Annotated in this window: 106 protein-coding genes and 1 tRNA gene (1 of these 107 running past the window's edge); 62 read left to right on the forward strand and 45 right to left on the reverse strand. The window is 44.1% G+C overall.

The features are described from left to right. The 16 genes from A37S_RS0107070 to A37S_RS0107145 all read left to right on the forward strand — a co-directional run. Positions 1–219 (forward strand): IS3 family transposase (locus A37S_RS0107070; protein WP_028296384.1); only part of this gene is annotated, 219 nt, incomplete at its 5' end. A gap of 109 nt (positions 220–328) precedes the next feature. Then, a complete protein-coding gene (locus A37S_RS0107075) occupies positions 329–1,153 on the forward strand; it encodes an MBL fold metallo-hydrolase (RefSeq protein WP_028296385.1) in 825 nt (274 codons plus the stop codon). 162 nt (positions 1,154–1,315) lie between these two features. Continuing rightward, the gene (locus A37S_RS0107080) at positions 1,316–2,440 is read left to right on the forward strand and encodes an ATP-binding protein (protein ID WP_245586336.1); all 1,125 of its coding nucleotides are present in this window, start codon (positions 1,316–1,318) and stop codon (positions 2,438–2,440) included. A gap of 88 nt (positions 2,441–2,528) precedes the next feature. Beyond that, on the forward strand, positions 2,529–3,518 hold the full coding sequence (locus A37S_RS0107085; protein ID WP_028296387.1) for a potassium channel beta subunit family protein: 990 nt from the start codon (positions 2,529–2,531) through the stop codon (positions 3,516–3,518). Between the two features lie 99 nt (positions 3,519–3,617). Then, positions 3,618–3,911, forward strand: a complete 294-nt coding sequence (locus A37S_RS0107090; protein ID WP_028296388.1) for a Bor family protein — start codon at positions 3,618–3,620, stop codon at positions 3,909–3,911. Between the two features lie 426 nt (positions 3,912–4,337). Then, a complete protein-coding gene (locus A37S_RS23860) occupies positions 4,338–5,348 on the forward strand; it encodes a sensor histidine kinase (protein WP_051292796.1) in 1,011 nt (336 codons plus the stop codon). 190 nt (positions 5,349–5,538) lie between these two features. After that, complete coding sequence (locus A37S_RS0107100; RefSeq protein WP_028296389.1) at positions 5,539–6,030, forward strand: VIT1/CCC1 transporter family protein; 492 nt, start codon at positions 5,539–5,541, stop codon at positions 6,028–6,030. A 163-nt stretch (positions 6,031–6,193) separates the two neighbouring features. After that, positions 6,194–7,135: a DnaJ C-terminal domain-containing protein gene (locus tag A37S_RS0107105; RefSeq protein ID WP_028296390.1), complete on the forward strand. Its 942-nt coding sequence runs from the start codon at positions 6,194–6,196 to the stop codon at positions 7,133–7,135. Between the two features lie 13 nt (positions 7,136–7,148). Continuing rightward, positions 7,149–7,439 (forward strand): chaperone modulator CbpM, encoded by a 291-nt coding sequence (locus A37S_RS0107110; RefSeq protein WP_028296391.1) that lies wholly within the window; start codon positions 7,149–7,151, stop codon positions 7,437–7,439. 124 nt (positions 7,440–7,563) lie between these two features. Continuing rightward, complete coding sequence (locus tag A37S_RS0107115) at positions 7,564–7,884, forward strand: seryl-tRNA synthetase (RefSeq protein WP_028296392.1); 321 nt, start codon at positions 7,564–7,566, stop codon at positions 7,882–7,884. A 151-nt stretch (positions 7,885–8,035) separates the two neighbouring features. Then, positions 8,036–9,172 (forward strand): hybrid sensor histidine kinase/response regulator, encoded by a 1,137-nt coding sequence (locus A37S_RS0107120; protein WP_028296393.1) that lies wholly within the window; start codon positions 8,036–8,038, stop codon positions 9,170–9,172. A gap of 5 nt (positions 9,173–9,177) precedes the next feature. Next, positions 9,178–13,254, forward strand: coding sequence for a response regulator (locus A37S_RS0107125; RefSeq protein ID WP_036601672.1), 4,077 nt, complete (start codon positions 9,178–9,180; stop codon positions 13,252–13,254). Positions 13,255–13,265: 11 nt separating this feature from the next. Further along, positions 13,266–13,628 (forward strand): response regulator, encoded by a 363-nt coding sequence (locus tag A37S_RS0107130; RefSeq protein ID WP_028296395.1) that lies wholly within the window; start codon positions 13,266–13,268, stop codon positions 13,626–13,628. Next, complete coding sequence (locus A37S_RS0107135) at positions 13,628–14,464, forward strand: CheR family methyltransferase (protein ID WP_245586337.1); 837 nt, start codon at positions 13,628–13,630, stop codon at positions 14,462–14,464. The genes A37S_RS0107130 and A37S_RS0107135 overlap by 1 nt, the downstream gene beginning before the upstream one ends. Before the next feature lie 16 nt (positions 14,465–14,480). Next, complete coding sequence (locus A37S_RS0107140; RefSeq protein WP_028296397.1) at positions 14,481–15,452, forward strand: polyprenyl synthetase family protein; 972 nt, start codon at positions 14,481–14,483, stop codon at positions 15,450–15,452. An 11-nt stretch (positions 15,453–15,463) separates the two neighbouring features. Beyond that, entirely contained in the window at positions 15,464–16,516 is a 1,053-nt protein-coding gene (locus tag A37S_RS0107145; protein ID WP_028296398.1) for a TerC family protein, read from the forward strand. A 23-nt stretch (positions 16,517–16,539) separates the two neighbouring features. Here A37S_RS0107145 and A37S_RS0107150 read toward each other — a convergent pair whose 3' ends face one another. The 6 genes from A37S_RS0107150 to A37S_RS23865 form a co-directional block, all read right to left on the reverse strand. Then, positions 16,540–17,550, reverse strand: a complete 1,011-nt coding sequence (locus tag A37S_RS0107150) for an inorganic phosphate transporter (protein WP_028296399.1) — start codon at positions 17,548–17,550, stop codon at positions 16,540–16,542. A 90-nt stretch (positions 17,551–17,640) separates the two neighbouring features. Further along, a complete protein-coding gene (locus tag A37S_RS0107155; protein ID WP_028296400.1) occupies positions 17,641–18,288 on the reverse strand; it encodes a DUF47 domain-containing protein in 648 nt (215 codons plus the stop codon). A 79-nt stretch (positions 18,289–18,367) separates the two neighbouring features. Further along, positions 18,368–19,405, reverse strand: a complete 1,038-nt coding sequence (locus A37S_RS0107160; protein ID WP_028296401.1) for a sensor histidine kinase — start codon at positions 19,403–19,405, stop codon at positions 18,368–18,370. Between the two features lie 24 nt (positions 19,406–19,429). After that, positions 19,430–20,092 (reverse strand): phosphatidylserine decarboxylase family protein, encoded by a 663-nt coding sequence (locus A37S_RS0107165; RefSeq protein WP_028296402.1) that lies wholly within the window; start codon positions 20,090–20,092, stop codon positions 19,430–19,432. 62 nt (positions 20,093–20,154) lie between these two features. After that, the gene (gene hpt / locus A37S_RS0107170; RefSeq protein ID WP_028296403.1) at positions 20,155–20,700 is read right to left on the reverse strand and encodes a hypoxanthine phosphoribosyltransferase; all 546 of its coding nucleotides are present in this window, start codon (positions 20,698–20,700) and stop codon (positions 20,155–20,157) included. Beyond that, complete coding sequence (locus A37S_RS23865) at positions 20,681–22,750, reverse strand: biosynthetic peptidoglycan transglycosylase (protein WP_036601678.1); 2,070 nt, start codon at positions 22,748–22,750, stop codon at positions 20,681–20,683. The genes hpt and A37S_RS23865 overlap by 20 nt, the downstream gene beginning before the upstream one ends. Positions 22,751–22,967: 217 nt before the next feature. Here A37S_RS23865 and A37S_RS0107180 point away from each other — a divergent pair, with 217 nt between their 5' ends. From A37S_RS0107180 to A37S_RS0107190, 3 genes are all read left to right on the forward strand, one after another. Further along, positions 22,968–24,044: an Mrp/NBP35 family ATP-binding protein gene (locus A37S_RS0107180; protein ID WP_028296404.1), complete on the forward strand. Its 1,077-nt coding sequence runs from the start codon at positions 22,968–22,970 to the stop codon at positions 24,042–24,044. A 60-nt stretch (positions 24,045–24,104) separates the two neighbouring features. Further along, entirely contained in the window at positions 24,105–24,389 is a 285-nt protein-coding gene (locus tag A37S_RS0107185; protein ID WP_028296405.1) for a NifU family protein, read from the forward strand. Between the two features lie 86 nt (positions 24,390–24,475). Then, a complete protein-coding gene (locus A37S_RS0107190; protein ID WP_028296406.1) occupies positions 24,476–25,129 on the forward strand; it encodes a peptidase associated/transthyretin-like domain-containing protein in 654 nt (217 codons plus the stop codon). A 70-nt stretch (positions 25,130–25,199) separates the two neighbouring features. Here A37S_RS0107190 and A37S_RS0107195 read toward each other — a convergent pair whose 3' ends face one another. From A37S_RS0107195 to A37S_RS0107205, 3 genes are all read right to left on the reverse strand, one after another. Then, positions 25,200–25,781 carry a nitroreductase family protein gene (locus A37S_RS0107195; RefSeq protein ID WP_028296407.1) on the reverse strand — a complete coding sequence of 194 codons (582 nt, stop codon included), beginning with the start codon at positions 25,779–25,781 and terminating at the stop codon, positions 25,200–25,202. 38 nt (positions 25,782–25,819) lie between these two features. After that, on the reverse strand, positions 25,820–27,982 hold the full coding sequence (locus A37S_RS0107200; RefSeq protein WP_084163791.1) for a carboxy terminal-processing peptidase: 2,163 nt from the start codon (positions 27,980–27,982) through the stop codon (positions 25,820–25,822). Positions 27,983–28,182: 200 nt separating this feature from the next. Then, the gene (locus tag A37S_RS0107205) at positions 28,183–29,409 is read right to left on the reverse strand and encodes a tetratricopeptide repeat protein (protein ID WP_028296409.1); all 1,227 of its coding nucleotides are present in this window, start codon (positions 29,407–29,409) and stop codon (positions 28,183–28,185) included. Positions 29,410–29,657: 248 nt separating this feature from the next. On the opposite strand from A37S_RS0107205, the gene A37S_RS0107210 reads away from it, so the two are divergent. The 3 genes from A37S_RS0107210 to A37S_RS0107220 all read left to right on the forward strand — a co-directional run bounded on the left by A37S_RS0107210 (position 29,658) and on the right by A37S_RS0107220 (position 33,299). Continuing rightward, entirely contained in the window at positions 29,658–30,938 is a 1,281-nt protein-coding gene (locus A37S_RS0107210) for a replication-associated recombination protein A (RefSeq protein WP_028296410.1), read from the forward strand. A 179-nt stretch (positions 30,939–31,117) separates the two neighbouring features. Further along, positions 31,118–32,590 (forward strand): DUF5687 family protein, encoded by a 1,473-nt coding sequence (locus A37S_RS0107215; protein ID WP_028296411.1) that lies wholly within the window; start codon positions 31,118–31,120, stop codon positions 32,588–32,590. 10 nt (positions 32,591–32,600) lie between these two features. Beyond that, entirely contained in the window at positions 32,601–33,299 is a 699-nt protein-coding gene (locus A37S_RS0107220) for an ABC transporter ATP-binding protein (protein WP_028296412.1), read from the forward strand. A gap of 5 nt (positions 33,300–33,304) precedes the next feature. Here A37S_RS0107220 and rnc read toward each other — a convergent pair whose 3' ends face one another. The 3 genes from rnc to A37S_RS0107235 form a co-directional block, all read right to left on the reverse strand. Beyond that, positions 33,305–34,036: a ribonuclease III gene (rnc, locus tag A37S_RS0107225; RefSeq protein WP_028296413.1), complete on the reverse strand. Its 732-nt coding sequence runs from the start codon at positions 34,034–34,036 to the stop codon at positions 33,305–33,307. A 105-nt stretch (positions 34,037–34,141) separates the two neighbouring features. Next, on the reverse strand, positions 34,142–35,395 hold the full coding sequence (fabF, locus tag A37S_RS0107230) for a beta-ketoacyl-ACP synthase II (RefSeq protein WP_028296414.1): 1,254 nt from the start codon (positions 35,393–35,395) through the stop codon (positions 34,142–34,144). Positions 35,396–35,418: 23 nt separating this feature from the next. Further along, positions 35,419–35,658, reverse strand: coding sequence for an acyl carrier protein (locus A37S_RS0107235; RefSeq protein ID WP_028296415.1), 240 nt, complete (start codon positions 35,656–35,658; stop codon positions 35,419–35,421). 275 nt (positions 35,659–35,933) lie between these two features. Here A37S_RS0107235 and A37S_RS0107240 point away from each other — a divergent pair, with 275 nt between their 5' ends. Both A37S_RS0107240 and pyk read left to right on the forward strand, forming a co-directional pair. After that, entirely contained in the window at positions 35,934–36,365 is a 432-nt protein-coding gene (locus tag A37S_RS0107240) for an IPExxxVDY family protein (protein ID WP_028296416.1), read from the forward strand. Positions 36,366–36,496: 131 nt separating this feature from the next. After that, the gene (gene pyk / locus A37S_RS0107245; protein WP_028296417.1) at positions 36,497–37,927 is read left to right on the forward strand and encodes a pyruvate kinase; all 1,431 of its coding nucleotides are present in this window, start codon (positions 36,497–36,499) and stop codon (positions 37,925–37,927) included. Between the two features lie 97 nt (positions 37,928–38,024). Here pyk and A37S_RS0107250 read toward each other — a convergent pair whose 3' ends face one another. The 3 genes from A37S_RS0107250 to mqnB form a co-directional block, all read right to left on the reverse strand. Next, a complete protein-coding gene (locus A37S_RS0107250; protein WP_028296418.1) occupies positions 38,025–39,815 on the reverse strand; it encodes a glycoside hydrolase family 15 protein in 1,791 nt (596 codons plus the stop codon). A 77-nt stretch (positions 39,816–39,892) separates the two neighbouring features. Further along, entirely contained in the window at positions 39,893–40,759 is an 867-nt protein-coding gene (locus tag A37S_RS0107255) for a 1,4-dihydroxy-6-naphtoate synthase (RefSeq protein ID WP_028296419.1), read from the reverse strand. 46 nt (positions 40,760–40,805) lie between these two features. Next, positions 40,806–41,429: a futalosine hydrolase gene (gene mqnB, locus A37S_RS0107260; protein WP_028296420.1), complete on the reverse strand. Its 624-nt coding sequence runs from the start codon at positions 41,427–41,429 to the stop codon at positions 40,806–40,808. Between the two features lie 59 nt (positions 41,430–41,488). On the opposite strand from mqnB, the gene A37S_RS0107265 reads away from it, so the two are divergent. From A37S_RS0107265 to A37S_RS0107280, 4 genes are all read left to right on the forward strand, one after another. Next, a complete protein-coding gene (locus tag A37S_RS0107265; protein WP_028296421.1) occupies positions 41,489–41,902 on the forward strand; it encodes a 6-pyruvoyl trahydropterin synthase family protein in 414 nt (137 codons plus the stop codon). A 3-nt stretch (positions 41,903–41,905) separates the two neighbouring features. Beyond that, positions 41,906–42,553, forward strand: coding sequence for a GTP cyclohydrolase I FolE (gene folE, locus A37S_RS0107270; RefSeq protein WP_036601682.1), 648 nt, complete (start codon positions 41,906–41,908; stop codon positions 42,551–42,553). A gap of 78 nt (positions 42,554–42,631) precedes the next feature. Then, the gene (gene fabD / locus A37S_RS0107275) at positions 42,632–43,516 is read left to right on the forward strand and encodes an ACP S-malonyltransferase (protein WP_028296423.1); all 885 of its coding nucleotides are present in this window, start codon (positions 42,632–42,634) and stop codon (positions 43,514–43,516) included. A 199-nt stretch (positions 43,517–43,715) separates the two neighbouring features. Further along, positions 43,716–47,378: a sensor histidine kinase gene (locus A37S_RS0107280; RefSeq protein ID WP_028296424.1), complete on the forward strand. Its 3,663-nt coding sequence runs from the start codon at positions 43,716–43,718 to the stop codon at positions 47,376–47,378. 28 nt (positions 47,379–47,406) lie between these two features. Here A37S_RS0107280 and A37S_RS0107285 read toward each other — a convergent pair whose 3' ends face one another. Further along, positions 47,407–48,354, reverse strand: a complete 948-nt coding sequence (locus A37S_RS0107285; RefSeq protein WP_028296425.1) for a hypothetical protein — start codon at positions 48,352–48,354, stop codon at positions 47,407–47,409. 156 nt (positions 48,355–48,510) lie between these two features. On the opposite strand from A37S_RS0107285, the gene A37S_RS0107290 reads away from it, so the two are divergent. Next, positions 48,511–50,064, forward strand: coding sequence for a glycoside hydrolase family 10-like protein (locus A37S_RS0107290; protein ID WP_245586338.1), 1,554 nt, complete (start codon positions 48,511–48,513; stop codon positions 50,062–50,064). A 23-nt stretch (positions 50,065–50,087) separates the two neighbouring features. Here the strand turns inward: A37S_RS0107290 and A37S_RS0107295 are convergent, their stop codons facing one another. Next, positions 50,088–50,450 carry a TM2 domain-containing protein gene (locus A37S_RS0107295; protein WP_028296427.1) on the reverse strand — a complete coding sequence of 121 codons (363 nt, stop codon included), beginning with the start codon at positions 50,448–50,450 and terminating at the stop codon, positions 50,088–50,090. Positions 50,451–50,620: 170 nt separating this feature from the next. Here A37S_RS0107295 and A37S_RS0107300 point away from each other — a divergent pair, with 170 nt between their 5' ends. Together A37S_RS0107300 and A37S_RS0107305 are read left to right on the forward strand one after the other, a co-directional pair. Beyond that, positions 50,621–51,388 carry a DUF4197 domain-containing protein gene (locus A37S_RS0107300; protein WP_028296428.1) on the forward strand — a complete coding sequence of 256 codons (768 nt, stop codon included), beginning with the start codon at positions 50,621–50,623 and terminating at the stop codon, positions 51,386–51,388. 39 nt (positions 51,389–51,427) lie between these two features. Further along, positions 51,428–52,258 (forward strand): universal stress protein, encoded by an 831-nt coding sequence (locus A37S_RS0107305; RefSeq protein ID WP_028296429.1) that lies wholly within the window; start codon positions 51,428–51,430, stop codon positions 52,256–52,258. On the opposite strand, the gene A37S_RS0107310 is transcribed toward A37S_RS0107305, so the two are convergent. Next, the gene (locus tag A37S_RS0107310) at positions 52,248–52,592 is read right to left on the reverse strand and encodes an MGMT family protein (RefSeq protein ID WP_028296430.1); all 345 of its coding nucleotides are present in this window, start codon (positions 52,590–52,592) and stop codon (positions 52,248–52,250) included. The genes A37S_RS0107305 and A37S_RS0107310 overlap by 11 nt on opposite strands. Before the next feature lie 82 nt (positions 52,593–52,674). Here A37S_RS0107310 and A37S_RS0107315 point away from each other — a divergent pair, with 82 nt between their 5' ends. After that, a complete protein-coding gene (locus tag A37S_RS0107315; protein ID WP_028296431.1) occupies positions 52,675–53,385 on the forward strand; it encodes an SAM-dependent methyltransferase in 711 nt (236 codons plus the stop codon). A 126-nt stretch (positions 53,386–53,511) separates the two neighbouring features. Here A37S_RS0107315 and A37S_RS0107320 read toward each other — a convergent pair whose 3' ends face one another. Continuing rightward, positions 53,512–53,883 carry a DUF3127 domain-containing protein gene (locus A37S_RS0107320; RefSeq protein WP_028296432.1) on the reverse strand — a complete coding sequence of 124 codons (372 nt, stop codon included), beginning with the start codon at positions 53,881–53,883 and terminating at the stop codon, positions 53,512–53,514. A gap of 74 nt (positions 53,884–53,957) precedes the next feature. Here A37S_RS0107320 and A37S_RS0107325 point away from each other — a divergent pair, with 74 nt between their 5' ends. From A37S_RS0107325 to A37S_RS0107335, 3 genes are read left to right on the forward strand one after another with little or no spacing between them, the layout of a single operon-like run. After that, positions 53,958–55,145: a THUMP domain-containing class I SAM-dependent RNA methyltransferase gene (locus A37S_RS0107325; RefSeq protein WP_028296433.1), complete on the forward strand. Its 1,188-nt coding sequence runs from the start codon at positions 53,958–53,960 to the stop codon at positions 55,143–55,145. Between the two features lie 16 nt (positions 55,146–55,161). After that, positions 55,162–55,551, forward strand: coding sequence for a cupin domain-containing protein (locus tag A37S_RS23870; protein WP_036601685.1), 390 nt, complete (start codon positions 55,162–55,164; stop codon positions 55,549–55,551). Between the two features lie 4 nt (positions 55,552–55,555). After that, positions 55,556–56,206: an HD domain-containing protein gene (locus tag A37S_RS0107335; RefSeq protein WP_028296434.1), complete on the forward strand. Its 651-nt coding sequence runs from the start codon at positions 55,556–55,558 to the stop codon at positions 56,204–56,206. A gap of 102 nt (positions 56,207–56,308) precedes the next feature. Here the strand turns inward: A37S_RS0107335 and rplS are convergent, their stop codons facing one another. The 4 genes from rplS to A37S_RS0107355 all read right to left on the reverse strand — a co-directional run bounded on the left by rplS (position 56,309) and on the right by A37S_RS0107355 (position 58,665). Beyond that, positions 56,309–56,656, reverse strand: a complete 348-nt coding sequence (rplS, locus tag A37S_RS0107340; RefSeq protein ID WP_028296435.1) for a 50S ribosomal protein L19 — start codon at positions 56,654–56,656, stop codon at positions 56,309–56,311. Between the two features lie 121 nt (positions 56,657–56,777). Then, entirely contained in the window at positions 56,778–57,455 is a 678-nt protein-coding gene (gene trmD, locus A37S_RS0107345) for a tRNA (guanosine(37)-N1)-methyltransferase TrmD (RefSeq protein WP_028296436.1), read from the reverse strand. A 48-nt stretch (positions 57,456–57,503) separates the two neighbouring features. Beyond that, positions 57,504–58,031 carry a ribosome maturation factor RimM gene (rimM, locus tag A37S_RS0107350; RefSeq protein ID WP_028296437.1) on the reverse strand — a complete coding sequence of 176 codons (528 nt, stop codon included), beginning with the start codon at positions 58,029–58,031 and terminating at the stop codon, positions 57,504–57,506. Positions 58,032–58,137: 106 nt separating this feature from the next. Next, positions 58,138–58,665 (reverse strand): 30S ribosomal protein S16, encoded by a 528-nt coding sequence (locus A37S_RS0107355; RefSeq protein ID WP_028296438.1) that lies wholly within the window; start codon positions 58,663–58,665, stop codon positions 58,138–58,140. A gap of 252 nt (positions 58,666–58,917) precedes the next feature. On the opposite strand from A37S_RS0107355, the gene A37S_RS28135 reads away from it, so the two are divergent. The 3 genes from A37S_RS28135 (at position 58,918) to A37S_RS0107365 (ending at position 62,036) form a co-directional block, all read left to right on the forward strand. Then, entirely contained in the window at positions 58,918–59,046 is a 129-nt protein-coding gene (locus tag A37S_RS28135) for a hypothetical protein (RefSeq protein WP_281169860.1), read from the forward strand. Positions 59,047–59,055: 9 nt separating this feature from the next. Further along, positions 59,056–60,708: a mechanosensitive ion channel family protein gene (locus A37S_RS23875; RefSeq protein WP_051292800.1), complete on the forward strand. Its 1,653-nt coding sequence runs from the start codon at positions 59,056–59,058 to the stop codon at positions 60,706–60,708. A 329-nt stretch (positions 60,709–61,037) separates the two neighbouring features. Then, the gene (locus A37S_RS0107365; protein WP_157278492.1) at positions 61,038–62,036 is read left to right on the forward strand and encodes a hypothetical protein; all 999 of its coding nucleotides are present in this window, start codon (positions 61,038–61,040) and stop codon (positions 62,034–62,036) included. A gap of 5 nt (positions 62,037–62,041) precedes the next feature. On the opposite strand, the gene A37S_RS27045 is transcribed toward A37S_RS0107365, so the two are convergent. Then, positions 62,042–62,212, reverse strand: a complete 171-nt coding sequence (locus A37S_RS27045) for a hypothetical protein (RefSeq protein ID WP_157278494.1) — start codon at positions 62,210–62,212, stop codon at positions 62,042–62,044. 136 nt (positions 62,213–62,348) lie between these two features. Between A37S_RS27045 and A37S_RS0107375 the strand changes: the two genes are divergently transcribed. Beyond that, a complete protein-coding gene (locus A37S_RS0107375) occupies positions 62,349–64,541 on the forward strand; it encodes a bifunctional alpha,alpha-trehalose-phosphate synthase (UDP-forming)/trehalose-phosphatase (protein WP_028296440.1) in 2,193 nt (730 codons plus the stop codon). 19 nt (positions 64,542–64,560) lie between these two features. On the opposite strand, the gene A37S_RS0107380 is transcribed toward A37S_RS0107375, so the two are convergent. The 8 genes from A37S_RS0107380 to A37S_RS0107420 form a co-directional block, all read right to left on the reverse strand. Continuing rightward, a complete protein-coding gene (locus A37S_RS0107380; RefSeq protein ID WP_028296441.1) occupies positions 64,561–65,754 on the reverse strand; it encodes an ATP-binding protein in 1,194 nt (397 codons plus the stop codon). Positions 65,755–65,891: 137 nt separating this feature from the next. Then, positions 65,892–66,977 carry a DUF4407 domain-containing protein gene (locus A37S_RS0107385; RefSeq protein ID WP_028296442.1) on the reverse strand — a complete coding sequence of 362 codons (1,086 nt, stop codon included), beginning with the start codon at positions 66,975–66,977 and terminating at the stop codon, positions 65,892–65,894. A 24-nt stretch (positions 66,978–67,001) separates the two neighbouring features. Then, positions 67,002–68,312 carry a UDP-N-acetylmuramoyl-tripeptide--D-alanyl-D-alanine ligase gene (locus A37S_RS0107390; protein WP_028296443.1) on the reverse strand — a complete coding sequence of 437 codons (1,311 nt, stop codon included), beginning with the start codon at positions 68,310–68,312 and terminating at the stop codon, positions 67,002–67,004. A 132-nt stretch (positions 68,313–68,444) separates the two neighbouring features. Continuing rightward, positions 68,445–70,883, reverse strand: a complete 2,439-nt coding sequence (locus A37S_RS0107395; RefSeq protein ID WP_028296444.1) for a TonB-dependent receptor — start codon at positions 70,881–70,883, stop codon at positions 68,445–68,447. 190 nt (positions 70,884–71,073) lie between these two features. Continuing rightward, the gene (locus A37S_RS0107400) at positions 71,074–73,254 is read right to left on the reverse strand and encodes an outer membrane beta-barrel family protein (protein ID WP_169719455.1); all 2,181 of its coding nucleotides are present in this window, start codon (positions 73,252–73,254) and stop codon (positions 71,074–71,076) included. Between the two features lie 29 nt (positions 73,255–73,283). Next, positions 73,284–73,547, reverse strand: a complete 264-nt coding sequence (locus A37S_RS0107405; protein ID WP_028296446.1) for a hypothetical protein — start codon at positions 73,545–73,547, stop codon at positions 73,284–73,286. A gap of 339 nt (positions 73,548–73,886) precedes the next feature. After that, positions 73,887–75,569 carry a PspC domain-containing protein gene (locus A37S_RS23880; RefSeq protein ID WP_051292805.1) on the reverse strand — a complete coding sequence of 561 codons (1,683 nt, stop codon included), beginning with the start codon at positions 75,567–75,569 and terminating at the stop codon, positions 73,887–73,889. A 26-nt stretch (positions 75,570–75,595) separates the two neighbouring features. Further along, complete coding sequence (locus tag A37S_RS0107420; RefSeq protein ID WP_028296447.1) at positions 75,596–75,931, reverse strand: PadR family transcriptional regulator; 336 nt, start codon at positions 75,929–75,931, stop codon at positions 75,596–75,598. A gap of 301 nt (positions 75,932–76,232) precedes the next feature. Here A37S_RS0107420 and A37S_RS0107425 point away from each other — a divergent pair, with 301 nt between their 5' ends. Genes A37S_RS0107425 through A37S_RS0107435 form a run of 3 tightly spaced genes read left to right on the forward strand, consistent with a single transcriptional unit; the run spans position 76,233 to position 79,650 of the window. After that, entirely contained in the window at positions 76,233–77,291 is a 1,059-nt protein-coding gene (locus tag A37S_RS0107425) for an aldose epimerase family protein (protein ID WP_028296448.1), read from the forward strand. A gap of 17 nt (positions 77,292–77,308) precedes the next feature. After that, entirely contained in the window at positions 77,309–78,979 is a 1,671-nt protein-coding gene (locus A37S_RS0107430) for a sodium/sugar symporter (protein ID WP_028296449.1), read from the forward strand. After that, the gene (locus A37S_RS0107435) at positions 78,979–79,650 is read left to right on the forward strand and encodes a DUF2461 domain-containing protein (RefSeq protein WP_028296450.1); all 672 of its coding nucleotides are present in this window, start codon (positions 78,979–78,981) and stop codon (positions 79,648–79,650) included. The genes A37S_RS0107430 and A37S_RS0107435 overlap by 1 nt, the downstream gene beginning before the upstream one ends. Here the strand turns inward: A37S_RS0107435 and A37S_RS0107440 are convergent. From A37S_RS0107440 to mfd, 3 genes are all read right to left on the reverse strand, one after another. Further along, a complete protein-coding gene (locus A37S_RS0107440) occupies positions 79,647–80,207 on the reverse strand; it encodes an NADPH-dependent FMN reductase (RefSeq protein ID WP_028296451.1) in 561 nt (186 codons plus the stop codon). The genes A37S_RS0107435 and A37S_RS0107440 overlap by 4 nt on opposite strands. A gap of 110 nt (positions 80,208–80,317) precedes the next feature. Continuing rightward, entirely contained in the window at positions 80,318–80,527 is a 210-nt protein-coding gene (locus A37S_RS0107450; protein ID WP_028296452.1) for a DUF3820 family protein, read from the reverse strand. A gap of 77 nt (positions 80,528–80,604) precedes the next feature. Continuing rightward, the gene (mfd, locus tag A37S_RS0107455) at positions 80,605–83,958 is read right to left on the reverse strand and encodes a transcription-repair coupling factor (protein ID WP_028296453.1); all 3,354 of its coding nucleotides are present in this window, start codon (positions 83,956–83,958) and stop codon (positions 80,605–80,607) included. Between the two features lie 186 nt (positions 83,959–84,144). On the opposite strand from mfd, the gene A37S_RS0107460 reads away from it, so the two are divergent. The 8 genes from A37S_RS0107460 to A37S_RS0107495 all read left to right on the forward strand — a co-directional run bounded on the left by A37S_RS0107460 (position 84,145) and on the right by A37S_RS0107495 (position 91,144). Next, positions 84,145–84,218: transfer RNA gene (locus A37S_RS0107460), tRNA-Pro, on the forward strand. A gap of 221 nt (positions 84,219–84,439) precedes the next feature. Further along, positions 84,440–84,739 carry a hypothetical protein gene (locus tag A37S_RS27050; RefSeq protein ID WP_157278496.1) on the forward strand — a complete coding sequence of 100 codons (300 nt, stop codon included), beginning with the start codon at positions 84,440–84,442 and terminating at the stop codon, positions 84,737–84,739. A gap of 639 nt (positions 84,740–85,378) precedes the next feature. Then, entirely contained in the window at positions 85,379–85,708 is a 330-nt protein-coding gene (locus A37S_RS0107465) for a hypothetical protein (protein ID WP_028296454.1), read from the forward strand. 66 nt (positions 85,709–85,774) lie between these two features. Beyond that, the gene (locus A37S_RS0107470; protein ID WP_028296455.1) at positions 85,775–86,776 is read left to right on the forward strand and encodes an ABC transporter transmembrane domain-containing protein; all 1,002 of its coding nucleotides are present in this window, start codon (positions 85,775–85,777) and stop codon (positions 86,774–86,776) included. Next, on the forward strand, positions 86,766–88,124 hold the full coding sequence (locus A37S_RS0107475; RefSeq protein ID WP_028296456.1) for an HlyD family secretion protein: 1,359 nt from the start codon (positions 86,766–86,768) through the stop codon (positions 88,122–88,124). Before A37S_RS0107470 ends, A37S_RS0107475 begins: the two co-directional genes overlap by 11 nt. Positions 88,125–88,130: 6 nt before the next feature. Beyond that, entirely contained in the window at positions 88,131–89,579 is a 1,449-nt protein-coding gene (locus A37S_RS0107480) for a TolC family protein (RefSeq protein WP_028296457.1), read from the forward strand. A 140-nt stretch (positions 89,580–89,719) separates the two neighbouring features. Then, entirely contained in the window at positions 89,720–90,196 is a 477-nt protein-coding gene (locus A37S_RS0107490) for a hypothetical protein (protein ID WP_028296458.1), read from the forward strand. A 246-nt stretch (positions 90,197–90,442) separates the two neighbouring features. Beyond that, positions 90,443–91,144 (forward strand): DUF4397 domain-containing protein, encoded by a 702-nt coding sequence (locus A37S_RS0107495; RefSeq protein WP_084163790.1) that lies wholly within the window; start codon positions 90,443–90,445, stop codon positions 91,142–91,144. Between the two features lie 59 nt (positions 91,145–91,203). Here A37S_RS0107495 and A37S_RS0107500 read toward each other — a convergent pair whose 3' ends face one another. The 3 genes from A37S_RS0107500 to A37S_RS26155 are packed head-to-tail and all read right to left on the reverse strand — an operon-like array spanning position 91,204 to position 93,158. Continuing rightward, positions 91,204–92,022, reverse strand: a complete 819-nt coding sequence (locus A37S_RS0107500) for a phosphatidate cytidylyltransferase (protein ID WP_028296460.1) — start codon at positions 92,020–92,022, stop codon at positions 91,204–91,206. Next, positions 92,012–92,227 carry a putative signal transducing protein gene (locus A37S_RS0107505; RefSeq protein ID WP_028296461.1) on the reverse strand — a complete coding sequence of 72 codons (216 nt, stop codon included), beginning with the start codon at positions 92,225–92,227 and terminating at the stop codon, positions 92,012–92,014. Before A37S_RS0107505 ends, A37S_RS0107500 begins: the two co-directional genes overlap by 11 nt. Then, positions 92,208–93,158 carry a CPBP family intramembrane glutamic endopeptidase gene (locus A37S_RS26155; protein WP_051292807.1) on the reverse strand — a complete coding sequence of 317 codons (951 nt, stop codon included), beginning with the start codon at positions 93,156–93,158 and terminating at the stop codon, positions 92,208–92,210. The genes A37S_RS0107505 and A37S_RS26155 overlap by 20 nt, the downstream gene beginning before the upstream one ends. A gap of 41 nt (positions 93,159–93,199) precedes the next feature. Here A37S_RS26155 and dusB point away from each other — a divergent pair, with 41 nt between their 5' ends. Then, entirely contained in the window at positions 93,200–94,210 is a 1,011-nt protein-coding gene (dusB, locus tag A37S_RS0107515) for a tRNA dihydrouridine synthase DusB (RefSeq protein WP_028296462.1), read from the forward strand. Here dusB and A37S_RS0107520 read toward each other — a convergent pair. Further along, positions 94,182–94,922: a segregation and condensation protein A gene (locus A37S_RS0107520; protein ID WP_028296463.1), complete on the reverse strand. Its 741-nt coding sequence runs from the start codon at positions 94,920–94,922 to the stop codon at positions 94,182–94,184. The two genes, dusB and A37S_RS0107520, sit on opposite strands and share 29 nt — an antisense overlap. A 173-nt stretch (positions 94,923–95,095) precedes the next feature. Here A37S_RS0107520 and dxs point away from each other — a divergent pair, with 173 nt between their 5' ends. Continuing rightward, a complete protein-coding gene (dxs, locus tag A37S_RS0107525) occupies positions 95,096–97,024 on the forward strand; it encodes a 1-deoxy-D-xylulose-5-phosphate synthase (protein ID WP_028296464.1) in 1,929 nt (642 codons plus the stop codon). Positions 97,025–97,127: 103 nt separating this feature from the next. Beyond that, positions 97,128–98,870 carry an aspartate--tRNA ligase gene (gene aspS / locus A37S_RS0107530; RefSeq protein WP_028296465.1) on the forward strand — a complete coding sequence of 581 codons (1,743 nt, stop codon included), beginning with the start codon at positions 97,128–97,130 and terminating at the stop codon, positions 98,868–98,870. A 94-nt stretch (positions 98,871–98,964) separates the two neighbouring features. Here the strand turns inward: aspS and A37S_RS0107535 are convergent, their stop codons facing one another. Then, a complete protein-coding gene (locus tag A37S_RS0107535; RefSeq protein WP_028296466.1) occupies positions 98,965–99,399 on the reverse strand; it encodes a single-stranded DNA-binding protein in 435 nt (144 codons plus the stop codon). Between the two features lie 78 nt (positions 99,400–99,477). After that, entirely contained in the window at positions 99,478–100,530 is a 1,053-nt protein-coding gene (mutY, locus tag A37S_RS0107540; RefSeq protein ID WP_028296467.1) for an A/G-specific adenine glycosylase, read from the reverse strand. Positions 100,531–100,775: 245 nt separating this feature from the next. On the opposite strand from mutY, the gene A37S_RS0107545 reads away from it, so the two are divergent. The 3 genes from A37S_RS0107545 (at position 100,776) to A37S_RS0107555 (ending at position 103,817) form a co-directional block, all read left to right on the forward strand. Beyond that, entirely contained in the window at positions 100,776–101,060 is a 285-nt protein-coding gene (locus A37S_RS0107545) for an HU family DNA-binding protein (RefSeq protein ID WP_028296468.1), read from the forward strand. Positions 101,061–101,103: 43 nt separating this feature from the next. Further along, positions 101,104–101,946 (forward strand): tetratricopeptide repeat protein, encoded by an 843-nt coding sequence (locus A37S_RS0107550; protein WP_036601688.1) that lies wholly within the window; start codon positions 101,104–101,106, stop codon positions 101,944–101,946. A gap of 317 nt (positions 101,947–102,263) precedes the next feature. Beyond that, positions 102,264–103,817 carry an Rne/Rng family ribonuclease gene (locus tag A37S_RS0107555; RefSeq protein ID WP_028296470.1) on the forward strand — a complete coding sequence of 518 codons (1,554 nt, stop codon included), beginning with the start codon at positions 102,264–102,266 and terminating at the stop codon, positions 103,815–103,817. A gap of 97 nt (positions 103,818–103,914) precedes the next feature. On the opposite strand, the gene A37S_RS0107560 is transcribed toward A37S_RS0107555, so the two are convergent. After that, positions 103,915–105,324: a peptidylprolyl isomerase gene (locus tag A37S_RS0107560; protein WP_028296471.1), complete on the reverse strand. Its 1,410-nt coding sequence runs from the start codon at positions 105,322–105,324 to the stop codon at positions 103,915–103,917. A gap of 198 nt (positions 105,325–105,522) precedes the next feature. Between A37S_RS0107560 and A37S_RS0107565 the strand changes: the two genes are divergently transcribed. The 5 genes from A37S_RS0107565 to A37S_RS0107590 all read left to right on the forward strand — a co-directional run bounded on the left by A37S_RS0107565 (position 105,523) and on the right by A37S_RS0107590 (position 111,850). Beyond that, on the forward strand, positions 105,523–106,188 hold the full coding sequence (locus A37S_RS0107565) for a phosphatase PAP2 family protein (protein ID WP_028296472.1): 666 nt from the start codon (positions 105,523–105,525) through the stop codon (positions 106,186–106,188). Positions 106,189–106,224: 36 nt separating this feature from the next. Then, positions 106,225–106,725: a hypothetical protein gene (locus A37S_RS0107570; protein ID WP_157278498.1), complete on the forward strand. Its 501-nt coding sequence runs from the start codon at positions 106,225–106,227 to the stop codon at positions 106,723–106,725. A 33-nt stretch (positions 106,726–106,758) separates the two neighbouring features. After that, on the forward strand, positions 106,759–107,352 hold the full coding sequence (locus A37S_RS0107575; RefSeq protein ID WP_211229737.1) for a non-canonical purine NTP diphosphatase: 594 nt from the start codon (positions 106,759–106,761) through the stop codon (positions 107,350–107,352). Positions 107,353–107,365: 13 nt separating this feature from the next. Further along, positions 107,366–109,816: a PIG-L family deacetylase gene (locus A37S_RS0107580; protein ID WP_028296475.1), complete on the forward strand. Its 2,451-nt coding sequence runs from the start codon at positions 107,366–107,368 to the stop codon at positions 109,814–109,816. A 342-nt stretch (positions 109,817–110,158) separates the two neighbouring features. Beyond that, complete coding sequence (locus tag A37S_RS0107590) at positions 110,159–111,850, forward strand: sodium:solute symporter family protein (protein ID WP_028296477.1); 1,692 nt, start codon at positions 110,159–110,161, stop codon at positions 111,848–111,850. 9 nt (positions 111,851–111,859) lie between these two features. Here the strand turns inward: A37S_RS0107590 and gldD are convergent, their stop codons facing one another. The 3 genes from gldD to A37S_RS0107605 form a co-directional block, all read right to left on the reverse strand. Then, a complete protein-coding gene (gene gldD, locus A37S_RS0107595; RefSeq protein ID WP_028296478.1) occupies positions 111,860–112,450 on the reverse strand; it encodes a gliding motility lipoprotein GldD in 591 nt (196 codons plus the stop codon). Positions 112,451–112,457: 7 nt separating this feature from the next. Beyond that, complete coding sequence (locus A37S_RS0107600) at positions 112,458–113,282, reverse strand: shikimate dehydrogenase family protein (RefSeq protein WP_051292808.1); 825 nt, start codon at positions 113,280–113,282, stop codon at positions 112,458–112,460. A 167-nt stretch (positions 113,283–113,449) separates the two neighbouring features. Continuing rightward, the gene (locus A37S_RS0107605; RefSeq protein ID WP_028296480.1) at positions 113,450–114,853 is read right to left on the reverse strand and encodes a tetratricopeptide repeat protein; all 1,404 of its coding nucleotides are present in this window, start codon (positions 114,851–114,853) and stop codon (positions 113,450–113,452) included. Positions 114,854–115,272: 419 nt separating this feature from the next. On the opposite strand from A37S_RS0107605, the gene A37S_RS0107615 reads away from it, so the two are divergent. After that, on the forward strand, positions 115,273–115,343 hold the 5' end (the start) of the coding sequence (locus A37S_RS0107615) for a bestrophin family protein (RefSeq protein ID WP_028296482.1). Its footprint extends 808 nt past the window's final position; the window shows 71 of its 879 coding nt (coding positions 1–71); the start codon lies at positions 115,273–115,275; the stop codon falls past the right edge of the window.

Raw genomic sequence — 115,343 nt, forward strand, 5'->3', positions numbered from 1 at the left:
AGGAAAGGGAATTGCTGGGACAACGCTCCGATGGAAAGCTTTTTCAAATCGATGAAATCCGAATGGATATACCATCATGAATATATTGACAGGCCACAGGCCTCGGTAGCAGTATTCGAATATATTGAAAGCTGGTATAACAGGAAAAGGCTCCATTCAGCCCTCGGGTATTTAACACCTGCACAATATGAAAAATTGCTGTTGGATCGGGCCGCTTAGGATTATAGTGTTAGGAAAAATCAACCTAACCTAAATACTGAAAAATGTCTCCACTTTTTTGTTGTAATTCCAGTTTCAGTTTTCTCTTTTAACTTACTACATTTGCTCCATGTCACTATCCTTTGCATCCATCAATTCGGGCAGTAATGGCAATTGTTATTACGTAGGCAATGAGCATGAGGCTGTTTTGGTCGATGCTGGTATCTCCTGCCGCGAGATTGAGAAGCGCATGAGGCGTATGGGACTGGACATGCACAAAGTGAAGGCCATCTTCATTTCCCACGAGCATACCGACCACATACGCGGCCTTTGTACTTTGACCAATAAATATCAGCTGCCGGTGTATATCACCGATGGCACCTTGAATGCCTGTAGGCTGGCTATTCCCAGCAGATTGCTCCACTCGCTCAGTCGTTACCCAGTTGTGCAAATTGGCAATTTGACGGTGCAAGCCTTCCAAAAATACCACGATGCGGCGGACCCCTACAGCTTTACGGTAGAGCAAAACGACTTCACCGTAGGGGTCTTTACGGATTTGGGTCGCGTTTGCGACAACCTGATCGCGTATTTTGGCCGCTGCCATGCCGCTTTCCTGGAAGCCAACTACGATGAGGATATGCTGATCAATGGACGCTATCCTTATTTCTTGAAACACCGCATCCGTGGCGGCCATGGGCACCTCTCCAATGCGCAGGCTTTGGATCTTTTCCTCCAACATCGTTCCCCCCGATTGAGCCACCTTCTGCTTTCGCACCTTTCCAAGGACAATAACGATCCGCAGCTTGTGCTCGACCTGTTCGCCCCACATCGAGGGAGTACCCAAGTGTCCGTAGCTTCGCGTTATGAAGAAAGTGCTGTGTTTTCGCTTGGTGAGGTAGAGAAGCCCGTCGTACAGATGGCTTTGTTTCCTGACCTAACTTCTAGAGTGGGCTAATTCCCTCTTCTTGTAAATTGGAATTTTTTGTAAATTGCGTCACTATACTGACCTAATTTATACAAACTGCGTCACTTAGCTGACCTAATTTATGTAAATTGCGCCACTTTATATGGTTTTAATTCGTAGATAATGGCTATTCCGAGGTTAATTGAAAGGACAATGTTGTCTAAAATAGGGCTGCAAAAAGTATTGATGCTTTACGGTACGCGTAGGACAGGGAAGACCACCATAATTGAAAACATTGCTGCAGCGTATGGCGAAGACGCCTTGCTATTGCAGGGTGAAGATATGCAAGTTGCTTCTTTGTTGCAAAACAGAAGCATAGCGAACTATCGGCGATTGGTTGGGCAAAGAAAAGTGGTCATCATTGACGAAGCACAGGCTATCCCTGAAATAGGCAAGGCATTAAAGCTGATGGTTGACCAGATAAAGGGTATAACCATCATTGCTACGGGTAGCAGTAGTTTTGATCTGGTGAATCACACTGGAGAACCGTTGGTCGGTCGAAATCTAGTGTATTTTCTATATCCAATAGCTCAGGTGGAGCTCTCTAAAGTAGAGGACTATTTGTCCACCAGGGGAAATCTGGAAGAGCGGCTCGTATATGGAAGCTACCCAGAGCTTTGGCAGCTAACAAGCAATGAGGACAAAGAAACCTATTTACGACAGTTGGTCAATTCTTATTTGCTCAAGGATTTGCTGGTATTGGATATGGTGAAAGGGGCAGACGTGCTTTATAAATTACTGCAATTGCTAGCTTGGCAGGTAGGGAGTCAGGTAAGTACAACCGAACTGGGCAATCAGTTACAGATCAACAAAATTACCGTGGAGCGATATCTCGATCTGCTCGGCAAAGCATTTATCATTTATCCCCTCACAGGCTATAGCAACAACCTCCGCAAGGAAGTGACCAAGAGCAAAAAGTGGTATTTTTACGACAACGGCATACGAAATACGTTGATCAACAATTTTAGTGCACTTGGGTCTAGGAATGATGTGGGGCAATTGTGGGAACAATACGTATTAAGCGAACGCATAAAATACAACAGTTATAGAGGCTATGCTCCTCAGTATTTCTTTTGGCGCACTTACGACGGGCAAGAGATCGATCTTTTGGAACTATACAATGGTCAATTGCAGGCCTTGGAATGCAAATGGAATTTGAATAAAGGCAAGGTGCCTGTGGCCTTTGCCAAGGCCTATCCTAATGCAAGTTTTGAGCTGGTGCACCGAGATAATTACTTGGATTGGATTGATGGAGTAATAGGAGAGGCAAACCAATAACATTTGGAGGTCATGTTATACGTTTGTGGTTGCCTTAGCTTTTTACCCTGATTATATTTGAGCCTACACTTTATAAAAACACAGGAATATGGAATATAGAAGAATGGGCAAAACGGGCTTGCAGTTGAGCACCTTGTCATTTGGATCTTGGGTCACTTTTGCCAAGCAGATAGACGATGGCATCAGCGACAGGCTAATGGGCATAGCCTACGATGCGGGCGTGAACTTTTTCGACAATGCCGAAGTATATTCCGGAGGCGAATCGGAAAAAATGATGGGGAGGGTGCTCAAAAATAAAAATTGGGAACGTTCGTCCTATGTCGTTTCCAGTAAGGTATTCTTTGGATGGAAAGGAGCAGATAAGAAACCCAATCAGCACGGCCTGAGCCGCAAGCATATCATGGAGGCCTGCCATGAAGCCTTGGATCGATTGCAGGTAGAGTACTTGGATCTGTACTATTGCCACCGTCCAGACAAAAATACGCCCATCGAAGAGGTAGTACGTACCATGAACACCTTGATACAGCAGGGAAAGATATTTTACTGGGGCACCAGTGAATGGAGTGCGGCCGAGATCGTGGAAGCACATGCGGTAGCCGCTCGCTTGGGATTGGAGCCGCCGGCCGTGGAACAGCCGGAATACAACCTGTTCACCCGTCAGAAGATGGAGGTCGATTATTTGCCCATATTCCGCGACTTGGGAATGGGAACGACAATTTGGAGCCCATTGGCCTCTGGCCTACTCACCGGAAAATATAACGATGGTATTCCCGAAGGGTCAAGGCTCGCCTTGGAAGGTTATGAATGGTTGAAAGATAAAAGCTATACGCAACAAAAACTGGAAGCGGTACGCAAACTGGGACATCTGGCCGCAGAACTGGACACAAGTACGACCATCCTATCCTTGGCATGGACGGTAAGCAATCCCAACGTGACTACGGCTATCTTGGGCGCTACCAAAGAAAGTCAGCTGGAGGAAAACCTCAAGGCATTGGATGTACTGCCCAAATTGACACCGGATCTGTTGGCACAAATAGACGACATCATGGGTACAAAACCTTTGCTACCAGAATACTAGAGCGGCATATACCAGTTTTCAGGTATTTTTTGCCAAGTCGCTTGTTCTTTTCATGTTTTGCTATATATTTGGGTTGCTTTAATATCTAAACTGTTTAAAATGAGAAGAAAACTATTCAACCTAGCGCTGGCAGGATGCTTGTCTATGCTAATGACCTCATGTTATACCTACACTTATACGGTAGGTAGCGGCCCGAAATCTGGCCAGGAAGTAAAGGCAAAGAACCATTATTTGATTTATGGTTTGGCGCCTCTCAAAACGACCAGTCCAGTTGTGCTTGCTGGAGACTCAAAAGATTACGAAGTCACGCTGCAGCACACCTTTGTAGATGGATTGATCAATGCCATTACTTTTGGTATATATAATCCTACTACCACCACGGTAAAGAAATAGTTTCCTTAATCAAGGTGGGGTTTTCTCCTCGCCTTGATTGTAACAAGGCTAATTCGTTCGTTTCCCGGATAAGACCGACTTTTGTTTTGGAATTCAGATCTCTTAGGGTGGTTTCGTAATAGACTAATTTCCCTTTTCCAAAATATGATTTCATGACCAAATAGTTGAAAATTTGCATTCCCTCGATCATAGGTTTTGCCAAGGGCAATATTTATCTGCGCTTTTGAAGTTGTTTTGCGAAAGCATAGATGAAGTTGCCCAACGGTGAAAATAGAGCGCTGTTCAACGCGTGCATAATAATGATGAATGCTTCGTTGTCACGAAGAAGTGGAAGAAGATCCTCTTGGTGTAACTTTTTATCCCAACCACCCCAGATTTTATCCCAAACAAGGCAGAGTATGTCTTTTGGTTGCTTAGTTTTACGCCATGAAAATCAAAGTGGTTTTTATACATGTCGTTGGCTGGCTTCTATTCTTGATTTATTCCTACACCTATTGGTTGGGGAAAGATGCGAGTAGAATCCAGTTTTGGGTAAGTATCTCCATGGATATCTGTCGTATCCTGCAGTTCTATTTTTGTTACCTACTCGTATATCCGCTTTTTATAAAGACCAGTAAACTGTGGCACCTCTCGTTGGGCATAGTAGGGGCTTTCTTTCTGTTCATCGGTCTACGTGCGGGCATAGAGGAAGTGATTTATCCCGTGACATTGGGTTTTCATAACTATTTCAAAGGTACTACGGTAGGTTATTATATTGTAGATAACATATACTATGCCGTTCCCTATATCGTGTTGTCTGCTGCGGTATTCTTCACGCAAAGGGCATTTGCCGAGATAAAGCGCAATAAGCTACTGCAGCAAGAAGCCACCAAGGCCGAGCTGGCCTTCCTGCGTTCGCAGATCAACCCCCATTTTTTGTACAATGCGCTCAATTATATGTACTCACTGGCCATTCCCGTTTCGGATGAGTTGGCAAAGGCCATCGTGAAGCTGTCGGACATTATGCGCTACACCTTTTCGGAGACCAAGGACGGCAGGGTGGAGCTCGTAAAGGAAGTGGAGTATGCCCAAGCTTATGTAGAGTTGCTTCGCATGCGCTTTGCACCGCAGTTTTTCGTGCAGTGGGAATTGGGTCCCCTGCCCGAAGAGGTGAAAATCGCACCCTTATTGCTCATACCTTTTGTTGAAAATGCGTTGAAGCATGGGGTCATCAACGATCCGCAACGGCCTGTTAAGATCAAGTTGATTTATGTAAATGGCAAGTTGACACTGACGGTCAACAATAAGATAGGCCAGCAGCAAAAAGACAGGTCCAGTGGCGTGGGGCTCGTCAACGTGCGGAGACGTTTGGAACTGATATATCCCGACAAGCATGAATTGTTGATTTCCAACAATGGAAGGAGCTATCGGGTCACATTGGTAATAGAACTAGAATGAGATGATACGCTGTCTGTTGGCAAATAAATACTTGCCCATAGGGGAGAGCTATAGGCAGGGATTCTATGAGCATATAAAGAAAACGTAATTATTTATGATATAATGATTTATACCAAATCTAAATTCGTTTTTGATTCCACTAACACGTTCCTTTTTGTTAATATTGGATCACACTTGTACAAGCAATAGTATGGAAAACGAAAAGGAAGAAAAAACCTTTGTGGTACAGAAGGTACAACCGGCATTATTGGGTTTAATGGATGGCTCTGTGTCTACATTGGCACCTATCTTTGCAGCGGCGGGACTTACCGCAAGGCCCATTCAGGCGTTTTATGTGGGCTTGGCTGCTTCGCTTGGGGCGGGCATCAGTATGGGCCTGGCCGAGGCACTGACGGATGATGGCACGATAACGGGTCGTGGAGGACCTTGGTCAAGAGGTTTCATTACGGGCTTGGGCACTGCCGTTGGTGGCATGTTGCACACCTTGCCCTTTCTTATCCCAAACATCCGCGTGGCACTCAATATTGCCTATTTGGTCGTAGGCATTGAATTGTTGCTCATCAGCTATATTCGGTACCGTTACATGAAGGCACCTTTGGGCAAAACCGTTGTACAGATTATCGTAGGTGGCGCTATCGTCTTTTTCCTGGGCATCTATCTGGGAAATATGGGTGCGAACTGACATAATTTCATGCTTTTCAATGCCTTGTGGTATTTTCGTGACACTGGCATATTTATTGAATCCCGACAAGCAGAACTTTCTGCACGATGGTTTGTTTAACGATTGCCGCCTGCGTAATCCTAGCGACAAAGCTCGTTCAGGGAGCGATATCAATAAAGCGCATATGGAATATATAGATTATTATAAAATATTAGGAATTGATAAGAATGCGAGTGGCGACGAAGTAAAAAAAGCCTATCGTAAACTAGCCCGAAAATACCATCCCGATCTCAATCCCGACGATAAGGAGGCACATAGCAAGTTTCAGCAGATTAACGAAGCCAACGAGGTGCTGAGCGACCCAGAAAAGCGTAAAAAGTACGACCAATATGGTAAGGACTGGCAACACGCGGAAGCCTACGAACAGGCACGGAAGGCACAGGAAGCTGGCGGAGGCCAATACGCCGGGGGTAACCCTTTTGGTGGTGCGGGCGGTCCATTCGAGGGCTATTCTACAGGAGGTAGTGGCAACTTTGATGCTGGTGATTTCTCCGAGTTCTTCTCGTCTATGTTTGGCGGCGCCGCAGGGGGAAGGCGTGGTAGGACCGCATCCTTCAAAGGACAGGACTATCGGGCAGAACTGCACCTGAGTCTGCACGATGCCGCTGAAACGCACAAGCAGACCCTTACCGTCAACGGGAAGAACCTGCGGATTACCATTCCGGCAGGGGTGGCCAATGGTCAAGAAATACGGTTGAAAGGACAAGGTGGCCCCGGGGCAAACAATGGCCCGGCAGGCGATTTGTACATTACCTTTGTCATAGCCGAAGATCCCATTTTCAAACGCTTGAACAATGATCTTTACGTGCAACAGGACATTGACCTCTATACTGCCGTGTTGGGCGGAGAGGTAATGATAGATACTCTCTCAGGCAAGGTGAAACTGAAAGTAAAGCCCGAAACGCAGAACGGCACCAAGGTCAGGTTGAAAGGCAAGGGATTTCCTGTGTACAAAAAAGATGGGGAATATGGCGATCTGTTCGTGACCTATAACGTGAAGATCCCTACAGGGCTGACCGAAGAACAGAAAGAACTATTCAGAAAATTGGCTGGTAGAACAGCTTAAATGATACGAAAATATGGCTACGGAACTGATTTTGCTACGTGAATACTGTACGCGTTGTGAGGTAGATCCCACATTTGTACAGGTACTGGAAGACGAAGATATGATAGAGGTAACCCTGATAAGTGGGGAGCGCTATATTAGCGAAGATCAATTAGATATGCTATCGCGTTTCGTGAATTGGCATTACGACCTGGATATTAATGTGGAAGGCATTGATGCCATGAGGCACCTCATGGAGAAAATGCAGCGCATGCAAGAGCGCATATATGAACTGGAAGCCAAGTTGCAGATCGGGCGGTTTTGATAATAGAGAAAGAAGAAGATTGTGTTTTTTCTACAGGAGATACAAAACAATTTGTGCCCCATTGATATTAGTATCTATTGAGTAATATTAATGTTATTGGGTATAAACAATTAAGAAAGAAAGCATGAGAGCAAAAATTTATTCATTGCTGGTTATTGTGATGTTGGCATTCACATTTAGCAGCCCCGTATCGGCAAAAGATGATCCAAACAAGAAAATGGAAATGACCGAAGCAGAGGTCGAGGCGAAGTTGTCCGAAATGCGCGTACGAGTGGCAGAGATCAAGTCGATAGACAAGTCTACCCTCACTAAGGAAGAGCGCAAGGCATTGAAAAAGGAACTTAAGGAGATGAATAAGAAGGCAAGAGCAATGGGTTCTGGAGGCGTTTACCTTTCTGTTGGTGCTATCATCATCATTATATTGGTGCTTATACTTATTCTTTAGGCGTCAATAGTTAAATAGCAATGGAGGCGAGTGATTTCTAATCGTTCGCCTCTTTTGATTTTCATGTATCCTTGATATTATCAGATTCGTAATAAAGAGATATAAATTAGTTATAATTGTGTTTTGATGCTAAAAACTGCCTAATTATAGAATGATACTTATAGTTGACGACAAAAAGGAAAACCTGTATTCCCTACAGAAGTTTTTGGAAATGAACAATTTCAAGGTAGATACGGCCTCTTCCGGAGAGGAAGCACTAAAGAAAGTGTTGAAGCAGTCGTACGCCCTTATCATACTTGATGTTCAGATGCCGGGAATGGATGGTTTTGAAGTGGCGCAGCTCATGTCTGGCTATAGCAAGGCGGTGGATACGCCATTGATATTTCTTTCTGCTGTTAACATCAGCAAGGAATTCATTGCAAAGGGGTACCTGAATGGGGGCTTTGACTATATCACCAAACCCTTCGATCCAGATATACTCTTGCTGAAGATAAAGACGCTCTATCGCCTTTCCAAGCAAACGAAAGCCATGCATGACATGCAGGAAGAGCTGAAAAAGGAGATTATCTATAGAAAAGAATTGGAATCGAAGAAAGACGAGTTCATTAGTATTGCTAGCCATGAATTGAAAACACCGTTAACCAGCGTTAAAGGATATATACAGCTGCTGGAGCGCCTGCCCGATGTGAAAGGCAACGAGCGCATGAAGAATTTCATTGCCAAGGCCAATCATCAAATTGCTAAACTGGGCGATTTGATAAACGACCTGTTAGATGTGTCCAATATAGAAAGCGGGAAAATGAAGTTCAATTTCAAGCAGTTCGACATCGGTGCGATGGTAAATAATACGATAGAAAATATTGGTCAGATTTATCCCGATTATACTATAATAAAAAGAGGAGATATCCACGAGCATATATGGGGAGATGAAATGAGACTGGAGCAGGTATTGATAAATTATCTTACCAACGCCGTGAAATATTCGCCTAATAAGAAAGAGATTGAGGTGGAAATAAAGGCGACGGAAGATGTGATGGTAGAGATAAGTGTGCGTGATTTTGGCATCGGTATCCCCGCTAATAAAATTCCCATGCTGTTCGAGAAATTTTATCGCGTAGAACAAGAAGGGTATAGCTTCCAAGGCATTGGCATGGGCCTTTATATCTGTGCCCAGATAGTAAAGCGACACGACGGTGAATTTGGAGTAGATAGCACGCTTGATGAAGGATCGACTTTCTATTTCAGAATACCTATGATTGATAAACCAACGACTGAGTTGCCCAAATAGAGATAATGACTAAGAGTAAATTCAACCTTATTCCCCTGAACTATAAGCTGGCTCTTATAGCTATAGTACCCGTTATTGTATTGATTTTTTTCTTCTACAAGGTAGAAAAGGAACAAGATCTAAAAATTAATGCGGCGGAAAGCTATGACCAAAAGCTTCGATTTTCCAATGCTATCAATACCCTGAAGTATGAGGTGCTTATGGAACGGCGCTATAGCTTGGGTAAGCTTTTTGATAAGAACGGTACCAATAAGTTAATAGAGCAAAGGGTGGTTACAGATCGTGCTATACAGGATTTGGACGAATTCATAAGTTTGGAAGAAGTGGATACTGCTTATCGGGAATACATTTTTTTGGACTCATTGCCCTATTGGAGAGAGGAGATTGATAATGATCATTTGTCCTTTGGCGATATATTCAGCAATTATCAGAAAATAAACGATCGCCTCGATTTCTTTTCCAATGCTAGCTATTTGCTGTCTGATAAGCGATTGGATGATATGATGCGCTTGAGTCACTTACTTTCCTATGCCGCTGGCTACATAACCACCCTGCGCCTCAATGTCTATTTCCATTTGATTTCCCCTACTGAAAGTCCGATTTCGATGACAGATTACAACATGAACTATGATTTGTTGCAATCTTACGTTAAGGAGATGTCCGATATTACAAAGCACAATACGTTTCAAAAGTATGATGCTAAGATGTTGTCTGACAGAAATGTAGCAGGCACTTTGGCGCAGTTGAAGGATATTTATCAAAAGCAGGAAGTTGGCGCCGAATATAATGCAGAAAGATGGTGGAATAGCTCGGCAGCGGCTGTAGATGCCTTGAAAGGAGTACAGGACGATTTGGTAGATGAAGTGTCCAAAGGCATTGAGCAGTTAAAGTCAAATGAGCTGAGAAGCGTGTACAACAATAGGCTCCTGTTGATAGCCTGTTTGATTGCCGTGGTCGTCATGTTGTTTTATATTTTGCGCAATATAGCGGATCATTTGTTCAAACTGCAAACAGTCGCTTCTAAAATAGCTCTTGGGCATACCGATGTAGAGTTCCCCAACTTTGCCAAGGATTACATCGGTAAGCTGGCCATTGCCATGCAAAAAATTGATGAACGCAACAAGGAAATGGCTCACGCTGCCAGCGCATTGGGTGAGAATAACTACGGCGTACCCATCATCGCCAAAGGCGAGCACGACGTTTTGGGAACGGCTATGCAACAGATGAAGCAGTCGTTGTATGAGCATTATCTAAATGACCAAAAAGCGATTTGGCTATATAATGGTAAGGAGAATATCAATAAAGTTCTCATCGTATCGCGCACCTTGGAAGAATTTAGTACAAATGTATTGGAAGCCATAGCGGGCTATCTGGATGCCAGCGTAGGGGCGTTTTATGTATTGGATGGGGAGGAGATTACGGTCATGGCTAACCTGGGAATGAAGACTCCTCAAAGAAACCTGATGGATTTTGATCGGGGTGATTCATTGATAGGCAAGGCTTATATCAGCAAAAAAACGAGCCTATACGAAAACCATTCAGTGGTCCAAGAAGAGGGCGTATCCATAGAAGCGGGCACTTCTTATGTGCAGGCAAGGTGGATAATGGTCATTCCTATTGTGCACGAAAGGAAAGTGTTGGCAATTATAGAGCTCGCCTCAGTGATGCCAGCACAAAAATATGCCAAAGAGTTTGTGGAACAAATACATAGCAATATCGCTTCGGCTTTAATAGAAATAAAAATACAGATGCGTCTGAAAGAGCTGTTGGAAGAAACACAGGCGCAAACTGAGGAATTGCAGGCGCAGCACGCGGAGCTGGAAAGCCTCAATGTAGAACTAGAGGCGCAAACAAACAAATTACAAGCTTCTGAAGAGGAACTGAGAGTCCAGCAAGCCGAGCTAATGGAAAACAATCGTCAGCTAGAGTTTCATTCACGCTCGTTGGAGGAAAAAAACCAGATTATCATCGAGCGCAATATGGATATCAGGCAAAAAGCCGAGGCCCTTGAACTCAGTACGAGGTACAAATCGGAGTTTTTGGCCAATATGTCTCACGAATTGCGTACTCCCTTGAATAGTATTTTACTTTTGAGTAGGTTATTGTCCGAAAATCATGAGGGCACCTTAGGTGCAGAACAGGTTGAATATGCCAATGTGATAATGAATTCGGGAAATAGTCTCTTATCTCTTATTGATGAAATTCTGGATCTATCCAAGATAGAGTCTGGAAAGATGACGGTAGAGCGAGAGCACGTGGAACTAGAAGTGCTACTTTCGGATATGAAAGCCCTATTTATGCCCATAGCAGCGGAGAAAGGAATTGAACTGATTTTTTCCGTCGATGAAAACACACCTCAAACCATTCATACCGATAACCTTAGGCTGCAGCAGATATTGCGCAACCTAATTTCCAATGCCATTAAATTTACAGCGCGGGGAAATGTGACAGTAACGGTCGAGCCTCATCCCGATGAAAAAGGAAATATCAATTTCCGGGTGCTAGATACCGGTATTGGCATTCCATTGGAGAAGCAGCAATTGGTTTTTGATGCCTTCCAACAGGCGGATGGATCTACGAGAAGAAAATACGGCGGCACGGGCCTTGGCCTATCTATCAGCAGAGAATTGGCTAAGTTGTTAGGAGGGCATCTTTACGTGAACAGCGAAGTGACGGATGGTGCTGAGTTTGTACTGACCATGCCTGTACAAAACGACGGGGATAGTGAACAGCAGCCAAGTATAGGAGAGCTACTGAATGAAGATAATGTACAGGCCTTGCCTGAACAACCCCCCCTTGCATTCAAAGATGAGGGAAAAGCTAAAAAAGCAGCGGAGAAATCAAAAGTGAGGACGGTAAAGAATATTCCAGCGGAGTTGGACGATGACAGAAACGAAATAGGTGCCAACGATAAAGTAATTTTAATAATTGAAGATGATACCAATTTTGCCAAGGTGTTGATGGATTATTCGCGTAAAAACGGCTATAAAGTACTTTCTACCGTAAGAGGCGACATAGGGGTGGAATTGACTCGGCAATACCTGCCCCTGGCAGTTTTGCTGGACATAGAGCTGCCTGTAAAGAATGGTTGGCAAGTGATGGAAGAAATCAAAAGTGATCCGCACACTAGGCATATCCCTGTCCATATCATGTCCTCACATGAGGCTAAGCGCGAAAGTATCAGTCAGGGAGCTATAGATTTTATCCGTAAGCCCATGGCCCTGGATCAGATAGCTGACGTGTTTAGGAAAATAGAGGAAGCATTGAAAGCGGGTCCAAGAAAAGTACTTATATTGGAAGAAAACTTGAAACATGCCCAAGCCTTATCCAACTACCTACAAAATTACGGGGTGAAAGCTGAAATAGGGGAAACCGTACAATCCAGTATAGACTCTCTGAAAAGCCATGAGATAGATTGTGTTATACTCGATATGGGAATACCGGACGCTTCGGCTTACAAGACGCTAGAAACGATTAAGGCCGATGCACAAATGGAGAATTTACCTGTCATTATCTTCACTGGAAAGAATATATCACAAAGTGAGGAGAAGAAAATCAAACAATATGCAGATTCTATAGTCATCAAAACGGCTCATTCTTACGAACGTATCTTGGACGAGGTAGGACTTTTTTTACATTTGATAGAGAATAACAGGGAAAATATTAACCTGGAAGGACGGAACAGATTGTTGTTGGATAATGCCTTGAAGGGGAAAACGGTGCTAATAGCCGATGATGACATAAGAAATGTCTTTTCGCTCACAAAAGTACTGGAGGGATATAAAATGATAGTGTTGGTAGCCAATGATGGTAAGGAGGCGATAGAAATATTAAATGCCAATGGCAAGGATATAGATGTTGTACTGATGGATATGATGATGCCCGAAATGGATGGCTATGAAACCATTAGCCTGATAAGGAAAGATGCGAGGTTTACTAAGTTGCCTATTCTATCTGTTACAGCAAAGGCCATGACGGGTGATAGGGAACGATGCATCGCCGTAGGCGCTTCAGATTATATCTCTAAGCCGGTAGATACGGATCAGTTGGTCTCTTTGCTAAGAGTGTGGTTGTATAATTAAAAAGGAGCAATATGTCAAAAATATTGATCGTAGACGATGAAGTACACAATATATTTGCATTGAAGGCTGTATTGAAGTCGCGTGGATATACAATAGAAACTGCCAACAGTGTTCAGGAGATGTTCGGTAAGTTGGCTCAAGGAATAAATGTGGCACTTATATTGATGGACATGATGATGCCAGAAATAGATGGGTATGAGGCTACCCAGCAGCTCAAGCAAGATGAACGCTATAGGCATATTCCCGTGATAGCGGTAACCGCTCAAGCGATGAGCCATGACAGGGATAGGTGCTTGTCGGTAGGCGCATCAGAATATATCAGCAAACCTATTGATGTAGATAAGTTATTGATAGCTATAAAAACTTGTAAATAATGGAACGCGAGATAGTGGGTGGACTTATGGTGGGGGACGATCAGATTGAATTGCTATTGGATGATCTGTTTGAAATACATGGATATGACTTTCACGACTACAGTCGCGCTTCGTTTAAGAGGCAGATTAACAGGTTGTTCCAAAAGGGTAAGTTCCCAAGCTTTGCGGAGTTTCGTTTCCGGTTGCGTACGGATAAAAGTTTTATTTCTTATTTTTTGGAGAAAGTTACGGTCAATGTGACCGAGATGTTTCGTGATCCCTCTTTTTTCAAGATGCTTAGGGAGTCGGTTCTGCCTACACTGAATACCTATCCGTTCATAAGGATTTGGGTGGCCGGTTGTGCCACTGGAGAAGAAGCCTATTCTTTGGCCATATTGCTCAAAGAGCTTAAAATGTTGCATAAAAGCCTTATATATGCTACAGATCTCAATCCGGTGGCACTAGAGTCGGCCAAACTAGGGCATATTCCATTGAAATACATGAAGCAATATAGCGAAAATTACATTGCAGCGGGAGGTACTGATGATTTTTCATCATACTATACAGCGAGTTACTATTACGTGCAGATAAACAAAGACCTATTAAAAAATATGGTGTTTAGCTTGCACAATCTGGTCTCTGATCATTCGTTCAATGAGTTTCAACTCATCCTATGCCGTAATGTTTTTATATATTTCAACTCCACTCTACAAGATAGAGTCCTGAACTTATTTGACAATAGCCTAGCCAATTTGGGCTATCTCGCGCTGGGAAGTAAGGAAACGCTTCAACTGTCTTCTATTTCCAAAAAATACAGGGCCATTTCTACTAATGCTAAAATTTGGAGGAAACATTAGTATTTTTGTCCCGCACATGTCAACACTAGATAGTATAAAAAAACCCATAGCGACAGAGCTAGATCTTTTCGAAAAAAGATTCCGAGCATCCATGAAGAGCAATGTTCCATTGCTGGATCGCATCACCTATTACATTGTAAAACGAAAGGGTAAACAAATGAGGCCCATGTTCGTTTTTTTCTCTGCAGGGATGTGCGGAGGCATTACTGATGCTACGCACAGGGGAGCGGCTTTGGTGGAACTTGTGCATACGGCTACTTTGGTACATGACGATGTAGTAGACAATTCTTATCAGCGGAGAGGTTTTTTCTCTGTCAATGCGCTTTGGAAAAATAAGGTAGCCGTATTGGTTGGCGATTTTCTGCTCAGCAAGGGGATGACACTGTCTGTGGAAAATCAGGATTTCGAATTTTTACGTATCCTAAATTCTGCAGTGACCGATATGAGTGAAGGGGAGTTGCTACAGATGGAAAAGGCGAGGCGGCTGGATATCGATGAACAGGTTTATTTTGATGTTATCCGTAAGAAGACAGCGTCACTTATCGCTTCGTGCTGCGCTAGTGGCGCAGCCTCTGCTGGAGCGGAACCCGACGTGGTGAAGACCATGCATCAGTTGGGCGAAAAGATCGGTTTGGCATTCCAGATCAAGGATGACCTGTTTGATTTCGGTACAGATGATATAGGTAAGCCAAAAGGTATTGACATCAAGGAGAAAAAAATGACGCTTCCGTTGATTTATGCGCTCAACCAAGCAGATAGAGCTACAAAAAGGCATGTCATCCAATTGGTGAAAACGCATAACAACGATAACAAGAAAATACAGGAGGTGATAGATTTCGTTCGAGATAATGGCGGACTGGATTATGCCAATCGCATGATGATTAAATACCAGGAAGAGGCCTTTGCTATATTGGGTAATTTTCCAGAGAGCGTTTATAGGACTGGTCTAGAACAGTTAATACGTTTTACGACAGAAAGAAACAAATAAAAAGATTAAAGATGTCCAACGAAATACTTTTTTTCGCGAGCTTTTTGCTTTTCATTGCAGCCATGTTGGCCATAGACTTAGGTGTTTTTAATAAGAAAGACCATGTGGTATCTTTGAAAGAAGCAGGGATAATGAGTGCCGTTTGGGTGCTTTTTGCATTAGGTTTTTTTGTGATCCTTAGATATTACGGCGATCGACTGCACGATATCAATGATTTTGCTCGATTGGCGGAGGTCACAAAGAGCCATATGCACCAGATTAAGCTAGATGCATCGGATTTTGCTGGAAGCCTGCAGATATATAAACATAATCTCTCCGTAGAATTTATCACGGGATATGTAGTAGAATATGCGCTCTCCGTAGACAATATCTTTGTGATGGTGCTTATTTTTAGCTCATTTGGTGTACCTCCTCAGTACTATCATCGCGTGCTAGTTTGGGGTATATTGGGCGCCATAGTAATGCGCTTTATATTTATATTTCTTGGTGCCGCGTTAATTGCTCGTTTTGATTGGATTCTATACGTTTTTGGGGTGTTCTTGATATATACAGGTATCAATATGTTCATCAATAGAAACAAGGAAGAAGAAATAGACCCCAAAGAACATAAGGTCGTGAAATTTGCATCTAGGTATTTTTCGGTATACCCGGATTTTGTGGGCCATAATTTTACGCATAAGGAAAATGGGAAAAAATACATTACGCCCTTGCTTTTAGTGCTCTTGGTCATCGAATTTACCGATTTGATCTTTGCAGTAGATTCCATACCGGCGATCTTTGCCGTCACGAAGGATCCCTATATTGTGTTCTTTTCCAATATTTTTGCTATTCTTGGCCTTCGGTCCATGTTCTTCCTATTGGTTGGTATCATTGATAAATTTCATTATCTTAAGGTTGGATTGGCCTTTCTGTTGGTCTTTATCGGAGGCAAGATGCTTGTCCACCATTGGCTGGAGTCTGTTGGCTTTAGCACGGCACATTCCTTATATATCATTGTTGGAATATTGGCGGTCAGCGTAATTGCATCCTTGCTCTTTCCCAAAAAGGATGAGGTAACGGCTTAGTTTGCGAAATTTTTTGTTGATTATCAGTTGAGGAAAAGATGCATGATGCCATAGACCAATCCAGCCAAAGTAGCCGAAACGGGTATGGTGAGTACCCAAGCCCACAGCAGGCTGATGGTAACGCCCCACCTTACGGCAGAGACCCTTTTTACTACGCCTACGCCAATAATGGCACCAGTAATGGTATGTGTAGTAGAGACAGGTATGCCGTAATGTTCTGTAATGCCTAACGTAATGGCCCCTGCCGTTTCCGCTCCGACACCTTCCAACGGAGTTACTTTTGTGATCTTGGATCCCATCGTTTTGACAATCTTCCATCCGCCGCTCATCGTGCCCAATGAGATAGCACTATAACAGGTAAGTGGTATCCATTCAGGCATATGGTCTGTATTGGGCAGATATCCTCCAGCTACCATTGCCACTACGATGATCCCCATTACTTTTTGGGCATCGTTGCCCCCATGCGCAAAACTAAGCGCAGCAGAAGAAACCAATTGCAGCCTTTTGAACCAGCGTTCGGCAGTTGCGGGGCGCGCATTTTTTGCCAAGTGTAGAATGATGAGGGTAATGATAATCGAAATAGTCATGCCAATGACGGGAGCTAGGACGATAAAGGATACAATCCTGAGGGTTGGCCCAAGGTTGATGGCACCAATGGCAGACTCGCCAAGTAAGAGGGCGTGTGCCATCCCAGCACCTGCAAATCCACCAATAAGCGTATGTGAAGAACTGGAGGGAATACCATAGTACCACGTGAACAGGTTCCAGCCAATTGCGGCAAGTAAGCCTGCAAAAATGACCTCTAGTGTTATGTATTGTTCCAAGACGGTCTTGGCAATGGTGTTGGCAACATTGTGTTCCGTGAAATAGAAGTAAGCTGCAAAATTGAACAACGCGGCCCACAACACGGCCTGAAATGGGGAAAGTACTTTGGTAGATACTATAGTAGCGATAGAGTTGGCAGCATCGTGGAATCCATTGATATAATCAAATGCGATGGCCAAAATTACGACCACTATCAATAATGGCATCATATGCTAGAGAGTAATAAGTAAAAAATCAAAAGTAAAAAAGCCTGACGCCCAATAGCGAAAACTATAAAGCGGCAGAACAATAAATTTTATCTAAGCGTTTTTCACCAAGATGCTTTCAAGCACATTGGCTACATCTTCGCACTTATCAGTTGCTGTTTCCAAAGTTCCCAAAACTTCCTTATGCTTGATAAGCGCAATGGCATCCGTCTCAAACTCAAACAAGTCGGCAACGGCCTTATTGTATACGATATCCGCTTTGTTTTCCACGCTGTTGATACGTACGCAGGCATCTGCTATAGCGCGCACGTTTTTGAGGTTGCGCAACTCCTGTATCCCTTTGTTTAAGGCTTCCACTGCTTCTACAATAAGTAAGGCAAGTTCCTTAATGACTGGGGTCATCTCCGTTACATGATAGAGATCCATGCGATTGGCCGAATCATAGATAAAATCGGCTACATCGTCCAATGAACTGGCTAAGGTATGTATATCTTCACGGTCAAAAGGAGTGATGAAGTTTCTGCCCAGTTCTAGGTGAATCTGATGCGTGATATCATCTCCTTTATGTTCCAGGTCTCTTACCCTTTTATAGGCTTCTTTTCTTTTGGAGGGATCCTCAATGTTGACGGCTTCATTAAGCGCATTGGCAATATCTATGAGATTAAGACTTGCTTGCTCAAAAAGAGGGAAGAATTTCTTATCCTTTGGGACAAAATACTGAAAGATGCTGTTCAGTGACATATGTTGGAAATTATGGGACAAAGGTAATACCCTAATGTTAAGTTAATGTTAACTTTCCTGCAAAGCTATAAGATTAAAGTCAAAATTTGGGCTTTGCTTTCTGTATAGTGAAAGCAAATGTAGAGCCAATTCCTTCGGTGCTTCTGACCGAAATGGTCTGTTGGTGAGCTTCGAGGATATGCTTAACGATAGCTAAGCCTAAGCCCGACCCTCCTACTTGGCGAGACCTGCTCTTTTCGGTACGGAAAAAACGCTCGAATAGGCGCGGTAAGTACCGTTCTTCGATACCCATGCCGTCATCCGTTACTTCAATCAATATCTGGTCAAAAAGTTCATAGGTTTTTATGTGCGTATATCCATCTTCTTTGCCGTATTTGATGGAATTGGAAACTAGATTGATCAGAACCTGCCTCATCTTTTCCCTGTCTGCATAAACCCAGGTGGGGCCGTGGTACTTTTCCTTGAATACAAGATGGATATGGTATTTTTTGGCTTTTAGATCTAAAGATTCCAGTACCTCCTTGATAAGAGAAGCGATATCAAATCGGGTATAGTTCATTCTTATCTCCCTGTTTTCCAGCTTAGAAATCTCGTTCAGATCGTTTATTAGGTAATTGAGGCGGTCTACGTTTTGGGAAGCCTTGTCCAAGAATTTCTGAGCGGTTTGGACGTCTTCTTCTATTAAGCCATCCTTCAAAGCTTCCAGATAACCCTGTACTGCAAATAGTGGAGTCTTAAATTCGTGTGAAATATTTGAAAGGAACTCACGACGAAATTGTTCTTGATTCTTTAGTGTATCTATCTCCGCCTTTTTCTCAATGGCCCATTCGCGTACTTCTTTCTGCAAATCGTTAATAGGGTCGTCAGAACGATGCTCGCCTATGACATTCTTCAGGTCTTTCCCCAATTTGAGGTTATGAATGAATTTGTATATGAGCAGGATGCGGCGATGCACGTATTTTTCTATCATATAATAGAAAACAAGAAAGCTCAAGGCAAATGCAATAGCAAAAGTGTACAATGCCTCTTCTAAATTGCGTTGGAAATAAAAATGCATGCAAGCCAAGCTCATGGAGACCACAAGAGCATTGATGAAAACTAACAGGCGAAATTGCATGATCTGTTTCTGTCCTTTGTTATGTTAAATATTTAGTTGGGCGATAGTGCTTACTCCGCCCGTCACTTTGTCTCCAAGCTTAACTTGAATTTCCGTACCAAGTGGAAGGAAGACGTCTACGCGCGAGCCAAATTTTATAAAACCGAATTCCTCCCCTTGTTTCACTTCCTTGCCCTCCTCTACATACCAAACGATCCGCCTGGCAAGGGCTCCCGCTATCTGTCTGAAAAGAATGGGTATGCCCCTTTCATTTTCTACGACGATAGTTGTGCGTTCATTCAATGTAGATGATTTTGGATTCCATGCCATTAGGTATTTGCCCGGATGGTATTTGAAAAAGCGAACCACGCCCTTTATCGGACTTCGGTTGCTATGCACATTTATGGGAGACATGAAAATGGATATTTGAATCCGCTTGTCATGAAAGTATTCTGTTTCCTCTGTTTCTTCTATAACCACCACCTTTCCGTCTGCTGGACTTACGATGGCCAAATCATCGGCTGTCAATTTGCGAATAGGACTCCTAAAAAACTGTACTATAGTTATAAAAAGCAGGAAGGATAAGATATAAACGGCCCATATCAAATAGCTGTTTTCAGAAAAATAAAAATGAATCAACGCATTGGCGACAAATATGAACAATACGCAAATGGCTAAAGTGCTATACCCTTCCTTGTGAAACTTCATGACCTATATTTTGCAGCAAAGATAGTCAATCGTAAGGTTATTGTTCAGTGTGGCCGGATATTTTAAGGGATCTCTCTTTTCAATCGGTAGATGTCTTTTAAATTTCGTCCTAAGCCATTGTAGTCCAGGCCATACCCAACCACAAATTCATTCTCAATCTCGAAGCCTACGTAAGCGATCTCGTCAAAATCGTGCTGTAATGCAGCAGGTTTTAGCAACAAGGTACAAACGGCCACGCTGGCAGGTTTTTCTTTCTTAACAAGCTCTATTACCTGTTTCAGCGTATTGCCGCTCTCCACAATGTCTTCCAAGATAATAACCTCCCTGTCCTGAAGGCTCATGTTTAGGCCTATCAGGTTCTTTATTTGCTCACTCTGCCGCTCACCTTGGTAGGACGCAAGCTTCACAAAAGATATTTCGCAGCCTATTTCGATTTCTTTCAACAAATCGGCTGCAAACATAAAAGAACCATTCAATACACTGATAAAAACAGGTAAACGCTTTTCGTAGGCGACGTTAATTTGAATCCCGATGAGTCGAATATTCTTTTCGATTTGGTCGTATTCAAGCAACAACTCAAATTCTTTCTTATCTATCTGTATCGTCATCTTCGTTTTTCTCTTTTTTGCCTCCGCCAAATATACGTTGGAATAGGTTTCTTTTTTCTTCAACTTCTTCGTCTATATAAATGGAGTCGATAGCCAATGAGTCTGTTTCTAAATAGGCAGGTTTGGCAGGGCGCAACGGTTCGCGGAGACTTACATTATACATCCCATAAGTATTGGTGCTGTCATAAGGAGCCAATCCTCTACGTGCCATAATACCCCCAATCAACCGATAATACGCTCCCATGTAAGGTTTTAGCTCTCCGGTATATTGGAAAGGATATAGGCCAGTTTTCGGTTTGGGCACAATACTGGTCAGGTAAATACTTTCGCCCAAATTGAGCTCAGAAGCGCTTTTTCCAAAATAATACCTAGAAGCTTCCCCTATTCCATATACGTTTCTACCCCATTCTATGATGTTTAGGTAGACTTCAAACATACGTTCCTTGCTGGATACCCTGTTGTTTTCTATAAGCCATACCATCAATATTTCCTCTATTTTCCTAGCCAAGGTTTTTTCACGACCGAGGTAAACGTTTTTTACCAATTGCATGGATATTGTACTCCCTCCTCTTTTAAACGACTTCACCTTGATGTTCGTGGCGATGGAATTTCGAATAGCTTCGTTTACGAAGCCTTTGTGGCTAAAGAAAGAAGGGTCTTCTGCTGTAAGTATAGCGTTTTTTAAGTAGGGAGAAATCTGATCAATAGGGGTGAAGTTGGGGTTTTCCGTGCTCACTAGGATATTTCGCATAGGTTTTCCGTACTCATATGGCGTATATACGAAAGGAGCGTTTATCTTGGATAAATTTGTCTTGCCCCAAGAGTTGATCTTGAAATCTTTTTTGTCCAAGGAAGAATATAGCTTGACACTATCGGGCATATTCATGTCTATCGCAAAGTCAAGAGTATATTTGAGCTTGCCTGCCACGCGTATACCTTCCAGGTTGTCAAAAAGGCCGTGAGGGAGTGCGTCAAAAAAATCCTGGGCGGATTGTTCCGGCATTCTTAACCCCAGCTGGACCTTCTTGCTGCTGTCAAGTGTTAATTTCGCATATGGATGCGCCATCATGTTCTTTAGGTGAAATGTTGACTTGTCTTTCAGCTCTATATAGTTTTTGCCTATGGATAAAATTGCCTCGATGTGTGCGTTGTCTACGGTAACGGGCTCTTCATTAATGCGCCAGTGGTGTATAGAAAGATTGCTGACGCCGCCACCACCGACAATTTCCAGGTTATCACCTTGCCTAAAAGATACCTGATCCAAGTTGGCAGACAGTGTGTCGAAGCGTAGGGTAAGACCATATTTTTTCTTTATAACAGGCAGTTCTATAGGCTGATTTTCTGCAAATAGCTTGATGTTGAAGTGCTTGTTCCCAGGGTCAACCTTGCCTGTTAAGTGCCATAGTGCTTCTTTCGCGTTTAGCCAGATAGTGCTTTGCAAATTCCCATTTCTTATCGTTGCCTCTGGGACGGTGAGCCGTTGGTTAAGGCTGTCATCGCGGTAGGACCAAATAAGGTTGCTCAGCTCCATATTGTCGGGTATCTTGTAAAGCACACTGTTTATAATGCCGTCGGCAAGCTGGGCAAGGTTGGTGGATGTGTTTTTGTCTATGAGATCTTTTTCTTTGTCCTGTTTGCGGAACAGAAAGTCATAGTTGCTAGTGGTGTCTCTTTTCACAAACTGTAGATGAATATCCGCTGTTTGTACTTCCGAGACCTGTATCTCTCCTTTTAGTAGAGGCCAAAACTTCACGCTTACCGCCAAAGTATTCATGGTCAAAAGGGTGTCGCGTTGTTGAGGAACCAAGGAGATGTTTGATAAATAGACGGTTTTGAAACCAGAAAAACCATATTTGCCTGTCTGAAAATCTATTTCATAATCTTCAAGCAATTTGGCTTTTGTCTTAGCGATGGCATGCTTAAGCAAATCGTCTCTTTTTTTGTAAATAACGAATAGCGCAATGAGCGCCACTAAAAAAAATGCACCAATGATATAGGCAGCCACTTTCAGGTGCCTATGTTGCAACTTGATTTTTTTTATATCAAACATGTGTATTGCAGAATAGGAGACAATGTCTCTGGCACATAAGCAAGATTTGAGCCAAATATTGCGTTCTGTTGCCTTTGTTGACCATACTTGCGCCCATCCATTTGTTGATTTTATGTAGAATAAGCGGCAAAGATCATTATTATGGCGTAAGGATCAAATTAATAGCCGATGATTTAGTAAATTTGTATTCTTCAAAAAAAGACGGAATTTAAAGGATATGATTACGAGAGAACAGGTGCTAGTGGCGTTGAGCAATGTGGAAGATCCGGATTTCAAGAAAGATCTGGTCACCTTAAACATGATTAGGGATATAGAAATTACGCCAAATCGCTTGCGGTTCAGTGTCGTGTTGACAACTCCAGCTTGCCCTATGAAAGATCATATTGAACATGCTTGTAGAAATGCCATTAGCTATTTTGTAGACAAAGATATTGAAGTAGATATCCATATGACTTCGAAAGTGACCGCTTTGCCGGAGCAGGCGCAACTGGCGGACATAAAGAATATCATCCTGGTAGCTTCAGGAAAAGGAGGAGTGGGTAAGTCTACCGTAGCTGCCAACCTGGCACTTTCACTGGCGGAAAAGGGCGCAAAGGTGGGCTTGCTGGACGCAGATATATATGGGCCATCACAACCGCTGATGTTTGGCGTAGAAGGTGCCAGGCCACAAGCCTCGCAAACACCAGACGGGAAAACACGTATTCAGCCTATTGAACGATTTGGTATTAAACTGCTCTCAATAGGTTTCTTTACAGATCCTAGGCAGCCTGTGCCATGGCGGGGCCCAATGGTAAGCGCTGCGATCAAGCAGCTTTTTAGCGATGCGGATTGGGGAGAGCTGGACTATCTGGTAGTGGACCTCCCTCCAGGCACTGGCGATATCCATATAACAGTGGCGCAAAACTATCCCATCACTGGTGCTGTGATTGTGACTACGCCGCAGCAAGTGGCCTTGGCCGATGCAATCAAGGGGATGGGCATGTTTATGATGAATAACATTGATATTCCCATACTTGGCATAGTGGAAAACATGGCCTATTTCACTCCTGCAGAATTGCCCGAAAGCAAATATTATATCTTCGGAAAAGACGGAGGGAAGCGCTTGGCAAAGGATTTTGACCTTCCCTTTCTCGGAGAAGTGCCTCTAGTGAAAAGCATGAGCGATGCAGGGGATAATGGGTTCCCTATTGTATTGGATGAAGATTCTCCAATTGCTGGGGTATTTGCAACCATTGCTGAACGTATGGCGCAACAGGTCTCGCTGCTGCATGTAAGGGAAAAGGAGAACGTTTGATTTGTGCTGCATTTATTTTGATAAAAAATAAGTATCTTTACAGTTTAAAATAACCAGATTATGGGAGCGAGTTTAAAAGAAAAAGTGGAGCAGGCATTGGATACGATGAGGCCGTATTTGGAAGCAGACGGAGGGAACGTGTCAATCGAGGAGATTACTCCAGATAATGTAGTGAAGCTTCGTCTGTTGGGTTCTTGTGCTTCCTGCTCAATGAGCATTATGACTTTCAAGGCGGGGTTGGAGCAGGCAATAAAAAAGGCTGTTCCAGAAATTAGCAGCGTGGAGGCGATCAATATTACAGATATAAAAGATGCGAATGCTATTAGCCCCAATGCTTTGGGCTAGAAAATTTAAGATTGAGCTATGTGCGTAGGGCAATTAACATATTTTAACGAAATTAAGCCCTTGATATTTTATAGCTTTACAACTTGATGATGAGATATTTTTCGTTTCTGATATTTGTGATGTTTTTTGCTGGTATAACAGAAGTTTCATCCCAGCAATTATCTAAAGAGAAGAAGTTGGTACAATTTAGTGGCATGATACGCAATGCTACAACAGGAGAGGTAGTGCCTTACGTGACCTTAGTAAACCTTTCGCATCTTGAGGAAATCCATAACGCAAACCATCAAGGGTTCTTCTCTTTTGCGGCCAATGTAGGCGACACTATTCGTTTGAGTGCCGTGGGCTATGAAAGAGTCGTTTTTGTGGTGCCACAGGCCGACGGGTTCAATGTGACCACCAAAATAGAGATGTCTCCACATATCGTAGACTTGCCCGTGGTGGACATTTATCCATGGGCCAGCGTTGAAGAATTTACGTATGATTTTATGAATTTGCAAATCGCTGACGACGATTATCTTATTGCTCAGCGTAATCTCAGTTATGAAAGCATAATGGCTCTAAAGGAAAACACGCCTATGGATGCTACAGAGATGCAAAACTGGAGTTATAATGCAAGACATCATAATATGTCTATCAAGAACATTAACCAGCGCATGGCCAACCCCTTACTCAACCCTTTTGCCTGGGGGTCTTTGATTCAACAAATAAGCAAAGGAAAGGCTAGCAGCCAGAAAAAATAAAACCCGACTCCCCGTTTATTAATAGCGTAAGCCGGGTTAATCCCTTTCGTTGATATTCAAAATTGCCTAACTATCCTTCAATCCAGGTGATTTTCTCACTAATAGGTGTACGCACACTTTCCCTTTCTGCTTCGCTGTGATAGCCCATATAAAATAATCCTAAGCATTGTTGGTTCTCTTTGAGATTGAGGAACTCGCTTAGTTGGGTGGCAGAACTAGGGCTACTCCAATAGCTGCCGATGCCCTTTGCCGCTGCTGCCAACCAGATATTCTGGACAGCACACGATACGGCTGCTAGTTCCTCCCATTCCGGAACCTTACCACTATAGTTTACAACAATGGCTAAAACAGCACTGGATTGTGTGACCTTTTCGTAGGTTACATCGTATTTCTTCTGAACGAAAAGTTCGTTATCTACGCTATCCTTATAGATCTCGGCAAGTTTCTCGGCCAAGCGAACCAGCCCTTGCTTTCTAAATACGGTAAAGCGCCATGGCTCTGTGCGCTTATGCGTCGGGGCATCATTTGCACATTCCAACAAGGTAATGAGTGTATCCTTGGAGATCTCTTGATCAGAGTAGCTTGCAGGAAAGATGCTCCTTCTATATTTTATATTGTGAATTACGGTTTCCGCTGTTGTATCTTCCTTCATTATGATTTGCAACTATTAAATCTTATTAAACGAGCCAATTACTTATACGCTACAGCCGCTAGCTTGGCGGTAGGACCGTTTAATTTTAGATAATCCGCTAAGACGTTTAAACTTTCATCCCTTATGAAGTCATCATCGGTACGAGGGATAGCCTCTCCCTTTTTCAAAGGAGGTAATCCCCTAAGAGCGCGTTGCGCATTTGCGCGCGCTAGATTCTTCGCTTCTAAATCATCCCTCTCTTCTTTCAACGTCTTTTCCTCTAGAGAAACGGAAGACTCTTCCTGGCGTTTATTTAAAAGTGCAATGTCTTCCAGCAGGTATTTGTATTCGGGAGAAGACTCCATCCGCGCCTTATGCTCTTTCTCTAGTTCTGTCTTGATCTTCGAAAGATCTGCCCAAGGAGTATAATTTGAAGTTTTTATCTGATCCCAAGGCAAGGCTGCCTTTTCCGAACTCTCGCCAAACTTATCCACTGGATAAATCGAAGGGAAAGTGATGTCGGGCATCACTCCTTTATGTTGTGTACTACTGCCATTTACTCGATAAAACTTATAGGTAGTGAAATTGATCTGCCCAAATTGGGGGGCACCTTCTGGGGCTACCTCCTCAGAGATGTTTTCTCCATCATTTTTTGCCTTGAGGAGCAAACGATCGGTACGGCTGATAAACTGGTCCATCGGAACAGCACTCTGTACGGTTCCTTTTCCGTAAGACTGTGAGCCCAAAATGATGCCTCTGCCGTAATCTTGGATAGCTCCTGCAAATATCTCGGAAGCCGATGCGCTCGTGCGGTCTATTAGCACGCCTAAGGGACCATTCCAAGCGATGGAAGGGTCTTCATCACTGTTTACCTCAATGCGGTTCTGTGGGTCGCGTACTTGTACCACGGGGCCTTCTTTTATGAAAAGTCCCGTTAGTTCCACTGCTTCTATAAGTGAGCCCCCTCCATTGCCTCTTAAGTCAAGCAAAACGGCATCTACATGTTGGGTCTTCAAGGTGTCGAGAATAAGCCTCACGTCTCGCGTAGTACTTTTATAATTGGGGTCTCCCTTACGCATGGCGTTAAAGTCCAAATAGAAAGCAGGCACCGTTATAATGCCTATTTTATAGGTGGTACCGTCCGATCCCTTCACTTCTTTAAGCAGTTTCTTTGCAGACTGTTCCTCGTTGATGATTTTGTCTCTTACAAGGGTGATGATTTTTGGCGTGGAAGTTAGTTGTTGGCCAGCTGGAATTACCTTTAAGCGAACGGTCGTCCCTTTAGGTCCCTTGATCTTTGATACAACACTTTGGAGGCGCCAACCTATGACATCCACAAACTCACCATCCGCACCCTGGGCTACAGCTACTATGCGGTCATCAGGCTTCAGGGTTTTGTCCCTAAACGCTGGACCGCCCGGAACGACGCTCACGATCTTTACAACTTCATTCTCTACCCCTAAAAGAGCACCTATTCCCTCGAAAGAGCGAGACATGTTTTCGTTGAAACGCTGGGCCTCATCGGGTATAAAATAGTTGGTGTGTGGATCTACCGCTCCAGTAAAGGCATTCATCATATATTGAAAAGCGTCGTTACTATTCGATTTTTTTTCCTGGTTGATAAGGTCCTGATAACGCTGCTTTAAGGTGGTGATCTGTTTCGCTTCTTCGCCCTCCTTACCAGTACTGCTAAGTTTCAAATTTAACCTGTCGTACTTAACGCGCTTGGTCCATGCATCTTGTGCCTCCTTCTCACTAGCAAACCAGTTTTCGTTTTCCCTGTTGTAGATGAATCGTTCATCTTTGGTGAAATCAAATTGTTTGTCTATCTGTGAGAGTGCATAGCTAAGATTTTCTATATATCTATTGCGGTATATATTGTAGATATAGAACATGGAAGATAAATCTCCGTTCTGTATATCGCCCAGCATGGTGTGGCGAAATTTTTCGAAACTATCAATATCGCTTTTCAGAAAATAATTTTTGCCCGCATCCAGTGATTCGATGTAGTTGTCGAACACCACGTTTGACAACGAATCATTGAAAGGAACTTTCTTATAATGTGCTTTTTGTAAAAGTACCGACAGGTCTTTTGCAATGATACCTTGTTTGGCACTTGGTTTTAGTGCATTATTTCCCTCGTCGTTTAAATTCACACGTGGGCTGGCACTACATGCTACGGTAGTAACAACAAACAAGGCCAAAAACAAATTTTTTAACATCTTTTGAATTGCTTTATAATCCATTTATTTCTTTGTAATTCAATTTAGCTTTCTTAGCGCTAAAGCGAGTAAAAGTATCAAAAAAACAACCAATAATTAAACCTCAGATACAACAATTGACATTTAGTTGGGTAAAGGCGCCTTTTTTCACATTTTTTAACATTTAGCGCTGCTAAGATGGCGTGGGTAAGTTCCTATGGCTAAAGCCTGTCGGGCCACTTTTGTGCAATAAGTGTGGAGTTTTGTAGAAGCGCTTGTGCAAGTTCTTGTTTTGCATAGCGCAAGAGGTCTTGTTTCAATAAATAGTGTGTGCTGATGCATTTTTTTGCGTTTCCATAGTCGCCAACCGCCATGTATGCTTTGCACAAGCCATCATTGATTTTTAAAAGAAGTTCCTGGTCTTTGCTCTGCAAGGCAAAACCTTCGGCAGCTTTATAATCGGTGATGGCGAGAGCGTATTCTGCGATTTGATTTTTAACGGCAGCCAATTGATAGAGGCTGGTGGCTAGGCCCGAATAGTGATTTCTTAAGGAAGCTATCTCAACGGCCTGTAGGTAAAACCACCTGGATTCGGTAAATTTTTTCTCTTCCAAATAGAATGAGGCAAGATTTTGAAATGCTTCTATCCTGCCTGCATCGTTTTTTGCACGTCTATATAGAGGTATTATTTTCTTGATAACATCGTTCTGAGCCTCTGAGATACGGTTATTTTTTGCCTTGATCTGTGCCAGATGGGATAGGGCTTCGGCTTGCATGTTCAGATCCCTGTCTTTATCGGCCATTTTTGCCACTTGTTCAAAATAGCCTGTAGCTTCAGGATAGGCGGCAGTATGTTGATATACGAAAGCAATGTTTCTTATAATGATTTTTTGGGCTACTCGATCCTCCAGCAATTCTTTTTCTTGCAGGGCCTTATGAAAGAGAGCGACAGCTTCGTGGTATTTTGACTCTTGGGCATAGTGCATGGCGAGCCGATTCTGAAGGTCGCTCATAGCACGGCGATTTTCCAGCTTCTGATAAAAACCGATAGAAGCTATTAAGGATTTTTCAGTGCTATTTTCAGCCTTTAGGCTGTCTCTCTCTGAAAATAAGGAAGACATAGCCACAATTGGGCTATCTCCACATTCGGAAAGATGACGATATAAATCTTGTTTTTTGAAGTGATTTATAAGGATTTCAGCGTCATTTTTCATGACAGCATAACGGTCTTCAAGTAATTGTTCGTCTGTTTTTCGCGGAGGAAGATGATAAGGGACGGGGCCGATGCCACGAAAGGATTCTCGCCTTAAAGCTATAGAATCAGTAGGTTTGTCCATATAGAGTTCTTGCTCAGGTTCCTGGGCGCAAGCTGCATTTGCAAAACCTAACAGGATGAGAACAGCAGTGATCGCTCCCTTAAATTTTCCATGAAGTGCTTTTATTAGCATATATGAAATCCTTACTGTAATTCTTCACTAAATGTAAGGCAGCAATACCAGTGTTGCGGCCATACATTGTTCAAATATAAGCAATAGATGTGAATAACAACAATCGGTCACCACATTATGCGACGGATCCATTGTTGAGAAATACGGATTTTTCTGTCTTTCAAATAGAGGCACTGTTCCAAAAAATGCTATAAAACTTGGCTTTATTCGTTGTGTTATAGAACAAATTTGGTTAGATTTGCTAATAGATGAATACCAATGTACCATTAGCTGAACGGATGCGTCCTTCCTCGATAAGCGATTACGCGGGGCAGCAACATCTAATAGGACCAAACTCCGTTTTGAGAAAAGCAATAGATAGTGGCGCACTTCCTTCGATGATATTATGGGGTCCGCCTGGGGTGGGCAAAACCACCTTGGCGCATATTATATCCCAGCAATTGAACCGCCCTTTCTTTAGCCTTAGTGCCATTAGCTCTGGCGTGAAGGATATCAGGGATGTATTGGAAAGTGCCCAGCGAAGCAAGGATGCATTTTCGGAGCAGCCCATACTTTTTATCGACGAAATTCACCGTTTTTCCAAATCACAACAAGACTCCCTGCTTGGGGCCGTAGAACGAGGCCTAGTCACCTTAATAGGAGCTACGACAGAAAACCCCTCCTTCGAGGTTATTTCTGCCTTGCTATCTCGCTGCCAGGTGTACGTCCTGAAGCCATTGGACGAAAAGGATTTGCAAGGGCTGATGGAAAAGGCCTTGCGAGAAGATGAGTTGCTGAAAGAAAGGCGAGTAGAAATAAAAGAGCACGAAGCCTTGCTGCGAATTTCGGGAGGCGATGCCAGAAAGTTGTTGAATGTGTTGGAATTGGTCATCAATGCCCTGCCGAAAGATACCAAGGATATTACAAATGATTTTGTATTGCAACAAGTGCAGCAGAACATGGCGCTCTATGATAAAACAGGAGAGCAACATTATGATATTATATCGGCATTCATCAAATCGATAAGGGGAAGTGATCCCAATGCAGCTGTCTATTGGTTGGCAAGAATGATAGAAGGGGGAGAAGACCCCTCTTTTATTGCGCGAAGGTTGCTTATATTAGCTTCAGAAGATATCGGTAATGCCAATCCCAATGCCTTGTTGTTGGCGAATAATTGTTTTCAGGCTGTCAATGTGATAGGCTGGCCCGAGTCGCGTATCATCCTTTCCCAAACGGTGACCTATTTGGCATCTTCTCCCAAGAGCAATGCTTCCTATGAAGCGATAGGCAAAGCACAGGCCTTAGTGAAGCAAACCGGGGACTTGCCAGTACCGCTTCACCTCAGGAATGCCCCCACAAAGCTGATGAAAAACCTGAATTATGGACAGGACTATAAATATGCACATGCCTATGAAGGGAACTTTGTAACGCAGGAGTTCCTGCCAGAAGCAATTAGCGGGCATAAACTCTATGACCCTGGGCAAAATGCGGCAGAACAAAAGCACAGAGAGCGTTTGCGGAGCCTGTGGAATAAAAAATATGGCTATTGATATTCTTGTGGATTATATGTTTTTGTGAATTTCCTCTTTAAAACTCCCAACGGAAAAGGAGAAAACGCATTTATATTGCTTGCTAAGAGGAATTTGCCTAAGTTTGCTTGTCACTATTAAGTACTATAACAATAGGCAGTGTCGAATGCTCAATTGGTGCCACCTTAATCCGCCAAACTATGTTGTTCACTTTTTTGCATCATCAATGGATACAATTTTGGAGATCCAGAAATAAGGGAGTAGGCCTTGCTTCGCAAATTATCCTTGGACTGTTTATGGCATACCTGCTGCTAATAGCGCTCTTCTTGGGCTATGCGTTGCCTGACATCCTAGCAAGAGCATTCGGTGGGCAATCTGCCCTTAGGAGCTTCAATGGGCTGCTGCTGTATTATTTCGCTATAGATCTCATCCTACGCTTGCAACTACAGGAGTTGCCTACATTGAGCATTGTCCCCTATCTGCATCTTCGCATAAAAAAAGCTACCATTGTCCAGTTTTTGAATATCAAGGCGCTGTTTTCTTTTTTTAATCTCTGGCCGCTTATCTTGTTTTTTCCTTTCTGTGTCTCTGTGGTGTATAGTGATCTTGGAACGATGCCGATGATTGCTTATATGGTAACGTTACTATCCTTGATATTTTTTAATAACTACCTCGCCTTGTACCTTAAGCGTCAGGGTACAGCCAATTCTGGTTATCTCATCGGTGGTTTTGCCTCTATTGTGGCCATAATGCTGTGCGATTATTACGGCCTTTTTTCCTTAATGTCTCTTTCCGATGGTCTTTTCCGCTTATTGGCCAATAGGCCTTATTTATGTGTTTCTTTCGTTCTTGCCGCGGCATGTGTTTTCTGGTGGAACAGTCGTTACATAACGGACAATCTTTACGAGGAAGAAATGAGCGGTTCCGAAAAGGAAAAATCAAGCACAGATATGCCTTTTTTTGATCGCTTTGGACAGGTAGGCGACCTTGCGGCATTGGAGTTGAAGCTCATTTTACGGCATAAGCGCTCGAGATCCACCGTGATGACGGGATTGATTTTTATGGCATATGGATTTATATTTTACAAGAAAGAGGCATTGGCTTCCGATTCTTTTGGGCTGATGCTTTTTGCCGCCTTGTTCATGACGGGTACCCTAATCCTCTTTTATGGGCAGTTTATGTTTGCCTGGCAAAGTGCTCACTTCGATGGACTTTTGGTAAATAGACTTTCTATTGAAAGTTTCCTAAAGGCGAAGCTTTTGCTATTCACCATTTATACAATCGCTGTTACGGCTATCATTAGTTTATATGGGCTCATCAGCTGGAAAATATTACTTATACAGCTCGTTGCTGCACTTTATAATATTGGTTTTGGGTCGATCGTTGTGCTCTATATGGCCACTTTTAACTATAAAAGGCTTGATTTAAGTTCATCATCTGCCATGAATTGGCAGGGAGTGGGTGCCTCCCAATGGTTGATGATGTTGCCTTACCTGCTCATTCCTTACTTTATCTACGTTCCTTTCAAAATCTTTGGCAATGGCTATTGGGCATTGCTGGCTTTGGGAATTTTTGGCGCCTTGATGTGGTTGATGCGGAACTTTTGGTTGGGCTTTCTGGTCAAGGCATTTGAAAAGAAGCGATATAAGATAGCCGAAGGGTTTAGGGAATAAAAAAAATATAATGATTATAGAAGTACAGCATCTTAAGAAGATATATGGCAGTCGCACCGTAGTGGACATCGAACACCTAGGCATTGAAGCCGGGGAGACCATCGGATTGGTAGGCAATAATGGCGCAGGGAAGACAACTTTCTTCCGTATGCTGCTCAACCTAATCCGTCCCGATTTCGGTCTTGTTCTGAGCAAGGGCATGGATGTTTCCAAATCGGATGATTGGAAGCAATATACGGCGTCTTATCTAGACGAGGGGTTTTTAATAGATTACCTTACGCCAGAAGAGTATTTCTTTTTCATCGGGGGGTTGTCTGGTTACACCAAGGCCGAAACGCTACATAAATTAGAGGCCTTTAAGGATTTTTTTAATGGCGAGATATTGAAAAGTGGCAAATATATTCGTGATTTTTCCAAAGGAAATCAAAACAAAGTGGGAATTGCAGCGGCGCTATTACAGCAGCCAGAGATATTGGTATTGGACGAGCCTTTTGCCAATCTAGATCCTACCACGCAAATAAGGTTAAAAAATCTGTTGAAAGAATGGAGTAGCAAGGGGCTCACCTCATTGATCTCTAGTCATGACCTTAACCATGTTACCGAGGTATGTCAGCGCATTATCCTGTTGGAGAAAGGGCAAGTAATTCGTTCCATTGAAACCAATGAAGGCACTTTGGAGGAGCTAAAAGGCTATTTTGGCGAGGATTGAGGGCGTTAAAGAATATGCAATTTCTCGCACGCTTTCTCTGCTGCCAGTTTTTCCGCATTTTTCTTGTTGTAGTCCCTTCCAGAACCTTCTATTTGCCCATCAATGAGTACATTAATGGTAAATAGTTTGGAGCTTTCTCCTTCTGCATTTTCTACTTGTTCGAAAGAGATAGATTTGTTCTCAGACTGGCACCACTCTATTAACCTACTTTTGAAATTGGTCTCCGTTCGTTCCAACAGGTGAATATCGATGTGATTTTTGATAATTCTGTTGAGTACAAAGCTTTTGGTTTTCGTGTATCCTTTATCCAGATAGATGGCACCGATGAGCGCCTCGAAAGCATCTCCCAGAAGGGAAGGCGATTTTCCGTAGTGGCTAACCATTTTTGGGTCATAGCGCAGCAGCTCGTTAAAGCCCAGTTTGAGGGCGAGCTGATTGAGGCTAGCCCTGCTGACAATCTTTGACCGCATTTCAGTAAGAAACCCCTCACCCTTATAGGGATAAAGTTTAAAAAGTTGCTCTGCAACGATCACACCCAATACCGCATCACCCAGAAATTCTAAGCGCTCATTGCTGTTTTTTGCTCCTTTTTTTATGGTTACGGCAACAGATTTATGCCTGAAAGCCATGGAATATAGGTGCACATTGCCGGGAACGAAACCTAAAAGGTTTTTCAGTGCCCTTACAAATTTGCGATTGGGAGACACATAGAGTTTATATACATTTGAAATAAACATCTTTAGAAAGTAGGCTGTTAGACGGAAGGAAGCATTGTGTCTCTCGCAGAGAGCATATTGCTATGAACGCAGTGTTTCATAGCAATATGTTGGATGTTTCTTGCATTATTCTTCGTATTTTTTGAATACGACAGAAGCATTGTGACCGCCAAAGCCAAAAGTGTTGCTCATTGCGTATTGTACCTTGCGTTGCTGAGCTTTGTTAAACGTGAAATTGAGCTTCGGATCCAATTGCGGGTCGTCCGTGAAATGATTGATTGTCGGAGGAACCGTATCGTTCTTGATTGCCAAAATGGAGGCTATAGACTCTACCGCTCCCGCTGCACCAAGCAAATGCCCTGTCATAGATTTTGTGCTGCTTATGTTCAATTCATAAGCATGAGAGCCAAACAAATCCAATATAGCTTTAGACTCGCTTATGTCGCCCAATGGGGTCGAGGTACCATGTACGTTGATGTAATCGATATCATCAACGGATAGGTTAGCATCTTTCAGCGCGTTGGTCATGACCAATTTGGCACCTAAACCTTCTGGATGGGGTGCGGTAATGTGATTGGCATCGGCACTCATGCCACCGCCAACTATTTCTGCATAAATCTTGGCTCCCCGTGCCTTAGCATGCTCTAGGCTCTCTAAGATAATGGTACCGGAACCCTCGCCTGCCACGAAACCATCCCTGTCCTTGTCGAAAGGACGCGAAGCGGTGGCTGGGTCGTCATTACGGGTAGATAAAGCGTGCATGGCGTTGAATCCGCCAATTCCTGCTTCATTGATAATAGCTTCAGATCCGCCGCTGATAATAACGTCTGCAAATCCGGTACGGATATACTGGCAAGCATCAATTAATGCATTGGTAGACGAAGCGCAAGCAGAAACCGTGGAAAAATTGGGACCGCGCAACCCATATTTGATGGAAATATGACCGGGAGCAATGTCCAGAATCATCTTGGGAATGAAAAATGGGTTGAAACGGGGGGTACCATCCCCATTTGCAAAATTGGAAACCTCGTCCAAAAACGTCTTCAAACCGCCTATGCCAGAACCCCATATCACGCCTATCCTCTGGGTATCCAAGTGTTGGAAGTCCAGGCCTGAATCGAGAACGGCTTCGTGAGTAGAAGCCATGGCATAATGAACAAATGGATCTACCTTTCTCGCTTCTTTTCGATCCATAAAATCAGTAGGGTCGAAATCCTTTACCTCACAGGCAAATTTTGTCTTAAACTTTTCAGCATCAAAATGCGTGATAGGAGCAGCTCCGCTTACTCCATTGACCAACCCATCCCAAAATTTTGGAACGGTGTTCCCAATAGGAGTAAGCGCACCTAATCCTGTTACAACTACTCTTTTAAGCTCCATTTATCCGATTTGGCCTAATTAAATTAGTTATTAACGTTTTTTTCCAGGTAAGCAACTGCTTGCCCTACAGTGCTGATAGTTTCAGCCTGGTCGTCAGGGATAGCTACGTTGAATTCCTTTTCAAATTCCATGATCAACTCTACGGTATCCAAAGAATCTGCGCCTAAATCATTGGTGAAAGAAGCCTCCGGTGTAACTTCGTTTTCGTCAACACCTAATTTTTCAACGATAATTGCTTTTACTCTTGAAGCGATATCAGACATGATTTTTATGGTTTTATGTTTAATAAATCAGTGCAAAGAAAAATAAAATTCAGTAAATATCAAATCTTTTTGATTTAAGCCGCTTTTTTATTCGCTCATCATCAAATTGTTCCTCTAGTGTTTCTTGGCAAAGAAGTCCTTTTTGGATAACGCTGGTTTGTACTTTGACCTGATACCTGTTTCGGTCTCGGGTTTAAATAATTATTAATATTGCTTTATTTTTTTAAGCCAAATTTTTTGTGCTAATTTTGTTTTGCATATTAAGTTGTACCTAAGTGAGTAAAATTACATTAAAATTTGACCTCGACTTCGATTTTAGGTTGGTGGCGATTACTTGCCCGATGCGGGATTACAGAGTCGTACATTTTATAAATGGATGCCTAGATCTGGGATTTGTACGCGTGGCGCTAGACGAAGAGCATCGGCTGGAATTGGGCTCCAAAGGCGCTACTTTGGTCTTCAGCAAATTTAAGTACTACGATCCAGAACTCGATATGGAATATTACCTCTTGGCAAATAAGGGATATGAAGGGGGGTACCTTGTGCCTGAGATGAAAGGGACAGATTATTTTTTCTTGGTCAAGAATGCTTTTGATGAAGAGCTGCTTAATAAGCAGATAGATTACATGAAGAAAATACCTCATATTATAGCAGTAGCCAAAATAGACCCATATAAGTTGAAATCAAAAGAAAATTTACTATTTTAGCGCAAAATAAGGCAAAGTGTAAAATGTACACTGATTGGTTTATTTCCAGGTAATTGGACATGATGAACCTTCAAAAATAGTTATAATCAAAACCGAAAAAGATAGTTTAAACAATAAAAACAACAACTGAGATGAATAAAGTTCAAAAGAGAACTAAAATTGTAGCGACATTGGGACCGGCCTCAGCGCCTAAGGAGATACTTACTAGTCTTATTGAAAAGGGAGTGGATGTTTGCCGGCTTAATTTTTCTCATGGAAGCCAAGAAGATCATTTGAAAGTGATTCATACCATACGGGAAATAAATGAGGAGTATAGCCTTAATATAGGGATTTTGGCCGACTTGCAAGGCCCGAAAATCCGCATAGGAAAGATGAAAGAAGGTGGCGCATTGTTGCAAAACGGACATATCTTGGAAATTACTACGCACGAGCTTATTGGTGATGAAAATAAGATCTACATTACTTATCAGACTTTCCCTAAGGATGTGACCAAGGGAGAGATCATCCTGCTGGATGACGGTAAGCTCCAATTGGAAGTATTAGACACAAACCGGTTAGATACGGTGACGTGCAGGGTGATTCATGGAGGTATACTGACGAGCAGGAAGGGAGTTAATCTGCCCAACACGAAGGTATCTATCCCTAGCCTTACTGAAGAGGATCTTTCCAATCTGAATTTCGTGCTCGATTCAGATGTAGAATGGATAGGCATGTCGTTTGTACGTACAGCAGATGATATATATGAATTGAAGAAAATCATTGCTGAAAGGGGCAAGGATGCCCGGGTTATAGCCAAAATAGAAAAGCCAGAAGCTATACAGAATATCGACTCGATTATAGAAGCTACCGATGGTATCATGGTGGCTCGTGGCGATCTTGGGGTGGAGATTCCAATGGAACAAGTTCCCGTGTTGCAGAAGTTGATAGTAAAGAAATGCCGTGACGCTGCCAAGCCAGTGATCATTGCGACCCAGATGCTAGAAAGCATGATCACCACACCCAGACCTACGCGTGCAGAGGTGAATGATGTGGCCAATTCCGTATTGGATGGTGCCGATGCAGTGATGTTGAGCGGCGAGACCTCGGTGGGCGAGTTCCCTGAAATCGTAATAGAAACGATGACCAAAATCGTGAAAAATATCGAAGAGTCCTCCTATCCTTATTTCTCAGCAAGAAAGCCGGGAACAAACCCTGAGACATCGATTCCCGATTCGATATGTGCTTCTTCAGTATACTTGGCGCAACAGGTCAACGCAAAAGCTATTGTAGCTATGACCTCCTCGGGATATACTGCTTTTGAAATAGCGAGCCACAGGCCCAATGCGGATATTCATACTTTTACAAGCAATAAGGCCCTGCTAAACACATTGAGCTTGTTGTGGGGCGTGAAAGGCTTCTTCTACGACGGAGAAGAGAGCACGGATGCTTCCATTGCCGATATCAATGGGCAGCTCAAGGACAAGGGGCTGATTGCTTCGGGCGAGCTTGTCGTCAACACCGCTTCTATCCCTATTGCAGAAAAGGGTAGAACAAACATGATCAAGGTGTCAGTAATCAAATAGCGGCAACAACAACGGTGTAAGGTATAAGGTGTTATGATTTTTCATTACATCCCTATATCTTACACTTTTATATCCTTAATATAATCCTCTTGCACCTTTACTTCTCTAATAAAAACCTGGGCAATCCCAGCTTTACGCTAATGCGGTATACTGCATTGATGAGCCCTACATGGCTGTAGGCCTGAGGAAAGTTTCCCCATTGCGAGCCGTCGTCTTCATCTATATCTTCACTGAACAATAACAGGTCGTTTGCATAAGTAAGAAGATGTTCAAACGTTTTTACGGCATCATCTAGCCTACCTACACATGCCAATGCTTCAACATACCAAAAGGCACATATAAGGAAGGTACTTTTCGGCTTTCCAAAATCATCCGCGTGCAGGTATCGGTAAAATAGACCCTTTTCGGTTTTTAATTCCTTTTCTAGCGCTTTCAAGTGGTTTTTTGCCTTTTCGGAATTTGGATCCAAGTAATTCATGATAATAAGCTGTAGCGTGCTGGCATCGAGATGAGGACTTCCTACCGCGTGTGTATAAACTTTGCGTTCTGGATCATAGCAAGACTCAATATGTCCTACAGCCTTTTCAAGAATTACTCCTGCCCTGGTAACCAATTGTGGTGCGTCCAGGGTTTTCGCTATGCGCATGGCTGCCTTTGCTCCAGCCCATTGAAACAAGTTGGTATAACAGTGATAGTTGGCAAAATTTCTAAACTCCCATATACCGGCATCTTTTTCGTCTATGGTAGCTTCCATTTTGGCTATGATCGCCTCTAGCCAATCTATGGAGCTGCTGCGCTCGCCTATGACGAAGCGGTGATCGGTATATAAAGGCAGTAAGGAGAGAAGAACCTGCCCATATACGTCGTTCTGTATATGTTCGTAAGCTTGATTGCCTATACGTACGGGTTGATTGTCCAGATAGCCTGAAAGATAGCTCAGTTCCTCCTCTATAAGTTCCTTCCTACCAGTAATGCTATATAATGGTTGAAAACGCCCTTTTTCGTTGGCCGAAATATTACCTATATAGTCGGCATAATGTTCCATCTCCTCAAACTGGCCTATATGCAACAATGTAGAAAGGACATAAAAGCTGTCCCTGATCCAACAATAACGGTAGTCCCAGTTCCTTCCGCTACCGGGATGCTCGGGCAGACTAGTGGTGCTGGCAGCGATAATGGCGCCTGTATCTTCGTATTGGTGTATTTTCAGCACTAGGGCAGAACGTATAACGGCATCTTGATAGTGGTTCGAGATGGAGGTGTGTTTGATCCATCGGCGCCAGTAGCTGGTGGTTTTCATAAGGAAGTTCTCAACGGTACCTGCTAAAGGAGCTTCTAGCGGCTGTCCATATGTCAAAACCAAATAAATGGTGTCTCGCAATAATATGGATCCCGGTTCAAAGAAATGGCTGATAGGCATGTTTGTGGTCAGGCGCATCTCGTCCTCCCCTCCCAGAAACTGTACGTGATTGCTGCCGCGATGCCTACTTTGCGCCTTTTTTCCATATTCAGTTACCGGATAACAGCGTACTCTTATTTGGGATTCTCCGCGTATGCGCTCCACTTTGCGGATGAGCATCAAAGGTTTGTAATAACGTTCATGCAAGCCAAAGCGAGGAGCGAAGTCGGTTACTCGGTATGCGCCATTGTCCGTGAAGATTTCTGTTTGCAGAACATTGGTATTGCTAATGTATTTTTGTCTGGAGCGGAATTCGCCATCTGGCTTGATGGAAAATTCGCCACCCTTGTTTGGGTCCAGTTTGCTCCCGAAAACAAAGGTGCTGTCAAAAGCCGGCCAGCAAAGCCAGGATACATTGGTGTCCGATTGTACATGAGCGATATAAGAACAGTTCCCAATGATGCCACTTTCATAAATGTGTTTCTCCATGTATATGTGTTTTGTTGTTCCAACTGCTATTCTAACATAGATAGCTGTCGCTTTGTGTGATCGCTCTCGACGTTTTGCTAGTTTAGGAAGAGCTTCTTGTTTGTTTTTGGCGCTAGTCCTAAGGCGTGGGCCCTATCAAATAATGTATTGATAGCTCTCCTGCCAGTTTCTCCCAGGTCAACTGAAAAACGATTGACATATAATTCAATGTGCTTGTACATTACTTCTTCGCTCATTTCTTGCGCATGCGATCTAATAAAATCTAATCCAGACTGAGGGTTTGCAAAGGCATATTCGACACTTTTTCTGACCAAACGATTCACTTTTTGCTTTAACTCATCCGGTAGATCTCTTCTGATGGCGATGCCTCCAAGAGGAATGGGGCTGGAAGTTTCCTTCTCCCAAAAGTCGCCCAAATCGATGATCTTATGCAGTCCCTTTTCCTGATAAGTAAATCTGTTTTCGTGAATGATTAATCCTAAATCTATCTTTCCGCTCAACAATTCCCTTTCGATGTCCGAGAACAACATGATCCGTTTGTTTACGAGCTGGGGAAAGGCTATTCCGAGAAGAAAATTGGCAGTGGTGTATTTGCCAGGTATTCCCACGATCGTGTCCAGGTTGAATTCTGCATGTATGTCGGCCCATTTTTTATCGCTGCATATCAATAAAGGCCCTACGCCAAAACCTAGCGCACTTCCCGCATCGAGAAGCACATAGTTTTCCGCAGCATGGGCATATGCATAAAAGCTTAATTTGGTGATGTCGGCCTCTTTGCCAAAGGCCTTGTTGTTGAGCGATTCTACATCTTCATAACTTACCTCAAAATCCAAACCTTCGGTGTCTATTTTATGATGTATGAGTGCGTCAAATATGAATGTGTCGTTAGGACAAGGGGAGAAGCCTAACTTTAGTTTGTTATTATTATTAGTTAACGTGGACATGTTACAAAAGTAGTGATTATGTTTTTCTGTCTATTTCTTGGATTGTTTATCGAGCTAGGCGGCGGTGGAGAAACTCGTGGAGCGATTGGATAGCTTTGCCTATATCCCATGCAGCTTTATTGCGCCGCTCGACATAATTGGAGATGGCGCGCAACTGGACGCAAGGCTGATTTGCTTGATGGCAGCTATAATAAAAGGCAGCACCTTCCATGGACTCTACTTTGGCATCCGTTCTCTGCCGCAGCAAGGCAATGCTATGTTCGCTTCCATGCACCTTATTTACGGTAATGCCCGATACTTCTGGCAGCTCATGGATGAACTGTAAGGCGGTGGAATTAGGAATGGCCTTATACCTACTTTGGCCGAATCCAAGCATATCGATGCTTAGAAACTGGTCTCCATCTTCTGCTCCCAGTTCGATAAAGCAGTCCTCATTTACGTAGACAATGTCACCTATAGAAAGCGATCTGCAGAGCGCGCCAGCTATTCCCAGGTTAATGACTAGGTCGTATTGATGCTGGCTTAGATGCCGACCCAGTGCATAGGCGGTGGCTACCATCCCCGCTCCAGTAACCAAGATGGAAATATGGTGCTGGCCGACTGCGTGTTCAGGAGGTACTGGAGTGCTTGGAGCCTCTTCATTCGTGGCTACGACTAACAACAAGTTCATGTGCGAATATAGCTATTTATCATATCTTATCCTTATCTTTGCGGGCTAATTGGTTAGGCATGATTTATATTACACGTAGGGAGCGCTTTAGTGCGGCACATAAGCTGTATCGTGCTGATTGGTCTTTACAGGAAAATGAGGAGACCTTTGGTAAATGCAGCAATCCAAATTGGCATGGGCACAATTATGATCTTTTCGTGACAGTAAAGGGAGACGTTGACCCCGATACTGGTTTCGTTATGGATCTGCGGGAGCTTAAGTCTATTATTTTGGAAGAAGTGATAGAGAAGGTTGATCATCGCAATATCAATCTGGATGTAGACTTTATGCAAGGAAAAATGGCATCTACCGAAGTACTTGCCATGGAGATATTTCGGCAGCTGCGCCCCAGGATTGAGCAGCACAATGTATTGTTGCATTCGGTGAAGCTGCAGGAAACTGAAAACAACTATGTCGAGTATTTAGGTGACTAAGAAATGAATAATCTAGACAAGGCGGTCAAAACGGCGATGCAAGAAGAGGATATGGACGGATATGTGAAGATAGATCGTTATAATCCGGAGAAAATTGCCAACATTGCATCACATTATGAGGATATTCTACGCAACTTGGGAGAAGACCCCAGTCGCGAGGGATTATTGAAAACACCAGAACGGGTAGCGAAAGCACTTCAATACCTTACCCATGGCTATGATTTGAATCCCTCCGAGATATTGAAAGGGGCGATGTTTAAGGAAGATTATAGCCAAATGGTTGTTGTGAAGGACATAGAAGTCTATTCGATGTGCGAGCATCACATGCTGCCTTTCTTTGGCAAGGCACATATAGCGTACATACCCAATGGCCATATTGTAGGGCTAAGCAAAATACCCAGGGTGGTAGAGGCCTTTGCTAGGCGCTTGCAGGTACAGGAAAGACTTACCAATGAAATACGCGATTGCATTCAAGAAACATTGCAGCCACTGGGAGTGGCCGTGGTCATCGAATGCCGCCATCTTTGCATGGCGATGCGTGGTGTGCAAAAACAAAACTCGGTTACTACCACTTCGGCATTTACTGGCGCTTTTTCTGGAGAGCGTACAAGAGCGGAGTTTTTGAGGCTCATCACGGCCAGCTTAGATTAATGCGGATCTGCTCAAGACGGATGCTGCTTCGATCAGGCTTTCCATTTAATTTTGAATCTTTAATGTCGAATTAGAAATATGAAAAAAGCTTATATTTTCCCCGGGCAGGGGGCGCAGTTCGTGGGGATGGGGAAAGAATTGTACCAACTTGGAGGTGCTACCAAGGACTTGTTCAAAAAAGCCGACGATATACTCGGTTTTGGGTTGACGGATGTTATGTTTGAAGGAACAGATGAAGCACTAAAGCAAACCAATGTGACGCAGCCAGCTATTTTCTTACATTCGGTGGCTATGGCTTACGCGTTGGGTGATGCTTTTTTGCCAGAGATGGTGGCAGGGCATTCGTTGGGTGAGTTCTCGGCCTTAGTTGCTGCAAAAGCATTGGGTTTTGAGGATGGCTTGCGACTGGTTGCCAAGCGCGCAAATGCGATGCAAAAGGCCTGCGAAGAGCAACCATCTACTATGGCCGCAATCTTAGGATTGGATGATGCCGTGGTGGAGCAGATATGTTCTCAAGTGGACGAGGTGGTGGTGCCTGCCAACTATAACTGCCCAGGACAACTGGTGATATCTGGTTCATTGGCCGGAATAGACAAGGCATGTGCGCTTTTGACCGAGGCAGGCGCAAAAAGGGCATTGAAGTTGAATGTGGGAGGAGCGTTTCACTCTCCGTTGATGGAGTCTGCAAGAGCCGAACTCCAGGAAGCGATACAGGCTGTGGATATTGTAGCACCTATTTGTCCTATCTATCAAAATGTTGACGCCTTGCCTCATACCGATCCGGAAAAAATCAAGGAAAATTTGATTGCTCAGCTTACAGGAGCCGTAAAATGGACACAGATTGTAGAGCATATGTTGGCAGATGGCGCTACTTCCTTCGTAGAAGTGGGGCCTGGCAAAGTGTTGCAGGGACTTGTGAAAAAAGTGGACAGACAGGCGGAGACGAGTTCTGCTGCTGTATAAAGGATAGTGCAGGAGTAAGCTAATTGCCATTTTGTTATTTATAATTATAAAGGGCCTCTTGATGCTACATCAAGAGGTTTTTTTGTTACATTTACATGTATATTACGGATAAATAGTGAAGGTAAAGCTACGGATAAGACTGATTCTGTTGATTCTGGCCTTGTGCCTATCAGGTACGGCCTTGACTATCCATTACGTTATGTCTCCGAAGATTCTTTTGGAGGCGCAAGCCAAGAAACTTCAAAATAGGTTACATGTAAAAGAGCGGGAAGTGCACAAGCTGCTGCACGATGAGCAGGTTTACAAGCGATTGGAGCAGATCGAAAACGACTTGGATTTTCAGCGAGAGCTGATAACAAACTATACTAATAAAAAAAACATATATTTTCTTGTCTATCAGGATCATCGACTGAAATTTTGGTCAAGCGATTTGATTGTGTACGATTCGGACTTAGGAATTGAAGAGGGAAGTTATCTTATTGACTCGGACAATGGGTATTACGAGGCCATTAAATTGACGAAAGGCAATGTGGCAGTAATAGGCCTCATTCCCATAAAAAGCAAATATAATATAAACAATGTCTTTCTTTCTACCGAGTTTGTGCCTGACTTAAGCAAGAGCAACAATCTGGATGTAGCATCGTATCAGGACAGAGAAGTGTATTATCTGAGGAATTTTGAAGGGAAATACCTGTTTTCTGTCAAGATGAACCCTAAGAACACCACTTACCTGAAGACCGACCTAGAATTGTACCTCTGGATAGCTACTGCAATTTTGACCTTATTGCTTGTTATCATGCTATGTGCGCAGATAGCAAAAAAGGGTTATTTCAAACTTTCCGTTCTGCTGTTGTTCGCGGTGCTTTTCTTGTTTCGCTTTGTAGATTTAAAATACAAACTACTGGAATCCCAATTCTCTTCGGAAATATTCAATCCAAAATATTACGCTACAGACGAAGTATTCCCTTCATTGGGAGCTTTTATGCTGAACATACTCTTCGTGTATTGCTTTGTCATCTATGTATATTCCCATAGGGAGCAGATAGTTAGTAAAAGGCGTAATTATACATTTTTCGGTAAGGGAGTAAGCTTTGCTATCTGTGCTATTGTGCTTTTTCTTGCTCTGCATGCTAGCACAAATTTGTTCGAGGGATTGGTGCACAATTCCAATATCTCCTTTGATCTGTCTAATATATTAAGACTCGATTGGTTTAGCTGGATAGGGGTTATTTCGCTGTGCGTGGTGGGACATATATTGTTTCTCCTTTTGGATATAATGCTTAATGTCGTGGCAAACTTGGGGATAACAAGAAAGGAGTTTTTCCTGTTATTGAGCATATGCGTTTTGCCGCTCTTTGTGGTGGAATTGGTCTATTACCAGTTCGATTTCAGTATGTTTATATGCTTGGTCATCATCGTTTTAAGAAGTTATCATTTGTTTGGCGGTCAGAAACCAGCCTTAGCCAATATGCTGGTCATCTTGCTGTTGTATTCCGTAATCTGTTACATAAAAAAAAGCAAGTTTATACACGATAAGGATGTGGAAAATATGCAGTTGGCTTTGCAACGCATCGAATATGCAGATGATATAAATGCTATTCCACTTTTTATTAAGACGGAGAAAGAAATAGCAGAGGATCCAATATTAATCGATTATTTTGCCAATATAGAAAGATACAATAGCCAGCTGGTGAATGATTACGTCCGTAAAACCTATTTCAGCGGATATCTTTCTAAATATGAGTTTGGCCTTTTTGTGCAGCCTTCCGATGTCTCCAGAGACAGTGTTACACAACGTAGACTTGATGAGTACCGAAGGCAGGTAGAACTAGGAGCGATAAAAGTGAGTGACAATTTCTATCGAAGCGACAAAGGATTTGGCCTGCTTCATTATTTCGCGGTGATACCCGTTAAAGGGGAAGACGAGGACGACGTGGGCATCTTGATCATAGATCTTTCCAATAGACTTTATGAAGAATACGTCCATTTTCCACCGGTACTGGCAGAAGGCAATTATGATGATAGAAACGATTTTCAAAACAAGTCGCTCGCTATCTATAAAAAAGGCGAATTGGTAAATCAAGTGGGATCCGAAACATTTGATATGTTTCAGCCCTTCGAACAACTGGAACTATTTCATTTTGTGCTGAAGGAGACAGGAGATCGTTTACAAGTGGCTTACCGCATGGAACCAGACGTGGTCCTGGTGCTCAGCCAGAAAAAATTGGGTGTTTGGGAACAGCTAGCTTCACTTTCGTTTCTATTCCTTTGTTTCTTAGTTTTTGCCTTAATAGTTCTAGCCAGGAAGATTCTTTTTAGCAATCTTGCTTTATATGAATTGAATTGGACAAGCTTGAAAAGATGGATTATTATCTCTTACAACAGAATTCTGTACAGTACCCGTATTAAGGCAATATTCATTATCGGTATTCTTTTTACCCTATTGGTCATGGGAAGTATCACCTATGTTGGGATCAGCAACCAGCATAGGATACTAAGTGACATGGGAGCGACGAAAAGTGTGAAACGAGTTGTATCTACTTTGCAAGAGGCAATTGTTCAAGATAAAGCACTGGTCTTAAGCGAAAACGAAGAGCGAATGATCCATGCCGTGGCCAAGTCGAGTGATATAGATGTTAACATATATGGATTGAACGGCAAGCTTTTGTTCTCTACACAGCAGAAAATTTATGACTTGGGATTTCTGTCTAATTACATGGATCCCTATGCCTATTTGAACATGAACAGTTATGAACGAAATGATTTTCTGCAAACCGAGTCCATTAGCCTACTTCACTATAGGGCTGTATATGCGCCCATAAAAGATGCAAACGATTATACGGTTGCTTATTTGGGGTTGCCAGATTATTTGAGCGAGAGCAGGATAAATGAGCGTATCGGTTTTTTGTTGAATACGCTTATCAATGTATATGCCCTGGTTATAGTTGTTCTTGGTTTAGTGGCAGTTTATTTGGCGAGGGGCGTCACCTACCCGTTGATGCTTGTGCAACGGAGCCTGTCCAAGACCGATATCGTGAAAAATAACGAACCCATCAGTTGGCATAGGAATGACGAGATTGGTGCTTTGGTAAAGGCCTATAATCAGATGATTATGGCGTTGAAAGATAGCGCCAGCAGACTAGCCCAATCGGAACGTGAATCTGCTTGGCGCGAAATGGCCAAACAAGTAGCACATGAGATAAAAAACCCGTTGACACCGCTCAAATTGGGGGTTCAGTTGTTGGAAAGAGCCTGGCGCGAAGGCGACCCTGACTTCGATCGCAAGTTCGACCGCTTTAGTAAATCATTTATAGAGCAGATAGATAGTTTGGCGTTCATTGCATCGGAGTTTTCCAATTTTGCAAAAATGCCCGAGGGTAAAATGCAAGAGGTCGATATTTGTGACGTCCTGGAAACGGCCATTGACGTTTACCGGAACAATCCAGCTGTAGAAATCTTCTTTTCTATAGACTTGAATGAAAATCTTTACGTAAAGGGCGACCGCGATCAGTTACTCAGGTCATTTAACAACCTGTTGAAAAATGCGATTGAAGCTGGAGGGAACATGCTTTGCATAATAGACATTAGTGTGTGGGTAGATAAAAAAAGTATGGTTCAGATTAGCATCAGGGACAATGGGAGCGGTATAGACAACGATGTGAAGGACAAGATTTTTCAGCCTAATTTTACTACGAAGAGTTCAGGAACGGGGTTGGGACTGGCCTTTGTGAAGCAGACAGTAGAAGGTATAGGGGGACTTATTAGTTATTCCACCGTATCGGGCAAAGGAACTATATTTTACATCACTATTCCATTAGTTCGCACGGCGACTGGAGAACGGGAGGAAGATGTTGGCTTATGATTGTAAAAGAGCGAAGAGTTGCGCATGACTAATTCAGCGCAATGTTGGCCCTGCCCATACTCTCTCCATCATGGTAAAGCACGATGGTATAGATGCCCTTTTTGAATTTGTCTTTGTTGTTATCCCACCTATAAATGTATTCCTTGCCATCATTATTGAAAGGCAATACCATCTTGGATGTGTACTGCATTTCGTTATATGGAGACGTTATGGCATTGTCGTTTCCTTTTGGGAGTACGAGGTTTCCATTAGGGTCTATTATGCGGATATAAATATCTTTTTGTTCCCTGTTTGCTAAGGGATTGTCCGTGATTGTGAAAACAACTTTAAGTTCCTCCGTACGTTTTGCCTTGCTTTCCATCTTTTCTTCCTGTTTTCTGGTATAGGAAAGCGGATTGATAGTTATGGCGGAAATCTTCAGATGGGCTACTGATTTTATTTTGGCTTCTAGGGAGGAGTTCTCGTTTTTTAACTGTTCCACGTTTGAATGGGCATGGGAGACTTCTTCCTTTAAACTATCTCTTTCTACCACCAATAGCATGTTTTCTTGTCGAAGGAGTTCCGAGTCGTTTTTGAATTTGTCTACCGCTACGCGCAAGTGCTCGATTTGCGTTTTTGCTTGATTCAATTGCTGTTGGGTAAGATTGTTTTGAGTGAGCTTGATGCGTAAATCTTCTATCGTTTTCTTTGCCTGTTGCTGTTCTAGCGCAAGTTGGTCGGAAAGGTGTTGGTTTTCTACATTCACACGATCCAACTCTAGTTCTATGCGGTCCAGTTCTGCCTCCAATTGGTTTTTCTCGCCCAACATGGATACTACATTGCTGCTGGATGTTCGGTACTTTGTATAAAAATAGATATTTGTTGCTACCAATGCTCCAATGGCCAAAACAAAAAGATATATTTTTGCCGAATATGATGAGGATCGATCTTTTTCCTCAACCTCAGATCTATTAGATAGTGTTGTTTTGTCTAACATGATTTATAACTCCCATGGCCTCGTAAAAAAGGCTAAGAATTGTCAGCAAAAATTGTTCCAAGTCTTGAGGCGATAATTGCCTTCTATAGGCTTTTTCTATTTATGCTGTTGAAATATAACAGTATTGATGTTCAATATGTATATTTGGCGACTAAAATGGAATATAGCATACACAAACAAGCAAAAACAATTTTCCTGGTCTTGATGGCCATTTTTCTCTGGAGTGGGAAGCTTCTAGCGCAACGGGCTCTAGTGCCTAAGAGAGAATTGAGGGGAGTTTGGGTGGCTACGGTAGTCAATATAGATTGGCCTTCTAAGGATGGCCTCAGTGTTGCGCAGCAAAAAGAGGAATTACTTCGTATATTGGACGCACACCAACGCGCGGGGATCAATGCCGTGTTCTTTCAGGTCAGGCCATCAGCAGATGCGTTTTATGCCAAGAGCGATGAGCCCTGGAGTAGATTCTTGAACGGGAAGCCAGGGAAGGCGCCCTCACCTGCATACGATCCCTTGGAATTCATTATTAAGGAAACGCACCTTAGGGGAATGGAGCTTCATGCTTGGTTCAATCCATATCGTGCTACCATGACCCTTTCTGATGAGCATGTAACCTCCAATCACATTACCAAGCGGAGACCAGAATGGTTCTTTTCATATGGGGCCAAAAAGCTCTTTAATCCGGGTATACCTGCCGTGAGGGACTACATTGTGGACATTATTATGAACGTCGTTAAAAACTACGATATTGATGGGGTACACTTCGACGACTATTTTTATCCATATCCAGATAAAGGCCAAGCTATACCGGATGCGGCCACCTTTAGGCAATATGGAAATGGGTTTTCTAAAATAGATGAATGGAGGCGAGATAATGTCAACTTACTGATCCATACGTTGAACGATCAAATCCATATCGAGAAGCCCTATCTGAAATTTGGAGTAAGTCCATTTGGCATATGGCAGAATAAAAATCAACATCCCGATGGATCAGAAAGCTCCGGCTTGAGTGGCTACTCTCAGCTATATGCCGACGCAAAGGCTTGGCTAGATAATCACTGGGTAGATTATATTACTCCTCAAGTATATTTCACGTTCGATAATAAGGCGGCACCCTATGAGAAGCTGGTGGACTGGTGGGCCAATGTAGCAAATGGCAGACATGTTTATATAGGACATGCCGCCTACCGGGCTGGGGACAAAACAGTGGGATGGAGAGACAGGTCCCAATTGCCCAATCAGATTAGATACCTCCGCACCAACCCATCTATTAATGGCAGTGTATATTTCAGTTCCAAATCCCTGGTGAACAACCTTGGTGGTTTTCGGGATTCTTTACAGTATGATTTTTATCGTTTTAAGGCATTGCCTCCCAAGATGCCCTGGTTAGACAGCATAGCTCCAAACGCACCTGTACATTTCGAATGTACGGCATTGTCTTCTGGTGATATTTCTTTAAAATGGGATGAACCGTTGCCTGCAGCGGATGGAGAAAGGGCCTATGGTTATGTGGTGTACCGATTCAATGAAGGTGAAGATGTTAATCTTGGCCGCTCGCAGAGTATATTGGAAATCATTTACGACTCTAAGAGGACGTATTTCACAGATGTATCGGTGAGGAGAAATTCGCGCTATATTTACATTATCACAGCTTTGGACAGGGTGAAAAATGAAAGTTTGCCATCTAGACCTCAAATTGTTATAGCGCAATAGTCCTTCCTTATATTAAGTTAATTCTATAAAAAAGGATTACCAACACCGATCATTTGAAGGCTTTCCAAGGCTGCGGTTTGATTGAACTTCTCGGTTAGCTGCTTATAATTGATTAGATCAACAATTGTGCCTATTAGACAAAGGCCTCCCGTTATGAAATAGATGATTCCCAATGCGATTTGCCCTAACATAAAGCGCTGAATGCCAGCAATACCTATTAATCCCAATAAGGTGAACAATAAAATATCTTGTTCTGACTTTCTTTTTGCCGTATAAAAATAAACAAATTCTTTAACCTTCTCTTCGCTCAACTCTTTTGTAAGACTTTGAATATAGTACATTTCTGAGGGGGTTAATCCCGGTATGCTATAAAAATAATTTTTCATCTTGAAATAAATCTTATACTGATTAGATGCTCGAAAAATTCAATTGTTACAGTGATTAATTTGTACATGCTAAGGCTTCTTCGCATAAAAATTTTAACTTTACGGCATCGGTAAGTCAGCGCGAAAAATCTCGCCAGTGACAGGTAGCTTATTTAGTGGTTTTCAATTCAATGGATAAAAATATTTTTATTTTAGGGCTTGCTATTTGTTTGATTGGTTTTAGCCAATGTGATACGCTCAATCAGGTGGCGCAAGGTGGAAGTACGTCTTCTTCCAGCAGTTCTTCTTCCGCTGGTGGTGGGCAATCAGTGTCTAGCACGGAAATTTCATCTGGTATCAAACAGGCGTTGAACCAGGGCCTGCAAGCAAGCATTCAGCAGTTATCTGCCAAAGATGGTTTTTTGGGAAATGCGGCGGTAAAGATTTTGTTGCCTCCGGAAGTACAGAAAGTAGAAAGTGCGTTGCGCAGCGTAGGTTTGGGGAATCTGGCGGACAATTTGGTGACCAATATGAATAGGGCGGCAGAGGCTGCCGTAAGTGAAGCTGCTCCTATATTTGTCAATTCGCTGAGCCAGCTTACGATAAAAGATGCCACAAACATCTTGTTAAGCGGGCAGAAAGATGCCGCAACCTCTTTCTTTAAAAGAACAACTTCGGATCAGCTGACCGAAAAGTTCTCGCCTGTAGTCAGCAGTAATTTAGGGAAGTTCAATGTGTCCAAATATTGGACGGATCTAACCTCTGCATACAATGCTTTGCCCATGGCTACAAATAAGATTAATACCGATCTGAATGCATATGTGACGCAAAAGGCAATAGATGGCCTTTTTGTGCAGGTGGCCAGTGAAGAATTGAAGATCCGCGAAAATATTGGTGGCTCTAGGTCGACAACTCTTTTGCAAAAGGTGTTTGGATATGCCGACAAGGAAAGTGAATGACACCTTGATGTTTTTGTAGTACCATAAATCCGTACAACCATGAAAAATGTTTTGATTCCTGTAGATTTTTCAGAAATTTCCTTTGCCGCTGCCCGTTATGCTGCTGGACTTGTATCACAGCTCCACTCCGAGACGATCGTATTATACCACTCATATGCGGAAGTGTTGCGTGATACCGGCTTTGTAAACACGGACGAGCAAGAGCAGGAAGCGTGTATGTCGAAATTGGTTTTCATGAAGAAACGTTTGCAGAAGTTGATACCGAGTGACGTGAATATCGAGCTTTTCTGCGACAAAAAAACGGTGAAAAAGGGAATTCAGCAGATATTGAAGGAACGCACGGTCTCTTTCATCGTGATGGGGGTTTCTGGCTTAGAGCACCTAGATCGCGACGATAGAGCATTGGGGAAGCATACTCGAGATATCATGTCAATCAAGGAGGTACCCCTATTGGTTGTTCCGAGGTTTGTGAAATTTCGACCTGTCACCAAGGTGGCCCTGTCAACGGATCTGAAGGGGATTGACGACAATTTTCCAACAGTTCACATACGCAAAATAGTCGAGCAGCTGCATGCAGAGCTTGAGATAATTTATGTGAACTTGCCACAGAATAAATTGGAAGGAGAAGAGAAGCAAAAAGCTAGCGAAGCCTTGAAAATATATTTGCAGGGGATCAACTACAGTTTTCAAATTCTTGAAAGCGAAGACGATGTGCCTCATAGCGTCTTGGATTTTGTGCAGCAAAGCAATTCGGATCTTCTGGTGCTGGTGTCCAAAGATTATAATTTCTTTAATAGGCTTTTTCACCACAGCGTGAGCAAGCGGGTTCTTGAGGAGACCCACATACCCGTATTTATAGCTAGGGAATGATGGAGTCATCCGTTGGCCTCCAGATTACTTTTTGGAAATCAACTACCTTGTCGTCTTTGATAGTAAGGCCTTCGCTCTCCAGCAATTCTTGCATCAGCGTCGGTCCCGCGAATGCATGCTTGGCACTCAATACTCCCTTACTGTTTACTACTCGATGAGCCGGTACAGGTGGATGGGTGCTGCCTGCCCTTGATAGGGCATAACCTATTTGTCTAGCCGCCCCTTCTTTGTTTAGCATTTTAGCTATATGGCCATATGTTGAGACCTTCCCTTCAGGAATCTGCCTTACCAATTCGTATATCTGGCTGTAAAATCGACTGTTTTTCTGTTCCATGGTTTTCCAATGCAAGAATAAAATTAATAAAAATGTAGAAGAACGAAACGGGGCTATGGTGAAAATATTTGCATATTTGAGGATGTCTTTAGGAACATTATACCTTATCCCGGTACCTTTGTCTGAAACTGCAGACGAGGCCACGTTTACGCTTTTTGCCAAGCAAATCATGCATCAAGTGGACGAATATATCGTAGAAAATGCCAAAACGGCAAGAAAATTTCTCAAATTGGCGGGAACTCCCATTCCGCAGAATAAGCTTATATTGCATGATTACGGAAAGCATGCGAGGCAACAGGCAGATAAGAGCTTTTTTTTCAAGGGTTTGTTGGCGGGCAAGGATGTGGGACTGATGAGTGAGGCAGGCTGTCCAGGTATTGCTGATCCGGGAGCCGAGATTGTGGCAGAAGCACATCGCTTGGGAGTTAAAGTGGTGCCGTTGGTTGGTCCCAGTTCCATCGTGCTGGCGCTGATGGCTTCGGGTTTCAACGGACAGAGTTTTGCTTTTCAGGGCTATTTGCCCATAGACAAGGCTGCTAGAAACAAAAAATTGAAACAATTGGAAACCACTGTCAGAAGCTTGGAACAAACTCAGATCTTTATAGAGACACCCTTTAGAAACAACCAGTTGTTGGAAGAGATTATACGGGCCTGCAGCCCTAATACCAGGCTTTGCATCGCTTGTAACCTCACTGCACCCAACGAATGGATAGCTAGCATGCCTTTGTCAAAATGGAAGGGAAGAGATATCGACCTCCATAAAAAGCCAGCTATATTCCTCATGGGAAGCTAGACAGTGGAAGTTTGGAAAGATATGCCTTATACTACCATTTTGCCCAAGAAATTATTTAATCCTTGGGCAAAATGGATTAACTAAACTATTAGCTAGTTAGGTTTTTTGCGCCTTGATCAAGTAATTTTAGAACGGCAAATCGTCATCCTCGTCTGGAGAAGATGTGATGTCAATAGGTGGAGGGGTTGGTTGCGCAGTTGTCGATGCCGGAGTAGCTGCAGCAATTTTGTTTACCCGCCATGCCACCAGTGAATTGAAATAGGTGGTAATTCCGTCTTTGTTGGTCCATGGACGTCCGCGTAGGTTAAAAGATACTTCTACTTCTTCTCCTGGTGTCAAATTGTCAAAAAGGGATGTGCGATCCTGCGTGGCTTCAAAGCGAATATATTCTAGGTATTGTGGATTTTCAGCATATTCCACAATCAAATCCCTTTTTTTGAATGTATCCGTAACTTGTTGTACTGCTCCTATTTCGTGAACTTTTCCTTTAATTTCCATAACTCAAACCGATAATAAAGTGTAAAATTAAGGTTTTTTAGTGACAATAATCAGTACCTTCGCATATTTAAGATATGGAAGTTTTCAACACCAAAAGTAAAGTAATCATCACTTGCAACAAAAGGCTCTCTACTTATTTAGAACAAGAAGTCAAGGATTTGGGTTATGCTGTCCAGAGGGTTTTTTCCACTGGGCTAGAGCTGTTTGTCAGTGTAAATGATTGTATCCGTCTCAATCTCAATCTCCGTTGTGCCAGCCAGATATTATACTCGATCAAAGAGTTCAATGCTGCAAATGCCGATGACCTTTACAAGGAGGCAAGGGAAGTCCTTTGGGACGAACTGATAGATTTTAATGGTTATTTTTCTGTCAATTCCAATGTGGATAACGAGACGATCAGCACCCCGCTTTTTGCCAATTTAAAAGTAAAAGATGCTATAGTAGATAGCATTAAGGAGAAAAAAAACCTAAGGCCCAATTCGGGGCCTGAGCTGAACAGCGTCGTTGTACATCTTTACTGGAAAGATACAAGAGCAGAACTTTTTCTAGATACTTCAGGAGAGACTTTGGCCAAGCATGGCTATCGCAAGTTTCCTGGAAAAGCACCTATGTTAGAAGCATTGGCGGCAGGTGTAATATATGCAAGTGGCTGGGACGGGAGCTCGCCTTTTGTCAATCCCATGTGTGGCTCTGGCACCTTGGCTATAGAGGCTGCTCTAATAGCTACCAATCGCAAACCGGGCCTGTTTCGAATGAACTATGCATTCATGCACCTCCTGGGCTATGATGAACAAGTGTTTTTCGCGGAAAGAAAGCGCTTAAAAGACCTGGTAAAAAAAGAAGATCCGCCAGTAATCATCGCTTCAGACCTGTCTGAAGAGGCCATTAAGATTACCGAACTGAATGCCAAAACCGCTGGGGTGAATAATATCATCAAATTCCAAGTGTGCGATTTTGCAGATACTGAGGTGCCGCAGGGAGAAAATGGAGTGGTGATGTTCAATCCCGAGTATGGAGATCGGCTTGGAGTGCATACGAAGCTAGAGCTGACCTATAGGCGTATCGGGGATTTCATGAAAAAAGATTGTAAGGGGTACAGAGGGTTCGTTTTTACAGGCAATTCGGAACTTGCCAAGAAAGTAGGACTTAAAGCTTCCAGACGTATTGAGTTTTATAATGGCAAGCTGGATTGTAGACTGCTCGTGTACGATTTATATGAAGGAAGTAAAAGGGGCGAGAAATCTTCCGCTTTTGAATATTAATTTTATTGGTTAAGCTATGATAGAAGCTGTTAGATTGTTTACAGGGGAGGATGGCAATTCGCATTTCGAGCATGGTCATTTGATGTTGGGAACACATCTTGATGCCGTTGGAATTCATTTCAAGGAAACTGCGGCGGGCTCAAGCTATGATTGGCACACTGCGCCTGTTGCCCAGTTTGTGATCACACTTTCCGGGCTCTTGAAATTTGAAGTGCTGGGAGGTGAAAGCTTTTTGTTAAAGCCCGGCATGATCCTGATTGCCGAAGATCTTACCGGAACGGGGCACAAATGGGAGATTATAGGAAGTGACCCATGGAAAAGAGGGTACGTGCCTTTTGCCGATGGGCAGAAATTGCCTTTTGTGAGTGAGGTACGTCAACAGGTGGACGTAAATAATAGCTTGTAAATATATGTCTAAGGTTAAACGGCTGGAGACCGTCGCTTTCGTAAAAGAACGCTTGGACGGTGCGGAGGCGGGTCATGATTGGCTCCATACAGAGCGCGTTTGGCAGAACGCATTGCACTTGATGAGGTATGAGCTGGCAGATGAAGAAGTGGTGGAATATGCATCGCTGTTACATGACATTGCGGATAGCAAATTCCATGATGGAGATGAGGAGCTTGGGCCGAGACTGGCAAACGAATTCCTAACGGCGATTGGGGTTAGTGAACGTGTCGTTGAACATGTCTGTCAAATTATTCGTTACATGTCATACCGATCGAGCTTGAGCGGCGAAGGATTTCGATCTAAGGAACTGGAGGTGGTCCAGGATGCAGATCGCCTGGATGCCATAGGTGCTATCGGCATCGCGCGAGCTTTCAATTATGGGGGGCATAAGAATAGATTGATTTATGACCCATTGGAGGAACCGTTAATACATACTTCAAAAGAAGCATATCAACAAAGTACTGCTTCTACTATTAGTCACTTCTATGAGAAGCTGCTGCTTTTGAAAGACAAGATGAACACACAGGCAGCTCGGAAAATAGCAGAGAGTAGGCATAGGTTTATGGAGCTGTACCTAGAGCAGTTTTATGGGGAATGGAATGGCAAAAGGTGATTTGGCGCCATTAAAAAACTCCGTGATGCGTACGCAAAAAAAGCCTCTGCCATTTGTTTGACAGAGGCAATATTTTTACTGCAATTGGACTTTCTGAGGAAATTAAACTCGCCTTGTTTTAATACGGGCGGCTTTCCCTTTCAGGTTGCGCAAGTAGAACAACTTGGCCCTACGTACTTTTCCGTAAGAGTCTACTACTATCTTGTCAATGTTTGGGGAATTGATAGGGAAGATACGCTCAACGCCAACACTGTTTGATACTTTACGCACGGTAAAGGTCTCGTTTGAACCAAAGCTGTTGCGTTGAATGACAACTCCTTTGTATACCTGTATACGCTCTTTATTTCCTTCGCGAATTTTATAGTGAACACTCACGGTATCACCTGCCTTGAATGCGGGAACTTCATTTTTTGCTACCGCTTGCTCTTCTACAAATTTTACTAAATCCATGATTTTAAGTAATTAACAACGATTTTCAACCCGTAAAAATCGGATTGCAATATTAGGAATAATTTTTCAGAATAAGAAGAAAAGCAGAAAGATTGTGAAATATTATTTTTCACTCCTGTCTTTAGTCTTCTAATAAGTCGGGCCTGCGCTTTTTTGTCCTTTCGAGCGCCTGTTCATAACGCCAGTTGTCTATGGCTGCCTGGTTGCCGCTTAGAAGTATGTCGGGCACCTTATGTCCGCGCCAGTCGGCTGGGCGGCTATATACAGGGGCATCCAGTAAATCCCCCTGAAAAGAGTCCGATAGGGCCGACGTCTCGTCTGAAAGCACGCCCGGTATTAGCCTGGATATGGCGTCTACCAACACCGCTGCGGGCAGTTCGCCGCCAGACAACACGTAGTCGCCAATGGATATTTCCCGCGTCACATATAGATCCCTAATGCGTTGGTCTATTCCCTTGTAGTGCCCACAAAGGATTATTACGTTTTGCACGGATGACAGCTCGTTGGCAACAGACTGGTTGAGGGTGGTGCCGTCAGGGGTCATAAAGATGATTTCGTCGTATTTTCGTTGCTCCTGCAATGATTCTATGCAGTTGGCGAAAGGTTCTATTTGCATTACCATGCCGCTGCCACCGCCATAAGGGTAGTCATCTACGCTTTTATGCTTGTTGGTTGCATAATCCCTAAGGTTGTGTACGGAAACCTCTACCAACCCCTTTTTTTGTGCTCTCTGCAGTATGGAGTGAGCAAATGGACTTTCGAGCAAGCCCGGCAATACGGTGATGATGTCAAAACGCATGTTGAAAAGTAAAAAACAAAAAGTAAAAAAACAAGAAAAACGAATGCGCTAACCTTTATACATCTCTACCAGTCCCTCTGGCAATTGTACCTCTAATATGCGGTCTTCTTCATTGATCTCAATAATGAAATCGTCAATTATGGGGAATAGCAGTTCTCGGTTGTTATAGTTTACAGTCGCGACGTCTTGTTGTGGAAATTCGTTTATTTCGATGATCTCTCCTAGCCTGCCGTGGGTTTGATCATGCACGATAAAGCCCTTTAGGTCCGAGGTGTAAAATTCCCCTTCCTCCCTTACGGGCAACTTTTCTTTTTGCAGGTAAATTGATTTTTTTACCAATGCCTGGGCCTTGTCTATATGGTCTATATCTTCAAGAAAAAAATAGCCCGTGCTGTTTTTGTGCAGTTGAGCTTGTTCAACAAAAAAGGGTACGAGCTTCTTGTCTATTTCTATGAATAGCAGCTCGTAATCTATCTCATCGTATGCCTCATGGTCAAAATACACTTGCAACTCTCCTTTCAGTCCGCGTGTTTTGGTAATGTAGCCAATTTTGACCGTGTCGTTTACAGATGTCATTCTTTACCTTCTAATTAAATAATATGGTTTGGCCAAACAAAAAAATGCCATTCACCAATGGCGAATGACATTTTGCTTCTTGTGCAGAATCGTTTTAGAAACTGAATTATGCGTTTTCTTCGCCTTCAGCAGCTGTTTCTTCACCTTCTGGCTCCGCTACAGGCTCTTCTGCTGGAGGAGTATTTTTCGCTGCGATGGCAGCGGCCCTTTCCTCTTTTATTTTTGCTTCGGCTGCCAAAGCGGCTTTCTTGCGCTCTTCAGAGGAAGTAGCAAGGTTTTCTTTCTTGCCTTCTATCTTTGCTTCCTTGGACTTCAGCCATTCTTCGAACTTCACATCGGCTGCTGCTTCGTCAAATGCACCTTTTTTGATGCCTCCTTGAAGGTGTTTTTTGTAAAGTACACCCTTGTAGGAAAGGATGGCACGGGCAGTATCCGTAGGCTGTGCGCCTTTGTTCAACCAATCTAGGGCTTTGTCGAAATTCAATTCGATAGTGGCTGGATTGGTATTAGGATTGTAGGAACCCAAACGCTCAATGAACTTGCCGTCACGGGGTGCACGAGAGTCCGCTACTACAACATGGTAAAAAGGTTTTCCTTTTTTACCGAATCTTTGCAATCTTATTTTAGTTGCCATTCTTAATTATATTATGTATTCAACATATTTCCCGGAGCTTCATGCTGCGGGGCTGCAAAGATAATTAATATATTTTGCATTCCTATATAAATTTGATTTTTACCCTCAAAGCTAACCGCGTGGTTTAGAAGTTTCGAGTGGTAGCTTTTCGGTAAATAGAAAATTTGATAAGCTAAAGTAGTGGCCGTCCGTTGTGAAATCGGTATTGCATATGAAGGCAAGGTTTTCTATGTTTGCTAACATTGATAAGCAATGGTTAGATTTTTTCTTTTTTCTTTTTCGCAGCTATTATTAGTGTTTCTACCGATGATGTCTTCTGGACAGCAGCTGAGCGATAGCGATTCGTTGAACAACGAGCAGCTTTTGATCAACTCGTCCTAGATTCAGAGGATGGATTCTATTCATCGAGCGGACTCGCTTAAGCAGGGCGCTTTGCAACAAGAGCTGGAAAGACTGAAAACAACGGACAATCTCAAAAAAGTAGAATTGCTTGAAGAGATGAATTCATTGCGCAATCAGGAGAAGATACGCAACGAATCGCGCAAGGCAAGAATAGATTCCATGCGCAATAAGGTGAGAGGCTATGCCGTAGCACCCTACTATGATACCTTATTTTTAGTTTATTCTAAGCTGGGGCCATATAGCCCTCAGCAAAGAGCTGCCACCGCCAGTGCTCGCATTAAGGAAATAGCGGAAGATTATGGTTTTACGGCCGATTCGATTTTGTTGGTTTCTACCGATGAGAGCGTGGATTTGACATATAGGAACGAGATTTTGCTGTCGGTCACAGATTTGGATGCCATCTGGGCCAATGCAGATAAACAGTCATTGGCGGCCGAATACAGGCAGAGAATAATAAAATCTGTAGAAAAACATATCGAAGAAAATAAGCTCGGCAATATCGTCAAAAATATCTTGGCGGCGCTTTTGGTTATTTTTGTGTTTTTTCTGGTGGTAAATGGGATGAACATCCTGTTCAGAAGGCTGAAGATGTCTGTACTGCAAGGTAAAAACAAATGGTATCACGGCATCAAAATTCGCTCCTATGAACTGTTCAGCGTGAGGAGACAGGCTAGTCTTTTTCTCACGGTGATCAATTTGATTAAATGGCTGTTCATCATCACGGCTTTATACCTCTCCTTGCTGAGCTTATTCAGTGTGTTGCCTTGGACAAAGCCGATAGCCGATAGGCTATTGGACTATTTTTTGAGCCCTCTGAGGATTATTGGCATATCTGCATGGCACTATCTTCCCAATCTGGTAACGATATTTGTCATATTGCTGGTATTTAGGTATGTGCTCCGTCTCATCCGTTATTTCCGAGACGAGGTACAGCGGGGTGCTTTGGTAATTCCCGGATTCTATCCGGAGTGGGCGGCACCTACGTACCATATCATTAGGATTTTGGCCTTTGCATTTATTGTAGTGGTTGTATACCCTTATCTGCCAAACTCTGATAGCCCCGTATTTAAGGGGGTCTCCGTGTTTCTGGGCTTTTTGCTCACCTTTGGGTCCGCGGGCTCTTTGTCCAATGTTATCGCGGGCTTGGTATTGACCTATACCCGTTCGTTCCAGGTTGGAGACAGGGTCAAGATTGGGGAAACCATTGGAGATATCACGGAGAAGAACCTGCTCGTAACTAGGGTGCGGACTATTAACAACGAAGATGTGACTATCCCCAATGCCACCGTCATGGGCAATCACGTGGTCAACTATAGTAGTTCGTCCAAAACCTTAGGCTTATGTCTGAGTACCGCGGTTACCGTAAGATACAATGTTCCCTGGAAAAAGGTAGTCGAGCTGCTGGAAACGGCGGCAAAGCGTACGCCCGGAATTTTGCCTCTCCCCCAACCCTATGTTTTGCAGCGCGAACTAGGAAATACCGGCGTGGTCTATGAGCTAAATGCATATACCAATAGTGCGGACCGGCAATTTACTCTACATTCATCCTTAAGGGCAAATATCCAAGATGTGTTTTTCGAAGCAGGCATAGATCTAACTACGCCCGTGGTGCTCAGCCAAGGAAATGAGAGAACTAATTAGGATTTATTTAAAATTGATTTCACTGGATTTTTCTGCCTAGCTCGATAACTATCGGATTAAATTTTCTTAACTGTAAGAATTTACTGGGCTTTTTCTTATAGAATGTAATTTTTAATCTATTAAAACATTGTGAATCAGTGTCAAACAAGATTTTTTTTTGAATTCTAGAAAATTAATGATTAGTTTTGGAAGTGTTCGGTTAAGGTTTTTTGTTTTTTACTCCTTACTTTTTTGCCATGAAATACCTACTCTCGTTTTCTATACTTTTCTGCGTTATATATTTCTTTACTTCATGTAGAAAGGTAGAATATATAACTATTGAAGATGAAATGGAAGATGATACTATGTGGAAAATGGATTCTAGTTTTTTTGGAGAGAATAAATACCTACTCACGTCTTATCCCATAGATGATACTACACTGGCAGTTTCCAATCAGCATTTTCTTGCTTATGTATACGCTAGTCGTTCTGGACTCACTGGCGGTGGCTACCTAAGTTCTAAACTCTCCATTCCCGTTGCGCCCAGTCTTTCCAAAAGTTTCGGCATTAATTACATCGACTCGCAAACGCTGCGTTTCTTTCCCATAAGAAGGCCTACGAATTCTGCAAGCGTATTCTATAGTCCAACGTATTCCGATGCTCTCTTTTCCCAAAAGAGCTTTCCAGTGCCGCTTTATGGGAGAGGATACCCTATAGTAGGCAACAGGGCGTTAATACCGATAGAGATTATGAATAATGAGGCCATATTGCATCTCATGGAAGTATACACTGGCATTGACCTTTCAATGGAAGTGATAAAGGAGATTGTGTTGACGCCTCATGGTCCAGATAGGGGGTTTGAGAGTTTCGGTTATTATTCCTATGCATTCTTCGACAGGTATTTTATAATGTGGAATGCGCAATTATACAGGATCGATAACGATGGTAACGTGAAATCTTTTGGGTCTAGTTTTGTGCCTGGTGAATACGCTCCTCATCAAATATTCCAACTGAGAGAATATCTTTTTGCCATTACGGACGATGCCCTGTTGATTTCCATCGATCAAGGTGAAAACTGGTCGACTTATATTAAAAACATCAGCCAAGATTTGCTGAGATTGACTTATCAAAATATTGGTGATGAGCTTTACGGTTTTTCTGGTTCACAGATTGTCAAGTTTTCGATGGATGGAGAAAGCATAGTTTTTTATGAATTGGAAAATAAAGGGCTCGAAACCCATCATATCACTTCCATAAATAAATTGGGCAATTATTATTATACTACCACCTTATCTGGCTTGTTTTATAAGGATGCTGAATACTTTTTAACCCAAAGAGTTCGCGAATGATTTAACTAGGAGAGTCTAAACCTCCCATACCTAAATATCAAGTATAGCCAAAGTGCCAGGATGGTCCAGCCCACTATTTTCCCTAGGGGTTTCTTTAGGGTCTGCGGCATGCCCCTAAAGTACCAGATAGCCAGAAAGAGCGTGGCAATAAGAAAATATACGAGCAATTTTTTCATTAATTGCTCAAAATTAAGTATATTCCGCCGTCTCGCCTCCCATAGGGGAGATATTTTGTTAAAAATTTAAAAACCATGACAGCTTATGTTGAGTTGTTATGTTGAAAACCATATAGTCCAAAAAAGGGAGATAAAAGTGAGCAAGACCATCATAGTTTCAAATAGATTACCTGTAAAGGCCAGCTATAAAAGTGGAAAGTTAGAGATTAAGCAAAGCGAAGGAGGGCTAGCTACAGGGCTGGGGTCTATATATAAACAGGGGAATAATATTTGGATAGGTTGGCCTGGTTTGGAGGTTGAAAATGACAAAGAACAGCATGAGATAATTGATAAGTTGAGCGATTTGAATCTGGTTCCGGTTTTTTTAAACGAGGATCAGATAAAGGGCTATTACGAAGGGTTTAGCAATGAGGTGTTATGGCCAGTTTTCCATTACTTGTCTCCATATGCAAAATATGATTACAACAATTGGATAAGTTATGTGGAGGTAAACAAGTTGTTCAGGGATGTAGTGATGCAGCACCTAGAACCGGGAGATACCGTTTGGGTGCACGACTATCAGTTGTTGCTCTTGCCCGGTCTTATCCGTTTGGAGCAATCCAATGTCTCCATCGCATTCTTCAATCATATTCCTTTCCCGTCGCAAGAGCTTTTCAGGTTGATCCCCTGGAGGGAGGAAATACTACAGGGGATGTTAGGGGCGGATCTTTTGGGCTTTCACACGTTTGATGATGTCAGGCATTTTATCAGTGCGGCGACACATTTGCTACCTGTACATGTCGATGCCAATAGGCTGAAGGTTGGTAACAGATTGGTAGTGGCAGAACCATTTCCAATGGGCATGGATAGTGAGAAATTTTCAAAATTGGGCGATAACCCTAAAGTGAAAAGTATCGTTGCTAAATTAAAAGACAATTTCAAAGACAAGAAACTTGTCTTGTCGATTGATCGACTGGATTATAGCAAGGGAATCATCGAACGACTCAATGCATTTGAGCTGCTGCTGGAAAAAAATCCGGAATATATCGAAAAGATCAATCTTTATATGATTGTCGTCCCATCTAGGGATACCGTAGAGCAATATAAAATATTGAAAGATGATATAGATCGCCTGGTGGGGCATATCAATGCACGGTTCAGGACCTTCAGTTGGCATCCAATCGCTTATTTTTATCATGGATATCCCATAGAAATCGTATCTGCACTATACAACGTGGCTGACGTTTGCTTAGTAACACCCATGCGTGATGGCATGAACCTGGTGAGCAAGGAATACGTAGCAAGTAGGAATGATAACTCGGGGGTGCTGATATTGAGTGAAATGGCTGGCGCTTCAAAGGAATTAAACGATGCTTTATTGGTCAATCCCAATAGCATCAACGATATCAGGAAGGCTTTGATCAAGGCCTTGAACATGCCTCGGGAGGAAATGGAAGAGCGCATGAAGGCCATGCGGGCAGTGGTATTTAAGTTTAACGTGAAGCATTGGGTACGGATTTTTATGGCAAGACTACAAGATATAAAGAAAATGCAGGCAGCAACTAGGGCAAAATTGGTAAGTGAAGATTTATTAAAACATATTAGTGACCGATATGCTTCGGCATCCAATAGGCTTTTATTGCTCGATTATGACGGCACTTTGGTTGACTTCAAGAAAGAGATAGACGATGCCGCTCCTGACCAAGAGCTGTATGATTTGCTGGATGAGATCAATGCAGATGAAAAAAACCAATTGGTTATCATCAGCGGAAGAAAACATACTACCTTGGATAAATGGTTTGGCGGCAGGGATTACGATCTCATAGCTGAACATGGTGCTTGGCGCCGTAGGAAAGACGGGCAATGGGAGCAAAGACCGGGTCTCTCTACTAAATGGAAACCAACGATATTGCGGCTCATGGAGGATGTGACCGATAAGACCCCAGGATCGTTCATAGAAGAAAAGAGCTATTCCCTCGCCTGGCACTATAGAAAGGTACAGGAGGGATTGGGCGACTTACGTGCCAATGAATTGATGGATGCGCTGTCCTATCACCTGAACGCCTTTGGTATTAAACTGTTGGACGGCGACAAGGTGGTAGAAGTGAAAAATGCAGAAGTTAACAAAGGAGTAGCCACATTGAACGTGCTCCATCAAAAAGACTTTGACTTCATCCTATCCATAGGTGACGATCGTACCGATGAAGATATGTTCAAGGTGTTGCCTTCCAAGGCCGTTTCCATCAAGGTCGGCAGCAATGTCTCCGCCGCCAAATTCTACCTAGAACAGCAAGGGGACGTACGAAAATTCCTCAAAGAGGTGGTTGCCTATGAGACTAAGCTGGCATAATGATCGGCTATCTTGCCAACTAATAAAGCAGTCCAAATAGCCAGAGTGGGATCTTGTGACCGTTGCCTATTTCGATATCGTCTGCTGCCACGTAGGTATGGGGGATATCCGCAATCTGGCTAAAGTTTTTCTTGGCACCGCCTACTTCAAAAATGTATTGGTCGTCCACCGCAAAATCGCCTTTCTTGGCAAGATTTACTTGATGACCAGCATTGCGCAATTGGTTCACAAAGAAACTCTCGCGTATACTTCCCGCGTTTTTTGGCTGCGCGGAAATGGCGTGAAAGAGATTGGGATTGTCTAGCAACAATTTTCCCGGCTTTTCCAAAGGACCCAAGCCCTTGCCTTCCAAGTAGACGAGCTGCACCAGCTTCGCTTTCTCCAAGTAATGCAAATATTGGATCAACGTTCCCCTGGACATGCCGATGGTCTTTGCCAGTTCGGAAACATTGGGTTTGAAGGGAACCTGGGTAGCCAGGCTGGATAGCAGTTGGTTTATCTTGCGGATTTGCTGTTTATCGATGTCTTCGATAAATGCAAGATCGTAACCAATTGTGAGATTAACAACATTTGCCAATTGGTTCGGATAACCAGTTATGTCTTCTTTAAAGAAGGGATAGTATCCATAGCTCGTGTACTGTCCAAATAACTTAATGGGTTTTAGTGCAATGAACTTGCTTGCTATGGATACATGGTCCTTAAGCAGTTCTTCCAACGAAACGGCCGTTTGCTCAAAGCCATGTTCGAAGGTCAAAAATTCCCTGAACGAAAAGCCCGGCAGGTGATATACATGGGCCCTTCTGCTAAGGTCCACTTCTAGCGAAAGCATCTCCACGATCGATGAGCCTGTGAATACCAGGTGGATGTCTCGGTAAAAATCGTATAAGTTTTTCAGCTCACGGGCCCATCCTTCGTACTTGTGGGCTTCATCGATAAACAGGTATTTGCCTCCCGATTTTCGGAATGATTCGGCCGTTTCCGACAGGCTATGTGTGGCGAAATATAGATCATCCAAACTGATGTACAGCAATTCATCGGTAGGCAGGCCCATTTGTTTCATTCTTTGCAGCAGCAAGGTCGTTTTGCCTACACCTCTGGAACCGAGTACCCCAATGAGCCGATTTTCCCAGTTGATCTGCTGTAGAAGAGGCCGTTGAAAATTCATGTCCAACTGGCTCATGAGTATCGACGATTTTTCCTTTAAACTATCCATTTTTCTATATTGTTCTATACGAAAAACAAAAATAGATAAAAATGTTCTCATTAATGAACATTTTTATCTATTTTTGTTTGCTGGTCAGGACAACTTGACTAGTTTGTGGTCGTCTTGTAGAAACGGCAGAGCTTTTATCAAGCCTCCGTCAGCCGTTTTCTCTTGCGATCGAGCTTGGACTGGATGCGGTCTCCTTTGACGCCGTCGATGACGGATAAGGCAACGTCTTTGTCGGCATCGATATCGTGGAAGTCTATTTCCTTTCGCCTCAGTGAAGCGTAATCATATGCCCCGGTTGGACTCATCAGTTTTACCAAAACGGGCAGGCATTCGAAGAAAATAAACAGCAGGCTGATAAAGGTGATGGCATAGTACATGTTCTCGTTGGTAGACCCATCGGGATTTTGCTTGAGCTGGCCTAGCGCCTCATTTCTGTCGGCAAAACCCGCAAGGGTGGTAAGGCTATCGAGCTGACTGCCAGAAAGCATCTTTTCGTTATAGATGCCCTCAAAGTTCTTGAGGCTATCGAGCCTTGTCTCCTGATAAGCCAGTTGTTGCCTCAATTGTTCTAGATAAGTCTCCTTGTTGCGGAGGTCTGCTTCTTTCATCTTGGCATAGGGGCCGTAGCCCATTACGCCAGATGTCTCCTCGGTCTTGCTACCGAAGATTTCGAAATTGAGTTTTTTGCGATCCTCTTTGATAGCGCTTTCCAATGAGTCGCGCTGTGCCTTCATCTCTTGTGTTTTGGCAATTTCCAGCTGGTACTTGGAAGCAAAGGAATTGTTGAGCGTGTCTATCTTCACCCTTTGTTTCTTAAGGTAATTGACCTGCAACTGCTCCCTTATTTCCTTGTCGAAAATTTTCAGTTCCAACGGCCTGGAGATGACTATTCCAATCATGATGGCCAATAGGAGGCGGGGCAGGGCCTGAAAGAACTGCTTGTACCAGACACCGTTCTTGTCTATGGTAGAGACAATGTACCTATCCATGTTGAAGATGGCAAGCCCCCAAATTAACCCGAAGAGAACGGCCCAAAGCTTGGCAAAGCTGCTGCCACTGAAAACGAAATACATGGCATAGCCTCCAGATAGTGAAGCAAATAAAGCAGTAAAGAAGATGGTGGCACCTATGCCCACATATTTGTTATGCTCGGCCGGATATTTTGTCAGCGTGCCCGTATGCGCCCCGCTACAAAACCAAAAGAAATGCATGATTGCTTTCATGTGAAAAAATTAAATGGGCGCATATCATAAAAAGGGAACGACCTGCTCAAAGGCCATGCCCCGGGATGCTTTTAACAATACGAGTGAGTCTATGACGGGATGCTCTGCTAAATAAGTTTTTAGATGTGCGGTATCTTCAAAGAATAATGCTTGTTGGTCTTTCTCTCGCTGTTCGTAAAAAGCATGGCCGACATAATGGCGCTTACTGTTTTTTAGTTGCTTTGCTTGTGCTATAACGTGCTCATGCTCGTCATACGAGGCGTCTCCCAGTTCAAACATATCTCCCAATACGAGCGTTTTTTTATCTGCTTGCTGTATGTCGAAATTGGCAATAGCTGCGGCCATGCTGCTGGCATTGGCATTATAATAGTCGCAAATAACGGTATTGTTGTCCGTTTTCAGCAGTTGCGAGCGATTGTTGCTGGGCACATATTTTTGTATCCCTGCATTGATCTCGGAAACCGAAAGCCCGAGCTTCCTCCCGATACTTATCGCCGCCAATATGTTCTCTAGGTTATAGGCGCCGGTTAATTGTGACTCCACGGCATGGTACCTATTGGGATTTGTTTTTTCTGCCCATTCCAAATGCAGCGTGGGCTGTGCCTGTATGAGCTGGCCGTAGAGATCATTTTCCGTTGCGGTGCCGTAAGTTACGATCTCGGCAAATGACCTAGATTGCGCCATTCCTCGAAGATGGGCATTATCCTGTTGTAAGAAGAGGCAACCCTGATGTGCTGCCAGCCAATCGTACAGTTCTCCCTTCGCCTTTTTTACCCCTTCAAAGCTGCCAAAGCCCTCGAGGTGTGCCTTGCCCACATTGGTAATGAGGCCATGGGTAGGCTGGGCGATCTGGCAGAGAAAAGCGATCTCTCCCACGTGGTTGGCACCCATTTCAATAATGGCAATCTCCGTTTCCGGTTTTATCGAGAGGAGCGTGAGCGGTACGCCAATGTGGTTGTTCAGGTTGCCTTGGGTGGCTTGTGCGTTGTAGTGCTGGCTAAGCACGGCATATATCAGCTCCTTGGTGGTAGTCTTGCCATTGGTACCGGTAATGCCAATGAATGGGATGGTCAATTGCCGGCGATGCCATGTAGCAAGCTGCTGCAGGCACTGCAAGACATCGTTTACTAAGATAAACCGTTCGTTTATAGCGTATTTTTCTTCATCTATTACCGCATAAGCTGCCCCCGCCTCTAGTGCCTTATCTGCAAAAGCATTGCCATTAAAATTGGCTCCTTTCAGTGCAAAGAATAGGCTGTCTGGCGATATTTTACGCGTGTCGGTGCAGATAGTCGGATGCTCTTGAAAAATCCTATAAATTGACTGTATATCCATTGTCATTGTTTATTGGGAGCTAAATTACGGCTCTTGGATGGCTTTATGCAGTGGTGATTAAAATTTTTTTCTTAACTGAAAAGAACCGCTGGCATCTCACGACGGCAGCGGCTCAAACACACATAAAGATTTTTATTTACCTACGCGGCTTTTCTCATCGCTTTGGCTTTCTCTCCTTGGTCCACCTATTTTCGTGTTTCCGAAGTTATAGGTGAACGTGAGTCTGGCAATACGCGTTTCATTGTTTTGCCGGATCATCACGTTGAGATTAGCATAGTCCGTAGAGACATTTTGTATCCTTGTATTGAATATATCGCTAATGGCCAATTTTAGGTTGGCTCGTTTGTTTAACAGGGATTTGTTTAAGCCCGCGTCCAATGCCCATTGGCTCCCTATATGGTATAAGCTATAACGTAGGCTGGACTGATAGTTCAAGGTAGCTTCTGCCCTGAAGGTAGGCGTTATGTTGAGGGTATGGCTACTATTGAGCTGCAGGGCATATTGCCCATAATCCAAGGGCCCGTTTGGCAGGTTGGACTTAAAGCCCAGATAAAAGCCTGTGATGTTGGTATTGGAACTCCACACTTTGCCAGCGGCAATAGGCGCATTGAGGTTGACGAAGTAGTTGTTCTGTTCGGCCAAATTCTCGCGTGTGAGGTAAGTGCTCTTTGTTTCATCGTCCTGTATCATCATCTCGGCGATGACATCCGTGGTACGTGAATAGCCGCCAGACAGGTTATATCTTTTATATAATGTATAGTTTAGTTCATAAGAGTGCGTGTACTCGGGAGTCAGGTAAGGATTGCCTTGTTCCGAAGTGTAATTGTCCAGGAAGTACTGGAAAGGATTGAGGTTGCCATAGTTTGGACGATTGATCCTTTTGCTGTACGACAGGCCTAGCTGATGGTTCTCGCTCAGGTTCTGCGTGACCGATAAGGTCGGAAAGAAATCGAGGTAATCTCTTTTGACGCGATTTTGTAAGGTGACGGAGTTACCATCGGAAATGGTATTTTCTGCCCTTAAGCCGATTTTCACGTCTGTTTTGCCGAATTGTTGCCCATAGCTGGCATATGCGGCTAGTACTTGTTCGTCATAAATGAAATGATTGGATCTGGAAGGGATGTTTTGCCAATCTTGGTTTTCCAGCTCCTCGAAGGTCATATCGTTATCTGTCTTTACATGGCTTATTTTTACGCCTGTTTCCAATTTGCCCTTTTTGCCAATGGGATGCGTGTAATCTGCCTTGGCCATTTGGATATCGACAATGGAAGGCATAATGCTACGCAAGAAGAGCGGAGATTTAAGGGCACTTTCGTCTGGATAATAGAAGTAGTTGTTGTATTGCGCGTTATTCTTGCTGTCAAATCTTGAGATATCTCCTTCTACGACCAGCTTTTTTCCCAGCGTGTCTATGTTGAACGTGTTGTTCACATTGAAAGAGATGGTGTTATAGCGTTCGCCAAAAGTGGTTTGGGTATCCAAGATGGAGTCCAAGGGTCGATTGAAAGACCCGATGTTGGTGATGTTGTCATTGTTGTCGGTATTTCTATTGTTTATGCCGGAGACCTGAAGGCTGATGGTATTTCTGCTAGAGGAGTTGAAGTCGATGCCAGCCCGATAGCTGTGCCCTCTTCTGTTATTGACAAATAGGGAATGTTGATCGAATCTGGTGAAGTCGCTTCCGCCGCCGACTATCCGATCGATACCGATATCCTGTTGCCTTTTGTTGTCGAGGTAACTGTAATTTCCAAACAGGTTGAACTTGCCAGATTTGTGGTTCAGCGTAAGTGATGTGTTTGATTTGTGGTGATCGCCATAGCCACCACTTAGCGTGAGCGTGCCATTTGTACCAGACAGACGGTTTTTCTTCAGTTTGATGTTGATGATGCCCGAGCTTCCGGCGGCATCGTATTTGGCTCCTGGGTTTGTAATCAACTCGATAGACTGTAGGCTATTGCCGTCTGTAGAGCGCAACAGGTTGGCCAGTTGCTGTGCCGAGAGAAAGGTTTGCTTGCCATCTATCAAGACCGTCACCCCTTGCTTGCCCATAAGGCTGATGTTGTCATCCTTATCCAGGGTGATGCCGGGAGAACGTTGCAATACTTCCAGTGCCGAATTTCCGGCGGCAAGGGTAGTGTTCTCTACATTGACAACCAAGGCACCGTCCTTACGCTCCACCATAGGCGTTTTGGCCGTTACCGTGACCTCGGCAAGTGATTGTGCTTCCGCTTGCAGGATGATTTCCGGTACTTGTATTTGTTGTTGCCCGTTGACTTCGATAGGCAAATAGGTTTTCTTATAGCCTATCATGCTGGCGGCAAGGATGTATTTCCCCTTTTTGATCTGCGATAGGACATATGTTCCTTGCTCGTCGGCATAGCTGGAGCGGATATGGGAAGAGTCGGCCGCGTTTAGTAGGCTCACGGTGGCAAAGTCTATGGGAGCCTGCTTTTCGTCCTTTATGCTGCCTTTCAGTTCGGCGGTGTTTTCTTGGGCCGGAGCATTGCCGCTATAAAAGAAAAAGCCTGTCAGGAGGCCAAACAGGCCGATTTTGGTAAAGTGTCTTTTCATCAATTGTTTTGTGTTTATATATATCGCGTTCATTGTTTTTTTGTCTATGATTCAAATGTCGCTACTCCTATTGTCTCTTAAAATGACAATTAGGCGAGGGACTGTTAGTTTTCGGTAAACACCCAGATTTTCTAGGTAAAAATGGCCGCTGGCATCTCACGACGGCAGCGGTTCAAAACACGCATAAGATCTATTTACCTACGCGGCTTTTTTCGCTATTATCTATGTCGCGCTGGCTGTTTTTTAGCTTTTGATTCCCGAATCTGTAGGTGAACGATAGACGTAGCACCCTGCTTTCCTCCCGATGCAGGTTCCAAAAGTTGAGGTTGGCATAGTTTGTGGAAGCCGTATAAGGCATTTTGTAAAATATGTCGGTCAGTACCAGTTTGATGTTTGCCCGCTTGTCCCATAGCGATTTATTGACTCCAAGATCCAGCCCCCAATTGGAACCAATCTTATAGATACTCCAGCGCAAGGGCGATTGGTACTTGAAATTGGCTTCCAACCTCAGAGTTTCATTAATGTTGAAGGTTTGGCTGCTATTCAGCTGGATGCCTAGCTGCTCAAAATCGATGGGGGCCTCGGGAATATCCGCTTTATATGCCATGTATAATCCATTGATATTGGTGTTGCTGTTCCACCAATTGCCTATCTCCACGGGGATATTCAGGTTGACAAAATAGATCAACTCCTTTGCGATATTCTCATAGGTCACCCTTGTTACGCTGGTCTGGTCATCAAGGTACATCATTTCTCCCACCATATCCCTTGTCTTTTGAAAGCCCGCACTTAGGTTGTATCTTTTCTTTAAGGAATAGTTCAGCTCATAGGAGTCGGTAAATGAAGGATTGAGGAAAGGATTGCCCTGAATATACGTATAAGGTTCTATGTAATAGATAAAAGGGTTGAGATTGCCATAGTTAGGCCGGTTTACCCTTCGGCTATAGGATAGGCCGATGCTCTGCTGCTCCGATAATTGCTGATTGACGGAAATGTTGGGAAATAGGTTGAGGTAATCGCGCTTGTTGCGTTGCTGGGAAGTGACGGAGTGTCCGTCCGAAAAAGTATGTTCCATCCGCAGTCCAGCTTGAATATCCGTTTTATTGAACTTTTGGCTATAAATAGCATAGGCAGCGCTCACCCTTTCCGTATATACAAACCTGTTGGAACGTTCGGCATCCTGTTCCCAGCTTGCGCCACTATGAATGAAGAAGCCCATGTCGTTATCACTCTTCACGTTGCTGTATTTGCCGCCAAATTCCAGTTTTCCCTTTTTGCCCAAAGGGTGTACATAGTCTATCTTGGCCGTTTGGATGTCTATGGTAGAAGGCATTGTGTTTTGTATCCATTCGGGATCGCGGAGTGCGGTACCGTCTGGCAGGAAATAGTCGTTCAGATAATAATTGTTGGTATTGTCCTCAAAGCGGGCCATATCCACTTCCGTTGTCAGTTTTCTGCCATTGGTGTCCACGTTGAAGGTATTGTTGACGTTGACGGAAATGTTCTTGAACCTGTTAAGCCCGTCAGTTTGGGTCGTCAGGGTAGAGTCTATCACATGGTTTACGTCCATGATTTTGCTGTTACTCATGGAATTGTCTGCCGTTCTCGAGAAGTATCCCGAACCGAGTATGCTTAGCGTGTTTCGTTCACTGGTTTGATAGTCTATGCCTAGCCTGGCATTGTGCGCCTTGCGTGTATTTTGGAAAGTGGCCAGCTGGTCAAAAATCTTCAGTGCATCGCCCTGCCCAGCCGTACGGTAAAGATCCATGTATTTACGATACCCGTTGTCCGTATAACTATAGGAGGTATATACGTTTGTTTTTCCCTGTTTGTAGCTTAGATCAAAAGAATTGTTGGACTTGTGCGTGCGGCCGTAGCCACCGCTCAAGTTGACGGAGCCGTTGATTCCTTCGAGCTTGTTTTTCTTCAGGCGGATGTTGATAATGCCCGCCGTACCGGCAGCATCGTATTTTGCCGATGGATTGGTATTGAGTTCGATGGATTGTATGTTGCTGCCATCCATGCTCTTGAGCATATTGGCGAGTTGTTCTGCCGAGAGGAAGGTTTGCTTGCCGTCTATCATGACGGTTACCCCCTGGCGGCCCATAAGGCTGATGTTGCCATCCTTGTCCACGCTCACTCCTGGCGAACGGGTGATGATATCCATAGCGGTATTGCCCGCGGCGAGCGTGGAGTTTTCCACATTGACCACGAGGGCGCCGTCTCTGCGCTCTACAGTAGGTGTTCTGGCGGTGACGGTTACTTCTGCCAGCGATTGTGCTTCTGGCTCTAGCATGATTTCCGTGAGTTCTATTTGCTTTTGCTGACCATTCACTTCCAGGGGAAGATAGGTCTTTTTATAGCCTATCATGCTGGCCATGAGGATGTACTTTCCTTTTTTTACTGCCGGATCACGAAATTACCCTGCTCATCGGCATAGCTGGAACGTATGTGGGAAGAATCGGCAGCGTGGAGTAGGCTTAGGGTAGCGAAGTCAATGGGGCTGTGCTTTTCGTCCTTTATGCTTCCTTTTACATCTACCGAACTTTCTTGCGCAAAGAGAACATTGCTCGACAGTAGTACGTATAACAGCAATGCCACTTGCCCAAGTTTGGTAAAATGCCTTGCCAAGATGTATTTGGAGTTTATGTATGTCGTGTTCATAATACTGTATTTATGACTCAAAGGTCTTTCATCTTTTCGCCTTTTGAAATGACAAATAGGCAAGGACTAACCGCGTGTCGGTAAACGGCACCTTTTTTTAGGTGAAATTTCCTTACACGCATTTTTCTTGGTCATTTATGTGCCTTTCTCTTTTTTGAAAAGGACATAGCCATTCCCTTAAGGCCTGTTTTGGCCTTTTCGGGAGTGTTTATAAATCTGGAAAGGGATTGGAAATAGAAAGCCAAATGCCTTTTTATTGGCATTTGGCAATACGCCATCTCCTTTCGATACTATGGAGTAGACGTGTTTTTGTCTATAGAGGTTGCAAGGTAGAGGAAATTAATTTTCTAGCTGTACTTCAAGTTTAATGGAGTCCACATTTAGTTTGATGGAATCTAGGCCTTCAAATTCTTCCTTTGTCACCTGCTCTTTTGAGCACCTTAATCCGCTGTCGGTCATCACCCATTCCGTATATCCGGCATAGTCATCACCGTATCTATCTCGGCATTGGTTGGTGGGCAGGTCCCAAATGTTGCGTTCGCAATCGCGAGATAGCAATAGTTTGCTGCCCACGGGAAAGCGCAGAGTAACTCTTCCTATCTGCTCGCGGAGAATCTCCTCTTTGGGAATCTGGATATATTTGTCGATAAAGATTTTGTCCCCTTCTTGCTTGACAAGGTGTTTTATATTAGAGGCTCTTTCTGCTGCGACTTTTGCCGTTTTGCCCTTTGCCGAGAACTCTTGGGTCACGGTCGGATTTTGCCCCTCGACGGCCTTGTCGATATAAATATAGGCTCTGGGCCTATAGCCCCAGTTGTTTCTCAACTTTATCCTTTTTGTTTTTATTCGTTTTAGCTCTGATGATATTTCGCTATCTATCCAATTTTCCTTGGTGTCCAGTGAAGTGGAGTCTTCGCCGTAGAACGGTACGAATCCTTCTACATCACCCATTTCCAGCACATAGGTTGGGCTGAGCTGCAATGGGATTTCCTCTTCTATCTGAGCCTCTTCCTTAAAGTCCTGCACGGTATTGATTACCATGCCTATCACTACACCCGTGGAGATAAGCCATACAATGAGCAAGGTATAACTAAGGTAACTGCTGATGGGCGCTTTGTTGAACACCACGCGAATAGTGAGAAAAGTGAGTGCCAGAAAAGGGATGGCAATCATGAAAAATGCTGCGAATGCTGTGGTGGCGAACCATTTTGGTTCGACAAATTTGAGAGGAAAGTCGCCGTCAACCGGCCCTCCAGAGATGAGCAGTACAACTAGGCCTACTATAAGGGAGGCTACGGTAAGGCCAAACGAAATCAAGAGGAATACACCTAATATTTTAAGAAGCACCATCCCTACCTTTGTTATGCTATCGCCCAGGTTGTCCATATTGTTGCTTTTGGGGTATGGTGTATAGTTGAAACCGCTCTCACGTTCTTCTTCAAAACTACGTTTGAAGTTGTGCAGGTTTGCTTCTTCCCCGCGCATGGCCATGCGGTCCGCACGTGTCCTCGCCTCTGGAATAATTATCCATAGGATGAGGTATAGCAAAAATCCTGTACCGCCAACGAAGAAGATGAGCAAGAATATAAGTCGTACCCAACGCGACTCCATATCGAAATAGTGCCCCAATCCGGAACATACACCTCCAAATACCTTATCGTCGGGATCACGCATCAATTTCTTGGATCCAGTGCTGGCAAAAGGAGTGTTCGGTTGGCCGCTTTCATTGAAGTACGTAGATTGTTCATTGTCACTCCCCAGGTCAAAGTCCTCTACCTTGCCCATCTGGGCACATACTTCTTGCACGTCCGTAAGGGTAATCACTTCTTTCTTGCCACTTTGTATCCGTTCATTGAACATTTCTGCAATACGGTTTTCTATATCGGCAATTATTTCATTGCTTCCTTCCGTAAAAGCGAAGTGCTTTTTGATGTCGATCATGTAGGATCGAAGTATCTCGTAGGCGTCTTCTTCTATGTGAAAGACGAGTCCGTTTATATTGATGATAATGGTCTTGTTCATAGCTATGGATTGTTTTTATTCGGTATCTAAATTTTTGTCGATTCTGTGGAGGTTTCTACGGCATATGTGAGCTCTTCCCATGTTTTGTTGAGCGCCCGGAGTACTTCAAGCCCAGATTCCGTTATTTGGTAGTATTTCCTTGGCGGGCCCGAGGTAGACTCCTTCCAATTGTAGCTCAAAAGGCCGTTGTTCTTTAAACGTGTCAATAAAGGATATAAGGTGCCTTCCACTACCAGCAATTTTGCCTTCTTTAGCTCGCCAATGATGTCTGAGGCGTAGATTTCACCTCTCGAAATGATGGCCAAGATACAAAATTCCAATATCCCCTTTCTCATTTGGGTCTGTGTATTTTCTACTATCATAATGCAAAGATATATGTTTAGTTTAGTATTATGCAATACATAGTAGTATATATTTTTAATATTAGTTAGTAATATTCTGTTAGACAGTTGTTTAAAATTAATTTTTGTTTTCGGCAGGTACAGATGGTGCGCTTGCTTACGCATAGGAATCTATTTGAAGCTCACGGCTAATGGGGGTGATTTTAATTTTTTACTTTTTGTTTTTGACTTTTCAAATACTTGTCAATTTTACAATTAGTGTCAAAGTATAGGAAAATAGAGTTTAATAATTATATTTACCTCCGCTATCATCAGTACATGAATGAAAGAGCCTAACTTATCAGATTTTAAACAGAGATTCGGGGAAAAATCATCCGCATTGATTATACTGAAAAACAGTAGGGGCGTAGTGCTTTCGCTATGCAATTACGGTGCGCGTATCGTAAGCCTATCAGTGCCAGATAAGGACGGTAAATCCACCGACGTCGTTTTGGGTTTCAATCATATTCAGGATTATTTGCAGGCGAGCGAGCGCTATTTTGGTGTTACGGTGGGGCGCTATGCCAACCGGATAGCCAAAGGTTCTTTTCGTTTAGGTGAAAGGGAATACCGATTGGACAAAAACAACGGGGACAATTGTTTGCATGGAGGCAGGGAAGCTTTTCAGGACAAAATCTGGGACAGACAGGTAAATAACCCCAACAGAGTAGCTTTTTATTACGTGTCGTCAGATATGGAAGGAGGCTTTCCCGGTACACTACGTGTATGCGTGGAGTTTGAGCTGACGGACAGCAATGAAATTATTATAACCTATCAGGCTAGGAGCAATAAAGACACGGTCATTAACCTGACAAACCATGCCTATTTTAATCTAAATGGTGAAGGAAATGGTCTTGTGGATGAACATATCGCTTACTTAGCCGCGTCAAGGTACCTTCCAGTCGATGAGCATCAGATACCCACAGGGGATATATTAAATGTAGCTGGTTCGGCATTTGATTTCTTGAAAGAAAAAGCGCTGGGAAAAGACTGGTCCTCCGAGGAGCAAGTAAATCGGGTGGGTGGGTATGACCATTGTTTCGTGTTGGACGAACGGGTGAACTCTGCTGAGCAAGTGGCAGCGCGTGTGACCTCACCCGATAGCGGAATATGCCTGGAAGTGCTTACTACGGAACCTGGAATACAATTGTATACGGGCAATTCGCTGGATGGCAAAGATGTAGGCAAATCTGGAAAGGCATATGTGAAACACAGCGCTTTTTGCCTGGAAACCCAGCATTTTCCCGATAGTCCTCACCACGCCCAATTTCCTTCTACCTTCTTGCCTGCGGGAAAAGAGTTTGTTTCAAAGACAATATATAGATTTAGTGTGATCAAATAACCAAACTTACGCAAAGTATGAAAACCTTACATAGTACCGATTATGTTGTTTTTTTGTTTTACTTCCTGATAGTGGCTTTCTATGGCTACTGGGTCTATCAGCGTAAGAAAAGCATTACTCCCGATTCCAAGGATTATTTTCTGGCAGAAGGCTCACTCACCTGGTGGGCTATTGGTGCTTCGCTCATTGCTTCCAATATCTCGGCGGAGCAGTTTATAGGCATGAGCGGTTCGGGCTTTAAGATGGGACTGGCCATTGCGGCCTATGAGTGGTTAGCGGCTATTACGCTCATTATCGTCGCGGTATTTTTCATACCGGTATATCTTAAGAATAAGATCTACACCATGCCACAGTTTCTCAACCAACGTTATAACGGTACTGTGAGCATCGTGATGGCGGTGTTTTGGCTCCTGCTCTATGTGGTAGTCAACCTCACTTCGATCCTTTATTTGGGTGCCTTGGCCGTTTCTACCATTTCGGGGCTCAATTTTAACGTTTGTATTGCCGGCTTGGCCATCTTTGCCATCGTCATTACCTTGGGGGGGATGAAGGTAATAGGCTTTACGGATGTGATACAGGTCTTCTTCCTCATCTTGGGAGGCTTAGCCACCACCTATATTGCGCTCAATTTAGTCTCTGATCACTTTGGAACCACTGGTGCCCTGAAAGGACTTGGATTGATGTATGATAAGGCTCCCGACCATTTCGAGATGATCTTTGGGAAGGACAACGAGAATTACCTTGACCTTCCCGGGCTTTCGGTGCTTGTTGGGGGTCTATGGATCGTCAACCTCAACTATTGGGGCTGTAACCAGTACATTACGCAAAGGGCATTGGGTGCCGACCTGAAGACAGCGCGCAACGGTCTTCTTTTTGCGGCAGGGCTCAAGATGTTAATGCCACTTATCGTCGTACTGCCTGGTATTGCGGCGTTCATCTTATACAGGGAAGGGTATTTTCAACAGGAAATGCTGCAAGATGGAAGCGTCAACCCCGATCATGCGTACCCCGTACTGCTCAATCTGCTTCCTACTGGACTGAAAGGACTTTCCTTTGCGGCGCTTACCGCGGCGGTAGTAGCATCTCTTGCGGGCAAGGCCAATAGTATTGCTACGATTTTCACCTTAGACGTCTACCAAAAGATATTCAATCAAGGGGCTTCCGAGCGGAAATTAGTTAACGTGGGCAAACTGACGATCATTGTTGCGATGTTGTTGGCAATATTGATATCACCTTATATGGGTATAGACAAAAAAGGGGGATTCCAATACATTCAGGAATATACTGGATTTGTGTCGCCCGGGGTCTTTGCCATGTTTATCATGGGCTTCTTCTGGAAGAAGACCACTTCTTCCGCGGCTCTGTTTGCCACCATTGCAGGCTTTGCGCTTTCCGTATTTTTCAAGGTGCTGCCCAATTATGCCGATTTATCCTTCCTTTATCCCATCGGTTTTGCAGTGCCCAATGCGGAGGGTATTTATGAAATTGCTTTTATAGATAGGATGGCCATCGTGTTTGCAATATGTATCATCTCCATGATCGTTATTAGTGTTTGGGAAAATAAACGGGGCGTAGTACCCAAGGGACTTATCGTGGACACGAGCATGTTTAAGGTACATACCGGGTTTGCCGTGGGAGCCCTGTTGGTCATTGGAGTGGTAGCGGCATTATATACTTTGTTTTGGTAATGGCAATAGCAAAAGAAACACTAGCATTTTTAAGAGATCTTCGTGAGAACAATAATCGGGAATGGTTTGAAGCAAACCGTTCCCGCTATGAACTGGCTTGGCAGAACATGAAGGATTTTGTGGGCGAGCTCATTATCGCCCTTTCCAAGGTAGATCCCTATATCCATGCCGATATACCCGTTTCGAAGTGCGTGTTTCGCATCTACCGCGATACGCGGTTCAGTAAGGACAAAACGCCCTATAAAGAATGGTTGGGGGCGGGCATCTCCACGGCAGGGAGAAAGCTGGCTGGGCCTGAATACTACCTGCACATCTCGCCCGGGCAAAGTTTCATTGCGGGAGGATACTGGCGACCCGAAAAAGAGCATCTAGCGGCCATCAGGCAGGAAATAGACTATAACGAACAGGAATTTCGAGACATCGTAGAGGAAACAACCTTTCTAAAGGAGCTAAAAATGGATACGGAGGATACACTTAAGAAAGCGCCGGCGGGCTACCAACCAGACCATCCTGCCATTGATCTATTGCGGTTGAAAAGCTTTACGGCATCCAGCCCATTGAGCGATGCCGATATAAGCAGCAAGGAGGCAATAGAGCGGATCGTAGGAAAAGGCGCTGCCATGCTAGATTTCAAGATGTTCCTGCACCGCGCCATAGGGCAAGAAGCTTAGCTTCTTAGCGCCTTTAGTGCTTCATGTAGCTTCGCCAGCTCGGCAAACATCACTCCCGCGGCCCTTTCGTTGGCTTCGGTAGCGGCAAAGCCACCATCCTCATTTAGTTGCTTGACAAAGTTGGGGAGTATCAGCCCGTCAAAGGCAAACATACGGAGCATCTGTACCACCTGTTTGAGTTGTTGTGCGGAACGTGTGCCACCCGCGATACCTCCATAGCTTACAAAGGCCACAGGTTTGTAGGCCCATTCTTTCACGAGGTAGTCGATGGCATTTTTGAGCGGTGCAGGCATGCCATAATTGTATTCAGGAGTGACGAAGATAAAGGCATCGGTCCCGTTTATTTTTTCGCTCCAGTCCTTGGTATGTTGCTGGGTATAGCGCTGTAAGCTGGGATGTTCCGGTTCGTCCATAAAGGGAAGGTTCACCAGGGCGAGGTCTATGAGTTCCGTTTCAAAAGTATTGTGTTTTTTTGCCAGGTCAAACACCCAATTGGCTATGGCAGGGCCTTTGCGGCCGGGTCTTGTGCTTGCTATGATTATTTTTAGCTGAATCATGATGCTTTTTTAAATGGACAACAAAGGAGGCAGGCGCATTGTTCTCACAAATTATGCGAATCCCGCGGAGACGCCAAACCGCAAAGAGAGCGTCGTGGAGGGCAGTGCTATTACTTAATCAGGGGTTTCAGCAAGTATTCCAGACCATTGAGCTTAATCTCGTACATGGTGGACAGCAGCATTCCCAGCTTTCCTTTTGGAAAACCTTGCTGATGAAACCATACCAGATAGCTTTCCGGCAGCCTGTAGATAGGCCAGTCCTTGTACTTGCCAAAGGGCATTTTGTAAGTGATGAGGTCGGTAAGTATCTCTGGGTTCATTTTTGGGTTGTACGTTTTAAGTGCTAAGTAGTAAATTAAATTGCTCGGTGGCCACCTACAAATTTAAAACTTATAACTCACAACTTAGAACTTAGAAAGGTCATCTCCTTCAACAGCCCCACGGCCTCATCCACGCTACCTACCCTTTCAAAGGCGATGCGCAGCGAGCCTTTCACTTCTTTCAGGTTGCAAATGGATGGATTGCGCTGCACGAAAGACAAGACCTTGCCGAAGGTTTCGCTCTCAAAATAAGAAGACTGCTTTTGTCCTACGAAATAGCCGCGGAGAACATTTTTCTTGTAGGAGATTTTCTCAAAGCCTATTTTCTTGCCATACCATTGCAGGCGCAGGGTGCTCAACAAGGTGTCTACCTGCTGGGGTACAGGACCGAAGCGGTCTTCCAGCTTTTGCCTGAAAGCATCGATATCCGCCTCGTCTTTCAGCTCGCTCATTTGGCTATAGAGGTTATAGCGTTCACCTATGTTGGTCACGTAATCGCTGGGTATCAGCACTTCCAGATCGGTATCTATCTGGGTGAAGTACACGTAATTGCGGTCTTTATCTTCTTGGAAAAGGCCCTCAAACTCATCGTCCTTGAGTTCTTGTATGGCCTCGTCCAGTATCTTGTGGTACATCTCAAAGCCTATCTCGGCAATGAAGCCGCTCTGCTCGGCACCCAGCAAGTTACCGCTGCCGCGGATATCGAGGTCGCGCATGGCCACGTTGAAACCACTTCCCAGATCGCTGAACTCCTCAATGGCGCTTAGCCGTTTGCGTGCCTCGGAGGTGAGCGTAGATAAGGGAGGGCTGAGCAGGTAGCAGAAGGCCTTCTTGTTGCTCCTGCCCACGCGGCCACGCATCTGGTGCAGGTCGCTAAGGCCAAACATGTGGGCATGGTTGATGATGATGGTATTGGTATTGGGTATATCAAGCCCTGCCTCAATGATGGTCGTAGCGACAAGTACGTCAAACTCATGGTTGATGAATTTGAGCATCACGTCTTCCAGGTCGTCGCCCTCTAGCTGGCCATGGGCCACGCCACAGCGGGCGTTGGGTACCACCCGGGTGATCATAGCGGCAAGTTGCTTGAGGTCCTGTACCCGGTTGTGGATGAAAAATACTTGGCCGCCACGGTCTATCTCGTAGGCAACGGCCTCCTGTATCAGCTTCTCGTTGAATACGTGGAGCTCCGTCTGCACGGGTTGCCTGTTGGGGGGCGGCGTGTTGATGATGCTAAGGTCGCGTGCTCCCATGAGTGAGAAGTGCAGGGTGCGGGGGATAGGTGTTGCCGTCAGCGTCAAGGTATCCACATTTACGCGCAAGGCTTTCAGCTTTTCTTTCACACCTACGCCAAATTTCTGTTCCTCGTCTATGATGAGCAATCCCAGATCCTTGAACTTCACGTCCTTGCCCACCAGCCTGTGCGTACCGATGATGATGTCTAGCTGACCACTGGCCAAATTGGCTAGGGTTTCCTTGATCTGCTTGGAAGTCTTGAAACGGTTGATATAGTCGATGTTGCAAGGCAAGCCCGCCAATCGTTCCTTGAAAGTGCGGTAATGCTGCATGGCCAAAATGGTGGTGGGTACCAGTACGGCTACCTGTTTGCTATCGGCCACAGCCTTGAAAGCGGCACGCACGGCTACCTCGGTCTTGCCAAAACCCACATCGCCGCACACCAACCTGTCCATGGGATGCGGGTCTTCCATATCGCGTTTCACGTCTGCCGTGGCTTTTTCCTGGTCAGGCGTATCCTCGTACTGAAAAGACGCTTCCAGCTCGTATTGTAGGTAACTGTCTGGAGAGAAGCTGTTGCCCGTTTGGGCTTTGCGCTGGGCGTAGAGCTTAATCAGGTCACGGGCAATATCCTTAACTTTTTTTTTAGTGTTTTTTTTTAGCTTATCCCAGGTGTCGGTGCCCAACTTGTTCATCTTGGGCACGGTGCCATCTTTGCCAGTATATTTGCTGATGCGGTTCAGCGAGTTGATGTTCACATAAAGCAGGTCATTATCTGCATACACCAAGCGGATCATCTCCTGCTGCTTGCCGTTGACCTCCACTTTTTCCAGACCGGCATATTTGCCTATGCCGTGGTCTATATGGGTGATGTAGTCGCCCGGCTTCAGTTCGCGCAGTTCTTTCAGTGTGATGGCTTCCGAACGAGTATAGCCCTTCTTGAGCTTGTACTTGTAATAGCGATCGAATATCTGGTGATCGGTATAGCAGGCCAGCTGAAGGGAATGCTCTACGAAGCCCTCTCTCAGTGGTGTACTTATGGAGGTAAAGTGGACGCTTTTGTCCATATCCTCCAGGATGGTGTATAGACGCTCTATCTGCTTGGGGTTATCGCTGAAGATGAGGTTCACTATCTTCGCTTTTTCATTTTCCTTAAAATTGTGTATCAACAGGTTAAAATCCTTGTTGAAAGAGGGTTGAGGTCGTTGCTCAAACTGGAAAGAGGCCGATGGCGTATAGAAAAATTGCTTGCCAAACTCCACAAGGGCATAATCGTGCAGCATATCGCCCAGCATCTTGTCGTCACTGAAGGCATATCGGGGGTCTATCCAATCCGGATTGGCCTGTCTTTCCTCTGATGACAGCGCTTTCCACAGTTTAGTGGCGTTGGCATAGCCCTTGCGCACTACATCTAAGCCAAAAGCTACATCCTTTATCCATAGGACGGCTCCAGCCTCAACATATTCCAGCAGGGAGATGTTGTTCTCGGTGAGGAATTTGGATTGTACATTGGGTACGATGGTCACCGTATGGATTTTCTGTACGGAAAGCTGGCTTTCTATATCGAAAGTACGGATGCTTTCCACCATATCGCCAAAGAACTCGATGCGGTAAGGCAGGTCATTGGAAAAGGAGAAAATGTCCACGATACCGCCGCGCACGGCAAACTGCCCGGGCTCATACACAAAATCTACGCGTTCGAAGTCATACTCTACCAGAAACTCGTTGATAAAGTCGATATCCAGCTTGGCATTGATGCTGATTTCGAGTGTGTTTTTGCTGAGCTGATCGCGGTTGATCACTTTCTCGGCCAAAGCCTCGGGGTAGGTCACCACTATTTTGGGCAGCTCGGAAGTATGATTGAGCGCATTGAGCGTTTCTGCCCGCTGCAGTACATGCGCGCTATCCGTCTGTGTAAAATCGAAGGCCTTGCGATAGCTGGAAGGGAAGAAGAGCACCGCGCTATCCATCAGGTGTTCTATGTCGCTCATAAAATAAGCGGCTTCTTCATAGTCTGCCAGCACGAATATATATGGCCGTTCCTGAAGTTTGTAGGAGGCTACGGCCAAAAAAGTATCGGCAGAGCCGATGAGCCCTTTGGCATGCACCTTGGGGGTTTTGCCGTTCAGGCTACCGGTGAAGTCGATCACCGTCTTGTTGCCCTGAAATTTTTCTAATAGATCTTTTACTACCACTGTCGGCGCAAAGATAGGGATTATTGGATTCAGAATAAAACAAGCATTCGTTATCTTAGATATAGCCCATTTTTGTAGAAAGGCGCCAGAATCTTGCTTTGCAGGCTTGTTCCGCGCGCGAAGTGATTTTATTTTTTGCGGATGATTGAAAAAAGCGTAAATTTGCCTTCCCAAATCAAAAAGAAACGGGATGTAGCGTAGCCCGGTATCGCGCCAGCATGGGGTGCTGGAGGTCGTCGGTTCAAATCCGGCCATCCCGACACATAGACACCAAAAGTCGGCAAAACCCCTTAAATCATATGATTTAAGGGGTTTTTTCTTTTTTGCCTTCATAGACATCACACACTAGCTACAGGAGCTTGCTGTACCCGACAAGTCCCCGGCCCCAAGCATCGTCCGATACGGAAAAAGGATAGGCTCAACGGTGTCCAGCATAAAAAGAAAGCAAGACGGAGAAAGGAGATAGTCCCATATCGTCGTATTGAATCTATTAGATACGACGATATGGGACTATCTCCTTTTCAACACTACCAGAGATTCGCTTATCATCAAGGAGTTCCCGTTTGGCGAGACTTTCCGTTCGAGCCAAAGGCCGAATATCACCGACAGGTACGATGGCAAAATAAACGAGGTCACTATCTCGCGAAAATATGAAAGGATATTCTATTCGGCAGACATTATAATTGCAGTCAGTACTGCCAATGGTGGATATTTTCACCTTAATGGTAAGTTTAAGGGATCAAGAATGGGCCAGACAAGCAGTAAGGTAAGCGTACATTGAATTGACATCCTGTTTTTATAGTTCCCCGATCTTTGCAAGTTTGTATATGCCGTCAATTGAAATCGGCCATTATTGACATGTCCGTTTATCTTCCATCCATATAATGCCCCAAAGCCGATCTCCATTCGGTCTCCATTCCATCTCCATTCAGGGGCTATCCCGCTATAGTTCGGGAAAAAGCCCCAAAAACGGCCTTTTACCGAACACCTACCGAACTAATATGGGCAAAGAGCGCACTATGTATTAGATGTGAGACATGAGATTAGACCATCGTGCGACGCTTGAAAGTCTTTCTGAAAGGTAAAACATTCATAGCAGCAAGGATAGCACGCTACACTACCCCCTTTGGGGGGCGCGGTGGCATTGAGCATTAGGAGGGGGAGGCCGTACACGCAACTGTCTCCTTTCCCCCCAGCCGCAAGAGCCTTTTTTACTTTACTTTACTTTCGCATTTGCAAAGAAAGTAAAAGCTTTGGCGTGAAGGCCGGGAAGGAAAGAGCGCAAGGATAAGAATTGAGCGTTGATACGGTATGGTTATTCGATTTCTTTTGGGTCTATTTTAAAAAAATAGCTATCTTTTTATTCAGAATTAACATTTGGGTGACATCTTCGTGTCGTTTTGGAAATTATCTTTGCATCATGATGCAGATATTCAGGCATGTTTTGGTTTACAGGTTTCTTTGCTTATTACTGATAAGCATTTTTTCCCTCAAAACGGGCGGGTCCGTCGTTACCCTTAAGCCTAGCAAATACCTGCTGAGCTTCAAAGTATGTGCGGATTCGGAAAAAGAAGAAAAAAAAGAATCCGAAAAACCATTTAAGAGCTTGGATTACCTTGTCACCGGCGAAAGCCAGGCGGAGTGGATGACCGGAAGCGACCTAAGAGCAACTAGCCAATTGCACGATTGCTCTTATCAGATGGATCATTTCGGCTCCGTACCATCACCCCCTCCAGACCAAATGGCCTAATTCTCTCCTTTAGTTTCGGCAGCGAAAACTTCGTCTGCAAAATATTTTATTTAATCTAATCTTCTTATGATGAAAGAACATGGAGGTCCTACGCCCTTGCAAAGGCTTATAGCCTTATTGCATCCAGAGCGCAGAACCATAAACTATATTTTCTTATACGCCATTGTAATTGGCATTTTTAGTCTCAGCATCCCGGTGGGCATAACGGCTGTATTTAACCTGCTCAGCAACGGAGCCATGTATGGGTCTACCTATATTCTTATTATAGTAGTCATTGCTGGGGTGGTTATTGGCGGTAGTCTGCTCATTGGCCAGCTCAGCTTGGTGGAGTACCTGGAGCAAAAGATCTTCCTGAAAACTTCCTTGGAGTTTGCTTACCGCCTTCCCCGCATTAAACGCTCCGAACTGGAAGGCGAAAACCTCGTCGAACTGGTAAATCGTTTTTTTGATGTGGTCGTTATCCAAAAAGGCATCATCAAACTTTTGATCGATATCATTGCGGCTATTGTCACTGTTTTCTTCAGTGTGGTGTTACTGTCCTTTTACCATCCTGTATTTATGACATTCGGCCTGGTAATCATCATCATCGTGACCCTTATATTGGTGGTCTACTACAAGCGTGGCCTGCTTACCAGTATTGAGGAGTCGGAGCATAAATACGAGACGGTGGCCTACCTGGAAGAAGTGGCCGCGGATATCGATACCTACCGTGGAAATGAAGAACTGATGAAAAAAGTCGTCGTAGACACGGATCATATTACGAGCAAGTACCTGAGAGCCAGAAATGAACATTTTTCTATTCTGAAACGATTCTTTGCGGGATCGGTGTTGATACGCACCCTGCTTTTCGGTGCCATGTTGCTCTTGGGGTCTTATTTTGTGATAGAAAGGGAAATGACCTTTGGCCAGTTTGTGGCTGCCGAGGTAGTGATTGTTCAGATAGGTTATGCCATAGAGAAGCTGTTGACCAACCTGAATACCATCTTCGATATGCTGACTGGAACGGTCAAACTTGCCGTTATTACTGATCTAGAGCTGGAAGAGGAGGGCACGCGTCATGGGAAATAAAGCACACTTAGCTCCGAAACTCCCGAAATGGGAAGAACTGTCGAGCTCGGGGCGCTCGCAACTCCTGAAAAACAAGGGGCCTTTTTTGCTTGGCCGCATTTTAATGGTCGCGATTCTGATATTTGTCATTATCCTGTTTTTGCCTTGGCGGCAGACCATTCCCGGTAGGGGAACGGTGACGGCACTTCGGCCAGAAGATCGTCCGCAAACCGTTCAGAACCAAATTGGTGGGCGTATTGAGCGCTGGGCCGTCAAGGAGGGAGCAGAAGTGAAAAAGGGAGATACCATCTTGGTCATTTCGGAGACCATGCAATCGTACTTCGACCCCGACTTGCAGCTCCGCCTAAATGAACAGCTTTCCGCAAAAGTAAGCAGTGAAGAAGCCGCCGATCAGAAAATGAATGCTACGAAGGCACAAATAGATGCGCTAACGAGCGGCTTGCGCTACCAGCTGGAGGCCGCACAAAACAAGGTGGCACAGTCCCGCAACTTGGTAAAGATAGATAGTGCCGACTTGGTGGCCATAGAAAGTTTTTTCGAAACAAGCAAAGCACGTGTGGAGCGCTATGAGCAAGGGTATAAAAATGGTCTTTTTTCGCTTACAGACATTGAAACGCGTCGCCTCAACCTGCAGAACGATCAGGCAAAAGTAGTGAGCGCACAAAACAAGCTGATCAATTCTCGGCAGGCATTGACGAATGCGATTATTGATCTCGATAATATTCGGGCGAAATATAACGAGTCTCTCGCCAAGGCACAGTCAGACATGAGCTCGGCCTTATCCAGCAAGGCATCTGCACAAGGAGATATCGCGAAGCTACGGAACGAGATAGCCAATTTTGACGTGCGCCGGGGCCTGTATGTGGTTCGGGCTCCCCAAAATGGGTATGTCGTCAAAACACTGAAAGCAGGTATTGGGGAAAATATCAAGGAAGGAGAGTCGATCGCCACCTTACAGCCTAAGACACCCTTGATGGCGGCCGAGCTGTATGTCGATGCCATAGACGTGCCATTGATCATCAATGAAAGTGAAGCACGTCTTCAGTTTGAAGGCTGGCCATCGGTGCAGTTTTCTGGCTGGCCGGCAGTTGCCGTGGGCACTTTCTCGGGTACGGTGACCGTCATAGATAGGGTGAGTAGCCCCAATGGTAAGTACCGCTTGCTGGTACGTCCAACCGATCCGGTTCCGGATAAGGACGAACCTTGGCCCGAAAAATTGCGCCTGGGCTCCGGCGTATTTGGTCGGGTTATTCTCGATGCTGTACCCGTTTGGTACGAGATATGGCGGCAGCTTAATGGCTTTCCGCCCAGCTTGGAAAGGGAACCGAAAACAGATGAAGGAGGTTAGCGACTTATGGCAATAAGAAAAATGATCATTCTGCTGATAGCCTTATGTGCCTTGCCGGCAATGAACAAGGCACAGGAAAACAAAGGGGATTTCGAATTGAAGGAGTTTACTCTTGGCGACCTTGAGGAACTGCTGATGGCCCATCACCCTGTGGTAAAGCAGGCAAAACTATTGAGTGAGGCCGCACGAGCCCAGGTGGCGCAGGCACGGGGAAATTTTGACCCGGCATTGAAGGCCGCTTTCAGCAATAAATACTTCGGAAACACGAATTACTACAATGATTGGAACAGCGAGCTGAAGATACCCATATGGTTGGCAGGGGCAGACCTAAAGGTGGCCTACGATAGAAATGTGGGGGCACGCACCAATCCTCAGACCGCGACTTCCACGTCGGGACTGTCGGGAGTAGGTGTCAGCATCCCCTTAGGTCAGGGCTTCATTATCGATAATCGTCGTAGTACGCTGTGGCAGGCAAAGGCAATGCTAGGATATGCCGAGGCGGAACAGGTAAAGCAGATCAATGCCATTTGGTTTGCCGCAGTGAAAGACTATTGGGACTGGTACTATGCCTACCGCCAATATGAGCTTCTACAGGAAGGCGTGAAACTGGCTGAAACGAGGTTTAATGCCATCAGCATGCAGACGGTTTTGGGAGATGCACCTGCCATCGATTCGGTAGAAGCCGCTATTACGGTGCAGGAACGCAAAATCGAGCTGGCTAAATACACAGTCGATCTCAAAAACAGCCGATTGGTACTGTCCAACCACTTATGGGACGAAAATCAGCAACCCTTGGAATTGCCTGACTATGCCATACCGGCAACCGTTGATACTGCACTGTTGCAGCCCGATCCGACGATGCTCAGCAGCCTGCTGGACCAGGCACAAGAACAACATCCCGAACTGTTGAAATTGGAAAGTAAGAGACAGCAACTGGACATCGAGGAAAAATACCGCAAGGAACTGCTGAAGCCAAAGCTGAATGTAGCCGGAACGCTCATCTCCAGTCGCAGGAACTTGAACGAGTCTATGCCATATCCATACGATTTCAATTGGAATAACCACAAGCTAGGCTTTGAATTTGCCTTTCCACTGTTCCTACGCGCAGAACGCGGCAAGCTGAAGGAGGTGAGACTTCGGCAGGAAGAGCTGCAGTACGATCAGCTCATCACCGGGCGCAGCATAAACAACGATATCACCACCAAGTACAACGACCTTACGGCGTACAGCAATCAGTTGCAACTACAAGTGCTAAGCATCAATAACCAGCAGGTGTTGCTCAATGGTGAACAGCAGAAGTTTGAGCTTGGAGAAAGCACGTTGTTCATCATCAACAATAGGGAAAGTAAGTTGATTGATATGAGAATGAAACGGGAAGGCCTGATAACGAACTATAATAAAACCCTTGCCGAATTGTATTATAAAGCGGGGACTAGGTGGCAAGGGGATAAATGATAAGTTGTAAGGCATTGTTTGTTAGGGATATATGTTGGAAATCTTCTTTGCTTTTTTGGCAGGAATTTTGCTGCAAGAGGGCGCTTGGATTTGCCTTTGAGCATGTCCTAGGCATATTGTTTAACTAATATAAAACGTATATGAAAAGACCAATTTTATCTTTATTAGCATTGCTAATGCTTGTTTTAGGCGCTGGGGAGTTGAAGGCGCAGTACCGCACCGCTCTTGGACTTGGTATCGACTTAGGCGATGGGCAAACATTGGTAGGGCCTCAAGTAAAACATTTTTTCAATGCGAAAGATGCTGGAAATGTGCAGCTATTGTTTGCGGACAACCATATCGTGCTTGGTGCAGACTACTCTTACAATCAGCCGGTAACTGGTGCGGAAGGACTCAATTGGTACGTGGGAGTCGGCCCACAGCTGAGCTTTATTGACCTGGGCGACTTTGGCAATGAAACGTATTTTGCCATTCGTCCAGCATTGGGTTTGGAATACAAGATTCCTACGGCCCCAATAGGGTTTCATTTCGACTGGAAGCCTTGGTGGAATTTGTCCAATAATTCCAATTTTGAAGCGGCGCGATTTAGCATAGGGTTCAAGTATGTTTTGAAATAGATCTCGTATCGTTTATACAGCATGAGTAAGGAGAGGCCTGTGTTTATCGCAGGCCTCTCTTTTTGTATGGGTTAAGTGACAAGCAGGTATATATTGCAAAATTTTAAATTAATTGTAGCTAATCCATCTCAAAGTTCGTCTTATGTTAAAAAGCCATCATGCACAGCATTGTTTTTTGCTGCTAGTAGGAAGCTTGGTGAAGAGTCAATGTATATGGTGAAAGTGCTTTTTGGAATATAAGATAATATGAAAAGTAAGATACTAAAAATGATATGTGGCCTGGCACTGGGCAGCCTAGTGTTAAGCGGGTGTTTGAAAGATAATGATGGTGTAACGGAATATCCCGTAGCTGGATTGTATTTGTATAATGCCTATACGGGCTCTTCCGGACTTGCCGTCCGTTTGGGCCAGAACGTGGTAAGGGATGTCTATAATCCTTTGGTCTACAAAAATGCGGCATATGTAAATGCTTACAGCGGCAATCGCAATCTGATTTTTTATACCAATTCGAACAATTCATTGGTAGATACCACGGTAACCCTGCAACAAGGTGTTTATTATACCGCTTACGCTTATGGCGTGGAGGATAGCCCAAAGCTGGTTATGACCAAAGACGTCACGATAGAGGAACTGGGCGAAAATGCTAGCGCGGTTCGTTTCTTCAATTTGGCCGCAGGTACAGGGGCCGTTTCGTTGACCATAGGTGATGAGGATAGTCCTTCATTTGTTAACAGGCCTACGGAAACTCAGGAAAGCACCACGGCCAATGAGGCTTTTGAAGCAACCATGGGCGGAAATTATGTCTTGCAGGTGAGTAATGCCGCTGGCGAAACGATCGCTAGAAGGGAAGGTGTAACCTTGGCAAATGGAAAGTACTATAGCATTATATTGGTGGGAATAAGCGGTGATACCAATATGCCTCTGAATATAGAGGTAATGAGCTATTAAGATTGTCTTCGAATATTAACCTTTGAATTTTGTTAGGGGCATCGACTGATGCCCCTTTTTTATTTCCAGGAAAATACGATAACAATATATAGAAATGTGTAAACGAGTGGAGCGGCCATCAAGAGGCCATCGAAGCGATCGAGCAAACCACCATGCCCAGGTAAGATATTGCCCGAATCCTTTACCCCGAAACTTCTTTTCAGCATGGACTCCGTAAGGTCGCCCAATGTGCCAAATACCGAAATTATCAGCGCCATACATCCCCATTCTATCAGAGATAGTTCATGGAAATAAAATGAGATGATTGCTGCAGAGACTAAACTGATGAGCACGCCGCCGAAAAAACCTTCCCAAGTCTTCTTGGGAGAATGGCGTTCAAAGAGCTTTCGCTTTCCAAAGCTTCTACCCACTAGATAGGCACCTGTATCGTTGCACCACAGCATGATGAGGAAGGCCAATGGGTAATGCGCATTATATATGCCCTCCAAGTATGCCAATGAATAGAAAAAAGCAAAGGGAAGTAGCGCATAGATCACCCCCATAAGCGTATGGGCAATGTTGTGGAAGGGGTTCTCGCTTTTGCGATATAGCTCGCACAGGTAAATAAGCATCAGAAAAGGAACCGCCAATAGCAACAGAATGAGGGAATACCCAAATTGTTGGTAGGCGATGATGGCAGCAAAAAGAACCACAGAGAACAAGATACCCATGAATGAAAGCGGCTTCAGCGAGGTGTCGGTTTTTATGAGCTTATAAAATTCGAATACACTCGCTGCAGACAGTAGTAGAAAGAAAATGCTGTAGGTAAAGCCTCCTAACAATACGGAGGCGAGCATGATCAATACGAAGAACAAGCCCGTAATTGCCCTAGTTTTCATTTCCTTCCTCCATTTCATTTAAAACCTCTTCGGCAAATGCTTTGTTGCTTTCATGAACCCATAGCTCTACTTGGCCAAAGCCGTAGGACGAGTCTTTCTTGTTCAACAATACCGCGTGAATTCCCGCTTCTTCCAAAGCTTGCCGCGCGATTTCTGCCTTGAAAAAGTCAGTTCCCGTAAATAGTTTAATCCAGTCTTTTTCCATCAGTATTGTCTTGTTCTAATTGCCGTTCCAGAAGAGCGTATTGGTAGAAGCGATAGAGGAAATAGCCCAAGGCCAATACGCTGAATATATATATATAATAAGGCGTTTGCTCGCCATAATCCACTGCATCCAGGTTTTTCCCCTGTTTTATCAAGACAAATGAAGCTATAACGGCATAGCCATTGTTTACAAAGTGAGCAAGAATGGGCAACCAGATGCAATTGCTCCACCAATACAGATAACCCAATAATGCCCCTAGAAACATACGTGGCAGAAACCCATAGAACTGAAGGTGTATGGCGCTAAAAATGATGGCCGTAACCCAGATCGCTACGTGTGGGTTTTTAAACCACCTGACAAGTGCGTTTTGTAAAATGCCACGAAAAAAAAACTCTTCGCCCACGGCCGCCAGCACGGCAATCATGAAGATGTTGCCAATAAGGCCGCTCCAGGTTTTTGTTTGCAGAAAGGCCTCCGTCAGTATCTTTGCTTGTTCTTCCTTTTCCTGCATCCATACCTCTACGGATTTTAAACTTTCGGGAAGTGCAATGCCGGCGTTCCATCTGCCAAGGAGATCCCAAGTAGGTATGGCAATGAGCATCATGGCAGAGGCATAAAGCCATAACGAGGCGTATCTTGGGGCATGCAAGTCAAAATAAAACGTAGATTTCCTTTCCAAATAACGGAGCAGTAGCGGAGGCAATACGAATAGGCCTATCGATTGCGTGATTTGCAAAATGCGGAAAACTTCCACATCCCTTTCCGTAGGTTGAACCATATTTAACTTCATGGCATCCAATCCGTAGAGAAAGAAAATGATAGCCAGGCCGATAACCGAAAACACTATCAGGCTAAGGGCCGTTAGTGCCAAAAGTTGTAGTAAGGAGACAAGCGGGTGGTTTTCGGGGTATTTACGTGTATATGAGCTCAATTTTTTATCTTTGCAAAATTATTTGGGGTTGAAGATAAGGAATGTCGGTTAAAATAGGAAAAAATATTGATTTGGGAGATTTCCCTCTTCTCTTGGCGCCCATGGAAGATGTGAGCGACCCACCTTTTCGGTTTGTGTGCAAGCAGAACGGTGTGGATATGATGTACACCGAGTTTGTATCTTCGGAAGGGCTCATACGAGATGCCGCCAAGAGCAGGCAAAAGCTGGATATATTCGAGTATGAACGTCCCATAGGGATACAGATTTTTGGCAGCGATATCGACACTATGCGGGAGGCTACGGAAATTGCCTCGCAGGCTGGCCCAGACCTGATAGATATCAATTACGGATGCCCCGTGAAAAATGTAGCATGCCGTGGTGCCGGAGCCAGCTTATTGCAGGACATTGAGAAAATGACCAAAATGACCAAGGCCGTGGTGGAGGCTACGCACCTTCCCGTCACGGTAAAAACGCGTCTCGGCTGGGATGACAATACCAAAAACGTATACGAGGTAGCCGAGCGCCTCCAGGACGTAGGTATACAGGCATTGAGCATCCACGGCCGCACCCGATCGCAGATGTACAAAGGGCAAGCCGACTGGTCCATGATTCGCGATGTGAAACGCAATCCGCATATACAGATCCCCATATTTGGCAATGGCGACGTGGACAGTGTGGAAAAAGCGGCCGCCTGGCGCATGGAGTATGAGGTAGATGGAATCATGATAGGCAGGGCGGCCATTGGCTACCCGTGGGTCTTTAGGGAAATCAAGCACTTTTTCCAGACAGGCGAACGCCTGGATGGCCCTACTATTGCCGAGCGGGTAGAAGTCTGCAGGACACATTTCCAGAAATCCATCGAATGGAAGGGCGAACGTACGGGCATTTTCGAGATGAGGCGGCATTATGCCAATTACTTTAAAGGGATACCAAATTTCAAGGAATACCGCATGAAATTGGTGAGCTTGGAAAGACCTTCCGATGTACACGAAGTATTGGACGAGATCACCGAACGCTTTGACGCTATTTTGTTTTCACCCAAAATTGATTGAATCCACTGCCTATTTGCAGGTCTATCAATTGTTGTTGGAGCATTTCCAGTATAGCCAGAAAATTGTACACAAAATGCACCTTGTTTTCCGAATGGCGCTTTAGGAGGGCAAAATCGAGCTTGGTATTGATCTGTAACAACGTAGCTATTTTTGCCTTTTGCTCCTCAATGGTGTAGGGATATTTCACTACCGTATGTTTCACGTCGTTGCTTCTAGCTTCATAGTTGCGAATCAGCCGCTCATAGACCACCATAAGCCGATATAGATCAAAAGAGGCTAATTCATCGCCAGGTTCCGCTTCTTGTGCCACCATCCTGTTGTTGGCATCAATATTTCCCCTTTTTTCCATTTGAAAGCGACGTTCTTCCAAAATGCGCAGTTCTTCACATACCTCCTTGAATTTCTTGTACTCGATCAGTTTTTGGATAAGGTTTTCCCTAAGGTCTACCTCATTTCCCTGCTCATCGAGCTCGGGTCTGGGCAAGAGCATTTTTGCCTTGATGCGCATGAGGGTTGCCGCAACGAATATGAATTCACTGGCAACTTCCATGTTCAACTCGCTCATTTGCTGGATATAATCCAGAAAGTCGTCCGTAATCTTGGAAATGGATATGTCGTGGATATTCAGCTCATCCCTTTCGATGAAGAAGAGTAGCAGGTCAAAGGGACCTTCAAATTGAGGTAACTTTATTTCGAATCCCGGTTGTTGCATGGTATCAGCACAAAGTTAATGTTTTTGGCGGTATTCATGACAAACAAAAAACAGGATAGACTGTTGCCAAGCTTAATAAACAGGATGATAGCAAAACCGAATATGTTAGCAATAGAAAAGTGCAATTGTTAAATTATTCCTTACTTTTGCCGTAGATTTCTTACCTTGATGAAATGAATTTTGAACCAGGACAACTACTAAGAAACATCAATAGCCCTGCCGATTTAAGGAAACTAAGCGAGTCGGACCTTGTGAAATTGGCCAAGGAATTGCGCCAGTTCATTATTGATGTCGTTTCTGTTCATGGAGGGCATTTTGCTGCAAGCTTAGGCGTTGTAGAGCTTACCATAGCGCTTCACTACGTGATGAATACACCTTACGACCAGTTGGTCTGGGATGTGGGGCATCAAGCTTATGGGCATAAGATCCTGACGGGGCGAAGGGATGCTTTTCATACCAACAGATTGTATGGCGGCATCAGTGGTTTCCCAAAGCGTAGCGAAAGCGAGTACGACACTTTTGGTGTGGGGCACTCCTCTACGTCCATTTCCGCCGCTTTAGGCATGGCGGTAGCATCTCATTATAAGGGCGAGCACGATAGACAGCACGTTGCGGTCATAGGCGATGGCTCTATGACGGCGGGGATGGCCTTCGAGGCGCTCAATCATGCTGGTATTGCCAACTCCAACGTGCTGGTTGTACTCAATGACAACTGCATGGCCATAGATCCCAATGTGGGCGCGCTGAAAGAGTATTTGACAAATATTACTATTTCCAAATCCTATAACCGGTTTCGGGATGATGTAGGCAAGGCTTTGGCCAAGCTTTCTGAGTTTGGTCCCAATGCTTTCAAATATGTCAAGAAACTGGAAAAAAGCCTTAAAGGTACACTGCTGAAGAACAGCAACTTCTTTGAGACGCTCAATTTTCGCTATTTTGGCCCAGTCGATGGGCATGACTTGCCGAGGCTGGTGAGGGTGATACAGGAGCTGAAGCACATTCCAGGTCCGAAATTGCTCCATTGCATCACCGTGAAAGGAAAAGGCTTTGCCTTGGCGGAGAAAGACCAAACCACATGGCATGCGCCGGGACTATTCGATAAGATAACGGGAGAGATAAAAAAATCATTGAGCGACCGCCCTGTAGCACCAAAATTCCAAGATGTTTTTGGACATACCATAGTGGAGCTGGCCGAAAAAAATGATAAGATAATGGGGATCACCCCGGCAATGCCTTCGGGCTCGTCCCTCAATATCATGATGAAGGCCATGCCCAAGAGGGCCTTCGACGTGGGCATTGCCGAGCAACATGCTGTGACATTCTCCGCAGGCCTTGCTACCCAGGGAATGGTTCCATTTTGCAATATCTATTCCAGCTTTATGCAACGTGCCTACGATCAGGTGATACATGATGTGGCGCTGCAGAAGTTGAACGTTGTTTTTTGCTTAGATAGAGCGGGGATTGCTGGGGCCGACGGGGCCACGCACCATGGCGCCTACGATTTGGCATATATGCGCTGCATTCCCAATATGGTGGTATCTGCACCCATGAATGAAGAAGAACTTCGTAACCTGATGTACACGGCGCAGCTGCCGGACATGGGGCCTTTTGCTATCCGCTATCCAAGAGGACAAGGAGTAATGCCCGACTGGCGTAGGCCTTTCCAGCGGATCGAGGTGGGTAAAGGGAGAAAGGTGACCGACGGAGAAGAGGTGGCCATATTGAGCATAGGAGCTATCGGCAACGAAGTAGTAAAGGCAAACCTGTTGCTGAATGAGGAGGGCATTTTTCCCGCGCATTACGACCTTCGTTTTGTGAAACCTCTAGACGAGGAATTATTGCACCAGGTTTTCAGGCAGTTTAAAAAAATAATAACCGTAGAAGATGGAGCGGTGCATGGGGGAATGGGGTCTGCCGTCCTTGAATTTATGGCAGATCATGGTTACAATGCCCATGTAACACGCTTAGGCATTCCCGATAGATTCGTGCACCACGGTGAGCAGAAACAGTTGTGGGAAGAGTGTGGCTATGACAGCAAGGGTATTGCTGCTTCGGTAAGAAGATTGGCTACTGCTATTAAAACTGACGTGCTTGCCGGTTAGTTTATTGGTGGATTAGTTTATCGGTGCTCAATGACCGATCAACCAATGACTATTTAACTAATCAACCATTTTGCCTAAGTTTGCAGGCAATTAAAATAAGGAAATGCACAGAACACATACATGCGGCGAGCTCAACATTACCTCCGTAGGGCTGGACGTGACGCTTTGCGGTTGGGTACAGAAAACACGCGATCTTGGGGCCATGACTTTCGTGGATATTCGCGATAGATACGGCATCACACAATTGGCTTTTGATACAGATGATGACGCTGATTTGCGGGCGCAAGCACGTAATCTAGGGCGCGAATTTGTCATAAAGGTGAGTGGTAAGGTCATTGAACGGGCCAGCAAAAACCTGAAAATTCCTACTGGTGAAATAGAAATTAAAGTGTCCCGTTTGGAAGTGCTCAACACGGCCAAGCTCCCCCCATTTTTGATAGAGGACGAAACGGACGGAGGAGATGACCTGCGCATGCGCTATCGCTACCTCGACCTACGTCGTAATCCGGTTCGCAACAACCTGGTTTTGCGGCACAAGATGGCGCAGGCAGTGCGCCGTTATCTCGACGAAAAGGGTTTCCTTGAGGTAGAAACGCCCGTGTTGATTAAGTCTACTCCGGAAGGTGCGCGTGATTTCGTGGTGCCCAGTAGGATGAACCCCGGTGAGTTTTATGCACTTCCTCAGTCTCCGCAGACATTCAAGCAGTTGCTGATGGTCTCTGGCTTTGACCGCTATTTCCAAATTGTCAAATGCTTTCGGGATGAAGACCTTCGCGCCGATCGCCAACCCGAGTTTACACAGATAGACTGCGAAATGGCCTTTGTGGAACAAGAGGATGTCTTAGAAGTGTTTGAAGGATTGATTCGTTACCTCTTTAAAGAAATAAAGGACCTGGATCTGCCTTCTTTACCGCGTATGAGCTATGCCGACGCTATGCGGCTGTACGGCTCAGATAAACCCGATACACGCTTTGGGATGTCCTTTGTAGAGCTGAACGACCTGGTAAAGGGACAGGGTTTTCCAGTGTTCGACAATGCCGAACTGGTCATAGGGATCAATGCGCCAGGTTGTGCTTCCTATACACGCAAGCAGCTAGACGCGTTAACCGACTTTGTGAAGCGTCCACAAATAGGGGCCACTGGGCTCATATATCTTCGCTATAATGAAGATGGCAGCCTGAAATCGTCGGTAGATAAGTTCTATGGGCCAGATCAGCTGGCGGCTTGGGCCAACGCCTTTGGCGCACAGCCGGGAGACCTCATACTGTTGATGGCTGGCGTGGAAGAAAAAGTCCAAAAACAACTCAGTGAACTCCGCTTGGAAATGGGCAATCAGTTGGGATTGCGCGATAAAAATAAGTTTTCGGCATTATGGGTAGTGGATTTTCCCCTATTGGAGTGGGATGAAGAAACAGCTCGGTACCATGCCATGCATCACCCTTTTACTTCTCCCAAGCCAGAGGATATTCCTTTGCTGGATAGCAAACCTGGCAAGGTAAGAGCCAATGCCTACGATATGGTTATCAATGGTACGGAAGTAGGCGGCGGCTCCATCCGTATTTTCCAAAGGGAGCTGCAAAGCCTCATGTTCAAGCATCTGGGTTTCAGTGAAGAAGAAGCACAAAGGCAGTTCGGCTTTCTATTGGATGCCTTCACCTACGGCGCTCCTCCACACGGTGGCTTGGCTTTCGGCTTCGACCGCTTGGTTTCCATATTTGCTGGGCTGGATACTATTCGTGACGTCATTGCATTTCCAAAGAATAACAGTGGTCGCGACGTGATGATCGATTCTCCTAGCAAGATAGCGCAAGAACAGTTGGATGAATTGCAACTTCGCCTTAAATAGCCGATGACATAAAGCTTGGAGACATTTTGAAAAAATTTGTTTAAAATGTCTCCAAAATCACCTTGTTGTATATTTTTTTCTATAGTTGCGCAATTTAGAAGGGCAAGTCGTCTTCTTTGTTTTCATTGAAATCGACAGCGGGTAAATCGCTCGCGGTTTTGCTGGCTTGGCTGCCGGTATTGCTTTGGGGCTCGAAATCGCTTTTTCTTCCGAGCATCGTGAAATTTTCCGCCACGATCTCGGTAGCATATCGCCTTATGCCTTCCTTGTCCTCATACGAACGTGTTCGGAGCTTTCCTTCGATATATACTAGTTTGCCTTTCTGTAGGTACTTGGCAGCCACATCAGCCAATCCTCGCCACATGACGATATTGTGCCACTCTGTCTGCTCCATTCGCTTTCCATCCTTGTTGTAGGTTTCTGATGTAGCCAAAGGAAAACTTGCTACCGATACATTCCCTTCTAGATAACGTACTTCTGGATCTTTGCCTAAATGGCCTACGAGTATTACTTTGTTGATGCCTGACATAATTTTTAAGTATAAAATTGACCGATCTCTTTTTCGCTTGTACCCTAAAATTATCAGATAACCCCTTTCTCTTTACCTCTACAGTTTATTGAAATAATCTTTCAAGAACGTGAAAATTAATTTAGGTTTAGCTAAAGTATCTAAATCTTTTTTAATTACATAATTCCACGAAGAATTTTTCTTGTGATTGATTGGAGAGTCAAGCTTATAAAAGACGGCATATATGTTTTGATGGCTCAGTATGTGCTTCTTTGGTCGGCTTAGCTCTGTAAGTTGTACCGGTCCCTCCATTAGCTCCAAAAACGAGGGATCAGTGAGGAGTTTTTGCACGTCGGTAGGAGCATCGGTTTCCAGCAGTGGAAACTCATAAAGATTTTCCCAGATGTCCTTAGGGCCGCGCTTGTTCATCAAAATACGCTCTTGGTCGGTTATGACAAGGTAATTGAAATACCGGTCGCGGCTTTTCTTTTTTTTTGTCTTTTTAGGAAGTAAACCTACGGCATCGTTTTTTCGTGCGTAGCAATCCAGCTGTAATGGGCAGATGGCGCAGTTGGGTCGGCTGGGGGCGCATTGCAATGCACCAAACTCCATGATTGCCTGGTTGTACAGACCCGCTTGGTCTTTGTCTATTAATTCATTGGCAACTTGATAAAATATCTTTTTGCCTTCGGAGCTATTTATTGGCACGGAAATACCAAAATAGCGCGCAAGTACACGGAATACATTGCCGTCAACAACGGCTCTTGCCTCATTCGAACTGAAGGAGGAAATAGCTGCGGCAGTATATTCACCTATCCCCTTCAGCCTGATCAAGCTATCATAGTCTATGGGAAAGATTCCCTGGTGCTTTTCCATAACATCTTTGGCAGCCCTATGCATATTGCGTGCACGGCTATAATAACCGAGGCCTTGCCATAACCGAAGTATGGATGCTTCAGAAGCATCGGCAAAGTCGGCGACGGTTGGGTAATTTTCCAAGAAGCGTTGAAAATAAGGCAAACCTTGCTCTACGCGCGTTTGTTGAAGGATTATTTCTGATAGCCAGATGATGTACGGATTGCTGGTATCGCGCCAAGGTAGCGTTCTCTTGTTACGGCAGTACCAAGCAATTATTTCGGAAGCAAATGACATGGTACAAAAGTCAATAAAAAAATTAGAATTGGATAAGAATATGCGGAAAAGCGAATTATTGCGTTTATAGATAGGTACAAGCCCCTTTTGTTCTATGATTGGAAGAAAGGTATTTCGAGCGACATGGTGTTTTGCATAAAAAGTATGTAATTTATTTTTGTAAATCATTTAAAAGCAATACTTTTGCATCCCCAAATCGGCTGATTCGGGGAGACTTAGTTAATAATAAATAAGTAAATAACAATATGACTAAAGCAGAAATTATCGCAGAGATTTCTAACAAAACAGGTTTAGAGAAAGTGGATGTGCAAGAGACAGTCGAGGCATTCTTTAAAGTAGTAAAGGGAGCCATGGTAGGCGGAGAAAACGTTTACGTAAGAGGCTTTGGGAGTTTTGTTGTGAAAAAGAGGGCAAAGAAAACAGCGCGGAATATTTCCAAGAATACCGCTATTATCATCCCTGAACACTATGTGCCAAGTTTCAAACCGGCGAAAGTGTTTGTTGAGAAAGTGAAAAACGGAAACAAGTAAATTCTGCTTTTTACCATATTAGATTTATTCAAGCCGTAATGTAATGCATAAGCATAAGATCAAGCAAATTATAGTAGTTTCTTTGACCGTAGTTCTCGTAGGAGTGCTAATGGCTCAACCTATAAAGGGTTTAATCAAGAAGCAAGAAGCTGAACATACGGCGCAAGAGCAGGCTGGCCAGCCTTTGGTGGACTTGGCGGCTGTTTCTCAGGTAGCCAAGCAAGGATTGAATGCCTCTTTGTCGAAGCAAATAAGCGATCTGGAAGACAAGCTGCAAGATGCCAAGGGAGAAGAAAGGCTGAGCCTGCTCCGGCAATTGGCCGGCAAATGGGATGATGTAAATCAAAATGCTCCGCTGGGCTTTGTTTACGAGGATATTGCCAAGGAAGAACCTAGCTACAGCAATTGGCTGAAAGCGGGTGATGCTTTTTCGGAAGCCTATTCCAATATCCAAGATACGACGGTAGCGTCTGTACTCAACAGGCATGCACTGGAAGCCTATCAAGCTGCCTTAGCATTGGACGAAAACAGTTTGGATGCAAAAACTGGTGTTGGTAGTGCTATGGTAAATGGTGGTGGAGCACCTATGGCTGGTATTGCCTTGCTTCGGGAAGTGGTAGGGAAAGATCCCAAGAACCTAAAGGCAAACATGCAGTTAGGGATATTTTCCATGACATCGCGGCAGTTCGATCGTGCTGTTGATCGTTTTAAAACGGTGATTGCGATAGAACCTAGCCCAGAAGCTTATTTCTATCTGGCAAGTAGTTACGAGAATATTGGGATGAAAAAGGACGCTATTGCGGCTTACGAAAAAAGCAAGGAATTGGCGGCTGATCCCAGTTTATCGCAGTTTGTAGATAGAAAAATCGAAGAATTAAGTAAATAAGTAATAAATTAAAAACATTTAAATCATTTTAATTATGCCAAGCGGAAAAAAAAGAAAAAGACACAAGATGGCTACTCATAAGCGTAAGAAACGTTTGAGAAAGAACAGGCACAAGAAAAAATAATCCTGTTTTTTCTAAGATAATCTTATGGTTTAACGGGAAGTTTCGCTCTAATGCATTTACTTCCTCGCGTTCTTTGAAAATCTATCGACGATTTTTGTAAGTTTAAGAAGACAAAGACAGGTAAGCTTACCTGTGTAAAACTTTGTATCTAGGATGTATAGGCACTAAGCATACTTCCATAATGAAGTAGCTGTTGGTAAAGGAATTAATTGTAGATTCGAGCCCGGAGAAAGGTGTAACCATAGCTTTACTTCAAGATAAGCAACTTGTAGAACTCAACAAAGAGCAGATAAATAACAATTACTCTGTAGGAGATATTTATCTAGGCCGGATCAAAAAGATCATGCCGGGGCTTAATGCTGCTTTTGTAGATGTTGGGTACTCGAAAGATGCGTTTCTGCACTATTTGGATTTAGGTCCACAGGTGCAGTCGCTCATCAAGCTAACAAAAATAGTAAAGAATGGCAGCTACAAAGATAAGCTGCTAAATGGTTTCAGACTAGAAAACGACATCAATAAGGCAGGGAAAATCTCCGAGATATTGTCGCGCAACATGATGTTGCCCGTGCAGATAGCCAAGGAGCCGATCTCTACCAAAGGGCCAAGGCTTAGTTCCGATTTGTCTATAGCCGGTCGCTTTGCCGTTTTAGTTCCTTTTTCCGATACGGTATCCATCTCAAAAAAAATAAAAAGCAATACAGAGAGGAACCGTTTAAAGAAAATTGTGGAGGGCATAAAACCTCCTAATTTCGGTGTTATCATCAGGACAGTATCGGAGGGTAAGGGCGTTGCTGAGTTGGAAAAGGATCTTCGTGACCTAATAGCCAAATGGGAATCATTTATGAAACGTTTGGCCGTGGTGGAGCCTTCCAAGATGATCTTGGGAGAGATGGATAGAACTTCCACCATATTGCGCGATATTCTTACCGATGAATTTAGCCACATATATATCAACGACCCGCTGATATATGAAGAAACCCGCTCTTACGTCCAGGAAATATCACCCGATCTCGAAAAGATAGTCAGGCTCTATAAACAGAAAGAGCCTATTTTTGAACACTTCGGTGTAGAAAAACAAATCAAATCAGGTTTTGGTAAAACAGTCAATTTACCGGGCGGTGCTTATCTGGTAATAGAACATACGGAAGCACTGCACGTAATAGACGTGAATAGCGGAAACCGTACCGCTAATAAAGAAAACCAAGAGGAAAACGCGCTTCAGGTGAATAAAGAAGCCGCTAAGGAAATCGCTCGACAGCTCCGACTGCGTGACATGGGAGGTATTGTTGTTATAGACTTTATCGACATGCATAAGCCAAACAACAGAAAGGAGCTGCACGACTACTTGAAAGAATGCATGGCCAATGATAGGGCCAAACATACCATTCTGCCACCTAGCAAGTTTGGACTGGTACAGATCACCCGACAACGTGTGCGGCCAGAAATGACCGTCGTTACAAACGAAAAATGTCCAGCATGTGGAGGCACTGGCGAAATTAGGGCTAGTATCGTACTGATGGACGACATTGAGAGCAATCTCAGCTATGTGCTCAATGAGCAGAATGAAAAAAATATTACCTTATGTGTGCATCCATATATTGAGGCATACATAAAGAAAGGATGGATATCCAGACGCATGAGGTGGTTTTTCACCTATGGCAAATGGATAAAAGTCAAAGCTATGAGTTCGTATTTTATGAACGAGTTCCACTTCATCAACGGTAAAGGAGAGGAAATAAAGCTATAAAAAAGGGAAGGGGCCTCACCATTTGGTGAGGCCCCTTCCCTTTTTTATTTAATGTTTTTCTGTCGCTGCAGAAAGAAAGATATCAAGATCTGATTAATTAATTGCTTGCGTTCAATTTGTTGTCATCGCCTTCGGCGTGCTTGGCAGAAGAGATATTGGACCACTCTTTGAGCTCATTACACGAGGCATATTCCTGATCTATACGAATAAATGTCGACTTCCTACGTCTCTCAAACCAATTACTTACCGTCCGGTCAAGCTTGTCTTCTTTGGCAAGCGTCTGTATTTTGGGATAGTCTTGCTCTAAGGAAGCTTTATGAGGAGGGATACGCGATTTTAAGTAGAGGAAGCGGTATCCCGCTTTTTCCGTCTGTGGATCCCTAAATTCAAATGGTTTGGATATTCCGCCTTCCTTCAGGGTGTCTATAGCAGCAAAATCAGCAGCATCGAGCCTGTCTACCGGAATAAAGCTGCTTCTGGTCATCCCTTCCATATTTATCATCATACCACCGTTGAATTTGGTCTGCTGGTCTTCATCGGAATAAAGCGACGCAGCCGTGGAGAAAGGAACTTGCTTATCGATCACCTTCTGGTATATGCTATCGATATGCGCCTTGGCCCTATCCATAGAGGCTTGATTGGGCTTGATGCTTATGAGTATGTGCCTGGCCCTTACTTGCTCACCTCTTCGCTCCAGCACTTGCAAGAAATGGTAGCCAAATTGCGTTTCAAAAACCTGGGATATTTCCCCTGGCTTTAATTTGAATGCTACGGCAGAAAACTCTTTCACAAAATCGCCACGGCTCATGAAGCCCAATTCGCCTCCGCTAGGTGCGGATCCTCTGTCTTGTGAGTAAAGCCGTGCCATGGTGCCGAAATCATCGCCGGCCTTTATGCCGAGGCGTATAGACTCCGCCCTGTCGTAAAAGGGCTGTTTTTCTTCCTTTGTGAGAGTAGGGTAAACAACCAATTCACCCAGTTCCACTTCTGTATTGTAGTTAGGAAGACTATCCTTAGGAATACTTTCGAAAAAGCGCTTTACCTCGGCAGGGGTTACATCTGTTTTCTCGGTAATTTTTTGCTGCATTTTCTGCGCTATGAGCTGCTCTTTTACATCGCTGCGCATCTCTTCCTTGTACTGAAGCAAAGATCGGTTAAGAAACTGCTCGAGGCGCTCCTGCCCGCCCGCTCTCTGCGTCATGTAGCGCAGGCGGTTATTGATGTTGTCATCCACTTCATCGTCAGTAGCCGATATTGAATCTATTGCCGCTTGTTGCGATAGCAGTTTGTTGGTGAGCAGGCGTTCCAAAATAAAACATTTCACATTGGGTTCTGCCGGATTCCCCTCGGAAAGATATTGAGCATATTGCATATCTACTTCCGATTTGAGTATGATGCTACTTCCTACTTGGGCTATTACTTTATCTACTACTTGTGTCTGTTGTGCAGATGCCATAAAAGCGCACAGAAAGATAAAAGAGATTGTTAAGCCAAATTGCTTTTTCATTCTTATACTTATAATTAATGGAGACAGCCTCTTTCTCCTATTCCAACTGCAAAAGTATCAGAATAAATCCAATTTATGGTATGGCGCTCGGTGTTTTAGTGCTGATCAATTTTATTTTAACTAATTTTAACATTGACGGTCGCCACCTGTTTTATATTTGTGGCCATATTTCTTCGGGATACCTTTGTTATTCACATTATGGAAAAAACACAACCTGTTACTTTTCTTCAATTGGTAATGAGCCAGAAATGGTTTGTTTTTTTGTTGATGTTCGCGTTGGGGCTTTTGGCTTTTTTTTCGTTAAACCTGTCCCAAGCTACCATGTTTCTTTCGGTCAACCACTTTCATCATCCTATGGCCAATGAAATATTTAAAATAATCACATGGATGGGGGATTGGCCCTTTACTGCCTTCGTTGCATGTATCTGTTTGTTTATCCGGTTCAAGTATGCAGTGCAGTTAGTCGGTAGCATGCTGTATACTGGATTATATACACAGGTACTGAAGGTTATCGTACAGGCCCCCAGGCCTTATGTCTATTTTCAGGAGATTAAACAGAGTATCTATACGATTGACCATTACACCTTAGAAAACTCGCTGAGTTTTCCCTCTGGACATACCACATGTGTGTTTTCTTTGGCTATTTGCTTGAGTTGTATTTGGAAGGGCAATATCGCGCAGTGTATCACCTTCTTCGTGGCTGTCCTCGTGGCGTTTTCCAGAGTATACTTATCGCAGCATTTCGTCGTCGACTTGATGGCCGGCTCTGTTATAGGAACCTTTGGGGGGCTGCATTTTATTTGGTTGCTACAGCGTGGTAAGTGGTATTTCACGCCAGCTTGGAACAGAGGAATCATAAGATGATTGTATATCAAATCAAATTTGCTTAAGTTTGGTTCCATGTCGAACTTACATACTGACAATCCTATCGTGCTACACTACCTCATGTCAGAAACCATTTATGGTTTTGAGGATTCGGTGCAGTATGATCACCCTGCTGAAATAGAACCAACACAGCCCCTGTCATATTTGGGAAAGAATAGGCAAGGGATAGTATTCGTAGTGGAAGAGGACGGACATGACTATATGAGTCCCGCCTGTTTTGACGCATTTGAAAAGACAATACGTGCACTTGGCCTTGGCTTGGACGATATTGCTCTTTTCAACAAACATCAAGCACAAGGTGAGGTGTCTCTTGCACTGCTGAGGCAGGAACTACTGATGACGAAACTGGTATTGCTAGGTGCGAATTCCTTATTGGACGGATTGCCACAAATGGAATTGAATACAGTTACCGAGATTGCCACGACAAAAATCTTGTTTTCCTATTCGTTTAACGAAATGTTGAGCGATATGGATAAAAAGAAATATTTTTGGAAGCAGCTGAAAGGTTTGTTTTGAAATATGTGACGGGAAATTGAATCTAAACATATTATGTCTGAAAGAATGGAACTGGTTTTTGCCAGCAACAATGTCCACAAATTGAAGGAAATCCAATCGATGCTTGGAGACAAAGCATCAGTCAAAAGCTTGGACGATATAGGGTGCAATGTGGATATCCCCGAAACGGGACTTACGTTTGCCGAAAATGCTAAACAAAAAAGTGATTATGTCGCAGTCAATTATGACATGGACTGTTTTGCCGATGATTCGGGATTGGAAGTGGAGGCGCTTGGGCAAGAACCTGGTGTTTTTTCTGCGCGTTATTCAGGAACGCGTGATATGGAGGCAAACATCGACCTCCTTTTGACACGCCTGAAAAATAATGAGAATAGAAAGGCGCGATTCCGTACGGTCATATGCCTCCACTTCAAAGGGAAGGACCATTTTTTTGAAGGAACCATACAGGGACATATCAGGGAAGCAAGGCATGGTGTTGGCGGTTTTGGTTATGACCCTATATTTATTCCTAATGGCCATGAGCGTACATTTGCAGAAATGAGCCAAGAAGAGAAAAACAGCATGAGCCATCGGTCTATCGCGGTTGCGAAGTTGGTGGATTTTTTGAAGCAACAACCACTGATCTAATATTTGGGGTACCATGAGAAGTTATACCTACCTACTTATTTACTTCTTTTATTGCTTTATCATTCCAGATAAGGCGAAAGCACAGATGGCGGTGCAGCAAAATGCTGCTGAGATAGCAAGGGGATTTGAGAAGCTCAATGTGTTGGGCAGTGTACTGTATTTTGCTGCCCATCCAGATGACGAGAACACCCGATTGATTGCCTGGCTTTCCAAAGAGCAGTTATACCGTACGGGATATCTTTCGCTTACTAGGGGAGATGGAGGACAAAATTTGATAGGTAGCGAACAAGGAGAGGAACTCGGGCTAATCAGAACACAGGAGTTGCTTGCGGCGCGGCGTACAGACGGAGGCGAGCAATTCTTCTCTACCGCCAACGATTTTGGTTTTTCAAAAACGTTCGACGAGACCTTTGAGATATGGGGCAAGGAGAAAATTCTGGCCAACGCCGTATGGGTAATCCGAAAATTTCGACCTGATATCATCATTACCCGATTTCCTGGTGACGAACGAGCAGGGCATGGTCATCATCAAGCATCTTCTCTAATAGCCCAAGAGGCCTTTGTAGCAGCCGCGGACCCGAATCGTTTTCCGGAGCAGCTAAAATATACGGAACCTTGGCAGGCCAAGCGACTTCTTTGGAATACATTCAATTTTGGTAGTGCAAATACCATTCGTCCCGATCAGTTTAAGGTAGATATCGGACACTTCAACGCCTTGTTAGGTACATCCTACGGCGAACTGGCGGCCAAAAGCCGCAATTGGCACAAAAGTCAGGGTTTTGGGTCTACGGTATACCGTGGTGCCGCTTCGGAATATTTCGAGTTGTTGGCGGGGGATGCTCCCAAAACATCGCTAATGGATGGGGTGACTACTTCTTGGCAACGAGTGGAGGGAAGTGGGGCCGTGCAACAGACCATTAAGGAAGCCATTGACAGCTATGATATCCATGCGCCCCAAAAGTCGGTTGGTATCTTGGCGCAGTTGATTGCGCAGCTGAAAGAAATGCCCCAATCGTACTGGGTTGTGGAAAAGACCGAAGAAGCCAAGGAATTGCTATTGTCTTGTGCCGGCTTGTTTTTCGAAGCAGACTCGCCAAGGCCGAAAATTGCGGTGGGAGAGAATGGGCTTGTGTACAATGACTTTGTATTGCAACAGCCCGATGTGGATGTAGAGATCGTGAGTATAAATGGTGAGCGGCAGTCAGTTAAATTGGAATACAACAAGAATACCCGCATAGAAAGTAGTTTTATACCCAAAAGCACGACCCAGCCCTATTGGTTGGAAAATGGGCATAGCTTGGGAGCCTTTACAGTGAAGCGACTGCAAGACCTAGGGCTTCCGGAAAGCGGTGACTTGCCCCATGTAACAACCGTTTTAAAGGTAAATGGCATAGAACTGGAATACAAAAAATTTATCTTTTATAAATATACAGATCCAGTACGTGGTGAGGTATATCAACCTCTAGTGGTAAGTCCCGAGATAAGTGGCAATGCTAGCCAGCGGGCTCTGGTGTTTGGAAATCAAGGAGATAGAGATATAGTGCTCTCGCTTAAGGCACATAAGGACAAAGTGAAAGGCATGTTGCAGCCTGTACTGCCGCAGGGCTGGCATAGCGAGCCAGCAAGTATAGAGCTCGATCTATTGGAGGAGGACGATGAAGAAAATGTTAGCTTTAAATTGTTTCCACCATCATCAACCAGCCTGACTGATTCGCTGGCATTTAGTTTCAACGGCGATACGCTAAAGGCATACCATGCTATTAGGTACGACCATATTCCTATGGTGACGTGGTTTCCGACAACCAAGGTGCGATTGAGCCAAGTAATCACTGGAGTGTCTGCGCAACGAATAGGTTATCTGATGGGAGCGGGCGACCTTGTTCCGCAGGCACTACGAGAAATTGGCCTTCGGGTAGATTTGCTTTCAGAAAATGATGTGTTGTATACCGATCTGTCGGTCTATGATGCAATTGTGACCGGAGTGAGGCTTTATAACGTAAACGACCGGATGCGCTATATGCAGCCTAAGCTGCTTGCCTACGTAGAGCAAGGTGGAACCTTGGTAGAGCAATACAACGTAAATAATGGGCTCAAGCTGGAACAGCTGGGGCCTTATCCCTTCTCCTTGTCTCGCAATAGAGTAACCGAAGAAGATGCGGTGGTTGGTTTTGCAAAGGCCGATAGCCAAGTACTCCACTATCCAAATGCCATAATAGCAGCAGATTTTGATGGGTGGATACAAGAAAGGGGGCTTTATTTTGCGGGGAATGTGGATAAACGCTATGAACAACCTTTAATAATGAACGATAAGGGAGAAGCTCCATTGAGCGGTTCCTTATTGGTGGCGCCATACGGTAAAGGTAAATATGTATATACTTCCTTGTCTTTTTTCAGACAATTGCCAGCGGGAGTGCCGGGAGCATACAGATTATTTGTAAATTTGCTGGCAAAGAAAACGGAATAGTAAACCAAATTTTTAATAATAAATTAAATTATCATGTCAAATATTTCATCTAATCCCTCCTACGATAAGTATTACTACCTTTTAGGTTTGGTCTTTGGGGCACTAACCGCGTTATATTGCAGTGGAAGCCTATTGAGCGCCGTTATCGGAGCGGTCGCTGGGCTGGTTTTTGCAGTTGTCTTCCTCAAGGCTTTGGTAAGAGGACGCGGTGATGAGAAAGCCCTCTCCTAGTCATAAGGGGCTCCCTCCATTTATACATAGCTGGCGGCAATTCTATGTAGTAGTGCTTGTTTGGCTATGTATATTGATCTTTTTATTCTACCTGTTCACAAAGTATTTTGAATGAGCGGGGCAGATTGGTGCGTTCTGGTTTTTACACTGTTGGGCATCATTTGCTACGGCATCTACCGCAGCAGGGGTAGCCGTAATATTGATGGCTATCTGTTGGGCGACAAGTCCTTGCCTTGGTATCATGTCTGTTTTTCCGTCATGGCTACTCAGGCCAGTGCCATTACCTTCCTTTCGGCTCCTGGGCTAGCCTACACCTCAGGTATGGGGTTTGCTCAGTTTTATTTTGGCTTACCACTAGCCATGATAGTCCTCAGCATCACCTTTGTGCCTATGTTCCATAGGCTCCGCGTTTTTACGGCATATGAGTTTCTGGAAAAACGATTTGACCTAAAAACAAGAGCGATCACGGCTATACTTTTCCTTATCCAAAGAGGCGTTTCTACAGGTATCACTATTTACGCGCCTGCCGTCATACTTTCTTCAATCTTACATCTGGATATCCAGTATACCACAGTAGCAATTGGCGTGTTAGTTATTTGCTATACGATGTATGGTGGCACCAAGGCGGTATCACATACTCAATTGTTGCAGATGTCCATTATTTTCATAGGCCTCTTATTGGCGGGAGTTACGGTGGTGTATCTACTACCGAAAGACGTGGGGCTAATAAAGGCTATCCATATTGCGGGTAAGTCGGGCAAGGCAAAAGCGATAGACTTCTCTTTCGATTGGAACAATCAGTACACGGTATGGAGTGGCCTCATTGGAGGGCTGTTTCTACAGTTGTCTTACTTTGGTACGGACCAGAGCCAGGTGGGTAGGTATCTTACGGGATCTTCTATAAGGGATAGTCGCCTTGGCCTGTTAATGAACGGTCTACTAAAGGTGCCTATGCAGTTCTTTATTCTACTGATTGGCCTACTGGTGTTCGTATATTATCAGTACCATGCTCCACCCTTGTTTTTCAATGGCCAAGCTCTGGAGGAGTTGGAAAGGGGTCCCTATCGCGAGGAATTGCTGTCCCTTCATTCAGAACATGAGGCATTGTTCGCGGAAAAGGAGAAAGTGGTGAGCGAATTAAGTGTAGCGCTGGATAGAAACGACGAGGAGGCCATCAACGTTGCTAGGGAAAGACTGCATGAGTTTGGAGACAAAAATGGGGAGATACAAGAGCAGCTCCATCAGTTAATGAAGGTGGGCAATGCTCGTGCAGATACGAATGACAACAACTATATTTTTCTCCACTTTGTTACCCAAAAGATGCCTAAGGGCTTAGTAGGATTACTCATAGCTATCGTGTTTCTGGCAAGTATGGGAGCTACGGCAAGTGGACTCAATGCATTGGCTTCTACGTCAGTAGTGGATATATATAAGCGATTGGTAAGTAGAAAAGTGAACGATCGTTTAGATTTAAGTTTGTCTCGTTGGATGACATTGGGCTGGGGGCTGTTTTGTATAGGAGTAGCTCTGTTTGCTCAGAGACTGGGCAATCTTTTGGAAGCTGTAAACATTTTAGGCTCTTTATTCTATGGAACGATTTTGGGCATCTTCATGGTTGCTTTTTACCTTAAAAAAGTGGGGGGCTCTGCTACTTTTGTGGCTGCTATAATCAGTGAGCTCATTGTGGTAATATGTTGGAAGTATGAAATAATGACCTTTTTGTGGCTCAACTTGTTGGGCTGTCTTTCGGTCATGTGCTTGGCCACGATATTGCAGGCTCTGCAAGCGAAAAAAATACAATAGGCCAGCGTGTCAATTCCATTCCAAGCTTTGAATCATGATATTCATGTCATCTACCAAGTAATCTAAGGCAGGTTGTAGGGAGTCAATTTTGGGTTTTTCGTTGAAATATAGGGCAGCCCTTAAGTAATGCTTCGTGCTGTCGGTGACGAAAAATTGTGCCGAGGATGCGGTGTTACCCCCTATCGTGTAGAAGATGCCATACACGTTCTTTTCAGGATAATTTATGAGTGTTTCGTCAATATAGGAAGCTTTTACCGTGTGCTTGAAGGCAAATGTGTGGGCATCTTCCGTCAATTCGTCAAGTTGAGCAGAATTTTTCAAAGGATAGTAGCTTAGATGTAAGCTGGCATTGAAACCCTTGAATAGGATGTTTATCCAGCATGGTTTTGACAAATGTGAAGAGTCCTGCTGAATGGTGGCATAAGTGGGGTAGACAAACTGAAAGGGACAGGAGCCATTGTCGTATTCCCCATATTGTTTTTGGGGAAGGTACAGGCGGTGGTAAGCCCTTGGTTTGGGACTGTACTCGCTCGGATTGCAAGCTATTAGGCTTAATGGCAACCACAGATAGATCAGATGTTTTTGGGATAGCCTAGCCATGAGGGTGTTATTCGTTCCAGATTTGCCAGTTTTTTTCGGCTTGCAAATGCAGCATTTCCAGCCCGTTCTTGATGGTAGCTCCCCGCTCCTTGCCCTTTCTTAGAAAGGTGGTTTCGGAGGGGTTATAAACCAAGTCGTACAGCAAGTGTCCCGAACCAATAAATTCATAGGGAATGTCCGGAGCATCGTCTACATTTGGGAAAGTGCCCAAGGGAGTGGTGTTGATGATAAGGGTGTGCTCCTTCATGATTTTCTCATCCAATTGCTCGTAGGAATACTGCTTTGCATTAGCACGTCTGGAAACCACGTCATAGTCAATATTGAGGTTCTTCAGGACGTAGAATACCGCGCGGGCGGCACCACCATTGCCCAATACCAATGCCTTTTTGTGATGGCTTTTTAATAATGGTTTCAGGGATTCTTCAAATCCATACACATCCGTATTATAGCCTTCCAAACGGACCTTGTTCATAGAAATTTCTCCACAGAAGAAATTCTGTAGGGGATTAGCCTTTATGATTTTGATGCAATTGACGGCATCTACTGCTTTTGCTTCTGGAGAAATAGTGTCAAGGTAAAACATGACGCCTATTTTGTGTGGTATGGTTACATTGAGGCCACAGAGTTCTGGGTTGGCTTTGAGCAGGTCGGGCAGATCACTGATATTGGGCAGTGGGTATAGCTCATACACATAATTGGTATATCCCAGCTTTTCAAATTTTTCCGTAAAATACTTTTTTGAAAAAGAATGTTTCAGAGGATATCCTATGAGGCCGTATTTTTTTTCAGTCTTTGTTGCGGGTGTTTTTGCAGAAAGTTCTTCAGAAGTCATGAGCAAACTAGCGTAAAAATTTATAGGGCTACAAAGGTCACAAAAAAAATATAATGAACCAAGTACGCTTTGTTGGCCCTATCGGGTTCATTTCCTTTTAGATAACAAAAAAGGCAGAAAGATGTGTTTTCGTCTTTTCTGCCTTTTTCTGTTAGAGAGAATTTAGCTTATGTGCTGTGTTTTTTTATAATCTCCATAATTATCTTGTTGTCTTGAAGCTGAGGAAGATACTCGAACAAAATGTGGTGTTTTTCCGCATCTAAATCCAGCGCTTGCTCCAAGGTGCTTAGTGCATCTGTATATTTGCCCGATGCAAAAAGAAAAGCGACCATGCGATAATAGAGTTCAGCAGCTTCTATATTGTGCTTAATGGCATCTGCTATCACTTCTATTGCCTGTTCGTTTTTGCCTTGCTCGTATAATATGGACGAATAGTCTAGCCAAGCCTCAACGTCGGTGGGATTCAGTTCCACGACCTTCTCATAGGCCAGTTCGGCCTCTTTTATTTGCTTTAGTTTGTAGCGCGCATCAGCCACCGCGAACCAATAGTCGGGATTATGATCATCTATTTCAAGAGCCTTCTTATAGAAGTGCAAAGACTCGAAATATCGTTCTTCGTAATCCAACGTAACGCCTATTCCAAACCAGCCATCGCTCAGTTTGGGATCGAGCTTCACGGCCTTCTTATAATAAGAGCGCGCCTCGTCCATTTGCTCCAGCTTTTCGTAGCATTCGCCTATGGCACAGTAGGTTTCCGCTCCAGGAGGCTCGTACTCAAAAGTTTCCTTATATACTTCTATCGCTTCGGAATATCTATCAAGGTTGACCAAAGCATTGCCCTTGTTGAAGTAGGCCGATGCAAAGTTCTCCTTTATCAATATGGCATAGTCATAAGCATCGATGGCTTTGCCAAAATCACCTTGCTTATGGTATGAATTCCCTAGATTGTACCATGCAGCATAGGAATAGGGCTCGCTATCGATATACTGTAAATAGAAATTAATGCTTTCCTGCTGTTTATCCAATACATCGTAGCAAAAAGCCAACTCATAGAGCGCTTCTTGATTTTCCATGTTCAGGCTGAGGCATTGTTTAAGATAGCTGACGGCCGTTTCGTATTCTCCCTTATTTTGGAAGAGCATGGCCATCTGAAAATAGATCTCATCGCTGTTCTCTGCCAATTCTAGCGCCTTCTCCAAGTTGTCCAAAGCCTCTTCATTCCTGTCTAGCGCACCTAGGATACTTCCTCTAATGATGTATATATCGGCTTCCGATGCCTCTAGCATCTCGGCCTTTTCCAAAGAGGCTAAGGCATTGGCGAATTGGTTTGTGGCCGCATATAATTGTGCCTGTTTGATGAAAAAGACCGCAGCAAATGGGTGTTGGCTCACGGCGTAATCAACTACCTGTAGTGCCTTTATGGGATCATTCTTTTCGATGTAATAGTCAATGATCCCTTCAAAAGCCTGTGCATCGAAAAAATATTGATCCTGGTTACGGATCATTTCCTCATATCGCTCTACAGAAAATTTAGGATCTTCTGGGTAACCAAATTCGAATTCTTCTTCCATAACTATATATATTAGAGTGTTGACGCCTCGATGGAAAACTGTTCTCGATGAGTTTACATGCCCTTAATTTAGGGTTAAAACCCTTTTTTCGGATGGCTTAGTTTTCCACATTTAAACATATCTTCGATATCTGCTTGTTTTTCAGTTGCTTGTTGTATGGAAATCTTTCCTTACGATGACCAATCACTGGTCTACATTCCCGCAGTATCCCTTGCACAATGGCGTCTTCTCTTTTTCTTCTCCTTAATACAAATATACAAAAAATATCATCTTGCAACAAACGGGCACAATTGCAACCGAGACCTGGCTAATAGCTTCGAGCGCCTTACTTTTTTATTGAAAACGACATGCATTCGTGTTGTGATTGAGAAAAAAGTTGCAAATTTGTTTCCTGTTAGAAATTTTACGGAAAGAGTCGCATGATAATATATAACCCGAAAGATTGGATTCATTCGGTATTCTCCTTTCATCGTTCGGATACCTTTAGAAA

The organism is Olivibacter sitiensis DSM 17696, assembly GCF_000427965.1.
Classification (GTDB): Bacteria; Bacteroidota; Bacteroidia; order Sphingobacteriales; family Sphingobacteriaceae; genus Olivibacter; species Olivibacter sitiensis.

Excerpts from the sequence above, each read along its gene's own strand:
- A37S_RS0107075 (WP_028296385.1), top strand. The coding sequence starts at position 329 with ATGTCACTATCCTTTGCATCCATCAATTCGGGCAGTAATGGCAATTGT.
- A37S_RS0107080 (WP_245586336.1), top strand. The coding sequence starts at position 1,316 with ATGTTGTCTAAAATAGGGCTGCAAAAAGTATTGATGCTTTACGGTACG.
- A37S_RS0107085 (WP_028296387.1), top strand. The coding sequence starts at position 2,529 with ATGGAATATAGAAGAATGGGCAAAACGGGCTTGCAGTTGAGCACCTTG.
- A37S_RS0107090 (WP_028296388.1), top strand. The coding sequence starts at position 3,618 with ATGAGAAGAAAACTATTCAACCTAGCGCTGGCAGGATGCTTGTCTATG.
- A37S_RS23860 (WP_051292796.1), top strand. The coding sequence starts at position 4,338 with ATGAAAATCAAAGTGGTTTTTATACATGTCGTTGGCTGGCTTCTATTC.
- A37S_RS0107100 (WP_028296389.1), top strand. The coding sequence starts at position 5,539 with ATGGAAAACGAAAAGGAAGAAAAAACCTTTGTGGTACAGAAGGTACAA.
- A37S_RS0107105 (WP_028296390.1), top strand. The coding sequence starts at position 6,194 with ATGGAATATATAGATTATTATAAAATATTAGGAATTGATAAGAATGCG.
- A37S_RS0107110 (WP_028296391.1), top strand. The coding sequence starts at position 7,149 with ATGGCTACGGAACTGATTTTGCTACGTGAATACTGTACGCGTTGTGAG.
- A37S_RS0107115 (WP_028296392.1), top strand. The coding sequence starts at position 7,564 with ATGAGAGCAAAAATTTATTCATTGCTGGTTATTGTGATGTTGGCATTC.
- A37S_RS0107120 (WP_028296393.1), top strand. The coding sequence starts at position 8,036 with ATGATACTTATAGTTGACGACAAAAAGGAAAACCTGTATTCCCTACAG.
- A37S_RS0107125 (WP_036601672.1), top strand. The coding sequence starts at position 9,178 with ATGACTAAGAGTAAATTCAACCTTATTCCCCTGAACTATAAGCTGGCT.
- A37S_RS0107130 (WP_028296395.1), top strand. The coding sequence starts at position 13,266 with ATGTCAAAAATATTGATCGTAGACGATGAAGTACACAATATATTTGCA.
- A37S_RS0107135 (WP_245586337.1), top strand. The coding sequence starts at position 13,628 with ATGGAACGCGAGATAGTGGGTGGACTTATGGTGGGGGACGATCAGATT.
- A37S_RS0107140 (WP_028296397.1), top strand. The coding sequence starts at position 14,481 with ATGTCAACACTAGATAGTATAAAAAAACCCATAGCGACAGAGCTAGAT.
- A37S_RS0107145 (WP_028296398.1), top strand. The coding sequence starts at position 15,464 with ATGTCCAACGAAATACTTTTTTTCGCGAGCTTTTTGCTTTTCATTGCA.
- A37S_RS0107150 (WP_028296399.1), bottom strand. The coding sequence starts at position 17,550 with ATGATGCCATTATTGATAGTGGTCGTAATTTTGGCCATCGCATTTGAT.
- A37S_RS0107155 (WP_028296400.1), bottom strand. The coding sequence starts at position 18,288 with ATGTCACTGAACAGCATCTTTCAGTATTTTGTCCCAAAGGATAAGAAA.
- A37S_RS0107160 (WP_028296401.1), bottom strand. The coding sequence starts at position 19,405 with ATGCAATTTCGCCTGTTAGTTTTCATCAATGCTCTTGTGGTCTCCATG.
- A37S_RS0107165 (WP_028296402.1), bottom strand. The coding sequence starts at position 20,092 with ATGAAGTTTCACAAGGAAGGGTATAGCACTTTAGCCATTTGCGTATTG.
- hpt (WP_028296403.1), bottom strand. The coding sequence starts at position 20,700 with ATGACGATACAGATAGATAAGAAAGAATTTGAGTTGTTGCTTGAATAC.
- A37S_RS23865 (WP_036601678.1), bottom strand. The coding sequence starts at position 22,750 with ATGTTTGATATAAAAAAAATCAAGTTGCAACATAGGCACCTGAAAGTG.
- A37S_RS0107180 (WP_028296404.1), top strand. The coding sequence starts at position 22,968 with ATGATTACGAGAGAACAGGTGCTAGTGGCGTTGAGCAATGTGGAAGAT.
- A37S_RS0107185 (WP_028296405.1), top strand. The coding sequence starts at position 24,105 with ATGGGAGCGAGTTTAAAAGAAAAAGTGGAGCAGGCATTGGATACGATG.
- A37S_RS0107190 (WP_028296406.1), top strand. The coding sequence starts at position 24,476 with ATGATGAGATATTTTTCGTTTCTGATATTTGTGATGTTTTTTGCTGGT.
- A37S_RS0107195 (WP_028296407.1), bottom strand. The coding sequence starts at position 25,781 with ATGAAGGAAGATACAACAGCGGAAACCGTAATTCACAATATAAAATAT.
- A37S_RS0107200 (WP_084163791.1), bottom strand. The coding sequence starts at position 27,982 with ATGTTAAAAAATTTGTTTTTGGCCTTGTTTGTTGTTACTACCGTAGCA.
- A37S_RS0107205 (WP_028296409.1), bottom strand. The coding sequence starts at position 29,409 with ATGCTAATAAAAGCACTTCATGGAAAATTTAAGGGAGCGATCACTGCT.
- A37S_RS0107210 (WP_028296410.1), top strand. The coding sequence starts at position 29,658 with ATGAATACCAATGTACCATTAGCTGAACGGATGCGTCCTTCCTCGATA.
- A37S_RS0107215 (WP_028296411.1), top strand. The coding sequence starts at position 31,118 with ATGTTGTTCACTTTTTTGCATCATCAATGGATACAATTTTGGAGATCC.
- A37S_RS0107220 (WP_028296412.1), top strand. The coding sequence starts at position 32,601 with ATGATTATAGAAGTACAGCATCTTAAGAAGATATATGGCAGTCGCACC.
- rnc (WP_028296413.1), bottom strand. The coding sequence starts at position 34,036 with ATGTTTATTTCAAATGTATATAAACTCTATGTGTCTCCCAATCGCAAA.
- fabF (WP_028296414.1), bottom strand. The coding sequence starts at position 35,395 with ATGGAGCTTAAAAGAGTAGTTGTAACAGGATTAGGTGCGCTTACTCCT.
- A37S_RS0107235 (WP_028296415.1), bottom strand. The coding sequence starts at position 35,658 with ATGTCTGATATCGCTTCAAGAGTAAAAGCAATTATCGTTGAAAAATTA.
- pyk (WP_028296417.1), top strand. The coding sequence starts at position 36,497 with ATGAATAAAGTTCAAAAGAGAACTAAAATTGTAGCGACATTGGGACCG.
- A37S_RS0107250 (WP_028296418.1), bottom strand. The coding sequence starts at position 39,815 with ATGGAGAAACACATTTATGAAAGTGGCATCATTGGGAACTGTTCTTAT.
- A37S_RS0107255 (WP_028296419.1), bottom strand. The coding sequence starts at position 40,759 with ATGTCCACGTTAACTAATAATAATAACAAACTAAAGTTAGGCTTCTCC.
- mqnB (WP_028296420.1), bottom strand. The coding sequence starts at position 41,429 with ATGAACTTGTTGTTAGTCGTAGCCACGAATGAAGAGGCTCCAAGCACT.
- A37S_RS0107265 (WP_028296421.1), top strand. The coding sequence starts at position 41,489 with ATGATTTATATTACACGTAGGGAGCGCTTTAGTGCGGCACATAAGCTG.
- folE (WP_036601682.1), top strand. The coding sequence starts at position 41,906 with ATGAATAATCTAGACAAGGCGGTCAAAACGGCGATGCAAGAAGAGGAT.
- fabD (WP_028296423.1), top strand. The coding sequence starts at position 42,632 with ATGAAAAAAGCTTATATTTTCCCCGGGCAGGGGGCGCAGTTCGTGGGG.
- A37S_RS0107280 (WP_028296424.1), top strand. The coding sequence starts at position 43,716 with ATGTCTCCGAAGATTCTTTTGGAGGCGCAAGCCAAGAAACTTCAAAAT.
- A37S_RS0107285 (WP_028296425.1), bottom strand. The coding sequence starts at position 48,354 with ATGTTAGACAAAACAACACTATCTAATAGATCTGAGGTTGAGGAAAAA.
- A37S_RS0107290 (WP_245586338.1), top strand. The coding sequence starts at position 48,511 with ATGGAATATAGCATACACAAACAAGCAAAAACAATTTTCCTGGTCTTG.
- A37S_RS0107295 (WP_028296427.1), bottom strand. The coding sequence starts at position 50,450 with ATGAAAAATTATTTTTATAGCATACCGGGATTAACCCCCTCAGAAATG.
- A37S_RS0107300 (WP_028296428.1), top strand. The coding sequence starts at position 50,621 with ATGGATAAAAATATTTTTATTTTAGGGCTTGCTATTTGTTTGATTGGT.
- A37S_RS0107305 (WP_028296429.1), top strand. The coding sequence starts at position 51,428 with ATGAAAAATGTTTTGATTCCTGTAGATTTTTCAGAAATTTCCTTTGCC.
- A37S_RS0107310 (WP_028296430.1), bottom strand. The coding sequence starts at position 52,592 with ATGGAACAGAAAAACAGTCGATTTTACAGCCAGATATACGAATTGGTA.
- A37S_RS0107315 (WP_028296431.1), top strand. The coding sequence starts at position 52,675 with ATGTCTTTAGGAACATTATACCTTATCCCGGTACCTTTGTCTGAAACT.
- A37S_RS0107320 (WP_028296432.1), bottom strand. The coding sequence starts at position 53,883 with ATGGAAATTAAAGGAAAAGTTCACGAAATAGGAGCAGTACAACAAGTT.
- A37S_RS0107325 (WP_028296433.1), top strand. The coding sequence starts at position 53,958 with ATGGAAGTTTTCAACACCAAAAGTAAAGTAATCATCACTTGCAACAAA.
- A37S_RS23870 (WP_036601685.1), top strand. The coding sequence starts at position 55,162 with ATGATAGAAGCTGTTAGATTGTTTACAGGGGAGGATGGCAATTCGCAT.
- A37S_RS0107335 (WP_028296434.1), top strand. The coding sequence starts at position 55,556 with ATGTCTAAGGTTAAACGGCTGGAGACCGTCGCTTTCGTAAAAGAACGC.
- rplS (WP_028296435.1), bottom strand. The coding sequence starts at position 56,656 with ATGGATTTAGTAAAATTTGTAGAAGAGCAAGCGGTAGCAAAAAATGAA.
- trmD (WP_028296436.1), bottom strand. The coding sequence starts at position 57,455 with ATGCGTTTTGACATCATCACCGTATTGCCGGGCTTGCTCGAAAGTCCA.
- rimM (WP_028296437.1), bottom strand. The coding sequence starts at position 58,031 with ATGACATCTGTAAACGACACGGTCAAAATTGGCTACATTACCAAAACA.
- A37S_RS0107355 (WP_028296438.1), bottom strand. The coding sequence starts at position 58,665 with ATGGCAACTAAAATAAGATTGCAAAGATTCGGTAAAAAAGGAAAACCT.
- A37S_RS28135 (WP_281169860.1), top strand. The coding sequence starts at position 58,918 with ATGGTTAGATTTTTTCTTTTTTCTTTTTCGCAGCTATTATTAGTGTTT.
- A37S_RS23875 (WP_051292800.1), top strand. The coding sequence starts at position 59,056 with ATGGATTCTATTCATCGAGCGGACTCGCTTAAGCAGGGCGCTTTGCAA.
- A37S_RS0107365 (WP_157278492.1), top strand. The coding sequence starts at position 61,038 with ATGGAAGATGATACTATGTGGAAAATGGATTCTAGTTTTTTTGGAGAG.
- A37S_RS27045 (WP_157278494.1), bottom strand. The coding sequence starts at position 62,212 with ATGAAAAAATTGCTCGTATATTTTCTTATTGCCACGCTCTTTCTGGCT.
- A37S_RS0107380 (WP_028296441.1), bottom strand. The coding sequence starts at position 65,754 with ATGGATAGTTTAAAGGAAAAATCGTCGATACTCATGAGCCAGTTGGAC.
- A37S_RS0107385 (WP_028296442.1), bottom strand. The coding sequence starts at position 66,977 with ATGAAAGCAATCATGCATTTCTTTTGGTTTTGTAGCGGGGCGCATACG.
- A37S_RS0107390 (WP_028296443.1), bottom strand. The coding sequence starts at position 68,312 with ATGGATATACAGTCAATTTATAGGATTTTTCAAGAGCATCCGACTATC.
- A37S_RS0107395 (WP_028296444.1), bottom strand. The coding sequence starts at position 70,883 with ATGAAAAGACACTTTACCAAAATCGGCCTGTTTGGCCTCCTGACAGGC.
- A37S_RS0107400 (WP_169719455.1), bottom strand. The coding sequence starts at position 73,254 with ATGATAGGCTATAAAAAGACCTATCTTCCCCTGGAAGTGAATGGTCAG.
- A37S_RS0107405 (WP_028296446.1), bottom strand. The coding sequence starts at position 73,547 with ATGAACACGACATACATAAACTCCAAATACATCTTGGCAAGGCATTTT.
- A37S_RS23880 (WP_051292805.1), bottom strand. The coding sequence starts at position 75,569 with ATGAACAAGACCATTATCATCAATATAAACGGACTCGTCTTTCACATA.
- A37S_RS0107420 (WP_028296447.1), bottom strand. The coding sequence starts at position 75,931 with ATGATAGTAGAAAATACACAGACCCAAATGAGAAAGGGGATATTGGAA.
- A37S_RS0107425 (WP_028296448.1), top strand. The coding sequence starts at position 76,233 with ATGAAAGAGCCTAACTTATCAGATTTTAAACAGAGATTCGGGGAAAAA.
- A37S_RS0107430 (WP_028296449.1), top strand. The coding sequence starts at position 77,309 with ATGAAAACCTTACATAGTACCGATTATGTTGTTTTTTTGTTTTACTTC.
- A37S_RS0107435 (WP_028296450.1), top strand. The coding sequence starts at position 78,979 with ATGGCAATAGCAAAAGAAACACTAGCATTTTTAAGAGATCTTCGTGAG.
- A37S_RS0107440 (WP_028296451.1), bottom strand. The coding sequence starts at position 80,207 with ATGATTCAGCTAAAAATAATCATAGCAAGCACAAGACCCGGCCGCAAA.
- A37S_RS0107450 (WP_028296452.1), bottom strand. The coding sequence starts at position 80,527 with ATGAACCCAGAGATACTTACCGACCTCATCACTTACAAAATGCCCTTT.
- A37S_RS0107465 (WP_028296454.1), top strand. The coding sequence starts at position 85,379 with ATGATGCAGATATTCAGGCATGTTTTGGTTTACAGGTTTCTTTGCTTA.
- A37S_RS0107470 (WP_028296455.1), top strand. The coding sequence starts at position 85,775 with ATGATGAAAGAACATGGAGGTCCTACGCCCTTGCAAAGGCTTATAGCC.
- A37S_RS0107475 (WP_028296456.1), top strand. The coding sequence starts at position 86,766 with ATGGGAAATAAAGCACACTTAGCTCCGAAACTCCCGAAATGGGAAGAA.
- A37S_RS0107480 (WP_028296457.1), top strand. The coding sequence starts at position 88,131 with ATGGCAATAAGAAAAATGATCATTCTGCTGATAGCCTTATGTGCCTTG.
- A37S_RS0107490 (WP_028296458.1), top strand. The coding sequence starts at position 89,720 with ATGAAAAGACCAATTTTATCTTTATTAGCATTGCTAATGCTTGTTTTA.
- A37S_RS0107495 (WP_084163790.1), top strand. The coding sequence starts at position 90,443 with ATGAAAAGTAAGATACTAAAAATGATATGTGGCCTGGCACTGGGCAGC.
- A37S_RS0107500 (WP_028296460.1), bottom strand. The coding sequence starts at position 92,022 with ATGAAAACTAGGGCAATTACGGGCTTGTTCTTCGTATTGATCATGCTC.
- A37S_RS0107505 (WP_028296461.1), bottom strand. The coding sequence starts at position 92,227 with ATGGAAAAAGACTGGATTAAACTATTTACGGGAACTGACTTTTTCAAG.
- dusB (WP_028296462.1), top strand. The coding sequence starts at position 93,200 with ATGTCGGTTAAAATAGGAAAAAATATTGATTTGGGAGATTTCCCTCTT.
- A37S_RS0107520 (WP_028296463.1), bottom strand. The coding sequence starts at position 94,922 with ATGCAACAACCGGGATTCGAAATAAAGTTACCTCAATTTGAAGGTCCC.
- dxs (WP_028296464.1), top strand. The coding sequence starts at position 95,096 with ATGAATTTTGAACCAGGACAACTACTAAGAAACATCAATAGCCCTGCC.
- aspS (WP_028296465.1), top strand. The coding sequence starts at position 97,128 with ATGCACAGAACACATACATGCGGCGAGCTCAACATTACCTCCGTAGGG.
- A37S_RS0107535 (WP_028296466.1), bottom strand. The coding sequence starts at position 99,399 with ATGTCAGGCATCAACAAAGTAATACTCGTAGGCCATTTAGGCAAAGAT.
- mutY (WP_028296467.1), bottom strand. The coding sequence starts at position 100,530 with ATGTCATTTGCTTCCGAAATAATTGCTTGGTACTGCCGTAACAAGAGA.
- A37S_RS0107545 (WP_028296468.1), top strand. The coding sequence starts at position 100,776 with ATGACTAAAGCAGAAATTATCGCAGAGATTTCTAACAAAACAGGTTTA.
- A37S_RS0107550 (WP_036601688.1), top strand. The coding sequence starts at position 101,104 with ATGCATAAGCATAAGATCAAGCAAATTATAGTAGTTTCTTTGACCGTA.
- A37S_RS0107560 (WP_028296471.1), bottom strand. The coding sequence starts at position 105,324 with ATGAAAAAGCAATTTGGCTTAACAATCTCTTTTATCTTTCTGTGCGCT.
- A37S_RS0107565 (WP_028296472.1), top strand. The coding sequence starts at position 105,523 with ATGGAAAAAACACAACCTGTTACTTTTCTTCAATTGGTAATGAGCCAG.
- A37S_RS0107570 (WP_157278498.1), top strand. The coding sequence starts at position 106,225 with ATGTCGAACTTACATACTGACAATCCTATCGTGCTACACTACCTCATG.
- A37S_RS0107575 (WP_211229737.1), top strand. The coding sequence starts at position 106,759 with ATGTCTGAAAGAATGGAACTGGTTTTTGCCAGCAACAATGTCCACAAA.
- A37S_RS0107580 (WP_028296475.1), top strand. The coding sequence starts at position 107,366 with ATGAGAAGTTATACCTACCTACTTATTTACTTCTTTTATTGCTTTATC.
- A37S_RS0107590 (WP_028296477.1), top strand. The coding sequence starts at position 110,159 with ATGAGCGGGGCAGATTGGTGCGTTCTGGTTTTTACACTGTTGGGCATC.
- gldD (WP_028296478.1), bottom strand. The coding sequence starts at position 112,450 with ATGGCTAGGCTATCCCAAAAACATCTGATCTATCTGTGGTTGCCATTA.
- A37S_RS0107600 (WP_051292808.1), bottom strand. The coding sequence starts at position 113,282 with ATGACTTCTGAAGAACTTTCTGCAAAAACACCCGCAACAAAGACTGAA.
- A37S_RS0107605 (WP_028296480.1), bottom strand. The coding sequence starts at position 114,853 with ATGGAAGAAGAATTCGAATTTGGTTACCCAGAAGATCCTAAATTTTCT.